Annotated in this window: 92 protein-coding genes, 1 tRNA gene and 20 pseudogenes (1 of these 113 cut by a window edge); 64 read left to right on the top strand and 49 right to left on the bottom strand. The window is 58.2% G+C overall.

Annotation, left to right across the window (positions count from 1 at the left end; translation table 11 throughout):
• Nucleotides 1–526: 526 nt before the first annotated feature.
• Entirely contained in the window at nucleotides 527–613 is an 87-nt protein-coding gene (locus tag NGR_RS33910) for a hypothetical protein (RefSeq protein WP_432654039.1), read from the bottom strand.
• A gap of 70 nt (nucleotides 614–683) precedes the next feature.
• Between NGR_RS33910 and NGR_RS31265 the strand changes: the two genes are divergently transcribed.
• Nucleotides 684–938: a hypothetical protein gene (locus NGR_RS31265; RefSeq protein WP_164924750.1), complete on the top strand. Its 255-nt coding sequence runs from the start codon at nucleotides 684–686 to the stop codon at nucleotides 936–938.
• Between the two features lie 801 nt (nucleotides 939–1,739).
• Here the strand turns inward: NGR_RS31265 and NGR_RS31270 are convergent.
• On the bottom strand, nucleotides 1,740–2,123 hold the full coding sequence (locus tag NGR_RS31270) for a hypothetical protein (RefSeq protein ID WP_240545235.1): 384 nt from the start codon (nucleotides 2,121–2,123) through the stop codon (nucleotides 1,740–1,742).
• A gap of 95 nt (nucleotides 2,124–2,218) precedes the next feature.
• Nucleotides 2,219–2,476 carry a DUF4158 domain-containing protein gene (locus NGR_RS31275; RefSeq protein ID WP_164924751.1) on the bottom strand — a complete coding sequence of 86 codons (258 nt, stop codon included), beginning with the start codon at nucleotides 2,474–2,476 and terminating at the stop codon, nucleotides 2,219–2,221.
• Between the two features lie 265 nt (nucleotides 2,477–2,741).
• Between NGR_RS31275 and NGR_RS31280 the strand changes: the two genes are divergently transcribed.
• The gene (locus NGR_RS31280) at nucleotides 2,742–5,225 is read left to right on the top strand and encodes a sensor domain-containing protein (protein ID WP_010875288.1); all 2,484 of its coding nucleotides are present in this window, start codon (nucleotides 2,742–2,744) and stop codon (nucleotides 5,223–5,225) included.
• A gap of 239 nt (nucleotides 5,226–5,464) precedes the next feature.
• On the opposite strand, the gene NGR_RS31285 is transcribed toward NGR_RS31280, so the two are convergent.
• Nucleotides 5,465–5,743, bottom strand: coding sequence for a hypothetical protein (locus NGR_RS31285; RefSeq protein WP_164924752.1), 279 nt, complete (start codon nucleotides 5,741–5,743; stop codon nucleotides 5,465–5,467).
• Nucleotides 5,744–6,029: 286 nt separating this feature from the next.
• On the opposite strand from NGR_RS31285, the pseudogene NGR_RS31290 reads away from it, so the two are divergent.
• Nucleotides 6,030–6,150: pseudogene (locus tag NGR_RS31290) on the top strand (IS5/IS1182 family transposase); the annotation flags it as partial.
• A 118-nt stretch (nucleotides 6,151–6,268) separates the two neighbouring features.
• Here NGR_RS31290 and NGR_RS31295 read toward each other — a convergent pair.
• Complete coding sequence (locus tag NGR_RS31295; protein WP_164924702.1) at nucleotides 6,269–6,694, bottom strand: hypothetical protein; 426 nt, start codon at nucleotides 6,692–6,694, stop codon at nucleotides 6,269–6,271.
• A gap of 625 nt (nucleotides 6,695–7,319) precedes the next feature.
• Here NGR_RS31295 and NGR_RS31300 point away from each other — a divergent pair.
• Both NGR_RS31300 and NGR_RS31305 read left to right on the top strand, forming a co-directional pair.
• Nucleotides 7,320–7,529, top strand: a complete 210-nt coding sequence (locus NGR_RS31300; RefSeq protein ID WP_010875291.1) for a hypothetical protein — start codon at nucleotides 7,320–7,322, stop codon at nucleotides 7,527–7,529.
• Nucleotides 7,530–7,532: 3 nt separating this feature from the next.
• Entirely contained in the window at nucleotides 7,533–8,111 is a 579-nt protein-coding gene (locus NGR_RS31305) for a Fic/DOC family protein (protein ID WP_010875292.1), read from the top strand.
• Here NGR_RS31305 and NGR_RS31310 read toward each other — a convergent pair.
• Nucleotides 8,095–8,580: a hypothetical protein gene (locus NGR_RS31310; protein ID WP_010875293.1), complete on the bottom strand. Its 486-nt coding sequence runs from the start codon at nucleotides 8,578–8,580 to the stop codon at nucleotides 8,095–8,097. The genes NGR_RS31305 and NGR_RS31310 overlap by 17 nt on opposite strands.
• A gap of 10 nt (nucleotides 8,581–8,590) precedes the next feature.
• On the bottom strand, nucleotides 8,591–9,562 hold the full coding sequence (locus tag NGR_RS31315; RefSeq protein WP_010875294.1) for a toll/interleukin-1 receptor domain-containing protein: 972 nt from the start codon (nucleotides 9,560–9,562) through the stop codon (nucleotides 8,591–8,593).
• Between the two features lie 61 nt (nucleotides 9,563–9,623).
• On the opposite strand from NGR_RS31315, the gene hybE reads away from it, so the two are divergent.
• From hybE to NGR_RS31330, 3 genes and pseudogenes are all read left to right on the top strand, one after another.
• Nucleotides 9,624–9,860, top strand: coding sequence for a [NiFe]-hydrogenase assembly chaperone HybE (hybE, locus tag NGR_RS31320; protein WP_164924753.1), 237 nt, complete (start codon nucleotides 9,624–9,626; stop codon nucleotides 9,858–9,860).
• A gap of 230 nt (nucleotides 9,861–10,090) precedes the next feature.
• Nucleotides 10,091–10,462, top strand: coding sequence for a hypothetical protein (locus NGR_RS31325; RefSeq protein ID WP_164924754.1), 372 nt, complete (start codon nucleotides 10,091–10,093; stop codon nucleotides 10,460–10,462).
• 541 nt (nucleotides 10,463–11,003) lie between these two features.
• A pseudogene (locus NGR_RS31330) lies at nucleotides 11,004–11,327 on the top strand (transposase); the annotation flags it as partial.
• Nucleotides 11,328–11,329: 2 nt separating this feature from the next.
• Here NGR_RS31330 and NGR_RS33915 read toward each other — a convergent pair.
• A pseudogene (locus NGR_RS33915) lies at nucleotides 11,330–11,460 on the bottom strand (transposase domain-containing protein); the annotation flags it as partial.
• A gap of 741 nt (nucleotides 11,461–12,201) precedes the next feature.
• On the opposite strand from NGR_RS33915, the gene NGR_RS31335 reads away from it, so the two are divergent.
• The 9 genes and pseudogenes from NGR_RS31335 to NGR_RS33920 all read left to right on the top strand — a co-directional run.
• Nucleotides 12,202–13,404 (top strand): cytochrome P450, encoded by a 1,203-nt coding sequence (locus NGR_RS31335; protein ID WP_010875295.1) that lies wholly within the window; start codon nucleotides 12,202–12,204, stop codon nucleotides 13,402–13,404.
• 92 nt (nucleotides 13,405–13,496) lie between these two features.
• Nucleotides 13,497–14,900: a cytochrome P450 gene (locus tag NGR_RS31340; protein WP_010875296.1), complete on the top strand. Its 1,404-nt coding sequence runs from the start codon at nucleotides 13,497–13,499 to the stop codon at nucleotides 14,898–14,900.
• Between the two features lie 29 nt (nucleotides 14,901–14,929).
• Nucleotides 14,930–15,238 carry a ferredoxin gene (locus NGR_RS31345; protein WP_010875297.1) on the top strand — a complete coding sequence of 103 codons (309 nt, stop codon included), beginning with the start codon at nucleotides 14,930–14,932 and terminating at the stop codon, nucleotides 15,236–15,238.
• Nucleotides 15,225–16,061 carry an SDR family oxidoreductase gene (locus NGR_RS31350; RefSeq protein ID WP_010875298.1) on the top strand — a complete coding sequence of 279 codons (837 nt, stop codon included), beginning with the start codon at nucleotides 15,225–15,227 and terminating at the stop codon, nucleotides 16,059–16,061. The genes NGR_RS31345 and NGR_RS31350 overlap by 14 nt, the downstream gene beginning before the upstream one ends.
• Nucleotides 16,061–17,404, top strand: coding sequence for a cytochrome P450 (locus tag NGR_RS31355; RefSeq protein WP_010875299.1), 1,344 nt, complete (start codon nucleotides 16,061–16,063; stop codon nucleotides 17,402–17,404). Before NGR_RS31350 ends, NGR_RS31355 begins: the two co-directional genes overlap by 1 nt.
• A gap of 153 nt (nucleotides 17,405–17,557) precedes the next feature.
• Nucleotides 17,558–18,556 carry a polyprenyl synthetase family protein gene (locus NGR_RS31360; RefSeq protein ID WP_010875300.1) on the top strand — a complete coding sequence of 333 codons (999 nt, stop codon included), beginning with the start codon at nucleotides 17,558–17,560 and terminating at the stop codon, nucleotides 18,554–18,556.
• 310 nt (nucleotides 18,557–18,866) lie between these two features.
• Nucleotides 18,867–20,417, top strand: coding sequence for a hypothetical protein (locus tag NGR_RS31365; RefSeq protein ID WP_010875301.1), 1,551 nt, complete (start codon nucleotides 18,867–18,869; stop codon nucleotides 20,415–20,417).
• Entirely contained in the window at nucleotides 20,414–21,319 is a 906-nt protein-coding gene (locus NGR_RS31370) for a terpene synthase family protein (protein WP_010875302.1), read from the top strand. Before NGR_RS31365 ends, NGR_RS31370 begins: the two co-directional genes overlap by 4 nt.
• A gap of 84 nt (nucleotides 21,320–21,403) precedes the next feature.
• Nucleotides 21,404–21,514: pseudogene (locus NGR_RS33920) on the top strand (type 2 isopentenyl-diphosphate Delta-isomerase); the annotation flags it as partial.
• A gap of 88 nt (nucleotides 21,515–21,602) precedes the next feature.
• On the opposite strand, the pseudogene NGR_RS31375 reads toward NGR_RS33920, so the two are convergent.
• The 5 genes and pseudogenes from NGR_RS31375 to NGR_RS31395 form a co-directional block, all read right to left on the bottom strand.
• Nucleotides 21,603–22,074, bottom strand: a pseudogene (locus NGR_RS31375) (M20/M25/M40 family metallo-hydrolase); the annotation flags it as partial.
• 490 nt (nucleotides 22,075–22,564) lie between these two features.
• The gene (locus NGR_RS31380) at nucleotides 22,565–22,855 is read right to left on the bottom strand and encodes a type II toxin-antitoxin system RelE/ParE family toxin (protein ID WP_010875305.1); all 291 of its coding nucleotides are present in this window, start codon (nucleotides 22,853–22,855) and stop codon (nucleotides 22,565–22,567) included.
• Nucleotides 22,852–23,100: a CopG family ribbon-helix-helix protein gene (locus NGR_RS31385; protein ID WP_010875306.1), complete on the bottom strand. Its 249-nt coding sequence runs from the start codon at nucleotides 23,098–23,100 to the stop codon at nucleotides 22,852–22,854. The genes NGR_RS31380 and NGR_RS31385 overlap by 4 nt, the downstream gene beginning before the upstream one ends.
• A gap of 432 nt (nucleotides 23,101–23,532) precedes the next feature.
• On the bottom strand, nucleotides 23,533–23,847 hold the full coding sequence (locus NGR_RS31390) for a hypothetical protein (protein ID WP_240545236.1): 315 nt from the start codon (nucleotides 23,845–23,847) through the stop codon (nucleotides 23,533–23,535).
• Nucleotides 23,848–24,075: 228 nt separating this feature from the next.
• Nucleotides 24,076–24,381: a hypothetical protein gene (locus NGR_RS31395; RefSeq protein ID WP_240545237.1), complete on the bottom strand. Its 306-nt coding sequence runs from the start codon at nucleotides 24,379–24,381 to the stop codon at nucleotides 24,076–24,078.
• A gap of 647 nt (nucleotides 24,382–25,028) precedes the next feature.
• Between NGR_RS31395 and NGR_RS31400 the strand changes: the two genes are divergently transcribed.
• The 8 genes from NGR_RS31400 (at nucleotide 25,029) to NGR_RS31435 (ending at nucleotide 34,320) form a co-directional block, all read left to right on the top strand.
• Nucleotides 25,029–26,021: an AAA family ATPase gene (locus NGR_RS31400; RefSeq protein ID WP_010875309.1), complete on the top strand. Its 993-nt coding sequence runs from the start codon at nucleotides 25,029–25,031 to the stop codon at nucleotides 26,019–26,021.
• Between the two features lie 7 nt (nucleotides 26,022–26,028).
• Nucleotides 26,029–26,967 (top strand): hypothetical protein, encoded by a 939-nt coding sequence (locus tag NGR_RS31405; RefSeq protein ID WP_010875310.1) that lies wholly within the window; start codon nucleotides 26,029–26,031, stop codon nucleotides 26,965–26,967.
• Between the two features lie 94 nt (nucleotides 26,968–27,061).
• Nucleotides 27,062–28,612 carry an IS21-like element ISRsp2 family transposase gene (gene istA, locus NGR_RS31410; protein WP_010875060.1) on the top strand — a complete coding sequence of 517 codons (1,551 nt, stop codon included), beginning with the start codon at nucleotides 27,062–27,064 and terminating at the stop codon, nucleotides 28,610–28,612.
• An 11-nt stretch (nucleotides 28,613–28,623) separates the two neighbouring features.
• Nucleotides 28,624–29,400: an IS21-like element ISRsp2 family helper ATPase IstB gene (gene istB, locus NGR_RS31415; protein WP_012708757.1), complete on the top strand. Its 777-nt coding sequence runs from the start codon at nucleotides 28,624–28,626 to the stop codon at nucleotides 29,398–29,400.
• A 109-nt stretch (nucleotides 29,401–29,509) separates the two neighbouring features.
• Complete coding sequence (locus NGR_RS31420) at nucleotides 29,510–29,965, top strand: RES family NAD+ phosphorylase (protein WP_164924771.1); 456 nt, start codon at nucleotides 29,510–29,512, stop codon at nucleotides 29,963–29,965.
• Between the two features lie 361 nt (nucleotides 29,966–30,326).
• Nucleotides 30,327–31,631, top strand: coding sequence for a hypothetical protein (locus NGR_RS31425; protein WP_010875313.1), 1,305 nt, complete (start codon nucleotides 30,327–30,329; stop codon nucleotides 31,629–31,631).
• Nucleotides 31,615–32,658: a caspase family protein gene (locus NGR_RS31430; RefSeq protein ID WP_010875314.1), complete on the top strand. Its 1,044-nt coding sequence runs from the start codon at nucleotides 31,615–31,617 to the stop codon at nucleotides 32,656–32,658. The genes NGR_RS31425 and NGR_RS31430 overlap by 17 nt, the downstream gene beginning before the upstream one ends.
• 12 nt (nucleotides 32,659–32,670) lie before the next feature.
• A complete protein-coding gene (locus NGR_RS31435) occupies nucleotides 32,671–34,320 on the top strand; it encodes a hypothetical protein (RefSeq protein ID WP_010875315.1) in 1,650 nt (549 codons plus the stop codon).
• 216 nt (nucleotides 34,321–34,536) lie between these two features.
• Here the strand turns inward: NGR_RS31435 and NGR_RS31440 are convergent.
• Nucleotides 34,537–34,739: pseudogene (locus NGR_RS31440) on the bottom strand (transposase domain-containing protein); the annotation flags it as partial.
• A 22-nt stretch (nucleotides 34,740–34,761) separates the two neighbouring features.
• Between NGR_RS31440 and NGR_RS31445 the strand changes: the two are divergent.
• Nucleotides 34,762–34,959, top strand: a pseudogene (locus tag NGR_RS31445) (transposase domain-containing protein); the annotation flags it as partial.
• Nucleotides 34,960–34,981: 22 nt separating this feature from the next.
• On the opposite strand, the gene NGR_RS31450 reads toward NGR_RS31445, so the two are convergent.
• Nucleotides 34,982–35,299 carry a hypothetical protein gene (locus NGR_RS31450; protein WP_240545238.1) on the bottom strand — a complete coding sequence of 106 codons (318 nt, stop codon included), beginning with the start codon at nucleotides 35,297–35,299 and terminating at the stop codon, nucleotides 34,982–34,984.
• 885 nt (nucleotides 35,300–36,184) lie between these two features.
• Here NGR_RS31450 and NGR_RS31455 point away from each other — a divergent pair.
• Together NGR_RS31455 and NGR_RS31460 are read left to right on the top strand one after the other, a co-directional pair.
• Nucleotides 36,185–37,153 (top strand): hypothetical protein, encoded by a 969-nt coding sequence (locus tag NGR_RS31455; protein WP_010875317.1) that lies wholly within the window; start codon nucleotides 36,185–36,187, stop codon nucleotides 37,151–37,153.
• A 29-nt stretch (nucleotides 37,154–37,182) separates the two neighbouring features.
• Nucleotides 37,183–38,193 carry a DUF1353 domain-containing protein gene (locus NGR_RS31460; protein ID WP_010875318.1) on the top strand — a complete coding sequence of 337 codons (1,011 nt, stop codon included), beginning with the start codon at nucleotides 37,183–37,185 and terminating at the stop codon, nucleotides 38,191–38,193.
• Nucleotides 38,194–38,512: 319 nt separating this feature from the next.
• Here NGR_RS31460 and NGR_RS31465 read toward each other — a convergent pair whose 3' ends face one another.
• From NGR_RS31465 to NGR_RS31475, 3 genes are read right to left on the bottom strand one after another with little or no spacing between them, the layout of a single operon-like run.
• Nucleotides 38,513–39,754: a response regulator gene (locus tag NGR_RS31465; RefSeq protein ID WP_010875319.1), complete on the bottom strand. Its 1,242-nt coding sequence runs from the start codon at nucleotides 39,752–39,754 to the stop codon at nucleotides 38,513–38,515.
• Nucleotides 39,755–40,210, bottom strand: a complete 456-nt coding sequence (locus tag NGR_RS31470) for a response regulator transcription factor (protein WP_010875320.1) — start codon at nucleotides 40,208–40,210, stop codon at nucleotides 39,755–39,757.
• A gap of 11 nt (nucleotides 40,211–40,221) precedes the next feature.
• Nucleotides 40,222–43,053, bottom strand: a complete 2,832-nt coding sequence (locus NGR_RS31475) for a hypothetical protein (RefSeq protein ID WP_240545239.1) — start codon at nucleotides 43,051–43,053, stop codon at nucleotides 40,222–40,224.
• Nucleotides 43,054–43,917: 864 nt separating this feature from the next.
• Here NGR_RS31475 and NGR_RS33925 point away from each other — a divergent pair.
• A pseudogene (locus NGR_RS33925) lies at nucleotides 43,918–45,556 on the top strand (IS66 family transposase).
• A gap of 1,233 nt (nucleotides 45,557–46,789) precedes the next feature.
• Here the strand turns inward: NGR_RS33925 and NGR_RS33930 are convergent.
• The gene (locus NGR_RS33930; protein ID WP_432654036.1) at nucleotides 46,790–47,152 is read right to left on the bottom strand and encodes a DUF6283 family protein; all 363 of its coding nucleotides are present in this window, start codon (nucleotides 47,150–47,152) and stop codon (nucleotides 46,790–46,792) included.
• Nucleotide 47,153: 1 nt separating this feature from the next.
• On the opposite strand from NGR_RS33930, the pseudogene NGR_RS31490 reads away from it, so the two are divergent.
• A pseudogene (locus NGR_RS31490) lies at nucleotides 47,154–47,324 on the top strand (hypothetical protein); the annotation flags it as partial.
• On the opposite strand, the pseudogene NGR_RS31495 reads toward NGR_RS31490, so the two are convergent.
• The 3 genes and pseudogenes from NGR_RS31495 to NGR_RS31505 form a co-directional block, all read right to left on the bottom strand.
• Nucleotides 47,311–48,047, bottom strand: a pseudogene (locus tag NGR_RS31495) (hypothetical protein). The pseudogenes NGR_RS31490 and NGR_RS31495 overlap by 14 nt on opposite strands.
• Nucleotides 48,048–48,350: 303 nt before the next feature.
• Entirely contained in the window at nucleotides 48,351–48,773 is a 423-nt protein-coding gene (locus tag NGR_RS31500) for a type II toxin-antitoxin system VapC family toxin (protein WP_010875325.1), read from the bottom strand.
• The gene (locus NGR_RS31505) at nucleotides 48,770–49,027 is read right to left on the bottom strand and encodes a FitA-like ribbon-helix-helix domain-containing protein (RefSeq protein ID WP_010875326.1); all 258 of its coding nucleotides are present in this window, start codon (nucleotides 49,025–49,027) and stop codon (nucleotides 48,770–48,772) included. Before NGR_RS31505 ends, NGR_RS31500 begins: the two co-directional genes overlap by 4 nt.
• A 318-nt stretch (nucleotides 49,028–49,345) precedes the next feature.
• On the opposite strand from NGR_RS31505, the gene NGR_RS31510 reads away from it, so the two are divergent.
• The 4 genes from NGR_RS31510 to NGR_RS31525 all read left to right on the top strand — a co-directional run bounded on the left by NGR_RS31510 (nucleotide 49,346) and on the right by NGR_RS31525 (nucleotide 52,299).
• Nucleotides 49,346–49,642, top strand: coding sequence for a DUF2604 domain-containing protein (locus NGR_RS31510; protein ID WP_165447176.1), 297 nt, complete (start codon nucleotides 49,346–49,348; stop codon nucleotides 49,640–49,642).
• On the top strand, nucleotides 49,635–50,252 hold the full coding sequence (locus NGR_RS31515; protein ID WP_010875328.1) for a putative metal-binding protein: 618 nt from the start codon (nucleotides 49,635–49,637) through the stop codon (nucleotides 50,250–50,252). The genes NGR_RS31510 and NGR_RS31515 overlap by 8 nt, the downstream gene beginning before the upstream one ends.
• A gap of 98 nt (nucleotides 50,253–50,350) precedes the next feature.
• Complete coding sequence (locus tag NGR_RS31520) at nucleotides 50,351–50,737, top strand: Mov34/MPN/PAD-1 family protein (RefSeq protein ID WP_234818789.1); 387 nt, start codon at nucleotides 50,351–50,353, stop codon at nucleotides 50,735–50,737.
• 2 nt (nucleotides 50,738–50,739) lie between these two features.
• On the top strand, nucleotides 50,740–52,299 hold the full coding sequence (locus NGR_RS31525; RefSeq protein WP_010875330.1) for an E2 ligase fold family C protein: 1,560 nt from the start codon (nucleotides 50,740–50,742) through the stop codon (nucleotides 52,297–52,299).
• Nucleotides 52,300–52,416: 117 nt separating this feature from the next.
• Here the strand turns inward: NGR_RS31525 and NGR_RS33475 are convergent.
• A pseudogene (locus NGR_RS33475) lies at nucleotides 52,417–52,591 on the bottom strand (FitA-like ribbon-helix-helix domain-containing protein); the annotation flags it as partial.
• Nucleotides 52,592–53,016: 425 nt separating this feature from the next.
• Here NGR_RS33475 and NGR_RS31535 point away from each other — a divergent pair.
• Entirely contained in the window at nucleotides 53,017–53,274 is a 258-nt protein-coding gene (locus NGR_RS31535) for a hypothetical protein (protein WP_164924756.1), read from the top strand.
• A 159-nt stretch (nucleotides 53,275–53,433) separates the two neighbouring features.
• Here the strand turns inward: NGR_RS31535 and NGR_RS31540 are convergent.
• From NGR_RS31540 to NGR_RS32675, 6 genes are all read right to left on the bottom strand, one after another.
• Nucleotides 53,434–53,509, bottom strand: a tRNA-Ile gene (locus tag NGR_RS31540).
• 102 nt (nucleotides 53,510–53,611) lie between these two features.
• Nucleotides 53,612–54,433, bottom strand: a complete 822-nt coding sequence (locus NGR_RS31545; RefSeq protein ID WP_010875331.1) for a YecA family protein — start codon at nucleotides 54,431–54,433, stop codon at nucleotides 53,612–53,614.
• Entirely contained in the window at nucleotides 54,430–55,965 is a 1,536-nt protein-coding gene (locus NGR_RS31550; protein WP_010875332.1) for an IS66-like element IS693 family transposase, read from the bottom strand. The genes NGR_RS31545 and NGR_RS31550 overlap by 4 nt, the downstream gene beginning before the upstream one ends.
• 48 nt (nucleotides 55,966–56,013) lie before the next feature.
• Complete coding sequence (gene tnpB, locus NGR_RS31555; RefSeq protein ID WP_432654037.1) at nucleotides 56,014–56,337, bottom strand: IS66 family insertion sequence element accessory protein TnpB; 324 nt, start codon at nucleotides 56,335–56,337, stop codon at nucleotides 56,014–56,016.
• Nucleotides 56,338–56,363: 26 nt separating this feature from the next.
• Entirely contained in the window at nucleotides 56,364–56,822 is a 459-nt protein-coding gene (tnpA, locus tag NGR_RS31560) for an IS66-like element accessory protein TnpA (RefSeq protein ID WP_010875334.1), read from the bottom strand.
• Nucleotides 56,823–56,900: 78 nt separating this feature from the next.
• Entirely contained in the window at nucleotides 56,901–57,158 is a 258-nt protein-coding gene (locus tag NGR_RS32675) for a hypothetical protein (protein ID WP_193377912.1), read from the bottom strand.
• A 342-nt stretch (nucleotides 57,159–57,500) separates the two neighbouring features.
• On the opposite strand from NGR_RS32675, the gene istA (NGR_RS31570) reads away from it, so the two are divergent.
• From istA (NGR_RS31570) to NGR_RS31585, 4 genes and pseudogenes are all read left to right on the top strand, one after another.
• Nucleotides 57,501–59,015: an IS21 family transposase gene (gene istA / locus NGR_RS31570; RefSeq protein WP_010875203.1), complete on the top strand. Its 1,515-nt coding sequence runs from the start codon at nucleotides 57,501–57,503 to the stop codon at nucleotides 59,013–59,015.
• Nucleotides 59,012–59,908, top strand: coding sequence for an IS21-like element helper ATPase IstB (istB, locus tag NGR_RS31575; protein ID WP_010875204.1), 897 nt, complete (start codon nucleotides 59,012–59,014; stop codon nucleotides 59,906–59,908). Before istA (NGR_RS31570) ends, istB (NGR_RS31575) begins: the two co-directional genes overlap by 4 nt.
• A gap of 329 nt (nucleotides 59,909–60,237) precedes the next feature.
• Nucleotides 60,238–61,391, top strand: a pseudogene (locus NGR_RS31580) (IS110 family transposase).
• Between the two features lie 887 nt (nucleotides 61,392–62,278).
• Nucleotides 62,279–62,761 (top strand): hypothetical protein, encoded by a 483-nt coding sequence (locus NGR_RS31585; RefSeq protein ID WP_240545241.1) that lies wholly within the window; start codon nucleotides 62,279–62,281, stop codon nucleotides 62,759–62,761.
• A gap of 139 nt (nucleotides 62,762–62,900) precedes the next feature.
• On the opposite strand, the gene NGR_RS33480 is transcribed toward NGR_RS31585, so the two are convergent.
• On the bottom strand, nucleotides 62,901–63,170 hold the full coding sequence (locus tag NGR_RS33480) for a hypothetical protein (protein ID WP_240545242.1): 270 nt from the start codon (nucleotides 63,168–63,170) through the stop codon (nucleotides 62,901–62,903).
• 42 nt (nucleotides 63,171–63,212) lie between these two features.
• Between NGR_RS33480 and NGR_RS33485 the strand changes: the two genes are divergently transcribed.
• The 5 genes from NGR_RS33485 (at nucleotide 63,213) to NGR_RS31610 (ending at nucleotide 70,133) form a co-directional block, all read left to right on the top strand.
• Complete coding sequence (locus NGR_RS33485; RefSeq protein WP_240545243.1) at nucleotides 63,213–64,034, top strand: c-type cytochrome; 822 nt, start codon at nucleotides 63,213–63,215, stop codon at nucleotides 64,032–64,034.
• 45 nt (nucleotides 64,035–64,079) lie between these two features.
• Nucleotides 64,080–65,378: a catalase gene (locus tag NGR_RS31595; protein ID WP_010875337.1), complete on the top strand. Its 1,299-nt coding sequence runs from the start codon at nucleotides 64,080–64,082 to the stop codon at nucleotides 65,376–65,378.
• A 53-nt stretch (nucleotides 65,379–65,431) separates the two neighbouring features.
• A complete protein-coding gene (locus NGR_RS31600; RefSeq protein WP_010875338.1) occupies nucleotides 65,432–66,130 on the top strand; it encodes a hypothetical protein in 699 nt (232 codons plus the stop codon).
• Between the two features lie 52 nt (nucleotides 66,131–66,182).
• Nucleotides 66,183–67,973, top strand: coding sequence for a di-heme-cytochrome C peroxidase (locus tag NGR_RS31605; protein WP_010875339.1), 1,791 nt, complete (start codon nucleotides 66,183–66,185; stop codon nucleotides 67,971–67,973).
• 78 nt (nucleotides 67,974–68,051) lie between these two features.
• On the top strand, nucleotides 68,052–70,133 hold the full coding sequence (locus NGR_RS31610) for a patatin-like phospholipase family protein (RefSeq protein ID WP_240545244.1): 2,082 nt from the start codon (nucleotides 68,052–68,054) through the stop codon (nucleotides 70,131–70,133).
• Nucleotides 70,134–70,305: 172 nt separating this feature from the next.
• Here NGR_RS31610 and NGR_RS31615 read toward each other — a convergent pair whose 3' ends face one another.
• Nucleotides 70,306–71,025, bottom strand: coding sequence for a DUF1353 domain-containing protein (locus NGR_RS31615; protein WP_010875341.1), 720 nt, complete (start codon nucleotides 71,023–71,025; stop codon nucleotides 70,306–70,308).
• A gap of 158 nt (nucleotides 71,026–71,183) precedes the next feature.
• Between NGR_RS31615 and NGR_RS31620 the strand changes: the two are divergent.
• Nucleotides 71,184–71,426: pseudogene (locus tag NGR_RS31620) on the top strand (ISNCY family transposase); the annotation flags it as partial.
• A gap of 14 nt (nucleotides 71,427–71,440) precedes the next feature.
• Here NGR_RS31620 and NGR_RS31625 read toward each other — a convergent pair.
• A pseudogene (locus NGR_RS31625) lies at nucleotides 71,441–71,624 on the bottom strand (DDE-type integrase/transposase/recombinase); the annotation flags it as partial.
• Between the two features lie 209 nt (nucleotides 71,625–71,833).
• Here NGR_RS31625 and NGR_RS31630 point away from each other — a divergent pair.
• Nucleotides 71,834–72,859 (top strand): L-histidine N(alpha)-methyltransferase, encoded by a 1,026-nt coding sequence (locus NGR_RS31630; protein WP_240545245.1) that lies wholly within the window; start codon nucleotides 71,834–71,836, stop codon nucleotides 72,857–72,859.
• Between the two features lie 508 nt (nucleotides 72,860–73,367).
• Here the strand turns inward: NGR_RS31630 and NGR_RS31635 are convergent.
• Nucleotides 73,368–73,893, bottom strand: a pseudogene (locus tag NGR_RS31635) (ISNCY family transposase); the annotation flags it as partial.
• Between the two features lie 625 nt (nucleotides 73,894–74,518).
• Here NGR_RS31635 and NGR_RS31640 point away from each other — a divergent pair.
• The 3 genes from NGR_RS31640 to NGR_RS31650 all read left to right on the top strand — a co-directional run bounded on the left by NGR_RS31640 (nucleotide 74,519) and on the right by NGR_RS31650 (nucleotide 77,839).
• The gene (locus NGR_RS31640) at nucleotides 74,519–76,507 is read left to right on the top strand and encodes a flavin-containing monooxygenase (protein ID WP_010875343.1); all 1,989 of its coding nucleotides are present in this window, start codon (nucleotides 74,519–74,521) and stop codon (nucleotides 76,505–76,507) included.
• Nucleotides 76,508–76,646: 139 nt separating this feature from the next.
• A complete protein-coding gene (locus tag NGR_RS31645; protein WP_240545286.1) occupies nucleotides 76,647–77,141 on the top strand; it encodes an Rrf2 family transcriptional regulator in 495 nt (164 codons plus the stop codon).
• 173 nt (nucleotides 77,142–77,314) lie between these two features.
• On the top strand, nucleotides 77,315–77,839 hold the full coding sequence (locus NGR_RS31650) for a DUF3846 domain-containing protein (RefSeq protein ID WP_234818824.1): 525 nt from the start codon (nucleotides 77,315–77,317) through the stop codon (nucleotides 77,837–77,839).
• Between the two features lie 40 nt (nucleotides 77,840–77,879).
• Here NGR_RS31650 and NGR_RS31655 read toward each other — a convergent pair.
• Nucleotides 77,880–78,730, bottom strand: a pseudogene (locus NGR_RS31655) (IS110 family transposase); the annotation flags it as partial.
• A 13-nt stretch (nucleotides 78,731–78,743) separates the two neighbouring features.
• Between NGR_RS31655 and NGR_RS31660 the strand changes: the two are divergent.
• Both NGR_RS31660 and NGR_RS31665 read left to right on the top strand, forming a co-directional pair.
• A pseudogene (locus NGR_RS31660) lies at nucleotides 78,744–78,863 on the top strand (IS630 family transposase); the annotation flags it as partial.
• A gap of 272 nt (nucleotides 78,864–79,135) precedes the next feature.
• On the top strand, nucleotides 79,136–79,360 hold the full coding sequence (locus NGR_RS31665; RefSeq protein WP_010875346.1) for a DUF6429 family protein: 225 nt from the start codon (nucleotides 79,136–79,138) through the stop codon (nucleotides 79,358–79,360).
• A 34-nt stretch (nucleotides 79,361–79,394) separates the two neighbouring features.
• On the opposite strand, the gene NGR_RS31670 is transcribed toward NGR_RS31665, so the two are convergent.
• The 7 genes from NGR_RS31670 to NGR_RS31700 all read right to left on the bottom strand — a co-directional run bounded on the left by NGR_RS31670 (nucleotide 79,395) and on the right by NGR_RS31700 (nucleotide 86,348).
• The gene (locus NGR_RS31670) at nucleotides 79,395–79,979 is read right to left on the bottom strand and encodes a plasmid pRiA4b ORF-3 family protein (protein WP_010875347.1); all 585 of its coding nucleotides are present in this window, start codon (nucleotides 79,977–79,979) and stop codon (nucleotides 79,395–79,397) included.
• 2 nt (nucleotides 79,980–79,981) lie between these two features.
• Complete coding sequence (locus NGR_RS31675) at nucleotides 79,982–81,640, bottom strand: IS66-like element ISRsp1 family transposase (protein ID WP_010875348.1); 1,659 nt, start codon at nucleotides 81,638–81,640, stop codon at nucleotides 79,982–79,984.
• Between the two features lie 45 nt (nucleotides 81,641–81,685).
• Entirely contained in the window at nucleotides 81,686–82,033 is a 348-nt protein-coding gene (gene tnpB / locus NGR_RS31680) for an IS66 family insertion sequence element accessory protein TnpB (protein ID WP_010875349.1), read from the bottom strand.
• 2 nt (nucleotides 82,034–82,035) lie between these two features.
• Entirely contained in the window at nucleotides 82,036–82,470 is a 435-nt protein-coding gene (tnpA, locus tag NGR_RS31685) for an IS66-like element accessory protein TnpA (protein ID WP_010875350.1), read from the bottom strand.
• Between the two features lie 346 nt (nucleotides 82,471–82,816).
• Nucleotides 82,817–84,028, bottom strand: coding sequence for a Gfo/Idh/MocA family protein (locus NGR_RS31690; RefSeq protein WP_010875351.1), 1,212 nt, complete (start codon nucleotides 84,026–84,028; stop codon nucleotides 82,817–82,819).
• A gap of 1,215 nt (nucleotides 84,029–85,243) precedes the next feature.
• A complete protein-coding gene (locus NGR_RS31695; RefSeq protein WP_010875352.1) occupies nucleotides 85,244–85,501 on the bottom strand; it encodes a hypothetical protein in 258 nt (85 codons plus the stop codon).
• A gap of 103 nt (nucleotides 85,502–85,604) precedes the next feature.
• Complete coding sequence (locus NGR_RS31700; RefSeq protein ID WP_010875353.1) at nucleotides 85,605–86,348, bottom strand: sulfite exporter TauE/SafE family protein; 744 nt, start codon at nucleotides 86,346–86,348, stop codon at nucleotides 85,605–85,607.
• A gap of 856 nt (nucleotides 86,349–87,204) precedes the next feature.
• On the opposite strand from NGR_RS31700, the pseudogene NGR_RS31705 reads away from it, so the two are divergent.
• From NGR_RS31705 to noeI, 8 genes and pseudogenes are all read left to right on the top strand, one after another.
• A pseudogene (locus tag NGR_RS31705) lies at nucleotides 87,205–88,014 on the top strand (radical SAM protein); the annotation flags it as partial.
• Between the two features lie 470 nt (nucleotides 88,015–88,484).
• The gene (gene nodA / locus NGR_RS31710; protein WP_010875355.1) at nucleotides 88,485–89,075 is read left to right on the top strand and encodes a nodulation N-acyltransferase NodA; all 591 of its coding nucleotides are present in this window, start codon (nucleotides 88,485–88,487) and stop codon (nucleotides 89,073–89,075) included.
• Nucleotides 89,072–89,719: a chitooligosaccharide deacetylase NodB gene (gene nodB / locus NGR_RS31715; RefSeq protein ID WP_010875356.1), complete on the top strand. Its 648-nt coding sequence runs from the start codon at nucleotides 89,072–89,074 to the stop codon at nucleotides 89,717–89,719. The genes nodA and nodB overlap by 4 nt, the downstream gene beginning before the upstream one ends.
• A gap of 14 nt (nucleotides 89,720–89,733) precedes the next feature.
• Nucleotides 89,734–90,975 (top strand): chitooligosaccharide synthase NodC, encoded by a 1,242-nt coding sequence (nodC, locus tag NGR_RS31720; protein WP_010875357.1) that lies wholly within the window; start codon nucleotides 89,734–89,736, stop codon nucleotides 90,973–90,975.
• 151 nt (nucleotides 90,976–91,126) lie between these two features.
• A complete protein-coding gene (nodI, locus tag NGR_RS31725) occupies nucleotides 91,127–92,158 on the top strand; it encodes a nodulation factor ABC transporter ATP-binding protein NodI (protein ID WP_010875358.1) in 1,032 nt (343 codons plus the stop codon).
• A gap of 3 nt (nucleotides 92,159–92,161) precedes the next feature.
• Nucleotides 92,162–92,950 (top strand): nodulation protein NodJ, encoded by a 789-nt coding sequence (nodJ, locus tag NGR_RS31730; protein ID WP_010875359.1) that lies wholly within the window; start codon nucleotides 92,162–92,164, stop codon nucleotides 92,948–92,950.
• 98 nt (nucleotides 92,951–93,048) lie between these two features.
• Nucleotides 93,049–95,091: a nodulation protein NolO gene (gene nolO, locus NGR_RS31735; RefSeq protein WP_010875360.1), complete on the top strand. Its 2,043-nt coding sequence runs from the start codon at nucleotides 93,049–93,051 to the stop codon at nucleotides 95,089–95,091.
• A gap of 196 nt (nucleotides 95,092–95,287) precedes the next feature.
• Complete coding sequence (gene noeI / locus NGR_RS31740) at nucleotides 95,288–96,019, top strand: 2-O-methyltransferase NoeI (protein WP_010875361.1); 732 nt, start codon at nucleotides 95,288–95,290, stop codon at nucleotides 96,017–96,019.
• A 448-nt stretch (nucleotides 96,020–96,467) separates the two neighbouring features.
• Here noeI and NGR_RS33935 read toward each other — a convergent pair.
• Nucleotides 96,468–96,542: pseudogene (locus NGR_RS33935) on the bottom strand (adenylyl-sulfate kinase); the annotation flags it as partial.
• A gap of 449 nt (nucleotides 96,543–96,991) precedes the next feature.
• Here NGR_RS33935 and noeE point away from each other — a divergent pair.
• Together noeE and NGR_RS31755 are read left to right on the top strand one after the other, a co-directional pair.
• A complete protein-coding gene (gene noeE / locus NGR_RS31750) occupies nucleotides 96,992–98,251 on the top strand; it encodes a nodulation protein NoeE (protein ID WP_010875362.1) in 1,260 nt (419 codons plus the stop codon).
• 260 nt (nucleotides 98,252–98,511) lie between these two features.
• Nucleotides 98,512–99,615, top strand: coding sequence for a calcium:proton antiporter (locus tag NGR_RS31755; RefSeq protein ID WP_010875363.1), 1,104 nt, complete (start codon nucleotides 98,512–98,514; stop codon nucleotides 99,613–99,615).
• A gap of 228 nt (nucleotides 99,616–99,843) precedes the next feature.
• Here the strand turns inward: NGR_RS31755 and NGR_RS31760 are convergent, their stop codons facing one another.
• A complete protein-coding gene (locus NGR_RS31760; protein WP_240545246.1) occupies nucleotides 99,844–100,917 on the bottom strand; it encodes a rhamnan synthesis F family protein in 1,074 nt (357 codons plus the stop codon).
• A gap of 245 nt (nucleotides 100,918–101,162) precedes the next feature.
• On the opposite strand from NGR_RS31760, the gene NGR_RS31765 reads away from it, so the two are divergent.
• Complete coding sequence (locus NGR_RS31765; protein WP_010875365.1) at nucleotides 101,163–102,923, top strand: ABC transporter ATP-binding protein; 1,761 nt, start codon at nucleotides 101,163–101,165, stop codon at nucleotides 102,921–102,923.
• A 110-nt stretch (nucleotides 102,924–103,033) separates the two neighbouring features.
• Nucleotides 103,034–103,597, top strand: a complete 564-nt coding sequence (gene rfbC, locus NGR_RS31770) for a dTDP-4-dehydrorhamnose 3,5-epimerase (RefSeq protein WP_164924772.1) — start codon at nucleotides 103,034–103,036, stop codon at nucleotides 103,595–103,597.
• A gap of 238 nt (nucleotides 103,598–103,835) precedes the next feature.
• On the opposite strand, the gene NGR_RS31775 is transcribed toward rfbC, so the two are convergent.
• The gene (locus tag NGR_RS31775; RefSeq protein ID WP_010875367.1) at nucleotides 103,836–105,044 is read right to left on the bottom strand and encodes a protein FixF; all 1,209 of its coding nucleotides are present in this window, start codon (nucleotides 105,042–105,044) and stop codon (nucleotides 103,836–103,838) included.
• 2,890 nt (nucleotides 105,045–107,934) lie between these two features.
• Between NGR_RS31775 and NGR_RS31780 the strand changes: the two genes are divergently transcribed.
• Nucleotides 107,935–108,333: an AbiV family abortive infection protein gene (locus NGR_RS31780; protein WP_240545247.1), complete on the top strand. Its 399-nt coding sequence runs from the start codon at nucleotides 107,935–107,937 to the stop codon at nucleotides 108,331–108,333.
• 473 nt (nucleotides 108,334–108,806) lie between these two features.
• On the opposite strand, the gene NGR_RS31785 is transcribed toward NGR_RS31780, so the two are convergent.
• The 5 genes and pseudogenes from NGR_RS31785 to NGR_RS31805 all read right to left on the bottom strand — a co-directional run.
• On the bottom strand, nucleotides 108,807–111,515 hold the full coding sequence (locus NGR_RS31785; protein WP_240545287.1) for a glycosyltransferase: 2,709 nt from the start codon (nucleotides 111,513–111,515) through the stop codon (nucleotides 108,807–108,809).
• Between the two features lie 17 nt (nucleotides 111,516–111,532).
• Nucleotides 111,533–112,393, bottom strand: coding sequence for a glucose-1-phosphate thymidylyltransferase RfbA (gene rfbA / locus NGR_RS31790; protein WP_010875370.1), 861 nt, complete (start codon nucleotides 112,391–112,393; stop codon nucleotides 111,533–111,535).
• Nucleotides 112,390–113,280, bottom strand: coding sequence for a dTDP-4-dehydrorhamnose reductase (gene rfbD / locus NGR_RS31795; RefSeq protein ID WP_010875371.1), 891 nt, complete (start codon nucleotides 113,278–113,280; stop codon nucleotides 112,390–112,392). Before rfbD ends, rfbA begins: the two co-directional genes overlap by 4 nt.
• 3 nt (nucleotides 113,281–113,283) lie before the next feature.
• Entirely contained in the window at nucleotides 113,284–114,336 is a 1,053-nt protein-coding gene (rfbB, locus tag NGR_RS31800) for a dTDP-glucose 4,6-dehydratase (protein ID WP_010875372.1), read from the bottom strand.
• Nucleotides 114,337–115,062: 726 nt separating this feature from the next.
• Nucleotides 115,063–115,343, bottom strand: a pseudogene (locus NGR_RS31805) (ISL3 family transposase); its annotated part runs 1,001 nt beyond the window's last position; the annotation flags it as partial.

Here is a 115,343-nt window from a genome sequence, read left to right on the forward strand (position 1 = left end):
GCCTCAAAGGCTTCGCTGTCCAGCGAGACTCCCGCCGATACAGCGCATCTATCGAAACGTCGAGGGCCACCAAGATCCGAGACCATACTAAACCAGACATTGCACGATGACTCATAGGATTTCTCCGGCTTCCGATGCGGCAGCTTTTGGTTCTGCTTGCATTCAGTGCGTATCCGAAGCCTTGTTTCGACTGAGTTGCGCCATCTGTGAGCATTTCACCATGACAGATAATAAAGTGCGATCGCTCATTCGGAGCGCAACGTGGCGCTGAGCCTCGATTCAAACGAATGATACGCGGAAGCGGACTTCAGCCAAAATCGCCATTTTAGTAATCGCGGCGGTTCGCAGATTAAGTACCAAAATCCCGTGGGATTCTCAATTTAATTGCCTATTCTCGATTTATGTGCCGGGTCAAGTCGTTGATATCGCTATATCTGAGTCTTACGATTAACTGCAAAATGACATGAATGTCATTCCGTTCAGTTTCGTCCTTGAAGATGGGCAGATTCTGATGAAGCCGGAATCGCTAGTCCAGAACCTGATATATGGCTCCGTTCAACTCGGCCGATGGGCCGTAGACATCAGTCCCTCGATAGGCGCTCTTGGTCAGCAAGTCGATTTGGGGCCTCTTGATTTCGATCAGGGCCAGATTGCCTGTACCCCTCCGGTGATGACTTCGCCGGATGGTTACGATTGCCTGTCGAAGCGGTCGCCATCAGGAAATCGGCAAATTTGCCGTTGCTACCATTGAAGCGCTTACCGCCGACGTAAGCATTATCCTGGATCATGATCGCCGGCGCGGAAAACGCCATGCTGAGAATGAAGGGATTATCTTAAAGGAACGCTTGCCATCTCGATTCGGGCAACTCCTTTGCGAGCATTTCGTTAAATCGGTCAATCAGTCCCTTCAGCGTAATGAGCTCAATCTTGCTCTATAGCGCCAGCAATACATGGGGCTCGTCTTTGGCCAGAGTGTTAACGCTCTGTCGTACGAGTCGGACGGCGGTGCGTCGATCTCGCTTCGATATCCCGTCGGTCGCGCCTCCCTGAGTGAGCTCGGAGATGGCATCCGGTTTGGTTCTTCTGGTTTTCCGAGGGAAGCGTTCGCGATCCGCTGAATGCAAAAGAGCTTCGTAAATACGGTCCTGCCTCGCGTTTCTGGCCTCGCGGCGGAAACGATTCGTGGTCCTGGTCAATTCGCGCTTCAGGGCATGAAACCGCTTGGTGCCGAGAACGTATTCTAGGGGGCGTATAATTGCGTCCCTTTCTCCGCTTTGGCCATGAACAACCAGAGTGGTGATACCGTCAATGCCTGCGATGGAGCGGCAAATCGATCGATATTTGTACAGGAGTAAGCCGAGTCGCCCGTTTGTCTCAAAACCATTCGGGAGGCGGCGATCTAAAAGTTCGTCTACGTCTTCAGACGTCTTCGGCAATCGATATGGGCCGGAGGCCGGACGAGGAATCCAGATATCGGTGAGAGAGGCATATTTGGGCTCTAAGTAGTTTTGGCTACCCCGCCCAACGTTAATCGGCCACATCACTATAGCTTCTGGACACACTCGGAGGAGCAGTCTGCTCTGGTGTTCCTCCCCCTCGGGATTCACGTCACTGAAGTAAACGTCAAGCGTTTCCGCTGTTTCGCCATGATCGTAGAAATGCAGAAATGGTCCGCCTTCGGGCGTTACCCGTTGGTTGAAAACAGATGGTCTGATTGACGTCACGAACCGTTTTTCCTTTTAGAACTGTCCGCGGCCAGGCCGCTTGGGTAATTCCTTTTCCAAGTCGTCTGGCTCGTATTCAAGGACGATCCTCACAGGCTCTCCCGCAACATCTACGGCGACGTTGCGACTGATAACCTTGCTGCGGTACGACGCATCCATGATATCGGCTTCGAACATTCCGAGAGTGGCGACCAAGTGCAGGAACGAATGCTGGCCAGTGCACTCGAATAATTTCTGTTCGCGCAAATAGCTCTCCAGGCGCAAGCGCTTCTGACGCCGCTCCCAAAGAAAGCGACTATAAGCGAGAACCGCGACCAGAGGTGTAAGGATGGCGGCGACGTTAGCGAAGCCGCCGAGAAGCTTTTCAATATTCATTGCTGACAGAACCTCGATATGCAACAGCGCGCTCTCAAAGCGGCGGGATGCTCGAGGATATTCACCGACAGGATCAGCGGGCGCAGTGATAAAGCCCGGCCTTGAGGACGCTTCGCTTATCAATGCCGGCGCGCGGTACGACCACCAAAATCGTATTCGCTCGGGGTATCGTCATCAAATCCAAGCTGCTCGGCCAGGTATGAGAGACCATCGGCAGGGATTGCGCTGCGATCCTGTACGAAAAGGCCGTAGGTCATGAAAAACTTCAGCTGCGCCGCCAGCCCAAGGCGCGCCGATACCGACTTGCCGGTTACAAATTCTATATCGGAAAAACTCAGGCTCCAGCGGCTGACCAAATCTTCATGCGAAAGGCTCAAACTCGCCACTCCACTCCATAAATCGGAGCGAAATGTCGTTCCCCGACAAATCACACGTCAATCACCGCGGCAGTGTTCCCACAACGTTATTCAACTTGGCCAAAATCCCAGCTTCGAGCCGACAGGGCCTATTTATTGTTAACCGCTGCTACTCTAGGGTGTTTGACGCGGCGTCTATGCGCCATTTCGCATCTGAACGATTGTTAAGGCCCGCCTCGGCCGGGACCGACATCATTAACTTACCTCTCCAACACCGAGCCCTACGATGCAACGGACTTCATTCGAGAACCAGTTGACTTTCGACGCCGATTTTGAGGCAATCCTCAACGCGATCCCACAGCCCATCATCGTCAAGGACGAGCATTTCCGCTTTCTCTTCCTCAATGATGCCGCGTGCATGCTTGTCGGCAGAGCACGATGCGACCTGATCGGCCACACGGATTACGACATTCTTCCGACGGCAGAGGCCGATCGCTATCGGGACATGGACATTGGCGTGCTTTCTACCGGGGAGGAGGTCTCCGTCGAGGAGCCGATTGCCGTACCGGGCGGAGAAGTAAGGCGCCTTGTAACTCGGAAGAGTCGTGCCATCCTGACGAGAGGGAGCTCAAGCGAAAAGGTTATTGTGGCGATCGCCCTGGATGTCACCGAGTGCCGAACGGCGGAAGCGGCGCTTCAGGCGAGCGTCGAGCATCATCGATCGCTGACGGAACTGCATCCGCAAGTGCCATGGACAGCGGATCCATCGGGCGAGGTCCTGGAAATCGGTCCGCGCTGGGAGAAAACAGGCTATGCCCCAAAGGAAGCTCTCGGAGCAGGATGGGCGAAGGCGATGCACCCTGATGACCTGGGCGAGGTTCAGCGAGAGTGGGCGAAATCGCTTGCAACCGGAGAGCCGCTCGATGTGGAGTTTCGCCTGGCGGCTGCGGAGGGAGGCTACAGTTGGTATCGCAGTCGTGCCGCCACACGCAGAGCCGAAGACGGAAGCATCCTTCGATGGTACGGCACAGTCGAGGACATCGATGATCGCCGCAAGATGTTCGAAGCCCTGAAGGAGAGCGAAGCCCGTTTCCGGGCAATCGCCGACGACGCGCCGGTGATGATCTGGGTGACCGGCGAAAACGGCGCCGACGACTACCACAGTCGCCTCTGGCTCGAGACAACCGGACAGACCGCCGAGCAGGCGGCGGGGAAAGGCTGGTTGAATGCCGTCCATCCCGATGACCGGAACGCTGTCGAAAGAGTATTTTACCAGGCCTTCGACCTTCGCGAGCCAGTCCGGATGGAATATCGTCTGAAGCGTGCCGGCGGAGGCTCGGCCTGGGTCATCGACATAGGACAGCCCCGCTTCGCAAGCGACGGAACGTTTCTCGGCTTCGTTGGCATTGCGCTCGACATCACCGAGCGCCGTAACGCCGAACAGGAGCGATTGCTGGCGCAGAAGCAAATTCACCACATGGCGCGGCATGATGCGTTGACAGGCTTGCCAAACCGCCAGTTCCTGCGCGAGGAGTTCGAGCGCCTGTCGGACCATATTGCGCCGAGCACGAGGCTGGCAATTCTCTGCCTTGATCTCGATGGCTTCAAGGCGATCAATGACGCTTATGGGCGAGCCACCGGCGACCTGCTGCTGCGCCATGTGACTGAGCGGCTCAGAAATTTTCTCAAGCAATCCGACATCCTCTGTCGCCTCAGTGGCGACGAATTTGTCGTCTTGCGCGTTGGCATCAACAGCAATGCTGAGGCTCGTTTATTGGCGCAGCAGCTCATCGATGTGATCGAAGCACCCTATGAACTCGCAGGGACGCATGTCGATCTTCAGGTAGTTGTCGGACTTGCCGCGGCTTCGAAGAGTGACCAGTCGTTAGACGAGCTTATCAAGACCGCCGATATAGCGCTTGAACGGGCCAAAACCGGCGGCGGTGGCACAATCGTTCAGTACGAGCCCAAAATGGACGCTGATCTTCGGGCAAGACAGCGGATGAAGGTTTCACTGCGGCACGCGCTCGCAAAGGGCGAGCTGGAAGTCCGCTACCAGCCGCTGGCCAACCTTCGCACAGGCCAGATCACGACATTTGAGGCGCTGGCCCGGTGGCCACATCCGGAGAGAGGGCAGGTGTCTCCTGCAGAGTTCATTGCGGTTGCCGAGGAAACCGGCCTGATTGGCCCGCTTGGCGAGTGGATCCTTCGTCAGGCTTGTACCGAGGCCGTCAAGTGGCCCCCCTATGTCAGTGTGGCGGTCAATCTTTCACCGCTGCAATTCAGGAACCAGAGGCTCGCCTCGACGGTCCGCAACAGTTTGGAAGACACGGGGCTGGACGCCTCGCGCCTGCAGCTCGAGATCACCGAGTCGGTGTTGCTCGAGGAATGCGACAGTAATCTTCAGACGCTGAAGGAGATCCGGCAGCTCGGTGTGATAGTCGCCATCGACGATTTTGGGACCGGCTACTCATCGCTGAGTTATCTCAGAACCTTTCCCTTCGATAAAATCAAGGTCGATCGGAGCTTCATCGCCGATCTGCCGAAGAGCAAGGAATCCCTGGCAATTGTCAGGGCGGTGGCCGCCATCGGCCGCTCACTCGGTATTATCACCACAGTGGAAGGCGTCGAGCGCCAGGACCAGCTCGACACGATAAAGGCCGAAGGCTTCGATGAGGCGCAGGGTTATCTGTTTGGCGGCCCCCTGCCCGCTTCACAGGCAATGGCACTCCTTAAATCTCGCAGCGAGATTTCCGCAGCCGAGCGATGATGCACGCAAGGCCGCTCGTCACATCGACTATCATCTCGCGGCGGGCGCCCAGTGCGGCCGAGATTGCCCGGTAACCGTTCGGCGGAATTGATCGGGCAGGACGAAACAGACCGCTATCAGAAAACCGAAGCGGCGGCTTCACGGGCGGCGGCTTCGAAGATGCTCCGGCAATTGGACCATTAGACTAACGCTCTACCCGGCATTTCGCCGCACATCTGCGGGAGCATGTGGCGCGCTTTCTATTCAGATCCGTCTGCGCCGACGTCGACATATCTGCCAATTGAGCGCAGGTAAGCGACGATTTCGAGTTTGAGGAAATCACGATCGCCGTACGCTTCTTCGATCCTACCCAGCCTCTGTCTCATTTTTCCATAGGCGCCCCGTGACAGGTCGGTATCTCCAATAACGTATTTTTCGTGGCCAACGGCGCAGATGTCACATCCGGCCTCGATGACTTCATTCACGAACGCTGGGATGTCGCTTGCCTTCATCAGCTTTTGCTTCGTACCGTGCGCCATCGGTATTTCTCCGCTTCCGAGTGAGCAGGCAGGCACCGCCTGGTCGGGTAGACTTGCAAAACTGCAAGCTCCGAACCACGATCGTGATGCTTCGTTCCGTGCACACTCACGCCCCTTCACTCGGAGGCATGAAGACGACAGCTACCGCGCCGGGATCGCACCGCAAAACACCAGGTGCGTTCGGAGGCGGCGCTGGCGGTCGCGATACCCGCTATCGTCTCCACCGCCCATTGAACCGGCGTCGGAGACGGCGACAAGGCAGTTTTCAGCGCTAGCATCCGGGCCTTGGAGGGTGCTTGGACTTTGGCCACGCATCAACCATCGTCTCGTCATAGAAGCCCGGGAGTTGGAGGGCAAAGAGGCAAGCCCGACGGCTGGTCATCGATAGCCAGAGCGTCAAAACTACCAGCTGGTTGCGCTGGTGGGCCGAGAAGATCGGCAAGCCGAATGTCGTGAAACGCGACAATGCCGCTACGGCGTTGCCGAGCGTGGCGAGGTCACTCGCAACCGGGCACAGGTTCTCGATCAAACGAAATTCCGAAGCATCGAAACGTCGTAGCATTTCTCGACGATTTCAGCCACGTAGTCTGCCGCGGTCCCACCGAACAGCGTGTAATCATCGCAGCGGTCGGCAAGCTCGTCGACCGCATTGCCCAAACCGGCAAGGTGGCGGGCGATCAGGTGGCGGTCTTCGTCGCCACCGAGCGCTTCAAGCAGGTCAAACCAAGCGATCAGGCTGGCTTGAGAGACGCGGACGGCCTCGAACAGGCGGGAAAACTCGCCGTCGATGTATTGCAGCTCGAGCTCCTCGATTGGCTGACCGAAAGCATAAACGGCGGTAGCGACTTTTGTTTGATAATCCTCAAAATCGGTGAAGTAGACCCGATGGCGTTGATATTGGCGAAGTTCGTTGACTCCGCCAGCCCGCTGAAACCGGCCGTGCTCATACATCGGGCTCCTGCGTTTTGATCCTGCGCGCGACCATACGGCTTGCGACCAGTGGGGTGTAGTATTAACGAGGTTGAGTCCGTCGCTATCGCCGTGCTGCCAGCCGACCGATCTTGGTTCAGCGGGCCTTGTCCTTCTCGCCGACGACATGGAAGATTCGTGGGTGACTTAGGTGTGTTGGTATTCGCCATTGGTGTTTTTCTCTTCGTTGATCCGGCCACCTCTGCGGCCGGTCGCCGAATGATCACCACGGGGCGCGGGCAATGGCGTTCTCGGGAGACCGCTTGCGGCGGAAGGTCCATTGAGCGCGGCAGGGATCAGCCCAGTTTGGCGCCAATCCGGCCAGCGGGGGTACGGGCATTGACCAGGGCGGGAACACGGCGTGACCCGTCCGAGGCTCCAGACGAAAATCCCATGGGGGTGAGAACAAGCCTTCGATCGAAGATCGAGTGAGCCGCCGGTGACAGACGGATTTCTCGGCAATTCCCCTTTCCCTCACGCATGCCGTGTTCTGCGTCGGAAAGAACAGGAGAGAGGCGGAATACCGGCCAAGGCAGTTGGCAGGACCTGTTCCTGGGCAGGCCATAAAGAAGTAGGCAACCGTTCCGCGTCGATGGTAAGGTGAGTCATGAAAAAGGATACGAAAACAGCCCGCTCGGCCGTGACAGGCAAGTTCGTGACGCAGCCCATCGGCGGCAAGAAGGCCGCGAAATTCGCCCAGGTCGAAGGCTTGAAGATGAATGCCGCGTCAAAGGCGCTTTCGGAGAAGCTGACCGCGAGCGGCCTCAAGGGTGACGCCTACCGTAGCGAGATCGTCAAGGCCTTTAAGAAGGGCTGACGGGTGGTCCGTTACAATGCCGTCGAAGATCCGCTGTGCTATCCCGGCACCCATGTGCTGCGCAACAGGGCGAATATCCCGGATCAGAATGAGCTGGATGAGTTCGAGCAATTGATGTTCGATTCCCGTGCGCGGGAAGCGCTTCCGGACGGCGATCTGGATTTCGCCCACTATCGCGCGTTACACCGACACTTCTTTCAGGACGTTTATGAATGGGCCGGGCAAACACGGATTATCCGCACCGGCAAGGGTGAGAACTGGTTTTGCTATCCGGAATATATCGAAAGGGAAGCCAATCGCCTATTTGCCGAACTTGCCGCTCGCGACCACCTTGCCAGGACGGAAAGCAAGGAGGCCTTCGCCAAAGGCGCAAGCTGGTTTCTCGCGGAGATCAACGCGATTCATCCATTTCGCGAAGGCAACGGCCGCACCCAACTGGTCTTCCTGACGATGCTCACTCGCTATGCGGGATACGAGCTCGACGAGAGCAAGCTGGAGCCGAAGCGGTTTCTGGACGCCATGATCCGGAGCTTCAGCGGCGACCTGGCGCCGTTGGCGGCCGAAATCAGGCGGATGATTTAGCGGCTTCGTCTTCGTCGGATCTTTGCCAGAGCACCCGCTTCGTCTGTCCTTCCCCGATGACGATCTGCCACCTTGTGAACCCCGCGCGAAGGTCTCCGGCCGATACCAGCTTATCGTGAATCGTAAGGGCGGATGATCCGCTGAGTGAATGCTCGCTCTTTGCCCGTATGGCAAGACGCGTATCGATTCGGATAGCCGCGCCCAAGGGAGCCATGGTTTGGCCCTGATCGAAGACACTGGTCTCGTCCACCTCTACGCGGACGCCCGGAACAATAAGGCCTCGCCAACTGTCATTGTCCGTACTCGGAAAGTAATGGAAAGCAAACTCTCCTGAAAGAAAGACAGCCGCAGGCGCTTTGTCGACATGGCCGACCAGCATGGTCGCCTCGTATTTCGTTCGTGGCAGAATAAGGCTGAGAGGCGCGGCGCTCCCCAGCGTGCCGATCGTGAATTCACTCGGTGACAGCATATGCTTTCCCTTAATAGCGCGTCCCCTGAAGAGGGGCGATAAGGATCGCCCATAGCAGTTCGGCGGCCCCTTCTTGTGAAAGTTTCTGATCGCGATCCCGCCCAAACGACGCCATGCCCATACTTGTCAAGAAGAGCGTCTGATCGTCGGCCTCGACGTTCAGGGACTCATTCGAGCTATTGCTGCTGGTCGTCTCACCGTGAACGTAATTGATGCCTCGTCCCCACGTCTCCCCACCCAGATAGGCGGTGCCCCGTGACACATCCTTGCCGTCGCGGTAGATGGTGGCGAAGAACCTGTTCGCGTCGACCCGTCGGAAAACGCCCTCGAAACCGGCGTTTCGCTCGCCAAGCTCCTTAAGGGAGTTCTCGAAGAAACGCGCAATGTATTCGAACGTGTCGTGTCTGAACTGGTCCTTGTCCCTTTGGGTGAAGCTCTTCGCGAGCCGCAGATTGCTCGACCGCGGGCCGAGGGATTGAGGAGCCGGCGACGCCGCAGGCGTCGCAGCCGCAGCGGCCCGTGCAGGCGGAGCCGAGGCCGTTCGGGTTACCCGCCCTGCTGCTTCGCGCACGGCCTTGGCGACTTGCAGAAAGGCCTCGTCGATATCCGGCCATTGCGTGATCGGTTTGCCGTCCCGAGGAACCGCATTCAGCTTTCCAAACGGCGCGTGGTGCCAGTCGCATGCCCGAAGAATGATGGGAATGACGATGGCTTCGCCGCTGTGGTGGCGCTCCATCGCACGCTGCATTTCGATGTCGTAACAGTAATCCGATGCGATGAAGTCGGCGCTGACGAGCAGCAGGATGATGTCGTCCGTATTGATGTGATCGTCAATCGCACGATGGATATCTTCGCCGGCGCCGATGCGCCGGTCGTGCCAGGTCTCAATCACGCCCTGTCGTTTGAGCATCGACAGCTGTTTTTCGAGCTGATCCCTCAGCCCCTCATCTGCGTGCGAATATGAAAAAAAGACGCTCGGCATGTCTCCCCCTTTTGCTGCGCGAACTATGGGACGCTTCGCATCTGCGTGACAAGATGTCTGTTTGTGTTTTTCCCGCTCCCCGTTCGGTCGCTTCAACGCCGGCGAGCTCGATACGATCGGGCGTGTCGATCTCTGTTCACTGTTTTCGCCGGTCTTCGAATTCGCCACGACGGAGGCGGCGCTGGAAACCGCCGAGCAGACCATACGGGCCTTCTTCGATCCGTCCGCGATCGAACCGCCCCCGGCCCCTACGGCTCCTCTCAATCGCCGCGACCTGTTTCGCGGCAAATTCCGTTAGAACGAGGAGCATGATGAAATGAGCTATCTCGTCGGTGCAGGCACGATACGGATCGACGCTACAGTGTCGCGTGCGCTCGCTTGTTCGGTCGCCGAACCGGCCGCGGCGGCTCGCCCGCATGTTCGTCGGCCGCAGGCGAGGAGGCGCCCGCACTGGCGGGACGGGTCTTTTCGCTTTGCAGTTTTTCGCAATCGCTTGCGTCCAGAATTGCCGTCCTCAATGCGACGGACATGCCGACGAGCGACGAGGAGCGCATGGCCGCAGGGGCAGGCCTGTTAGCCGAGCGGATCTTCGAGACCCTCTGCCCTCTGGTCTTGGGCTGGCCCACGCCGCTCCTCAATAAGAAGGTCTTTGCCGGCCGGAAGTTGCGTGAAGCGCTCGCCGCCTCGCAGGCAATCGTCTCGCAGGCGCGGAGTTGCGAAAGACAGCCTGGCGAGCGATGCGGCGCGGCTTTTGCTGCCGCCCATGCCCTGGGAACTCCCCACGATGGCGATGGGCCGGTGTTGGGTTCGGTCCTTGCTGCGATGCTGCAGGACCTCGGCTATGTTGCCGTTTTCAGCTCGCAGGGTTCGCGAAGGCTGATGACCTGGCATACTTCCTAACAGAGATATGCGGCGCCCAGTACGTGCATCAGCCCCTTTTGGCTCCTACCGATGATATTTTGAAGGCTTAGAAGCGAGACAAAGGCGACTGGAAAGTCTACGAGGGGCAATTCATGCGCTTAATGGCAACGCGACAAATTGAGAATCGCCTCAAGCCCGAGATGTTTGAGGGCACGTGCTTGCTTTGTTCAGAGGCTACCCCCATAACTGTCATAGGCGATTGGTATGCGAATACTTAAATGACAAGTGGGGCGGATCGTTAAACGTCAAGCACCTCTAAAGCCGGTTGTCTGAAGTTTTGCTATTAGAACGGACAGCAGACGATTTCTCCGCGCGTGGATAGCCGTAATTTGCAACTACTCTTGAGGAGTCGTCCGTGAACTATCCCACGCCTCTCTGCGGTAATTCTTCGCTTTCCTGTGACGCAGTGTTGCCGAAAGGCTCTCGCTGAGTCCGCTTTTCTTGCAATATGATTTTGCGGTTTTCTGCTTCGGCGCGGCGTGATTCACTCGTACTAGCGGCGGTGAATCGAGGAGCGGCGATGTCAAGACCACGCGAGCGGCGCGATACGGGAGAGCAGGACCTGTTCCATGCCCGTCTGGATCAGATCATCAACATGACGCTCGAACTGGTGCGGCTGGCGCAGGCGATCGACTAGCCGCTTTTGGAGCGGCGCTTCGGCGCGGTCTATTCCGACCCCGGCATGCCACCACCGCCAACGCGGCTGATGGCCGGGCTGGCGATCCTCAAGCATACGTTCAACCTGTCGGACGAGGAGCTGTGCGCCCGTTGGGTGGAAAACCCGTATTTCCAGTATCTCTGCGGCGAAGAGTTCTTCCGCCATGACCTGCCCTTCGACGTAAGCGGTCAGCCGATAACGTCAGGCTTGAAGTGCAGGGCATGAGGGCTTCAATTTCGGATGCTGGCCAGCCTTGAGCAATGCGATTCAAGGTCTGCGAGAGCCCGTCGAGCGGATCGACGGCATTCATTTTGGCCGTTTATGCCGACCGTCCAACTATGCCGATTAAGCAAGTTTTTGCCAACGTTTTCGGTAGCATAGCGGTAGCCTAATCGGCATAGCGTAGGGTCTCTCCGTCGCAATTGACGCGAAGGAGAGGACGCATGAACGCAAGTGACTATTTGAAGCGCAGCGCCCTGTATCGGATGTGGCCTGCGCGCTCCACTTTTCGCCTGGCCACCCTTGTCATACTTTCCGTCGGTCTTTCTGCGCGACGGGCTCCACGCACAATTCCGCAACGGTCGTCAGTCTCGGCAAGTGGAACCCGTCGAAAGGCAGGAAGATCAGTTACGTCAGCGGAGGATTTTCGGTGATGATGAGCTGGAAGCAAAAAACCCTGTCGTCGGCAAATTTCGTTTGAGCTTCATTCGCAACTTACCCTGCCGAACTAAGGCGAAACAGCCGCATCCTCATGATTAGCTACCAAACGATAGCGTGAACGCTTTACTGGAGGTCCGATCATGCGTGACAGACGAACCCTGACTTCTGCGCCAAGGTAAGGCGACCCACATACTTTGCGTCGATCTACTGTCGGGTTTGTCGCGTCCGCGACATGGTGATGTTCGGCCCGGGCGTGCCGCGCTCAGTTAAGACATTGAATGATCTGCAGAGCAGTGTACCTGAGGCGCTCTCTGCGCAGTTGGCGCGGTTCTTGCTGCCCTAGTTGTACGGCGGCACACGCCGGCATGCCCTTCCATCGCTTAGAGAGTGGAGTGCCACCATGCCCGAACAACCCTTGCCGACGCTGCCGATGTGGCGGGTTGATCACATCGAGCCCTCGCCCACGATGTTGGCGCTACGCGCCAACGGTCCGATTCACAACGTGCGCTTCCCGCGGGGGCACGAAGGCTGGTGGGTGACAGGCTACGACGAGGCGAAGGCGGTGCTGTCCGACGCGGCGTTCCGGCCTGCGGGAATGCCGCCGGCGGCATTCACCCCGGATTGTGTGATTCTCGGTTCGCCGGGGTGGCTGGTCTCGCACGAAGGGGGCGAGCATGCCCGGTTACGCACGATCGTTGCGCCGGCCTTCAGCGACCGCAGGGTGAAGCTGCTCGCGCAGCAAGTCGAGGCGATCGCAGCGCAGTTGTTCGAGACTCTGGCGGCCCAGCCCCAGCCCGCCGACCTGCGGCGCCACCTCTCCTTTCCGCTTCCGGCCATGGTCATCAGCGCGCTGATGGGCGTGCTCTACGAGGATCACGCCTTTTTTGCCGGGCTGTCCGACGAGGTGATGACGCACCAGCATGAAAGCGGCCCGCGCAGCGCGTCGCGCCTGGCCTGGGAAGAACTGCGCGCCTACATTCGCGGCAAGATGCGGGACAAGCGCCAGGATCCGGGCGACAACCTGCTGACGGATCTGCTCGCGGCGGTCGACCGGGGCGAGGCGACCGAGGAAGAGGCGATCGGCCTCGCGGCGGGCATGCTGGTGGCAGGACACGAGAGCACCGTCGCGCAGATCGAATTCGGCCTCCTGGCCATGTTGCGCCATCCGCAACAGCGCGAACGTCTGGTCGGCAATCCATCCCTGGTGGACAAGGCGGTGGAGGAAATCCTGCGCATGTACCCGCCGGGCGCGGGCTGGGACGGCATCATGCGCTATCCGAGGACCGACGTGACCATCGCGGGCGTGCATATTCCCGCGGAGAGCAAGGTGCTGGTCGGCCTGCCGGCGACATCGTTCGATCCACGCCATTTCGAGGACCCTGAAATCTTCGACATCGGACGCGACGCAAAGCCGCACCTGGCGTTTTCCTACGGGCCGCACTACTGCATAGGCATGGCGCTGGCCAGGCTGGAACTCAAGGTGGTGTTCGGTTCGATCTTCCAGCGCTTTCCCGCGCTGCGCCTGGCCGTGGCGCCCGAAGAACTGAAGTTGCGCAAGGAGATCATCACTGGCGGATTCGAGGAGTTCCCGGTGCTCTGGTGATGCGCGGACGCCGCCGGGAATCGCGATCTTCTCCGCAATTTGCAGGCGCGCCTGGCGCGCCTGTCAGATCAGCCAGCCGACAGGTAACCAAGATGGACATGCAAGAAACCACGACAGCATGCGCGGACGCCTTTGCCGAACTGGCGTCGCCAGCCTGCATCGACGACCCGTATCCGTTCATGCGCTGGTTGCGCGAGCACGATCCGGTGCATCGCGCGGCGTCGGGCCTCTTTCTGTTGAGCCGCCACGCCGACATCTGCTGGGCGCTCAAGGCCACGGGCGACGCGTTTCGGGGACCGGCGCCGGGCGAACTGGCGCGCTATTTCCCGCGTGCGGCGACCAGCCTGTCGCTCAATCTGCTGGCGTCCACGCTAGCGATGAAGGAACCACCGACGCATACGCGTCTGCGCCGGCTGATCTCGCGCGATTTCACCATGCGCGAGATCGACAACCTGCGGCCGAGCATCGCGCGCTTCGTCGCAGCGCGCCTGGACGGCATGGCGCCCGCGCTGGAGCGCGGGGAGGCGGTGGACCTGCATCGGCAATTCGCGCTGGCCTTGCCCATGCTGGTCTTCGCCGAACTGTTCGGCATGCCACAGGACGACATGTTCGGCCTCGCCGCCGGCATCGGCGCCATTCTGGAAGGCCTGAGCCCGCACGCCAGCGATCCCCAGCTCGCCGCGGCAGACGCGGCCAGCGCCAGGATGAAGGCCTACTTCGGCGACCTGATACAGCGCAAGTGCATCGATCCCCGCCACGACATTGTGGCCACGCTGGTCGGCGCACACGACGACGATGCCGACACGCTATCGGATGCGGAGTTGATCAGCATGCTGTGGGGCATGCTGCTGGGCGGCTTCGCCACCACTGCTGCGACCATCGACCATGCCGTCCTGGCGATGCTGGCGTATCCCGACCAGCGGCACTGGCTGCAGGGAGACGCCGCGGGGGTGGAGGCATTCGTCGAAGAGGTCCTGCGCTGCGACGCCCCCGCCATGTTCAGCTCCATTCCGCGTATTGCCCAGAGCGACATCGAACTGAGCGGCGTGGTGATCCCGAAGAACGCGGACGTGCGCGTGCTGATCGCGGCCGGCAATCGCGACCCGGACGCCTTCGCCGATCCCGACCGCTTCGATCCCGCTCGGTTCTACGGCACCAGTCCTGGCATGTCGACCGACGGGAAGATCATGCTTAGCTTCGGCCACGGCATCCACTTCTGCCTCGGTGCGCAACTGGCCCGGGTGCAGTTGGCCGAGAGCCTGCCGCGAATCCAGGCGCGCTTCCCCACGCTGACAGTGGCCGAGCAGCCGACCCGGGAGCCCTCCGCGTTCCTTAGGACGTTCCGCGCGCTGCCGGTGCGGCTGCATGCTCAGGGGGACTCCCCCCGTTTAACAAGCGCATTTTTGAACGGCCAGAGAGGGGTCGAAGGTGGTGCCAGTTTTGAGCATGGCGACGGCGAGAGGCGGTCGGCGACTGATCGCAGGGCGCAACCGTAGAACCGCATGAAAAGGGTACAAGGGCTGAGATGCGCGTCGTGATTGACCAAGATCTGTGCGGAACCACTGGGCAGTGCGTGCTGACGCTGCCGGGCACCTTTCGCCAGCGCGAACCGGACGGCGTGGCCGAAGTGTGCGTGGCGACGGTACCGCAGGCGCTGCACGCCGCCGTGCGGCTCGCGGCCAGCCAGTGCCCGGTCGCCGCCATTCGGGTCATCGAAAGCGACGCTGGCGATGACGAGCGCGCCAGCGCCGACCCTGCGCGTTCTCCGGCGGAGGCCGAGCGGCATGCGGCGAAAGACCAACGCATTCCAGGAGGACACGATGGAACGGTTTGAAGGCAAGGTGGCCGTGGTGACCGGCGCCGGCGCCGGCATCGGCAAGGCATGTGCCCTCGCCATCGCGCGCGAGGGCGGCAGAGTGGTGGTGGCCGACCTTGATGGCTCGGCGGCCATCGCCTGCACCGCGCAGATCGCGGCCGAAGCGGGCAATGCGCTGGCCATGGCCATGGACATCGCCGATGCGCAGGCAGTGGCAGCGCTGTTCGAGACGGCGGAGCGGCACTTCGGTGGGGTCGACCTGCTGGTGAACAACGCGAGCGCCATGCATCTGACCCCGCGCGACCGCGCGATCCTCGACCTGGACCTGGCGGTCTGGGATCAGACCATGGCGACCAATCTGCGCGGCACGCTGCTCTGCTGCCGACAGGCCATCCCACGGATGATCGCCCGCGGCGGTGGCGCGATCGTCAACATGTCGTCGTGCCAGGGGCTCAGCGGTGACACCGCGCAGACGTCATACGCCGTGTCGAAGGCGGCGATGAACATGCTGTCGGCCTCGCTCGCCACCCAGTACGGCCATGCGCAGATCCGCTGCAACGCGGTTGCGCCGGGTCTCATCATGACCGAGCGTCTCCTGGCCAAGCTGGACAAGTGCATGCAACGGCATCTCAGCCGGCACCAGCTCCTGCCGCGCGTCGGCCACCCCGAGGACGTGGCCGCGCTGGTGGCGTTCCTGCTCTCCGACGATGCTTCGTTCATCACCGGCCAGGTCGTGTGCATCGACGGCGGCATGCTGGCGCATATGCCGACGTACGCCGACGGTGGCAACAGCTGCGCCGGGCGGACTGCGGGCGACACCGCCGAAACGGCGCGCTGCTGATGAACGTGCTGCTCAACCCCCTAAACCGTCGGCACCGGCTGCGGTACGACATCCCCGTCATGCCCGGCGCTTTCCCCCTGGTCGGGCATCTTCCCGCCATCGTCTGCGACCTGCCGCGCCTGCTGCGGCGCGCGGAACGGACGCTGGGCAGCCACTTCTGGCTGGATTTCGGCCCTGCCGGACACCTGATGACCTGCGTGGATCCGCATGCGTTCGCACTGCTCCGGCACAAGGACGTGTCCTCGGCGCTGATCGAAGAGATCGCGCCCGAATTGCTTGGCGGAACGTTGGTCGCCCAGGACGGCGGCGCGCACCGGCAGGCGCGCGATGCGATTAAGGCGGCGTTCCTGCCCGAGGGGCTGACCCAGGCCGGCATCGGCGACCTGTTCGCGCCCGTTATCCGGGCGCGGGTGCAGGCGTGGCGCGACCGCGGCGACGTAACCATCCTGCCCGAAACCGGCGACCTGATGCTCAAGCTCATCTTCACCCTCATGGGAGTCCCTGCGCAGGACCTGCCGGGATGGCATCGCAAGTACCGGCAACTACTGCAGTTGATCGTCGCGCCCTCGGTCGACCTGCCTGGACTGCCCTTGCGGCGCGGCCGCGCCGCCCGCGACTGGATCGACGCGCAGTTGCGCCAGTTCGTCCGCGACGCACGCGCGCATGCCGCGCGCACCGGGTTGATCAACGACATGGTGAGTGCCTTCGACCGCAGCGACGATGCGCTCTCCGATGACCTCCTGGTCGCCAATATCCGCTTGCTGCTGCTTGCCGGTCACGACACCACCGCCTCGACGATGGCCTGGATGGTGATCGAACTGGCGCGGCAGCCTATGCTGTGGGATGCCCTGGTCGAGGAGGCACAACGCGTAGGCGCGGTGCCGACCCGGCACGCGGACCTGGAGCAGTGTCCGGTCGCCGAGGCGCTGTTCCGCGAGACGCTGCGCGTGCATCCGGCGACGACGCTCCTGCCGCGTCGCGCGCTGCAGGAACTGCAACTCGGCCAACGGCGCATTCCGGCGGGCACCCATCTGTGCATCCCGCTGCTGCATTTCTCGACCTCGGCGCTGCTGCACGAGGCGCCTGATCAGTTCCGCCTGGCGCGGTGGCTGCAACGTACGGAGCCGATTCGGCCGGTGGACATGCTGCAGTTCGGTACCGGCCCACACGTTTGCATCGGCTATCACCTGGTATGGCTGGAACTGGTGCAGTTCTCCATCGCCTTGGCGCTGACCATGCACAAGGCCGGGGTGCGGCCGCTGTTGCTGAGCGGCGTCGAAAAAGGCCGGCGCTATTACCCGACCGCACATCCGTCCATGACAATCCGCATCGGATTCTCATGAGCTGGCATCGCATGCCCCGTGTGGCGAGGCAGCGGCACCGGCGACGCGCGGCATTGCTGCATTCGGCGCGCGCGTTCGGTGCGACGCGGCAACACCGCGGCGGCTCGACGCTCGCCGTGGCCGTCTCCTGTCAGGTACAAGGACATGAACAACATGCAGACCGGTTCCACGCTACACGACGACCGAACTAGCGTTTCCGCCCTCGGCGGATTGGGCGCGCGGGCGCGCGGCGCATCCGGCAGGCTGCTGCCGGAGATCTGGATGCAGAACGGCGCAAAGCGGGTCGAACAGGCGCTAGCGCGTCTTCTCTGCGCCGAAGACCACGGTGAGACCGAGCTTATGGCGGCGATGCGCTACGCCACCTTGCATGGCGGGAAGCGCACCCGCGCCCTGCTCTGTCTGGCTGCTGGAGCACTGGCCGACACGCCGGCGCACATACTCGACGACGTCGGCGCCGCCATCGAGATGATGCACGCTTGTACCCTGGTCCACGACGACCTGCCCGCAATGGACGACGACGTGCTTCGCCGCGGCCTTCCGACCGTGCATGTCAAGTTCGGCGAAGCCACTGCGATCCTGGTCGGCGATGCGCTGCAGGCACACGCCTTCCTGACCCTGGCAAGCCTGGATGCGCCGGGCGACAACCGTATCGCGCTCGTGCGCGAACTGGCGCAGGCGGTGTCTGCCGAGGGTGCCGCAGGCGGGCAGGCCATGGATCTGTCGCTGGTCGGAAAGCACGTCGAGCTGGACAGGATCGTAGCGATGCACCGGATGAAGTGCGGAGCGCTAGTGCGTGCGTCCGTTCGCATGGGCGCCCTATGCGCCATCGCGGAGGATGCCGCGGACGCTACGCTGTACTGTGCGCTCGATCACTACAGCGCCTGTTTCGGCCTGGCGTTGCAGGTGGTCGACGACATTCTCGACGCGACAGCGGATACCGCGACGCTGGGCAAGACCCCCGGCAAGGACGCGGCGGCGCAGAAACCGACCTGCGCGTCGATCATGGGGCTGCAGGCAGCGCGCCAGTTCGCGCTGGATCTGTTGTGTGAGGCCGGGGAGGCCATTGCCCCGCTGGGGCCGCGTGCGGAACGGTTGGCGCAGATGCTGCAGCGGGCCAGTGCGTACCTGTTCAAGCACGCGCCATCCGCATGAGCGCGCCCGTCCGCATGGAGTCGCCCCTGTGCCGCTGCGATCGGCCGGCGGCAGCCATGCATGCAGCACTGTGTCCGAGTCCGCGGCGCCGATCGCCGCGGTTGCCCAGCACGGTCACGGCGCACGCGGCACGCTGCGCGCAAGCCCATGCGGCGGAGAACCGGCGCCCGCATCGGGGCTCATCGCCGCGCCGGAGCAGAGCGGCCGTCCGGCGCTGCCCATGCGGCGGGCCGCAACGGGCCTGCGGCGACGTGCGCGCCGTCTGCCCGATCCTGGTTCTCGTCAACCGTCTGCAGAAGGAACATCCCCCGTGAATGCGCTGTCCGAACAGATCCTTTTCGAATTGCGCCACCTGCTGAGCGAGATGAGCGACGGCGGCAGCGTCGGTCCGTCCGTCTACGACACGGCGCGGGCTCTGCAGTTTGGCGGCAACGTCACCGGTCGGCAGGACGCATACGCGTGGCTCCTCGCGCAGCAACAGGCCGATGGCGGATGGGGAAGCGCGGACTTCCCGCTGTTCCGCCATGCGCCCACGTGGGCGGCGTTGCTGGCATTGCAGCGTGCCGATCCTCTTCCCGGCGCTGCCGACGCAGTCCAGGCTGCAACCCGGTTCCTCGAGCGCCAGGCCGATCCCTACGCGCATGCGGTGCCGGAAGACGCGCCGATCGGCGCGGAGCTGATCCTGCCGCAGTTGTGCGGCGAGGCCGCATCCTTGTTGGGCGGCGTGGCGTTTCCGCGCCACCCCGCGCTGTTGCCGTTGCGGCAAGCGTGCTTGGTCAAGCTGGGGGCGGTGGCGACGTTGCCGAGCGGCCATCCGTTGCTGCACTCCTGGGAGGCCTGGGGGACGTGGCCAACCGCCGCATGCCCGGATGACGACGGCAGCATCGGCATCAGTCCGGCGGCCACCGCTGCGTGGCGTGCGCACGCCGTGACACAGGGGAGCACGCCGCAGGTCGGGCGCGCCGACGCGTATCTGCAGGCGGCATCGCGGGCGACGCGCAGCGGCATCGAAGGTGTCGTTCCCAACGTCTGGCCGATCAATGTGTTCGAGCCATGCTGGTCGCTGTACACTCTACATTTGGCCGGGCTGTTCGCGCATCCCGCGCTCGACGAGGCGGTGCGCGTGATCGTCGCGCAGCTCGACGCCCGCCTGGGCGTGCGCGGTCTGGGCCCGGCCTTGCACTTCGCGGCTGATGCGGACGACACCGCCGTTGCCTTGTGCGTCCTGCGCCTTGCAGGCCGCGACCCGGCGGTCGATGCGTTGCGCCATTTCGAAATCGGCGAGCTGTTCGTCACCTTCCCCGGCGAGCGCAACGCCTCGGTGTCGACCAACATCCATGCCCTGCATGCGTTGCGACTATTGGGAAAGCCTGCCGCTGGCACCAGCGCCTACGTCGAGGCCAATCGCAACCCTCACGGTCTATGGGACAATGAAAAATGGCACGTTTCGTGGCTGTATCCCACCGCGCATGCCGTCGCTGCGCTGGCGCAAGGCAAGCCCCAGTGGCGCGACGAGCGCGCGCTGGCGGCGCTGCTGCAGGCGCAGCGCGACGACGGCGGCTGGGGCGCCGGTCGCGCGTCCACATTCGAGGAAACCGCCTATGCGCTGTTCGCGTTGCACGTGATGGACGGGAGCGAAGAGCCGACAGGGCGCCGGCGCATCGCGCAGGCGGTGGCGCGTGCGCTGGAGTGGATGCTCGCCCGCCATGCGGCGCCTGCATTGCCGCAGATGCCGCTGTGGATCGGCAAGGAACTGTATTGCCCCATCCGGGTCGTGCGCGTGGCCGAACTCGCCGGGTTGTGGCTGGCGCTTCGTTGGGGGCCGCGCGTCCCGGCCGAGGGAGCAGGAGCGGCGCCATGATCCCGACCGAACGCGGGCTGCAGCAGGTGCTGGAGTGGGGGCGTTCCCTGACCGGGTTCGCCGACGAGCATGCCGCGGAAGCCGTCAGGGGCGGCCAGTACATCCTGCAGCGCATCCACCCGAGCCTGCGCGACACCAGCGCCCGCACCGGTCGCGATCCGCAGGACGAAACGCTGATCGTGGCATTCTATCGCGAACTGGCGCTGCTGTTCTGGCTCGACGATTGCAACGACCTTGACCTGATCGCGCCGGAGCAGCTCGCCGCGGTGGAGCAGGCGCTGGGGCAGGGCGTGCCGTGCGCGCTCCCCGGATTCGAGGGCTGCGCTGTGCTGCGCGCTTCGCTGGCCGCCCTCGCCTACGATCGTCGCGACTATGCTCAGCTTCTCGACGATACCCGGTGCTACTGCGCGGCGCTGCGCGCCGGACACGCGCAGGCGGCAGGGGCGGCGGAACGCTGGTCCTACGCCGAGTACCTGCACAACGGCATCGATTCGATCGCCTACGCAAACGTGTTCTGTTGCCTGTCGTTGCTGTGGGGGCTGGACATGGCGACCTTGCGCGCGCGTCCGGCGTTTCGCCAGGTCCTGCGGCTCATCTCGGCGATAGGGCGCCTGCAGAACGATCTGCATGGACGCGACAAGGACAGGTCGGCCGGCGAGGCCGACAACGCGGCGATCCTGCTGCTGGAGCGCTATCCGGCTATGCCTGTGGTGGAGTTCCTCAACGACGAACTGGCCGGCCATACGCGCATGCTGCACCGGGTTATGGCGGAAGAACGGTTTCCCGCGCCGTGGGGGCCGTTGATCGAGGCCATGGCGGCCATCCGCGCGCACTATTACCAGACCTCGACCAGCCGCTACCGCAGCGACGCTGCGGGGGGAGGCCAGCATGCGCCCGCCTGAACGCGCGGCAGGCGGCGGCGTGCGCGCGCTGCCTCGGTCCGATCCGACGCAAGGCCGTCGACCGATGCGACGGATGGAGCGAGCATGAGAGACACCGCCATGAGCCAGCGCAAGGACGACCATCTCGACATCGTGCTGGATGAGCGAACGGCACCGGCCACGGTCGCCGCCGGCCGGGAGTGTATCCGTTTCGAACTTTCATCCGACGGCGATTAGAGGTGAGGCGAAACGCGATATCCCAGTGGCGCCCCTTCCGGCTCAGCCATGACGGTGATTAAGGAGGCGCAAGCACCGGATCGACCGCCTCATGAGGTGCCGCACCTTGCCCGCCCCGTCCGACGATGCGGATCAGCGCCTGGTCCGCTGACGCCATCGCCGGCCCCTCGACGAAACCGAACTGTCCTGACGGGACGCCAGGCCAGTTGTGCAGGCCGGAGACTGCATCTACCGGAAACGGCTCGAACAGCCGGTACTAGATTATCTTGCGGGCACCGGCGCCGACTTCTTCGGCCGGCTGGAGGATCAGCGTCAGCGTGCCGTTGAACTTGCCGTGCTCGGCGAGGTGGCGGGCCGCGGCGAACAGGATCGTCGTGTGCCCGTCATGGCCCTAGGCGTGCATGGCGCCCGGATTTCGGCTCGAGAAGACCAGGATGGTGCCTCTTCGATCGGCTGCGTACCGATATCCGCACGGATACCGATGCGCTTGCCCCCTGCCCCAGCCGGAGCGTCGCGACCACACCATAACCGCCGACCCCACCCTTCTCATGCGGTTCTTGGGATGCTCGCAGTGTGTGGCCACGTGAAGCGTAGCGGAACTTCTCTGCACCATGGGCGACGGCCCGAATTGGCGTAGCCTTCCCGAACCGAGCCGATTAGTCTAGTCGGGAACGACCCATCGCCCCGTGCTTCGAGCACCTGGGGGACGCGTGCCCCGTCGGATTGGCCGTGATCGATGCCCCGTGGGGAGTTCGCGCCGGACCTGTGCCTTTTCCGAGCGCCAGTACAGGGATCGGCGAAGATCGCGGTGGCTCGTAGGCTCAAACGGGGAGAAGGCATGACCGATCAAAGACATTGTTATGCTGGCGTCGACACACACGCTTGCTTTCCGACACTTGGTACACGGCATAAGCGATCACTAAAAAGGCAGCCACTGCGCTCGCCGCCGCAGAAATTGCTTCTACATAAACGGGCAGGCTGATGAGCGGATTCATCGCTCATCGTGCCGACGCGTTTTGTTGGTCGTGACTAGAGAACCTGCGGCCATTGCTGGTGAGCGTGCATGACGGTGAGGATCTCGACGTCTCGACTTATGCGGTAGGGAATGATGTAGGGAATGTCGGCCAGCACGAGCTCGCGCGTGCTCTTGATACGACCAGGCCGCCCACTGGCAGGGTACTCCGCTAACGCATCCACGGCAGTGCCAATCCGCGCCACGACGCGAGCGGCCGCATCCGGATCGTCTTTCTCGATATACGCGCCGATCTCATCAAGTCGCCGCAACGCCCGCAGCGTCCAACGAATACGCTTCCGACTCATGATTGGCGGGCAGACTTGACGTACTTCCTGACGACTTTCGCCACATCTTCATCGCTGGCGAACTCACCCCGGTCGGCCTCGGTCAACCCGGCTTCAATCTCGGCAAGCTGCCATTCCTGTTGCTCAACGAAAGCTTCGATGGCCTCTGCAGCCATATAAGAGCGGGACCGATCCAGCTTCTCAGCGAGCTGGTCCAGCTTGCTCGCGGTTTCATCTTTTACACGCACGGTAAACGCAGCGGTCATGGGATCTAACCTTCCTTGGTTCACTTTGATTATCGATGAACCGCACTGGTGCGTCAAGGTTCAAAACACTTCTTCAAAGCATCCCGCTACGCGACTGATCCATCGGTTTTTCCGTGCTTGAAACGTCCTGGTGGGACCTGTAGTTAATTGGTTAGCGCCCCGTCGGCGTCATGACCGACTGGTTGCCGCCGGGCCCACCATACCAGCTTACTGATCGCCAAACGGCTAACATTAAGTTATTCAAAAAGAGCGGCCAGCCCCGGGGAAGCTGGGCAAGTGCCAGTCGATACATTATGCGATCTTCCTGGCCCAAAAGGTGAACATCACAGCAACAAGCCGTGCAGGGTTCGTGGGAGCAGGATCCTGTCCGCCCCGAAGGCGACGTCCACTCTTAAGTCCCTTAAGTCTGTGAACGGCAGCATTGCGCCCCCATTATCGGTCATAGAGGCAGTTTGCCTCCCGCAATAAACTCTTCAAGCGTCCGGTCATTTGACGAAGGACCGCGTTGTCGATTGTGCCAGACATGCGTTGGAATTTATCGAGTTCCATCGCAGATAGACCTATCCGACCAGCCATCCCGAGTTCGTCCAAAAAACTGATCGCCTCAAAGATGCCCTGGTACAAGAAGACGTTTACGCGCTCTCGCCTCGCTCCCTCTAGATCCTTTATATCTTCTTCGAGCATCTCTAAGATGTCGTAGAGCTGGTCGATAGCACCAATTCCTTCAGGTTCCGCATCGTTCGACAATGAGACCTCCTCCTCGGGGGTTCCAAAGCTATACCTCCCAATCCAGTTTATCGGCGAGGCCTGAACGGCGCCTAGCCCCAGCCACCCCTTACATCGGTCCGCCGGCATTGCGGGCAAGCCACTGGGTAGACCGGCTCGTCTTTCCTCCTTGCCTCCTTTTTCTCATCCGGCGTCAACACGTCAATCTCGAAGCGATGACCGCAGTTTAGACATTGGAAACGCTTCACCTCAGTCATATTCGATCCCTGCCTGATTGGTGAATTCGAGCCAGAGGACGTCGGCGACCTGTTTCGCGTCATAGCGTTTTTTCTCGCTGCTCATGAAATCGTTCAGCGAGAGGAACATGTTGTACTCGTCTGCGTCGACTTTGACGTGACCGTTTGACGTGTTTGACTCGCTATGGGATTGCCATGAGTAGTTGATGTCGCCGAAGTGATGACGGCTGCCCTTGCTGTTGTGAACCGTGATGTGCGCATCACGGCCGCCTTTGTAGCCACGATTTACCACAGTGCACGTGAAAGAGTTGTCGCTCATGCTCTCAAAGAGCTGGCCAATCGCCTTCCCGCTCCCAGACGAAGGCACTCTCGAGGCCCGATCCTACCGCTGCATCTACGACCAGCTCTGCTGGCCGGAGTGGCCATCGTCGAACGGGCCGGACCCGAGATGCTCCAAATGCTGCGTGGCCAAATGATGGGTGGGAACAAGGCGCGATTCAGCAACGCTATCGACGAGATCATGACCCATACATGCCGATCGATGACGTCTTCGCAGTTGCAGCTAATTTGAGAATCCGGTCGGTCGGATTCTCATCTTCAAATGCCAAACCTGGCCGAAACAGCCGCATTCTCACGTTTAACTGCCAAGCGACAGCGGGAATTCGCGTCACACAAAGGCTGGGAAAAAAGCAGCCGCAGGAGCGGCAATATAGTGGCCCGAAGGAGCCGCGGGAGCGACTGCGCCCCCTCCGGGCGTTTCGCTCATCAAATCGAGCCGGTTACGAAAAACCGAAAAGCTGCCCTCGACCTTGTTGAACGACGTGGACAATCCCTTCGCACAAGCTGAATTCGCTGGCGACAAAACTAAATCCGTACCAAGGTTATTGTCTAAATCATGTGGTAGCATCATCCTGACAGGATAATGTCGAGCTGTGATTCGAGCATAAGGGAATAGACGGACGACAGATGGCACGCGGCGAGTTGATGAAAAAATTGCTGGCTAGCTACGGGCGCGATGAGGATTTTCGCGCCGTTGCCGAGCAGATCATCGACGAGGAAGAGAAAAAAAACAACCGCGTCTTGGCACGGACATTGCGGAAAACGCTTGAGGCTGGTCCTCAGCGGACACAGTCTGCGCCGAAAGCTCTCGCCCCCCTCATCCCATTCCCCGAAGCTGCCGCAGATTTCGTCGAGCGTATTGAACCCGAACATAATCGCAACGACATCGTGCTGAGCGCCGCCAACGTGAGGGTGCTACTTGGCCTGGTAAAAGAATTTCGTCGGGCAGATGAGATCCGCCAGCACGGTCTCAAGGTCCGCTCGAAAATGCTTTTCTGCGGACCGCCTGGCTGCGGCAAGACGCTTTGCGCGGAAATTTTCGCCGCCGAACTGGGACTCCCACTGTTCCGGGTGAAGCTTGATCGCCTCATTTCTTCCTACCTTGGTGAGACGGCGACAAATATCCGAAAGACATTCGAGTTCGCACGGAAGCAGCCGTGCGTCCTGTTTTTCGACGAGTTTGATGCCCTCGCGAGGACCCGAGACGACAGTGGCGAGCACAACGAGCTTCGTCGCGTCGTTAACAGCCTGCTGCTCTTTATCGACAACATGCAGCCGAAGGGCTTTCTGATCGCAGCGACGAACCTCGACCGCTCTCTCGACGCGGCTATCTGGCGCCGTTTCGATGAGGTCCTTTGGTTTGACAGGCCCGAAGCCGCGATGATCGGTCGTTTCCTCAAGCTCAAGTTCAAGAATGTCCCCGTCGCGTTCGACCCGGCCCGAAATTCGGCTGCACTCGAGGGCTATTCCTTCGCCGAAATTGAACGTGTCTGTACTCAGGCGATCAAAGCAATGATCATAGAGCGTCGCAAGCAAGTCCAGGAGCGGGATTTCAACCGTGCACTTCAGGACGAGGCGCGGCGGCGTGCCGGACAAGCCCGTCTTGCACCAATGATCTGAGGCCGCCGTGGCCAAGTACGACCATCTCGAGCTCGTCAGACTTCCAGAACAGCTTGAGCGACGCAAGCACGGCGGAGGTAGTCCGCCGCCTGACAGAGATGGTCCCCGGCACAGTGCAAAGCTCAGAGACGAGCTAAACGCTGCCCGAGACGAGCAACGCCGGAGACGCAAGCCGGAATTCGTAAATCCAGCGCTGATCCTCCGCGTCCAGATGACGGGGGCACTGCAGGAAGCAGACTGGGAGCAACTCGGACTTACGGTCCTATCCAGCGACGCCGACCGAACGCTAGTGTTGTTCGCATCCAACGACGAGATGGCAGAGTTCAGAACGCGGCTGGATGCCTACCAACGCGGCGCGCCCGCGGGCCAAAAGAACGCCCCCTACAACAATTTCATAGGCGGCATCGAAACCATTGGGTCGGTCGAGCCACGTGACCGCATTGGGATTCGTTTCCGCGAAGACGGCCTTGTTGAAATGGCCGATTTCCAAGATGGACAAGCCTATCTCATTGATATTGAGATATGGGATCTCGGTGAGCGACGTCTTCGCGAGCGCAAGCTCGACGACATCGTTCGCTACATCGAGGCGCGTGGGGCTGAGGTTTTCGACCAGTATGTCGGTCCTTCTATCACAATGCTCCGCGCCCGCCTGAACGGCGTGTTGGTCCGGACTTTGTTGACGATCGAGGAAGTAGCATCTGTGGACCTTCCGCCAACGCCTGGCATTGTCACGGCCGAAGCGATGGACATGGTCCTTGCTGAGGCCCCTCCCCTCAATACGGTCGACCAGACGGCGCCCGTTATAGGCATTATAGATAGTGGCCTCAACGCTCATCCCTTCCTTGATGGGATCATTGCCGGCTGCGGGTTTCGGCAAAGTCCGGACAGGATTTCCGGTAATCTCCGGACACAGTTTTCAGTAATTCCCGGACAGCGATTCCGCTAAATCCCGGACAGTTTCCGGCGGCGGTTTGACGGGTTGGTTCGCGGCTGCGCCGTCTTGTTGGTTAGGCCTCTCACGACAACGTTGAGAGGGGCCGATGCCGAGACGGAAGCAAGCAAGACGAACGACAGTGAGGGATATCCGGACTATTCTGCGCCTGACCCATGAAGAGGGTCTTTCGGTGCGCGAGATTGCCGAGCGGCTGAAGATCGGCAAGAGCTCGGTATCGACCTATTTGCTGCGATCTCGGGAAGCCGGGCTTTCGTGGCCGTTGCCAATCGGCGCGGACGAGGATGCAAAGCTGGAGCGGCGGCTGTTCGGCCGAGCCGGTCGACCGCCGCGCGATCTCAGCGAGCCGGACTGGGCGCTGGTGGTTCGGGAGCTGAAGCGCAAAGGCGTGACGCTGACGCTTCTATGGCAGGAATACCGCGCCAGCCATCCTGATGGTTACGGCTTCACCTGGTTCTGCGAGCAGGTTGCCGCCTTTCGGCAGCGCACCAGTGTAGCGTTCCGCAATCGGCACGCGGCGGGCGCCGTGATGCAGACCGACTATGCCGGGCCGACGGTGCCGGTGATCGATCCGGCAACCGGTGTCATCCATCCGGCCCAAATCTTTGTCGCGGTGCTGGGCGCCTCCAACCTGACCTTCGCCCATGCCAGCTTTAGCCAGCAGTTGCCGGATTGGATCGACGGTCAGGTGCGTGCTCTGACCTTCTATGGTGGGGTCACCAAGGCAATCGTGTGCGACAACCTCAAATCGGGGGTGGCCAAGGCCCTTTGGTTCGAGCCGACATTGACTGCGACGTTCGCCGCCATGGCGGAGCATTACGACACCACGATCCTGCCGACCCGCAGCAGGAAACCGCGCGACAAAGGCCGGGTCGAAGGCGCGGTATTGATCGTGGAACGCTGGATTCTGGCCCGGCTCAGGAACCGTACCTTCTTCTCGCTTGCCGCCCTCAACACGGCGATTGCCGAATTGCTCGAGGACCTGAACAACCGGACGATGCGCCATGTCGGCAAAAGCCGCCGCGAGCTGTTCGAGGAGATCGAGCGGCCAGCCTTGAAGCCCTTGCCGGCGATACCGTTCGAATATGCGGAATGGAAGTCGGCGAAGGTCCATCCGGACTATCATGTCGAGGTCGACAAGACCTTCTACTCGGTGCCGCATCGGCTGATCGGATGCACCCTCCAGGTGCGGCTCACCCACCGGGTGGTCGAGATCTTCCACGACCACCAGCGTGTCGCCAGCCATGTTCGCCGCTCCCAGCGTTCCGGCCACGTCACCGTCAACGACCATATGCCCAAGGCGCATCAGCGCTATGCCAACACCACGCCGGCCAATCTGATCGGCCGTGCGACCCAGATCGGCCCCAATGCCGCCATCCTGGTCGAACGCATGATGCGCGACAGGCCGCATCCGGAACAGGGATACCGCTCGGCCATGGGCATTCTGTCGCTGGCGCCGCGCTATGGATCCCAGCGCCTCGAGGCGGCCTGTGAGCGGGCGCTCACCATTAATGCCATCACCTATTCCTCCGTCGCCTCCATCCTCAAATCCGGCCTCGACCGGGAAAGACCGCAGGCTGAACACGCGGCCCCCACGCCTGCGCATACCAATATCCGTGGCCGATCCTACTACCAGTGAAGGAAGCAAGAATGCTGACGAACCCCACCCTCGACCAGATGCAGGCCCTCGGGCTGACGGGCATGGCCGCCGCCTGGCGCGAATTGACCGAGCAGTCCGGCACCAATGAGCTCAGCCGCGATGAGTGGCTCGGACTGATGCTCGACCGCGAAGTCACCCTGCGCGCCGACAAGCGCATCCGTAACCGGCTCGCCTCCGCCAAGCTACGCTTTGCCCAGGCCTGTATCGAAGATATCGACTTCGCCGCCGCCCGCGGTCTCGACCGGCGCAACACCATGGCGCTCGCCCAGGGGCAATGGCTCACCGCCCACGAGGGCCTGATCATCACCGGCCACACCGGCACCGGCAAGTCATGGCTGGCCTGTGCCTTCGGCAGGCAAGCGGCCAGGCTCGGTCACTCCGTGCTCTATGTGCGCGTGCCCCGAATGTTCGAGGAGCTCGCGCTTGCCCGCCTCGACGGCTCCTTCCCCCGCCTCATCGACAGGCTCACCCGCGTCCAGCTCCTCATCCTCGATGACTTTGGAACCCATACGCTCTCCGATCAGCAGCGCTTTCACCTCTTCGAAATCGTCGAGGAGCGTTATCAGCGAAAGTCCACCCTGATCACAGCTCAGGTTCCCGTGGCAAGCTGGCACGACCTTATTGCCGACAGCACGGTCGCCGACGCCATACTCGACCGTATCGTCCACAATGCTCACCGCATCACCCTCCGGGGCGAGAGCATGCGAAAGCAAAAAAGCGCACCCCTCTTGACTGGGGCAGAAAACGGCGAAATCAATCAGCCCTGATGCTAACCAGGCTGCCGAGGACCAACCGCATCAAACTGTCCGGACTTTAATGAAATTGCTGTCCGGGATTTAGCGGAATCAATGTCCAGTTTTTGCGAAGCGCGCAACCCTGTCTCCTCCCGACCGGTTCGGCGTTGTTTATTTTGGCAGCAGCATAAAGGTCTGCTTTGCCGAAGCGATCTTGCGCGAACGCGCCGTCGGTTCAAAAGGCTCTTTTCCTATCGGTATTGCAGAACTTCAGGAGGTTTCTTGCGCGTCGGTCGAAATCAACCAACCTCTGCTGCTCGCGGACCTGCGCTCCGACGGAATGCTGCGCATGCGCATACCGACCGATGCTGCCCGTGCCGCTTCGCATGAACTCGGGAAGCAATGGTCACGAGCACTCTGGCTCCACGACGAGAAACCGGACGGGATCATCTACGACTCCCGCCTAAATGGCGAAGCCAATACCGCCCTTTTCGATCGGGCGCTCCCCAAGCTCAACGTGAAGTCTTCCGGACCGTTGCTGGATTTCCGCGATGAAGTCGCACAAATCCTAGACGATTTCTCACTCGAGATCGTTTGATCCCCCGGCGAGTGTCATTTGTGCACTCGACTTTTGGCACATGTTTTTGCTTCAATTCGCTCAGCGAGTGAAGGATCTCTCGATGGTGTACGAATGGGACGAGTGCAATGCAAGGCGCGGTTACATATTGAAGATGCTCGGCGCAATCGATGTGGCTGTCGCAGTCGCAAGCGTTCCAACATTGTTTGTCGTCACCGCGATTTCCCATGACCTCATGAGCGCCTTGGCGACTCCGCAAGTTGACAGGTAAGCTGCCCCCTTACGCAAAAAACCACAAAATTTTCCCTTTGAGGGCGAACGCGGCCTCGGCTACAACTGATTCAAGGCATCAGAATTGGTTGGGGAGGTCGTTTTGCCAATAGTGTTCGTCCATGGGGTCAACAATCGCAAGGAAGATGCTGGCTTTGACAACGACGTCGCGCGCAAAAAAGAATTCTTGAAGACGTTGCTTGCCGCGCCGCTCGGGCTCGACCCGGCCAAGGTGCACATCAGCTTTCCTTATTGGGGCGGAGACGGCGTCAAGTTCCTCTGGAACCAGGTGTCGCTGCCAGGTGGCGGCTATGAGACCTTGGCGCTGGGAGCGCAGAAAAATGAAATCGACCTCTGGCTTCATGAGGTTCAACAGTCCTTTGGCGCAAAGTCCGTTATTCTTGGCAAGGTGAGCCGCGACCAATCGTTTGCGGATGCCGTCGATCTTATTTGGGACGCTGCAGCCGCGACCGCGAATTCTCCCGAGAATATTGAGAAGATCGCAGCGGCGTATCAGGCGTCACAGCGTTACATCGAGAAATATCCCGCGCCGGCATGGGCGTTGAAAGCCGAGCCGCTATCCAATGAGGAATTTCTCGATGCACTGCTGAGAGGCATTGCGGAACTGCCGGCAGACGAGAAAAAGCTCGAAACGTTCGGTTTGAGTGGATGGCTCGCCTCGACCAAGGAGGCCTTGGCCAGGCTGGGGTCGGCACCTGCCGACGCAACCACAGCAGGGTTGCTGGCGCTGGGGCGGAAATCCGCGCATCAGAAAGCGTCGCGATTCCTGGGCGACGTATTCGTCTACCTCAAAAATCGCGGGACCGCGGCGGCGCCCGGCCCGATTGTTAGGGCGGTTCTACAGGCGTTCCGTAACGCTGATGCCGCCCGGCAGGAGGGCGACGACAAGCTTATCATCGTCGGTCATAGCCTTGGTGGGGTCATCACCTACGATATTCTTTCCTATTTCGCTCCGGATCTGAAAGTCGACTACCTGGCAACAATCGGTTCACAGGTCGGTTTGTTCGATGAGATGGCGCTCTATAGTCGACCGCTACCTCCCGGGATGCCGACTGATCCGAAGAATGATCGCATTGCCGCCAATCCGAATGTCGGAAAGTGGCTGAACGTCTTCGACACCAATGACGTTTTCTCGTTCAGTGCCGAGGGTATTTACAAGAGCGTCAAGGATTTCCAGTACGACACGGGCTATGGCGGTTTCGGGGCGCATGGCGGTCGGAATAGACATATCGATGAGCATCGTTTTCGAATCCACGGCAGTGAAAGCCGATCCGACCGTCGCCGCGACGCATGTCCTCTTGATCGGTTGCGGCGAGTATCCGAGCCTTGCGGCTGCGGGATATGGAAGCCTGCCGTCTCTCACGTCGCCGCCGATCTCCGTGGTCGCCGTCGCTGACTGGTTTCTGACCGGATCCGATGCGATGCCAGCCGGTCAGGCGAAAGACCCGAGCGAAGCGTTCTCTAACGCGGATGCCCCTCTCGGCTCACTCGTGATGCTCGCATCGCCAAATGGTTCCTACGACACACCGTTCGGCACCAAGGTTAAGACCACGCGCCCGTCAATCGCAAACCTCAAGACCGCTTATGTCGCCTGGCTCGAACGCCTTAAACTCAATCCCCAGAGCCGGGGGGTCTTTTATTTCTGCGGCCATGGGATTAGCGACGGCGAGACACAATATCTGGTCGCAGATGACTTCGGTGAAGATGAAGCCGACATTTGGAATGCCGTCTTTCAGTTGACGATGACGGTGCAGGCCACGCTCCGAAAGTCCAAGGCGAGCCTCTTCTATTTCATCGACGCTTGCATGGAGTTGAGCGAGGAGATCATAAACCAGCTTGAGGATCCGAAGGCGCTTATCGGCGGGTCGCGGAGAGGCGCGCTGACAACGACCGACTGGGCAATCGTCCGGGCGACAACAGCGAACCGCTTGGCCTACGCGCCCGACGGAGGAGTTGCCCACTTTACACAGGCCCTTTTGTCAGCGCTTCGAGGACATTGCGGGGTCGAGCATCCGAGTGGCAACGGCTATTCCGTCGACGTGGCAAGATTACGTGCCGCAATATCGGAATTTCTCGAGTTCCTCCAACCCGAGGGCATGGCAGATCGCCAAAAAATCGGAAAAACCGAGGGTGACGGCAACTGGACCGTGCCTCTCCACGTCTTGTCAAAACGCCCGTCGGTGATGCTTGAATTGGACGTGCTACCGCAAGGTTTCCGCCCCATCGCGCAAGCCTTCATGGAAGACACCGCTCTCGTCAGGGATACAAAGCCTCTCGCAACCGGCCCGGTCCGGTTCGTCAGGGAGCACGGAGAATGGACTTATGGAACGAATTCCACCGATCCCACGTCCTTTCCGGAGAAGATTTATAATCGAAAACTACTGACGAACGCTGCAGTTCGTCGCCTCATCAAAGTCGACTGAGGGGATTGTCGGATGGATTTAACGGTTATTGTTTCCGGGTCGCAGAAGGATACTAACCTACTAACGCTTCCCTTCAACGTGTTCTCGTCCAAGGGTGACCTCCTGGCCTCTGGCATTGCTTCGCCAGAGCGATCCGCGAAAGTAACGATTGACGAGCGCCGTCGCGATCAAACCGATCGCCTCCACGTTGTAGCTATGCTCCCCGACGGTCGCTCGATGCAGACCATCGCCAATCGGCAAGTTGATAAAGGAGATGCGACTTTCGATATCGGCAAGACGGCTCCAACGGATTGGCTGGAGTGGGTCACGCCATTCCAGTCACTCGACCATCTGGTCGAGATGTCTGGCGACGACCCTGCCAAGGCTCCCCCGATCGGCAAAGTTTGGATGACGCTGTGGTCGCTGGTGGACGATCGATGGCAAAGTAGCCCGCTACCGGTGGAGGAACGGTTGAGCGACAGGACCGGCGTCCAGCAAATCATGATCCCCGTCCCCAACAACCCCCATCTGCTTCAGGTCGGCGGCGAACACGTTGGATGGCGGTTGGTGGCCCTGCCTCCTGGGCAGAGGGTCCGCGTGGCATTGACCCGAAGCGCTGGCAACGACAGCGACACCATCGACATAGCAATAGCGCGCGACATTCCGGACAACGAAATCATCCTCACCTACCTGTCGGATGGATCGATTGCAGAGGCCAATCAACTTGCCGAGACCCTTCAGATCGCGGATCGGTTCCTCCAGGACAAAGTCGGAGATCCTATATCTGCCGTTGCGGCGGGCTATTTCCTCCTGCGAAACAAAAAGCTGGCCGCGCGCCGAGGTTGGGTGCGGAACCTCATGAACTGGTTCCCTCAGATCGCCGACGGTGCGATCCTCGACGCCGCACTCGGCACAATGACGGACGGGGTGGCAGAAGCCGAAATCCGGAAAAGCATAGACGTTGCACTCAGCCGCGGGCTTCCCGTTTTTTCGATAGGGGCATCGCTGCTTCATCAAGCCATGTCTTCTGTACATCGTGGCGAGCGCGAGAAAAAGAAGTTTCACCGGAGTTATCTTGCCCTTCAAGCGTATGTTCGCGCTGGCAGCGCCGTCGGGCCCTATTTCGGGTTCAAGGGCCTAAGCCCTGCCGAACCGACGTGGCTTACCGTCGTGGGAGTGGAAGACAATCCCGGTTTCGGCGTCCGGCCCGACGGATCGCAAAACGAGCGTTTGGTTTTCGCGCGGCCTGCCAGTGTCAGCGGCCGGTATGGTCACACGAAGGTCCAGCTGCCCCGAGCGCCGGTGAGTGCCAGTGCCAGGCTGGTTATGGATGAGTTCTTGCGCAGGCAACCCCTCCAACTCTCCGGCGACGACGCTCCGAGTGTTGAGGTACGCAGACTGACAAGGCGAGAGAATAGCCGAGGGCTTCCGATACGCGAGACCACTTTCCTTAGTCACCTGTCTCAGCGCGTTATTCCGATTCCGCAGGAAGTTCGCGATACCGCGCGTTCAAAGCCGCAGATTGAGTCCGGGCCGCAACGGATTGCCAGCCCTCAGACAGTCGGCGCGACCGTTGGAGCACCGCGACAATCCGAACGATACTGGCGAGAGCAACGAGCCTCGAACGCGGTTTCATTCTTTGACGATCAAGGCCAGCCAACTCTGTTGCTGCCGCCACCATAAATCAGTGACGGCTCGGGCCGCCTGCCGGCACTTGGCGACAGACGCTACCGCGGTCGGAACCGGAGGATGGGAAGATCGGCTGCTAGATCGCGGTTTTCGATCAGCGCGAACATGTCGTGGTCGGCAACCTCAACCAACGTTGAGGCGACCTCGTCAGGGCGCCATCCTGCGGCGATTGCAGCCGCTGAGACGTAACCATCCGGCCAAGGCCGCAGGTTAGGCAGCTTGATCTCGCAGGAACTTCGGCGGCTGCCAATTCCACGGGAGCAATTGCTCCAGCGTAGTGATCGGCGTGTCGGCGACGCGGGCGAGGACGTCGGCGAGCCAGGCCTGCGGATCGACGTTGTTGAGCTCAGTGTCGCCATGAAGGCGGCGCGATCGGCACCTCGATCAGAGCCGGCAAAGAGCCATGACTTTCTGTTATGTATAGATATGCATAACAGAAAGAATTGGTTGTTCGCCGGATCGGATAAGGGCGGCGAGCGTGCCGCGGCGATCCTGTCGCTCATCCAATCCGCAAAGCTCAACGGTCTCGATCCCGAAGCCTATCTTCGCGACGTCCTCACCCGCAGCGCCGACCATCCGATCAACAGGATCGGAGAACTGCTCCCGTGGAACATGCGGCATCAAGATCGATAGCATCGGTCGCGCCGGCAATAGATCACTCGCTGCGCGATGGGCGGCCCTTCAATATCAGGACCAGGAAGGCGGCAACACCCAAGGCGGTAACGAAGGCAGCCCCCGAGCCAACAATGAGCGTCATGGTGTAGAATTCGAAAGGTTCTTCTTTTGCGGTTGCAATGACCGCCCCGCGATTGCGGACTTCGCCGGCAATGATCGCCTCGATAACCTTGTAGAGGACTCCGGGACCAGACACCGCTAAACCGACTGCAGCAATGATTTTACTGAGGCGGGGAAACGGCCCCACGGAGAGATGATACGCGAGAATACGGACATATTCCCGCAGAAAGGCCACCATACCCTTTCCGAATCTTGACAGCATCCCCCGAGGTGGTGAGCGACCGTCACCTCGGAGCGCTTCGACCTCGCGGAGTTTATCCAGTAGCCGTTTCGTTGTTCTGGGCATTCGCCGGTGTTGGCTGTTTTGACGCGATCAAACTACAAGTTGTCGCACGAGCCGTTTCGGTAAAGTAAAGGCGAGCCGTCAGCGCGAAGCTGCCTCACCGGACGCTTACAGAAAACTCATCGCGCGAGCTGTCGGAAATTCTGGGTGGGAATCGTTGGTTCCTTCACTTTGAACTCGTGCCTGGCCACTGGGCCTCAAGCCGCGGCAGCGCGATCCCGTGTTTTGTGGAACCAGGTACAATCTATCCGTTAAGTTCCTTGACGTCACCAACTGCGACGGCCACCCGCTGCACATCCCACGCCTCGAGACCTCACGACACATAGCCGATACGAACCCAGGCGTGCTTTGCTAGAGTTGGCGCTGAACTAGATCGCTCCTCGCCACTGAAAAGATCGGGGCCTTTGCGTGAGCTAAGCGAGCGGATCGACGTTGTTCATTTTTGACGTCTGCAGAAGCGTGGCGATGGTCGCCCAGGTCCTTCCGCCCACTGACACAACCCCATGCTTACAGGGAAGGGCAAGATACCCGCAGGACTGGTAAGATCACCCATCAGACACCAATAAAACGCGACATGCAAGCCTGGACTAACTCATTGTCAACAGAGCCGGCGACCGGCACGCGAAACATAATCATAGGTTGATCACTAAACTTTAAAGTTGCCATCATCCGGCATTTCGGACAATTTAGAGGGGACTAATGAGGGAATTATGCGGCAAAAGCTAGCGCCGCCGATTCTCAGCGTTGACCAATTCAGCGGGTCTTTGTCGGGGGGCACTGATGAGGCATGCGATCGCGTTGACAGCAGCAGCGGCTTTGTTGCCGAACTGCGCTATCAGGCCACTTCCGGAAGATGTCACCCGATTGAATACTTATGCGATCGTCACCAGAATTCGGTGCGAAGCGCGAGATGCCGTCCTGTCCGAACTGCTTGAGTACTTAAAAAACAGTCGCAGCAACGTATCTCCGGAAATTGTCACCCAGATAGAGGAAGACCCAAACACAATCGCGAACTTCGATCGCAGCCGACTTCCAAATGCAACACGAAAGAAGATCGATCTCTACGCAAATGCTGCGATTGTCTATGACTTCGAGTTCGATATGTCGCAGCACAGCAGAAACAGTCTTGGCGCTACTCTGAACGATACCTGGAGCAGTGGAATATTCAACTTGGGTGTTTCCGGTGCCCACGAGCGAACGCGCCGAAATCAGCGGCGTTTTAGAGTCGAGGATAATTTCTACAAGCTATTCACGGATCCCCCGAGGTGCGAGCCCTATTCCGAGAACGGAAAGTTCAAGCGCGAAAAAAATTACGCCTATCCCATAACCGGATACATCGGGCTTCAAGAAATAATCGATACGTTTTGGCGCCTGAATGAAGACCATATTCTTGGCAGCACTGATAGTGGACAGCCAAAGGTCAACAAACTTGCCGATGAGATTCAGTTCACGACTAAAAACAGCTTCTCGGCCACTCCCAGTGCCGAACTGGATCCCGCTAACCATTTGAAGATCGTGGCTGTTGACGCAGAGTCATCCCATTGGAGACAAGACATACACACCGTCACCATTGGCGTCGCCGTGCAGGACGAGGAGGAAGAGCCTCGCGACGAACGCAGACCAAGGCGACGTCTGGGCAAGGCGCAAAGCGCGATCAAGAACGCGAACGATGCAATCAATGAGCTGCAACTGCGCAATATCCAGATACTCAACAGAAGCGACCTGCAACAACTACTCCCAAACTTGTGAAACATCGGCCTGACAGGAGGGTAATTCTCATGGGAAGCGCTTGGCCGGCAGAGATCCGAAAAATCGCGAAAATTTCTAAGCGATTGTTGGGGGCCACAGTTATTCTGGGCTTCGGCGTCGCCGAGGCCCAGGCAGCCGAATTTTTCGGCACCTTCTCGAGCGGACCCGCGGGACAGTTTATCGATGCTGATCCGCGTCCACTGTTCGAGCTGTCGAGCGACTTCAGCTTCGATGACCCTAATGGCCTAAAGTGGCCAGTGCCCACGGGGACGAGAGTTGATGGAGCGTCGATCCCGCAGACTTTTTGGTCGATTATAGGGGGTCCCTTTGAGGGCGCTTATCTCAAGGCATCGGTGATCCACGACTACTTCTGCGAGACCAAATCCCGCACGGCCCACGACACACATCGAAATTTCTACTACGGCATGCGCGCAAACGGAGTGCCGGGGTGGAAGGCAAAGGCCATGTATTGGGCTGTCGCCACCTATGGGCCCGACTGGACGTTGGAGACTAAGGTCGTCAACGAGCTCCAGTGCAAGCCGACGCCGTTCGGCGGCAGAACTTGCTCGTCATTGCCGAAGATGGTCACAACAACAGTAGAGAAGCAGGCGATAAATCTCGAAGATCCTAAGGCATTGGCTGTCGCGGTCGGGAAGTTCAACGCGATCGCACGCAACCTCAAGACTTCGGACGGCGAAACATTGGATTTACTGCCTACCGGCGTTGTGAGTGGCTCGCTCGAGAGCATTGAGACAAATGCCACAAATGCCCGCGAGATGTTTGCCACGTCAGACTACCGGCTTGACCCGAAATTGCTCGGCGTCATTCTGGAACCAAAACAGATCAAACTCGATAGCATCGACGCCTGGCCCGACGGCCAAATCCCGAGCTTTACAGATGTTCAAGCGCAGGGACTTCCGCAGACGGGCGGCCTGGTGGGGGGCAATGGTATTGTTCTTAGCCCCGCCGAGTTCGAAAACTTCGAACAACGACTAGACCTCAGTCCGACGGACTTCACCTTGCCTTCCAAGTTAGAATGATCCGGCTTTATGAGTTCCCTTAAGATGACGCGGACTATCCCCCAAATGCTCGCTCTCGATGTTCCTCTGCGCAACGCTTCTTCCTCCGGCCGGTAGCTACAAGGTGTTGCGCAGCGGCTAGCGGATACGATCGCCTAGCTTTGAGCCCTGTTTCCAGATTATGTATCATCCGCACGAGAATGCCTCGCGCGAACAGGAAAGCCAGCCCATCGAAATGAGCGGGGCACCCGCCTAGGGTGGCACGATCTCCTGACCGGCGACCGCCTTGAACCGGAAGAAGCCACCGAATCCGGACGACTGACCGGCAACTGACACCCCATCAACGATTTATCAGTCTATCGACTGCGTAAATTGCCAGTGATGCACTGATATACGAACCAAACGATTGTATTTGGCTATCTTTTGTTCCATCAGCAAAATCCACGACCGATTTTATTACTAGCCAACTTGGTTGAGGCTCTAATGCCTCGTGACACGCCCAGGCTATGGCAAACGCTTCCATGTCGACCCCCAACATCTTGCGCTGTTGCGTAACTACGCCAGAGAAAAACTCCTTATGATTTTGGACGGCTGCGCCTGACGCGAGCGGCGCCACATGAAACTTCGGAACTTTAGCAGGTCTATAGCCCGGACTTTCCTTATACAGCTTCTGCAATAGCTCGTTATCGTTGGAAAGTTCCGCCAACACACCCCCGACTCGTGCGGTAGCGGCGGCTTGAAACGGCGCGGGCTCGAACACAACCGCACCGGCAACTTCAGTAAACTTTCCGCTGCCATAGTCCCATGTCAGATTCGCACCGATGATATCCCCGAGGTCACAATCGCCTTTTCGACCAGCGCAGATGCCGGTCATAACCACCAATTTGGGCTTGAATAGCGTTATTGCCTTCGCGGCCGTGACACCCGCTGCAACGAGCCCCATTTGCGGCAAGCAAACGCAGATCGCCGACACCGTATTTGCACCGAATTTCAAGCTAGCTGACCAATAGATTCCTGGGTCACCGGGAAATGTTACGACTTCCCAGTCACATCCAGAAACTGCATGCAACGCTGTCAATTCGGGATCGAGTAGCGCGCAAACAAACAGAACCTCGCATTCGGGTCGAGTAGAGATAATCTCGCTCTTCGACTGGTTGCCTTGATATTCCTCACGCGCTTTAAGATACTGCAATTTCTCCATCAGCCGGAGCTTCCACGTGGTCTTTGATGGCCCTACTTCTTCGACAAACCACGATCTCGCGGAGAAATCCTCCTCAGAAGCCGCCAAAGCTTCGAGATTAGAAGTTAAACCAAGGATATGTTCCGGTAACTGCACATCGTTCCCACGGTTGATCCGCTTCAATAAATCAACCCCGCCCGAGAGGCTTGGGGCCTCACCAATTCGGTTAGGTAAGTACATATCAATGATTAGCAAGTCGAAGTAGCTCTCCTTGAGCTCTTTAAGGGCACTAGCTGCTGTCGTAGCGACAGTAATCGACTCCTCTGTAATTTGGGCGTCTCGTAAAACGCCACAGATTTCAACAACCTTGGTATTTTCGTCATCAACGATCAGAATTCGCATTTATCTATCCAAGCTAAGCCGTGCATTTTTAATTGCTGTTTTCCAATCTGCTTGGGCCTGGGAATAATGAACCGCCTCAACAAAGACATTGGGGTATCTGTCCCTTAACTCAGCGTCCAAACTGTTGAGCGTTATCAAGCGAGGGGCCACGCCGAAAGTCTCAAACATTGAAACAATTATCACCTTCGTCTTAATAGACATTCGATTTACTCGCATCACAAACTCGCGGCCAGCGAAAGGCATCAGCTCGATACGCGAGCCTTTGTTTTCATCGGGCGAGTAATTGGGAAGAGTCATGTCCAGAATAATGAACTCCGGCTTAGTATCTCGCGCGACCCGCAGTCCTGATATTAAAGCAGATGTCACCTCCAGGTCATCCGAAGGAAACTCGGACGAATAGTATTCAACCAAAGAGGCTCTCTTTTTAGGGTTATCTTCGACGATTAAGGTTTTCATCGGGGTGAGCCTCATATCTGTATTATTTTGAAGGCCATCTTTACATGAAATTTGCACGTGGAATGATCAACTGAAATCACGGTGTTTGGTTTTCCGTCTCGCAGAGTAGAGCGAGCCACTTTCGCTAAACCCGAACCTCCTTCTTTCGGCAGCTTTTTCTCGTATTCCCCAGTCCTAATTTTTTCATTGGCATCAAGGGCGGCCCGCTCAGCTTTGCCCATATCATTGCAGTCGCTGACGAATTCAACATCCAGTGCGTCTTCAACCGTCATTGCCATGTGGACGTCCACGGCTGGGTTCTCCACTTCTGAATGGGCGTAGACGTTCGTGAACAAGGCCTTAAACACTTCAATAAGTATATGGAGCGAGTAAGTTACGGTTATGCCGGTGTCTCCCGAAAACGTTACTCTTGGCTCGAAATCGGGATACAGGCGGCAAACAATCTTCTGGGCAGCGCTAATAATCTCAACCAGACCAAGTGGTTCAACGTCAGTAGAACGAGCCACATTGTGCCATGTCGATACGTCGTTGACAGCGTTGCCGAGCTCCTGGCGTGCGCGCATGAGTGCATCTGAGAAAGGCGCCAGTCGCTGCTGCCCAGTTGCTTGACGAACGTTTGCCTCCAGTTCGTCTAGCAACTCGTTTAGCTCGTTCGAAAGCACGTTTTCTATGAATTCACGGGCGGCAGCCAGATTACCTTCCACGTTCGCCCAAAAGATCAAGGTGAACTCAGCAATGAAGGCTTCAAAGTCAGGTACCTCGGCAAATCTTGCGCAAGCCGACAAAACCGAAGCCTCTGACCAATCTGCTACTATTAGCCCTTCTGGTTTGTCCGGCCGACGAACCTGCAAAAGATCGTTCTTGATAGCCTCCAGCTTATTGTCAAACTTCTCCGAAAATGTTGCTAGCACCGGCCCAATTTTCTCGCCGTAGCACTCAAAACCATTGTCGATGAAATACCTCGTCCAGAAACAATCGTCCGGGTATCCGAGAGGCTCCTTCGCAGTCAAAATATTCTCGGCGCTGAGCGGGCTCTGAAGATGAGCTTCGACCGCGCCATGCCGCATCCCCAGGCTCAAGTACGAGTCTACGCCATAGCGCGGGTCTAACGCATATTTCGAATTCAACTCCGCCAAGATCGTGCGGGCAATGTCGAGCGACTCATTATTGGGAACTTTAAAAGTAAATGTTTCCGATTTTCCCGACGTCAAATGAGCGATAAATTGAATGTCAGCGTCCTTCTCTACGGGCGGCAATCCGGCATCGATAAAATCTTTCAGACGGTTGAACTTCGGACTCAATTCTATGAGCGCCCATGTGGAAAGCGCTTGCTCATCGCACTGCACTTTACCTACATGGAATCGTTGCAAAAGCTCCTCAATCGTTTGCTGCCCAATGATTGTGTGAACTTCTTCGATGTAATCGTCTTCATTTGCAGGATCCACCTGAGCCAAATTGAATAGAACCTGGATCCGTTCGTCCTCCATCTCGGCCTTTGACAAAAACTCTAGCGATTGCCTTAAGGAGCTCGAGGTACAAGCTTCACGAAGGAAAGCGACGTCGACAGCACTGTCAGCCACAATTTCACTCGGCTTGCTCATTCCTCTAACGTTGAGATGTTGTTCAACTGCGATGTAGACCAGATTTTGGCCTTCATCGCCGAGGCTAGCGGCCACGCGCGAAAGCCCGATAGCAACCCGCGGATCATGCCCAATCCTGGCCACCTCGTCTTCAGTTACGCTCGCGGAGAATAGGTCTGCAGGAAAGTAACTTGATCCAAATGGATCGGCATTCGTATATTCGCAAAGAAGAATGAGCGTATCGAGCGTGCGTCCCTCGCTAATCCCGCAAATGCAAGCAATTCTGAATAGTTCCCGATTTTCGTATACCGACTCCGAAATTCCGACTTCAGCGGCAACTGCGGCAAAAGAATAGTCAATGAAGCGCTGATCGGGCGGAGCAATTTGTTGCTCTACTTTCTCGAAGTGTACGTTGGCTATCTCCCGTTTATATAATGCCGACTTGACGTCGGCGAGTGTCTGAGCGGATTTCATCGCAAAAATGGAGCTCGCCAGATACGCGCGGGGAGATTGTGGCTGATGGAAAAACTCGTTTGCTAAGGCGATGTCAAATTCGCGATCGGGCGCCGAAGAAACTCCATCCAGTATCCCAATACTATCGAGAAGGTAGCCGCACCATCTGTTCAGCAAAGGAATAGTGAAACGACTTGGTTCGACCCTTTCTGCGAGCGCTGCCTTTGGGCTTGCGCGCCAATCTCCAGTAGATGACAGAATCTCGACAAAATCTCGCCCAAAAGGCAGAACATCTGGTTTGGATAGACTCTGATCTGACGTGAATAAATTAGCTAGAAACTCATACTGATCGACTACAGGAAAATACAGAAGGAGAGGAGAAAGCTTTGATGCCACCTCGACATTCAGAAGAGGGTTAAATGTCAGGTAGTACAATAGCAAATTTAGCTCTTCGTCGGCAAATTTTGAGAATATAAATCTATTCAATACCTCAAGTACGTCCGATGGATGCCGATCTCCTTCTGACGCTATTCCTTTGCTATAGAGAATTATGTTTGATATTGAAGGATTTGCAACGTAAAGGCTACCTTGCATCCATCGACGTTGAGCGTCGAGGCCTTTCGTTCTCGCGAGCGAAAATAGAGCTTGAGAGGCTGACGAAAAGCTCCACATGCACGTTCGAATCTCTGCATTTGCCCTTTCCAAGGAGGCGGAGTAATCAGTGATCTGGTCAATGCTGGTATAAGTATTTTTATTGTGAGAGGCGATCTTGCCGCCAACGGCGGAGATTGAAGCAATCTGCCATTTCATCGCATTTTCTAGACTATCATTCGCGGCTAGGACATAGTCCGGGAGCTGCGATGGGGTCCGCGGGGATAGTGATACCAAGTAACGATGATACTTGTACCTCGCGAGGGTCCACTGAATAGTACGACTAAGTGCTTCCAATGAGGAAGTTTCATTTCGAATACTCAGGATAGTGTCGTGTGAGCCCTTGGAGGCCCGAATACGGCGCTTTTGCGGGGTTAGAGATGACGACCGGTTCCGAAGTTTTCTCTGAGATGATTTTGACTTCCGATGTGCCATTAAGAGACTCATTCCGCTTTATCGCCGATCGCTTATAAATATCTCGAATACATACGACATCTGAAACGCTCAAGAGCCTTTTCAACTTCTAATCGATATTCACCGGCGCACGTGAACCTATCAACAGCTAAAGCGCACCTTTCCACGAAACCTCCCCCTTCTCTCAAGCCCAATTCGCCGACAATCCGCGGCGCCGCCTGCGGCGTGACCTCTGGTGTCTTGGTGGCCAATGCCGGCCGAAGGGATCGGTTTTGCCATGACTCGATCACTTCCGGCAGCTTTGACGAAGTGCGCCGCCCCGCGAGCTAGCGCCCCACCATCTGCCGCGCCAGGTCCGGCCCGGTCATCTTCAGTCCGATTTCGCGGTCATGCTCACCCCGTGTGCAACGACGAGTAGTTGGGTCTCTCGATCCGGATATTATTTTTCCGCCAGGCGGAGATTTTGGACCGGTCGCGGGTAACCGGGGCAGATTGGGTGGCGGACTTTTCATCGACGCGCTGCGAGAACTGTGCATAAGCGGGCGATGTAGAGGGTCGGAGCCGCGGGTGGGATTCCGCGCTTGGGGCAAATCATGCTTCCTTTCGATCATGGCCAAGAAGCGACTTGCCTCGCCCGAACATGCCGACACGCTTTCGCTGAAGGCGTTGCGCGTGCTTGTGACGGGTCTGGTCGATGAGGTCAAGGAGCTTTCAGCGGAGGTCACGACCCTTCACGCCGAGAACGCCGCCCTGCGTGAAGACAATGAGGCGCTTCGGCTGGAAAACACCCGCCTGAAGGTCGAGAACCAGCTTTTGCGCGACGAGATCGCACGGCTGAAGAACCTGCCGCCACGGCCGCCGTTTCGCCCGTCGGGCATGGACAAGGCGACGGATGACAAACGCGACGCGCCGCGGGCGACCAGGAAGAAACCGCGCGGCCCGAAGCTCGATCTAAAGCGGGTGAGCCGGCAGGAAATCCTGCACGCCCGTGTTCCGCCCAAGAGCTGCCATGTGCGGGACCTGATTGTCACAGCTGAGCTCGTTCACTACCGGCGCGAATATTGGATCACGCCGGACGGCAAGACAGTGCTCGCGCCGCTGCCGCAAGGGGTCGTCGGCGGCTACGGTCCAAACCTCAGGCGGCTCTGCCTGATGCTGCACGCGCAAGGACAGGTGACGATGGCGCGGCTGACTGAACGATGTCGGCGTCAGCGTCTCCAAGCGCCAGGTCGTGCGACTTTTGACCCAGGGACTGGACGGCTTTGCTGCCGAGGATGCGGCTGTGCTGCATGCCGGCCTTGTCTCGGCCCCCTACATCACCGTCGACGATACCGGTGCCCGGCATGCGCGCGATAGCTTCCACACCACCCAGATCGGGGCTGAGCATTTTACCGCTTTCCGCACAACCGCATCAAAATCCCGGCTGAACTTCCTGTCGCTGCTCAGAGGCAGCTATCAAGACTATGTCCTCAACGACGCCGCCTTCGACTATCTGGACGGCCGTCGTGCCGATCCGGCGCTTGTGGCCAAAATCCGCAGCCACGAACCACGACGCTTTTGCGACCAGGTGCCGTTCCTCGAATATCTGGCTGGCAAGGGCATCGACATTTTCGACAGGCAGGCGGTCCGCGTGCTCGCAGAAGCCGGCATCTGGGGATCCATCCGCCATCACGGTCTTCTCGGCGACACGGTGATCGTCTCTGACGATGCCGGCCAGTTCCGAGTCGGCAACCATGCTCTGTGTTGGGTCTATGCGGAGCGGCTGCTGCAAAAATTGATGCCGGCAACGCCGCGGCAGGTGCGACAGGTCGAGGCGGTGCGGGATCTTGTGTGGCGGTTCTACCGGGCGCTGAAGAGCGTCAAACGAAAGCCCCCGCCCGGCCTTGCCGCCGCATTCCGCAAACGCTTCGCGCGCATCTTCTCGCTGCGCACCGGCTATGAAGACCTCGACAAGCTTCTGGCTCGTCTTTCTCGCCGGAAGGACGAACTGCTCAAGGTGTTGGAACGGCCGGATATCCCGCTGCACACCAATGCGTCGGAGAACGATCTGCGCAGCTTCGTCACCAAGCGAAAGATCTCCGGCGGCACGATGAGCCGGGATGGGCGCGTGGCGCGCGACACCATGCTTGGGCTGATGAAGACCTGCAAAAAGCTCGGCCTGTCGTTCTGGCACTATCTCGGTGATCGCCTCGGCCTCGATGGCCAGGCTATTGCGCCGCTGGCCGCCCTTGTCGCGGCAAAAGCCTAAGGCGCCTCTCCCCTTCCCCTCGCAGGCACACGGCGTCAGGCTGTCCGTCACCAACCGCAATGAGAGTTGAGGCGACAAACGACGTTCGCGCTGGCTTCATCGAACCCGTCGGACCGACCGCCTTCGTCTTGCCATCCGCCGCCTCTGGCGCGCCGGCGTCATCGGCACTTCTGCGCCGGCCGATAGGCTCGCATCGCAATGCTTTCGAACGTCAAAGCGGCACTGCCACCCGATGTAGGTTTTGCTTTGCCACTTCAAACCGGAAATTGTCGTATGCCGGCTGGGTTTAGACGATAGGCACCGGACGATTTTCCCCTAAGGGTTTCAGTGAAACCACTTTTGCCACGGCGATTGCGAGATCAAACATCAACGGCAGCATCAGCAATTTGGGACAAGCGACCGTCGACGAGCGTTAGGTCCAGAGCTCCGCATGCCAGTACGGCCAAATCCCATCGCCGGCGCGCCAATTTCGGATCGATCGCACCAAGCATCCGGGCTTCGAAAGCCTCCCCTTCCTCGGCGCGTAAAAGCGTAAGGTCAAAATCAAGGCCGAGATTTCAGCTTACCGCTTCAATTGAAATCGGGAAGCAAAAGCCACAGCAGAAATGACCCGCAACTATCAGCGCCGGCGCGACCGCTTCCGCGTCAATCTTACCAAGGCATCCGGTCTTTGAAAAACCAGCTCACCTCCTGGGGCGAAAGGCGCGGAGCGTTGGTTTGGCGCACCGAGTTCTTGCGAGCTGACGCTAAGATAGATCCGCGCTGCTTCATGAACTCTCAGTAGTCAAAAAGCGCTTCAATGTCTTTCTTGCCGAGCCGCGGAAGCAAAATCAGATCGGCATGGTCTTCATCGGTGAGTTCCTGCCAGGACCCATCACCCCAACGCAGCTCCCTCGTCCCGAAGGCTCGGTCGTACTCGTAGATTCCGTAGCTCGGCTTCAGCAGCTTCTATTCGCGAGCGAGCCGCGAGCCGGGCTTTACCAACGCCAGGCAGTAGGTGGGTTCGGTCGGTGGTGTCGTCATAGTGGCGGTCTCCGGCGTCGCGCCCAGATTATGTGCTTAGCTCGAAAATGGAAGTGGCGACCGCGATGAACCACCATGTTGTCAGCAACTGACCTAGCCAATCGGAAATTTGGATCAGGCGATCGCATACACGTTGGCGGCAAAGCGGCGGCGCGGTACGGTTACGATCTCTCGTCATCTCGAAGCGCTCACGTCGCGGCCGCAGACCACCTAATCGGCTGGTTCCTTGCGGGTTTTAGGCAACGTATCCACAAACCGTTCATGCTGCGGACCGTCCAATGTGACCGCATCTATGTTCTCGCAGGACCGAACCTTGAGGCGCAGTGGGATGTTGTTGCCTGGACCAAGTTGGTTCATGAGCCAGCCTACGCAGTCGGCCTCGTCTCCCGGTGGGTGCTCATGACAAGCCATCACATGTCCTGCGTCGTGCAGGGATCCCGGCTCGGCAATCGTCCTCGCAAGTGCGTGATGCAGCGTTTCAGTGTAGCCATGCGGAATATCGTGAGGGTCGGTTGATACTTTCCACGGGCACTTGTCGCACTGCCGAATTCGTCTTTGGACGCCGATTGACACCGTGAAGACCAACAGCGAGAAGATTGGCTACAAACCGCGGCGCCGCAAGCCGGGCAAGCGGACGGATTTTATGAACGATCCGGCCGTCATTGCTCGGCGTCGACAGGCGCTTTCCCAGCAAGGTGCGGTGGAGCAAGGGCAACCCTACCCGGCACAGTTCAATGGAGGATAAACTCGGATTGCCTGTCTGATTCCAGCTTTAAACAGGCAGCCCACAAGGGTGTCTTGTGGTAGGTTCCGCCCTGCCAAATGGTCAGCCCCTCGCGCTCTTCGTGCAGCAATCCCAACCAGCACAGCGGGCGAATGAATCGTAGCGGAGCGCCGACCTTTCCGCCCAGGTTTCGACAGTCATTTCTGCTGGCTCCGGGTACGATTCGCTCGGGTATAGCTCGTTCGCCAGGTCGTCCAACGAACAGCCCGTTTCTGCTTTCATGTTGATAAGATTGAGAAAGACGTGCCACCAACGCATCCGATTGCGGACAGCCTCCCGCGTCTGCCCGTAGTGGATATAAGCATAAAGATAATCCGTCGCGATCAGATCGAAGAAGGCCTGCGGTCTCACCAGAAAGTCTCGGCCGCGTTGGGTTGGTACCAGTACGTCCTTTCGCCGCCGAAGAAGCCGCAAGTGCTTGAGCATGTCGCGGACGACCAAAAGCGGCGGCATATCGGCTTCGTTCAGAACCTTGCTGACGCTGTACAAGTCGTCCGACGTGTGGCCGGGCCAATCGAAGTGAACAGCGGCCCAGTGGACGAACTTGCGGTTCATCGCCCCCGACGCGGTCAGACCGATCCCTCCTTGGGTCTCGGCGTAGGAAACAGTCATGACCATGCCACGAAACAGTGGCGACAGCGCGGCTACATCGACGTCACCCATCAGCCTGATTTCCGGAAGCATCGCGAGATCCTGGCCCTGCACATTCAGCTGCCTGCAACATCTACCAGGAACGCAATAATTGAAACCGAGAAAGCTAAAGCCGAAGGGGTGCCCTTCACCCGCCCCCTCCCTTCCCTTGCAACCCGGCCCAGCCGGCCCGGTCGGGGGCTTGCCTCAGCGCAAGTGGACATGCCGAGTGTCGTATTTCTAAATGGCTGAAGACGTATCCAAAGTGACATTTTAACTTTGCCCAACGGCGGACAGTTCAACCTGGCCGCCACATTATGGTTTAACATACCGCATAGAGAAATGAGATCGGCGGGATCATGCCGGCTCCCAGGGGTTGATGATGTCTAGTCCAGCTGCCTCGAACGGACTGGTATCGCGCGTAGCAACCATAAAGCCATGCGCAACCGCCGTTGCGGCGATATAGCCATCCGCCTTGCCGATGACCTTGCCTGACGTTTTCGCTTGCGCCATCAGGTCCGCATAACTTCGCGACGCGTCCAAGTCGAAGGGAAGAACGCGCCCTGCGAGGGCCGGCAAGACCTCTCCTTCCAAGCGATTCTGAAAGATCGTGCGTCGCTTGCCTGCCGGCATGGCCGCCAAGCCGAAACGCAGTTCGGCCACCGTAATCGCGGACAAATACAGTGTTTCAATCATCTGCGCATCGATCCAGGCCAACACAGCGCGGTCCGGCTCGGCCTTCCACAATTCGGATATGACGTTGGTGTCGAGCACGATCATTCGAAGCTCATCGGTTCAGCAGGAGTCTTGTCACGGAGCTGGTTGAAATGCTCCGCTTCGGCATCCGTCAGCCCTCCAGCTTCATGGGCAATAGACGCCAATAAAGAGCCGAGTTTGACCCGCTCCGGGGGCCGGACAGTCGTTTCTAGGATGTCGCGGATCTCGGCTTCGGTGCTGCGGCCATGCATTGCTGCTCGTACGCGTAGCGCTCGGTGCACCTCGTCGGGTAGGTTCCTAACGGTCACATTTGCCATGATGGCTTCCCTTCAATGAAGATATCAAAGATAGCATTATATATCCAGCGCTATCATACCGCAATATCTCATGGAAGATTTCGCCAATACTTTAGCTGCTCTAATCGATTATAGTTGTGATCAGCAGTTTTCCAGAGGTTTACTTGCCTCTCAAGTACCGCGTAAAAAAGCCCTAGCACCGATTCGGTAGCTTATCCCCTGTCTTTCACGTGCTCGCGGTTCGTGGCGCCGAGTGGACGATCAAAGACCGCCAGCCCGCTCACCGGCAGGTCGGCAGTAGTGCCTTGGGGCCGGTTGGCAAGCCACTGGAGTATGACAATGTCGAAGGAAGCGGGTAAGGGCGATAATCACGGAGGCGGCCCCGGGAAGATCGAAATCATCGTCGTGGTGAACGGCCAGCCTACGCAGGTCGAAGCCAATCCCAACCAGCCGCTACACGTCGTTCGCACCAAAGCCCTTGAGAACACGCAAAACGTGGCCCAACCTGCCGAGAACTGGGAGTTCAAGGACGAGGCCGGCACGCTGCTCGACGCCGACAAGAAAATCGGTGATTTCGGATTCGCCAACACTGGAACCCTGTTCCTCAGCTTGAAGGCGGGTGTCGCAGGTGCCTGAACTCCAAACTGTGGACCCGAAGGTCTCTCGAGCGAAGTTTGATCGGGAGATCAGCCGGTTCCGCGCATATGCAGATGCCTATAGGATGCAAGGCTGCTTTCTGATCGAGGAGAGCTTCCCGAGCGCTTTCTTCATATTTGCGAGCCCAAAGGTAAAGCCGCGCGTTATCGGCGCGGCCATCGAGATCGACTTCACCAACTACGATCTCAGACCACTGTCTGTGGTCTTCGTCGATCCGTTTACACGTCAGCCGATTGCCCGGAAGGACCTTCCCCTGAATATGTTAAGGCGTCCGCAACTGCCCGGAACCCCGACGGAAATGATTTCAAATCTTATCCAGCAGAACGCGGTATCATTGACCGATTTCATTCAAGCCAACAGTCTCGAGGACCAACCATTCCTATGCATGGCTGGAGTCCGGGAATACCACGATAATCCAGCGCACTCAGGTGACCCATGGCTACTTCATCGGGGTTCTGGCGAAGGCTGTTTGGCCTTCATCCTGGACAAGATCATCAAATACGGGACCGGCCCTGCGGAGCAACTGCAGATTCACCTTCAGGTCGCGTTGGGAGGACTGCTAGTACCACCTCAGGCCATTCCAGAATGAGCGCGTTAGAGGATGTCAGGACAGTCGCCCTCCCCCGAGACTGCGTGTCCACAGTACAGGCGCATCTGCGGTCGGTTGGACAGCAGGGCCATGAAGGGATGGCACTCTGGGTCGGCGTCCAGCAAGACCAGCATTTTGTCATAGCGGAGACAGTGATCCCGGCGCAGCGCCACATCCGAACAAGTGATGGCGTCTGTGTGATGGTCCCTGCCGAAGAACTGCACCGGCTCAATGTCTGGCTCTACAAACGTGGCCTGACGCTTCTGGCGCAGATCCATAGTCATCCGGGCCGCGCCTATCACTCGACGACCGATGACGCCTATGCGGTCGCTACCACGATTGGGTGTCTGTCGCTGGTAGTGCCGAATTTCGCTCGGGAGCCTTTCGATTTTGCTCATGTTGCCGCCTACCGACTTGACGCTAAGGCGAATTGGAATGAGGTCCCGTCCGCGGTCCTGACGCGAATGATCACGATAACGAGTTGACGATGGCCCTTGCTAATTTCATCGACCGCGCCGCGACGGCGGCATCTCAGGTCCTGACCGATTTTCATCTGGGCGACTTCAAAGCGGCTCTTGAAAAGCAGGTCGTGGCCGTCGCCTTCGACGATCAGGCCGCTTCCTGCGCCGAAGGCCAGGCGACGCTAGATCTTGCGGTGAGGTTGCTTGCCAGACTGTATCCGGTTCTGGCAATACTCCCCTTGGACAGTGCGTCGAGCTTTCAAGCCCAGGCGCTGGAGCGATTGGCAAAGTCGATCAATCCAAAAATCGGCATTCGGCGTTCCGGCAAGTCCGCCATGGTCTGCCTAGTTGCAGGCGCGACGCGGCCATCTCTGCGGTGCACAACCTTTTTCATCGGATCGGACGGTTGGGCGGCAAAGCTGTCGCGTACGGACCCGGTGGGCTCTGGCTCGAGTTTGCTCCCCTATGGAGCTGGCGCCGCCAGTTGCTTCGGCGCCGCCAACGTCTTTCGAACCATCTTCGCCGCCCAGTTAACCGGCGCCGAGTTGGACCCGGACATTGACCTCTCGTTATACAGCTACAACAAGACCAAAGCTCGCGATGCTCGCCCGGTTGACCTTCCTGTCGACCTTGGCGAAACGCACCTCGTTGGGCTCGGCGCGATAGGCCATGGCGCGCTTTGGGCTCTGGCGAGACAATCCGGCCTCTCGGGTCGCCTGCATGTCGTCGACCACGAAGCGGTCGAACTCTCAAACCTGCAGCGCTACGTATTGGCCGGCCAAGCGGAGATCGGCATGTCCAAGGCGGTTCTTGCAACCACCGCCCTTCGATCGACCGCTTTAGAGGTCGAAGCGCATCCGCTGAAGTGGGCAGAACATGTCGCGCGCCGGGGAGACTGGATTTTCGATCGAGTGGGTGTGGCGCTTGACACAGCCGCCGACCGTCTCGCTGTCCAAGGTGCTCTGCCCCGATGGATCGCGAATGCGTGGACGCAGGAACACGACCTCGGCATCTCGCGGCATGGTTTCGATGACGGCCAGGCATGCCTTTGTTGCATGTACATGCCGTCTGGAAAATCCAAGGACGAGCATCAGCTGATTGCCGAGGAACTCGGGATACCGGAAACACACGAGCAGGTGAAAGCGCTATTGCAGACTAACGCCGGCGTTCCCAACGACTTCGTGGTTCGAGTGGCTACGGCGATGGGCGTGCCTTTTGAGCCGCTCGCCCCGTTTGTTGGCCAACCTCTCCGTTCCTTCTATCAGCAGGCTATCTGCGGCGGTCTGGTATTCCAGCTTAGCGATGGAAGTCGTCTCGTTCGAACCGTGGTTCCGATGGCCTTTCAGTCAGCGCTTGCCGGGATCATGCTCGCCGCGGAGCTGGTCAAACATAGTGCGGGTTTTCCCATGAGCCCAACGACAAGCACTCGCGTGAATCTTCTGCGGCCCCTTGGATCTCACTTACATGACCCGAAAGCCAAAGACTCGAGCGGCCGCTGCATCTGTAGCGACGAAGATTTCATCTCGGCCTATAGGCGCAAATACGGCAACAGCGTTGAACCGCTGAGCAACATATCCGCTACCTAAGCAGAAGCGGACGTCGCCGTTGCCGCGGACGGGGCGGCAGGGTGTGTGCGTGACAATGTCGGCGCCACTATGACACGCTCGGCCTTTTTCTCTGTCTCCGATCGTTCCACGCGAATTCGGTCCAGCAGGAGTCTTGTCACGGAGCTGGTTGAAATACTCCGCTTCGGCATCGGTCAAGCCCCATGCTTCAAGGGCAGCAGGCGCCAATAAAGACCCGTTTGACCCGCTCCGGGGGATGGCAATCGCTTTAGAGGATGCTGCGGATCTCGGCTTCGGTGCTGCGGCCATGCATTGCTGCTCGCACGCGAAGCGCTCGACGCCAACTGTGCTAAGAACCGTCTTCCGCCACTTCCTGCTTTTGGACGGGTTCGGCAAGTGGGTAGCTTCCGTTAGCTCGACATTTTGTTCGGCAGGGCCTTGCAAAAGGCTTTGGCCATGAATTTCGAGCGTGCGAAAACACTAATGGTTCTTTCCCTCTCTGGGGCGTAATGGAGGTCAGTGCTCGCGTTTCTGACGAGCCGCCCACAAGGGTCAAGCCATGAATTTGTGCATTCACCATTCCGGAAGGAGCGAGCGGCGAACTTGATGGGCCGACTCGGATGGTAGCCAGTTTGCCGTTGAGGTCAACGAGGCACAGTCCGCTGTCGCGCCCGAAGCGAAACTGTGATAGAAGGGTTCGTCAGGCCGGAGCAAAGGCCAACGAAGGGCAGCGCAGCAATGCTGAAAACCGATACCCGCCAAGCGAATTGGCGCCGTGCCAATCCAGGGAAGTATGATGCTCATCTCGCTGTGCAGCGCGCAGTGAATGCAGGCGAACTGGAGAAGCAAACGTGCGAAGTCTGCGGGATCGATACAGTCGATGCCCATCACGACCAATATGACGAGCCTTTGAAGGTACGGTGGTTATGCCGGCGGCATCACACACGACTTCACCACTACGGCGAAGACATGTTTCCGATCAGGGATGCATTTTAGTTGCCCTTTGGACTTACCAGGCGGCAGACCTCGGGCTCCGTGGCTATCTCTGGGAGGTTTCGTTGACGGAGCATATGCTGCTTTCCAGGCAGCCCCGGTCGTCTATCGCGGGGCGACGCAGATGTTCGAGTGCCGCGGTATGAGGCGACACAAAAAATTTGGTGGGCCCGGCAGGACTCGAACCTGCAACCAATCGGTTATGAGCCGACGGCTCTAACCATTGAGCTACAGGCCCCTCCTCCAGACGGCTTACGGCAGCAGTGAGAGATTTGCAATATTTCAATCTACTCCCGACCGACGTTTGCGCTTGGGCGCTGCGGTCGTGAGTTTGACCCGATCAGTCCTCACGCAACACGAGGAGTTGGCGATCGGCGCCCTCCGCGCATGTGCTTGTACTCTCGTATAATGGAGATCCGAGATAAGCTACGACATGTTCCCAACGGCAGCCCGACCATCGGTCCGCGGGGCGTAATCCAAGTTTGAGACCTGAAACGCCGGGGATGCAGGGTCCCCCTCGAGCCTGCGTGTCGTGCTCGACAGATCTGGTGCACTGTAAGCGCAACGAACACGCCGTCTTGCGGTAAGGTTGCGTTTGTGCCGGTGGCTGCGTTGTTATCGGGCCTGTCTTGTGATGGCGTGCAACTGCAGGACTGCGGATGTGATGTGATGATGAGCGGTTGCTCTCAATTTCCGCCGCTCCTGAGGAGAAAGCCGGATGAGCAGTTTGGCCAGCTGCGGATTGACGGCCATGATGGGGGAGATCACTGGCTTTGGCATTGCCAGCAATCGGCGCCCAAGCCTCGCCGCCCAGACTGAGTCCAAGGGAGAACCCGATCGCCCAAGGACCGACGATGGTCTTGCCTTTGTGGTTCATGAAGATCGGATAGTAGTGCCCGGGGGCGTCGCGCAGCAGGCTTTCCACTTCATCGTGACGGTTGAGCACCGTATTGACGAGCCGCTCCTCGATCGAGCCCGGCCTGGCTTGCGGCATTGATCCCCCGAATACGTGCGGCAACCAGATATCCGGAAGGATCGTCACCGGGCCGGCCACGACGGCCGCGATCAGCCCATCGATGGCGCTCACTCCGACATAGTCGTTGTGTCCATCGCCACGAAGGTACTCATCGAGTTCGTCATAGGAAACGGCTGGCCGGGTCATGCGGCTTGACCGACCTGATCGGCTTTCCAATTCCAAGGCAGCAGCGTCTCGAGCTGGTTGATCGTCGTGCTGCCCGATACGATCCGTTCGAGAACATCGGCAAGCCAGGCGTACGGATCCAGCCCGCTCAATTTGGCCGAGTTGATCAACGAGGCCAGAACCGCGAAGGTCTCACCGCCCTGGACATTGCCTACGAACATCGAATTCTTCCTCGTCAGGGCAACGGACTTCATCGAACGCTCAACGATGTTGGAGTCAACCTCTATCGTTCCATCGTCCAGGAAAGCGTTCAGGCCCGTCCAATGCGCGAGCGTGTATTTGATGGCTTTGGCGAGGGCGGACTGCGTTGAGATGTCGTTCTTCAGGTCGAGCAGGCGCGCCTTCAACTGGCGCATGACGGGAGCGGAGCGGAGCTGGCGGGCATTCTGACGATCCTCGGCGCTTTGCCCCCTGATCTCCCGTTCGATCTGGTAGACCTCGGCGAGGATCGATACGATCTCCAGCGCCTCCGGCGATCCGGTCAACTTGACCACATCGACGAATTTACGCCGGGCGTGGGCCAGGCAGAACGCCAGCCTCAAGGGACTGGAATTGCTCTTGCCGCGATGTCTGGCAAGCGTCTTGTAGGCGGTATACCCATCCACCTGAAGAACGCCGTTGAAGGATGCCAGTTGGCGTTCCGCCTCACGGGCGCTGCGGCTCTCGGAGAAGATGTAACCGACCGCCGGCGGGGCCGGTCCTTTCCAGGGGCGGTCGTCCACCGCCTGCGCCCACAGCTGGCAGACTTTCGTTCTCTTTCGCCCCGGGTCAAGCCGCGGTAATCGGGTCTCATCGGAAAAGACCCTTGGCTGCGAGCGAATGAAGGCCAGCAGCCTGTCGTAGAGGGGCTTCAGCCACCAGGCTACACGCGTGCCCCAGATGCCGAGCGTTCCGCGATCGAGGGTTATTCCATAGCCTGCGAAGATCTGGGCTTGCCGGTAGAGTGGCAAGTGCCATGCGAACTTGGAGACGACGATATGGGCGGCCAATGCCGTCGTCGCCATGCCGCCATCCATGAAGCGCGCCGGTGCGGGCGCCTGCATGACACCATTCTCACATGCCCGGCAGGCATAGCGAGGGCGAATGGTTCGTTTGACGCGCAAGATGGCCGGAACGATATCGAGCGCTTCGCTTGTCGTCTCTCCAATGCGGTGAAGCGCGCCGGAGCAACAGGCGCACGCGCGGCTTTCCGGCTCGATAATCACGTCGTAGCGCGGCAGGTGCTTCGGAAGAAAGCCGATATTGCGGGCTGCGGATTGCCGGCCACGCACACTCTGCCGGGAACCGTCAGGCTGGTCGTCGTTGGCGGCGACCGGAACAGTCGAAAGATCGCCGAGATCAAGACTGGTCTGCGTCGGATCGATCGTCGAAAGCACCTCTGATCTTGCGCCGTGGATCAGCCGCTTCAGGTAGGCGACCTCCGCCCTCAGATCGAGGACCATCCTGCTCAGTTGCTCGACATCTTGCGGGAGCTGTTCGTGGCGAAGAGACATGCCGAAAGCTACCACACGGGCGTGAATCTGCAAGGAAATACAATGAGATCAAGCCACTTTCGTTGGTCGCTTCACGGGCTTGCGCTTGACGCGTGTCCAGTCCAGGCCCGCAACAAGCAGACTGAACTCTTCGGGTGACATGTGAAGAGCGCCATCCTTGACCGGCGGGAAGATGAACTTCCCGCTTTCCAGCCACTTCGTCGAAAGGATCATGCCTGACCCGTCCCAATAAATGCAGCGCAGCCGGTCGCAACGCTTGGCCCGGAAGACGAAAATATCGCCGCAATAGGGGTCGGCCAAAAGGGCCGACCCCACCAGTGCGACGAGCCCGTTCATGCCACGCCGGAAATCGACCGGCTGGGTCGCCACCATGATCCTCAGCCCCCTCGATGGCCCGATCACCGTCTACCCCGCAGCGCCATCACCACAGCATGCGCCAAGTCGGGAGAGACATTGCCTGTCACGATCATCCGCCCACCGCCAAGCTCGATCTCGATCCGACCGGCGGCGCCTTCGGCGATACCTGCTTCATCAGCTTGATGCTCATTCTGATCGTCAGCGATCCTGATCGGAACGAAAGCGGGTTGCTCCAGCGCGGGCTCTCCCAAAACCGGGCCAATTTGGCCTGCCGCCCGCCGCCACGTGTTCAAAAGGCCGCGATTGACGCCAAAGCGCCGGGCAATGGCAGAGATGTTCGCATCCGGCTCAGCGCTTTCCGCGAGCATCAGAGCCTTCTCCTCGTCCGTCCAGTTCCGTCGGCGGACTGGCCCCGTGATCACCTCAACACGGCGATACCGCCCTTCGTGCCTGGCTTCAAACATGGCTTCAGACCTGGCACTATCGTTCCGCTCGTCCATTCAAAACAGCCCTTCCAAATCAAAGAGCCGAATCTCAGGCCTAAATCACGCCGATAAAAGGTGGGGCGTTCGTGACGCTCACGGTGCACTAACGACGAAGCGCTCGTCGTAACGAGCGTAGAGCGTGTCAAAAAACCCACTCAGCCGAAATGGACTGTCCGATTGCGGGAGACCTTCGAGGAGGCTGTTGCGCTCCTCGCCATGCATCTCGACGAGACCGAAGCCAATCGCCTCGTAACGGCTGACGTTGTCACGGATGCCTCGCCGGCCGAAGAGTTCACACAGAGCGTTGTGGAAGCGAACGATGCCTGCCACCGGTGCGCCGCCTTCGGTCATAGCGTAGTGTTTTTGTCCCGCTCACAGCGCCGGCATCTTCGGCGACTTCCGCAGCGTCATCGAGTGCCGCTTCGATCATCCGGTTTGCTCGAAGGAGAACGAGATATCCCAGCACGAGTGCGGGATAGGTGATGTGCAAGTTAGTGCACTCGCCGATGGTGCGCGGCGACAAACAAGGTGAGACTCAGCGTCAATCAGGATGAGACTCGGCGGTGGGGGTGTGACGAAGGGAGGGCGTAGCCCGACCGGAGTTACACCCCCGCCGCGGCGCAATTTTTAGGCGTCTCATGATCGCGGTCGGCCCGCTACGGTGGCGGTTTTCTGGAATGGAGAACCACCTTTGTGCCGGGTCGCCATGTAACCGATCATCAGATGAGATTATTCATGAAGTACCGACAAACGCATTCTGTTGAGGTCGCCGCCGCGAAGGCGTCGATCAGCCGGGCGACGGCGTTCCGCATGGAGAAAGAGCAGCGCCTTCCGTCGCAGAACAAGCCGCCCCGCGGTCGGCGTCGACCCGATCCGCTTGAGCATATCTTTGATGCGGAGGTCGTTCCGCTCCTCAAGGCCGCTCCCGGCATTCGTGCGGTCGCCGTTTACGACGAGATGCTGCGGCGTCATCCGGAACTGCCCGAAGGCATTCGCCGCACACTTGAGCGGCGCATCCGGTCATGGCGGGCGGTTCACGGTGAAGCACAGGAGGTGATCTTCCGCCAGACGCACGAGCCCGGCCGACTAGGGCTGTCGGATTTTACCGACATGGGCAGCCTCAGCGTGACGATCGCCGGCCAACCGCTCGACCATCTGCTCTATCACTTCCGGCTGGTTTGGTCGGGTTTTGAGCACGCCCATGTCATCCTTGGCGGCGAAAGCTTCGTCGCCTTGGCGGAGGGCCTGCAGAACGCCCTGTGGTCGGTCGGCGGTTCGCCGCTCTATCACCGCAGCGACAGCCTGTCGGCTGCCTTCCGCAACCTCGATGCCGATGCCAAGGTCGATCTGACAAACCGCTATGAGGAGCTGTGCGCTCACTACCGGATGACGCCGACGCGCAACAACAAGGGCGTCGCCCACGAGAACGGCTCAATCGAAAGCTCCCACGGCCATCTCAAGAACGCAGTCCGCGATGCACTCCTGATGCGCGGCACCAGAGACTTCGACGATCTGCGCTCCTACCGCGCCTTCATCGACGAGATCGTCAGCCGCCGCAATGCCGCGCATGGCAAGCGCATTGATGCCGAGCGCCCGCATCTGCAGGTGCTTCCCGAGCGCCGCACCACCGACTTCGAGGAGGTAGTCGTCACCGTGTCGCGCACCGGCGGCTTCGCCTTGCGCAAAGTCTTCTACACCGTCCCCTCCCGTTTGATCGGCCATCGGCTGCGTGTGCGTTTGTTTGACGATCGTCTCGACGTCTTCATCGGCGGCACGCATCTGCTGACGTTGCCACGAGGTCGCGCCCACGCGAGCGGCAAGCATGACCAGGTCGTCAACTATCACCACGTCATCCACTCTCTGCGCAAAAAGCCCATGGCGCTTCTCAACCTGGTCTATCGCGACAAGCTCTTCCCCCGGCCGGAATATCGCAGGGCTTTCGACGCTCTCATCGAGCAACTGCCTGACCGGCAGGCTTGCAAGATCACCGTCGAATTGCTGGCCCTGGCTCATGATCGCGGTTGCGAGCGTGAACTGGCCGAGGAGCTTGCCAGAACGCTCGACGCCCGCAAACTGCCCGACCTGATGGCCTTGAGAGCCATCTTCGGTCCGGACCCGGATCAGTTGCCGACCGTGCATGTGCAGCTCGCATCGCTCAATAGCTATGAAGCCCTGATGGGGTCTGCTTATGCGGGAGAGGCCGCATGAAAAACGTCCACAACACCATCGACGAAGCCCGCCTCGGCATCATGCTCAATGACCTGAGGCTGCCGACGATCAAAACGCTGTGGCCGCAATTTGCCGAACAGGCCGATCGTGAAGGGTGGCCTGCGGCTCGTTTCCTTTCGGCCATCGCCGAGCATGAACTGGCTGAACGGGCGCATCGCAGGATCGAACGTCACCTCGCCGAGGCGCATCTGCCGCCCGGAAAGACGCTCGAGAGCTTCGCTTTCGACGCCGTGCCCATGGTCTCCAAGGCCCAGGTCATGGCCATTGCCGCCGGCGACAGTTGGCTCGCCAAAGGTGCCAATATCCTCCTGTTCGGTCCGCCGGGCGGCGGAAAGAGCCATCTCGCCGCCGCCATCGGCCTCGCGCTGATCGAGAATGGTTGGCGGGTGCTGTTCACGCGCACGACCGACCTCGTCCAGAAGCTTCAGGTCGCACGGCGTGAACTCCAGCTCGAATCCGCCATCGCAAAGCTCGACAAGTTCGATCTGCTCATCCTCGACGATCTGGCCTACGTCACCAAGGACCAGGCCGAAACCAGCGTGCTGTTCGAACTCATCTCCGCAAGATATGAGCGGCGTTCCATCATGATAACCGCCAATCAGCCCTTCGGAGAATGGAACCGCGTCTTTCCGGACCCGGCCATGACGCTTGCCGCGGTGGACCGACTTGTTCATCACGCAACGATCTTCGAAATGAACGTCGAAAGCTATCGGCGACGTTCCGCCATGGAAGCCAAACGCCACCGCGGCAGACCCGCCGCCTTCGCGACAACCAAAAGTGCTTCCCTGATTGTCGCGGAGCGACAATCAGAACACGATGAGACCCTTGCCAGCGACAATCAACATGATACCTTCATGCCGACCGCGACATAAGAGTCTCATCCAGATTGTCGCCGCCGTCTCATCCTGATCGCCGCGCTATACCGATGGTCTCTTCCATGCGGTTCGTCAGATTCCGGACCTTGCACGAAACGGCAAGAACCGGTCCGATGCCTTCTCGAGTGACCACGACGTCGACATTCTTGGTTTTCAGGCCGCCAAGGACCGTTCGCTCACCGCCGCCTGCCAGCAAGGGATCAAACTCAAGGATTGGCGCTTTCCCGGAGCGGAGTTTCACTCGAAAGATTCCATGATGAGCGGTGGACAGCGGCCTGTGAGAGATCAGAGTCGGTTTGCTACCAACCACTCTGAAGGGACTTGCCATGACAGCAGAACCAGCTTCGCCACCTGCCGCTATCCGGGTTGATCTTGACGCAGTTTTCGTTTCATTGGAACTGTCGAAGTCGATCTGGCTAGTGACGCCGCTATCGCCTGGCAGCGAGAAGATGTCGCGTCATTCGGTACCCGGCGGTGACTTGCCTGCTTTGCTGGCATGCTTGAACCTCTTGCGCGAGAAGGCAGAGGCGCGCGAGGGCAGGCTCTATCCCCTGATTGTCATCCAAGAAGCGGGGCTCGATGGTTTCTGGATCCACCGCGCGCTCGAGGCGGAAGACTGGATCACGAGCCATGTCGTGGATGCGGCCTCGATGCGGTGTCGCGCCGGCACCGCCGGGCGAAGACCGACCGCATTGACGGAGAGACGTTGGTTCGCACGCTGATGGCGTGGATGCGGAGCGAACCGCGGGTTTGTTCGATGGTCCGAGTCCCGGCGGTTGACGATGAAGATCGTCGCAGGATCGGGCGAGAGCGCAAAGCGCTGATCGAGGAGCGCAAAAGACACGTCAACCGGATCAAAGGACTGCTCTTCAGCGTTGGCGTCCGAGGTTATGAGCCTACGCGTCGCGACCGGCGTGAACGCTTGGATGAACTACGGACGGGGGATGGCCGGCAATTGCCTGCCCATCTCAAGGCGCAGCTCAGTCGTGAGCTCGATCGATTCGAATTGGTGAACGAGCAGATCAAAGCTGTCGAGACCGAGCGCGATGCCCAGTGTGCCAAGGTGGATGGTACCGCGCCCCAGGCAATGCTCAAGGCGATCAAGGGCATTGGCGCAGAGTTCGCAAATATCCTGGCAAGTGAGGGATTGTTCCGCCAGTTCGACAACCGGCGCCAGATTGCAGCCTATGCAGGTCTCGCGCCTTCGCCGTGGCGAAGCGGCTCGATCGATCGCGAGCAAGGTGTCTCGAAGGCAGGCAATCCGAGGCTGCGGACGATGATGATCCAACTGGCCTGGCTCTGGCTGCGCCACCAGCCGGGCTCGGCCCTGACGCGCTGGTTCTATGAACGGATCAGCCACAGCGGCGGGCGTGGCAAGAAGGTTGCGATCGTCGCGCTGGCGCGCAAACTGCTCGTGGCCTTGTGGAAGTATGCGACCAGCGGTGTCGTGATCGAAGGAGCCGTCATGGGCAAGGCCTGACCACCCACCTTTTGACCAAGCCAATCCCTCGGAGCCTGAACAGCTCTGACGGATCCAGGCGAACGGACCGAAGCCCCCCATGGCTTCTATCGCCGCCTAAAAGAATGGTTCCGTTCTCCTGAGCCCACCCCCGAATGCGGGATTATGGTGCAGCCGTCTTGAGCGGCGACCGGATATGAGGTGGTACAGGTGAGGCATGGCCTGCCAGTACTGGGAATGGGCGCAGCTGGATACCGTCGACGACAGAAAGGCTTGCAAAATGGTGCCCCCACCCTCTTGACCTTCAACTCATCATATGAGGGGGCCGCGGGACGATATCGTCTGGATTGGAGCGGCTTGACGTGGCTGGCGCTCTGCGTCTTGCTGGTGAACTCGGCGCCAGCGCGCCATGATTATATTCCGATCTATCAGATGACCCGGAGATCGCGTTTAAGTCGAATTAGTATTATAATAACATCCTTTGGCCGACACCTGGACAAATCTATCCTTGAATATTGTTGCCCTGCTCGTGGAGAAATTGTCCGGTACTTAATTCATTGGTAACCTAAAGGAAAGCAGCAGCGTCAAGCTAAAGAACACGCAAAAGACCTCTCCTTTGAGGCTTGCAATCCTCCCAGCCCATGCTAATACTTATGCGTGTAAAACGGCGGCGGGGATTTCCATCTGGGCGCGCCATTACCTGACAGCCTTTCTTAAAGTCTGCCCAATTCATCTGCTCCTTGCAAGCAAAGACCGAGGTTAGAATGCCGTCTCACTGTCGGGAACGTCTCCCTTTTGCTTTGCACTTTTTTGCGGTGGCGTACGGTGCGTCGCTCTGGATCCTCGGGAGCCACGGGCTGGCTGCAGCAAACCCCGCCTGTTCGGCGCGAGATGACCTGAGTGCGAATATGACAATCAGTTGGACAGAGATTCGCGCTGGGTGTGATGCCGAACGGACCGCCTACCGAGAGCAAAATCCGGTCGGCTCGTCGTGGTTCGCGAATGCGGGCAATGGCTTTACTGGCGCACCGTATTTGCTCCAGCGCGTGTTACCCGATCTCGCACCCGAAATTTGGGGGCGAAACGATGAGAATTTCGGGCGTTTCGGCTTCTTTCCTGATCCGGATGACAAATCGCGGCCGCTGCCGCTCGGGCTCGGCATCGCTTCGACCGCGGGCCGCCCCCTGGATGCTGGCGGCAATCCGTTAGGAGAGATTGATTTCGCCAAGCCCGGGCTCGATGTCGTGACGCTTGCCTGCGGGCCACATTGGACAGGTACAGACGCCGGATGGACCGGCGGTCGTCGAGGGTGCGCCGAACACGAAGATGGACGTGCGCAAGTGGCGGGATGCCTACTCGCGAACGGTGACAGCCTACTTCTCCACCCCTGAAAAGATCCAAGCGTCGGCCGAGCGCATCGCAGCCATCATCGATGCCAAACCGAACGGGTATTTCTATCCTCCGGCTTATTTCGGCAAACCTGGATTCCTGAATTTCACGCCGAATGTCGAAGTCGCTCAACGAGCCGCTTTAAAAAAGAATCTTCCCGGCATTTTGGCGACGTTCGCTTGCGGTACCGTTCAGCGCGAAGCCGGGATCGAGCTTCAAAAACAGACCAGCTACGGCAACTGGAACGGACCTGGCTTTTCCGGCTTCAGCACCGGACAGCAGGATGGCAGCGGCGATCTCATTTTCCAGTTGTTGGTGGCCAAGGCAATGCCCCCCGGCGAATGTCAGCCGAACGCGGCGGGGGGCCTCAACCGGAACTTCGATGCCACGGCATTCAAGAATAGTTCGCATCCAGAAATCCCACCATTTGCGACCATCACCGACATTCCGAGCGTGTGGAACCAACAGGAGCGTTCGCTCGCCCAGTGGGACGGCAGCGTGAAGATGGCGTTCTGGCGCAACATCGCCGCTCAGCTTCCGATCGTCGGCGACCCTTCCAAGATCGATCTCGTCAATACCGGCGTTGTCGCCAATTTCCTCGACGGCCTGCCACCGGCCGCCTACCCGTTCGATGTCGACATGGCGAGCGCCGTGCGCGGCGAAGCGCTATTCAAAGACAATTGCGCCGTCTGCCACAAGCCGCACAACGACACAATCTACCAGTTCCGCGATATAGGCACGGACATGAACCGCGCGGCCGTCCTCAATGACGCGGCGTTTCACCTTTTCGCCGCCGGCTTTCAGGCAAGCTGCCACGATCAGGATTTCCTCTATCGCAGCCCGACGGGGGAGGAAGTCCGTCCCTGCCGGATGGCGGGCGAGGACGTGATCACCGCCCGCACGACGCCGGCGGTCCAGGGCTATGTCGCCGAGGTGCTTGACGGGGTGTGGGCGCGCGCGCCCTACCTGCACAATGGTTCCATTCCGACGCTGTACCATCTCCTGGTGCCGGCGAGCCGCCCGGAGCAATTCCTGCGCGGCGCCATCCAATACGACACTGCGAAAGTCGGATATGTCTTGGATCCGGCCGTTACCGGCCTCGTTGCCGACACGTCGCCGACGCTGACCATCTACGACAGGCGAAAGGACGGCCATGCTGGCACGGGCCACGACCGCAATCTCGTGGTCGATGGCAAGCTCCGTCGACTCGACTGGAGTGGCCCGCAATATGCCGATGCCCTCAAGGACCTCATCGAATATCTGAAGACCCGCTAGCGCGGGCTCGCGTTCACCCCACTGATAGCTTGGAGCACTGGCGCAATGACCGAAACTGCCTCGTCCGACGTCAATGCCGGGATCGCTGAAATCGATGAGTTGCAGCGGCTGCTGATGCGGGGCACCGGCCCCGGCCTGCGTGGCCAGCACTTTAAACAGCATGGCTGCGTTTTTGCGACCTTCGAGGTGCTTGCGGACCTTCCCGAGCGCCTTAGGGTCGGGCTTTTCGCCGAGCCGAAGGTCTACACGGCCTATATCCGCTTTTCCAACGGCGCTCAGATCGACGACACCAAGCCTGATATTCACGGCATGGCGATCAAGCTGACCGGGGTGGCTGGCCGAAAGATACTGGAAGGCGAGGAGGACGCCGCCACCCATGATTTCGTGCTGGCGGACAAGCCGGTGTTCTTCATCAGAAACACCAGCGACTATGTCCGGTTCATGGCCGAATTCGCGCGGTCGGCGCCTCGCGGTGAACCGCCGCTCGCCTTCATCGCATGGTTGAAGGAAAACCGGCCCGAAGACCTGCCCGTGCTTCTCGGCTTCCGCCAGCAGGTGCAGGACAGCCCGCTTGCTGCACGCTACTGGAGCCAGGTGCCCTATGCTTACGGATTGGGCAATGCGCATGCCTGTCGCTATTCCGTGGTTCCCTCAAAGGACAACCTTGTCTCGTCCATTCCCTCCGAGGCCCGCGGCCCCGGCTATCTCCGCGAAGCGATGACCGATCACCTCACCCGGGCGGCGCGACCGGCGGTCTTCGACTTCCGCGTCCAGCTCAACGACGACACAAGTGCAACCACCATCGACAACCCGACCGTCGAATGGGCGACACCGGTCGAGGCGGTCGCCCGCATCACCATACCACCGCAGACCTTCACCTCGGCGGCGCAGCTCGCCTTCGGGGACAACCTCTCCTTCACGCCGTGGCACGCCTTGCTTGAACACCGGCCGCTTGGCGAGATCAACGAGGTCCGCCGGCGGGTCTATCTCAGCAGCTCCGGCCTCCGGCACGAGACCAACCAGGTCGTTCGCCGCGAGCCGACCGGCAACGAACACTGGAGCTTCAACATGCGCCTTTCACCCGAGGAACTGACCGCCGGCATAAATGACGACTTCAAGGCCGTGCTTGCCAAGCTGCAGGCGACGCCGCCAATCTTCAGCAGGGGCGTGCGACGCACACCTACGGGGTCGTGGCAAAAGGCGAGGCGCGCTGCATCACGCCGGCCGGTTTCCCTGAAACCGACATGTTCGTGCCTGGCCGTATCTTCCCGATCATCCTGCGCCATTCCTCGCCGGGCGGTCGCGCCGACGACCGCGCACGCGATGGGGTTGCCGCCTCGATAAAATTTTTCGAGCCAGGTGCCAGCACCGATGGCGACGGATTCTATGACGTTCTGATGAATGCCGGCCGGCAGCTCTTCGTGCGCAGCATCCGCGACTTCTCGACTTTCGTCCACACGCCGGACGCAGAACGAATAAAGCTGGTCGAGTCCGGATTGATGCTCGATGATCAACTACGCGAGGCGTATCGGATCCGCGGCTCGTTCACGGATTCGCGGTATCACACCTGGGTCTGTTTCGAATTCATCGACAAAACTGGCGTCAGCCGCTACGTCCGCTTCCGGCTGATCAACGCCGACCGCGGCCCCGATCGCGGTCTGCCGCGCCCCGAATTCAAGGCTAACGGCCATCCATCCATGGACGCTGAGGCTGACGACGATCGGGCTCCCGACTTCCTGCGCAAGGATTTCATTCACCGCGTCAGGCACAGTGACGTGCGCTACATCCTGCAGGCGCAGCTGCGTGACACGCCGCCGCCGCCGGTCGGCAATCACGAGCTGTTCGACCCGTCCCAGCCGTGGAACGAATACTGGTTCCCCTGGGTGGACATGTTCGAAATTCGCCTTAACGAGGTCATCGACGACCAGGCGGCCGTGAGCAGGCTGGAGATGAATCCAAACCGGAGCCCGGAATGCATTCGCATTCCTTTGGCGACCAGTCCAGATGATTACGCATCGCTCGGTCACGCACGCGCAATCGTCTATCCGGGCGCGCGAGCGGCGCGGGCGGCAGTGCCGCCGCCCCAGAATAATTAGAGGACCACGCCGCACTGGAAGGGGCGCTTTCAAGCTTTGGGGGTAAAGACGCATGAAACGCAAGTCGCGATTTTGGCCTATCCTGCTCGGGTTCACCGTGCTGGTCGCAGCCGGCCTCTATTATGTGGTCCGGATGTTTAGCGTCGATCTTCCTGACTATCCGAAGGTGGACAAGGTCACCTGGCTCGAGCAGAACTGGTCACAATCACAACGCGGTTGGATGCACCATGCCGACCAGGGCACGGTGACCTTCTCGATGCCCTACGAATGGCTGGCGGCGTTGGAGCAGCCCACCTTCACGCTGACAGCCGGGCCGCCCTTCCTGTCCAGCGATTATCTCGACCGCTTCGGCTTCATTACGGCGGATTCATCCGGCCTTCCGGTCGGCTTTGCCCATGGCGGCGATCTTGTCGATCCCAAAACCGCCCAACCGTGGGTCAATCCGGCGACCGGCAAGCCGCTCACCACCGTCGGGCTCACCTGTGCGGCATGCCACACCGGTCGCTTCACTTACAAGGGTACTGCCGTGATGGTCGATGGCGGCCCGGCACTCACCGATCTTGGAAAATTCCGCAAGGCTTCAGGATTGGCCTTGTTCTTCACCCGCTATGCGCCTTTCCGTTTCGACCGCTTCGCCACGGCAGTGCTCGGGCCGCAGGCGGATGAGAAAGCCAGGGCCGTGCTCAAGAAACAGCTCGACAAGGTGCTTGCGGGTGGCAGGATCGAAGTCGATCTCGACAAGAAGGTGGCCGAAAAAAGTATCGAAGAGGGGTTCGGCCGGTTGGATGCACTCAACCGGATCGGCAACCAGGTCTTCTCGCTCGACCTTGAGCGGCCGGAGAACTACGTCGCTCAATCCGCGCCAGTCGCTTTCCCACATATCTGGGACACGTCCTGGTTCGATTGGGTCCAATACAATGCCTCGATCATGCAGCCGATGGTGCGCAATGCGGGCGAAGCGTTGGGGGTCCGCGCCTTCATCAATCTCACCAAGTCGGAGCAGCCACTCTTTGCCTCGACGGTGAAGGTCGACACGATTTTCGAGATCGAGCAGCAGTTGGCCGGCAAGCAACCGACGGCAGAGAACGGCTTCACCGGCCTGCGTCCCCCGCGTTGGCCTTCCAACCTGTTCGGTTCGATCGATACCAAACTCGCAACCGAGGGCGCCGCAGTTTACGCCGACCGGTGCCAGGGCTGCCACCTGCCACCGGTCGGCAGTGAGGGCTTTTGGGAGCAGAAGCACTGGACGAACGAGAATTCGGCCGGCGAGCGCTATCTCCGCGTGCCCATCATCAACGTCGAGAATATCGGCACGGATCCGGCCCAGGCCCAAAGCATGGCGGAGCGCAAGGTCAAGCTTCCCTCCGAGCTCGGCATCGACACCGACTCGTTCGGCAGCGCGCTCGGCGCGCTCGTCGCAAAGACAGCCGCTCGCTGGTACGACAACCAGACCCCGCCGGTGCCGGCCGAGCAACGGGAGATCATGAATGGCAATCGCCAGAACGGCATCCAGGCGCCGCTTGCCTACAAGGCACGGCCGCTCGACGGCATCTGGGCGACGCCGCCCTTCCTGCACAACGGCTCGGTGCCGACCATCGATGCCCTGCTTTCCCCGGCCGGCGAACGGCCGAAGACGTTCTGGCTCGGCAATCGCGAATACGACCCGGACAAGCTTGGCTATCTAACGGACGAATTGAAGGGTGGCTTCAAGTTCGACACCGCAAAGCCGGGCAACAGCAATGCCGGTCACGAATTCAGCGACACCCCCGGCCCGGGCGTCATAGGCCCGGCGTTGAAGCCGGATGAGAAGGCGGCGCTCATTGCATACCTGAAGACATTGTAAGCAGCCGGCGGCAGCCGCGCACGAACGTCATGGCGCCCGCAGGGATCAATGCGGCGCCGCTCAACTGAGGGAACAGTGATGACCGACGGCTCTAAACCTACGTTCGAAATCGGCATTGCGATGTCGGGTGCGATTTCGGCGGGAGCCTATTCGGCCGGCGTCTTCGACTTTCTGATCCAGGCACTCGACGCATGGGAAAAGGCGAAGGCGGAAGGTGCTCCCGACTTGCCGGAGTACGACGTTCGCCTGAAGGCGCTCTCCGGGGCCTCTGCTGGCGCGATCACCGCCGCCATTGGCGTGATCGCCGCCGGCGGCCGCGAGGCTCCCGCGACCTTCCCAAGTCCCGCCCCCGGCAGCCAGAACATCCGCTTCACTCTCGGACGTCTTTACCGGTCCTGGGTGACCAGCCCGACGCTGGTTTCCCCCGACGGCTCACCCGACCTGCTGTCGCTCGAAGACCTGGCGGGCGGGCGGCCGGTCATCTCGGTTCTCAACGCCAACGTGTTGACCGCGATTGGGGCTGAGGCGTTGGAGGCGACGGGTACCCTCAGCCCACGCGCCTATGTCGCCAGTTCGCTCCATCTCTACATGATGCTGTCGAACTTGCGCGGCGTGCCTTACGCGATTCACTTCAACGGCGGCCAATACAACATGATGACGCACGCCGACCGCGTGCACTACGTGGTCGAGGGCATCGGCACGTGGAAGCCGACCCCCAGCCCCTTCGCCGACACAGATTCGGGCACGTCGATCGCGGCCACGTCACTGTTCGGCGCGGCGGGCGCGTCGACGCGCCCGCCGGAATGGCTTGCCTTCGCCAATGCCGCCCTCGCCTCCGGCGCCTTCCCGATTGGCCTTTCACCGCGCGTGATAGCGACGGCCACCTCGCAATATGCAAAGGCGAAGTTTCCGATTTCCGAGGATCAATCAGAGCTCAGACCAATACCCACGTGGCCGGACGCGTGGCATGTCTCGGCGTCGCAAGACTATCCCTTTTCGTTCGTCTCTGTCGATGGTGGCCTCATCAACAACGACCCGTTCGAATTTGTCCGCTTCACCCTGATGAAGGACCCGCCCCGGCCCAATGAACGGAACGCCGAAAAGGCCGATCGAGCCGTTATCATGATCGCGCCCTTTCCCGAGGGGCCACCTTTTCTCGGCGATGGCGAACCGCCGCTCGGGGTGCTCAGCATTGCCAGGCGCGTGGTGACGGCGCTCCGCCAGCAGGTACGCTTCAAGCCTGATCAGTTGCTCGCCGTCGCCGCCGAAGGCACCCACAGCCGGTTCATGATCTCGCCACACCGCGTGCCGCCTAGTACGCCCGGCGGCGAGGAGCGGGAGGAGACCTTCTCGATCGCAAGCGGTTTGCTCGGCGGCTTCGGCGGTTTCGTCCTGGAGGCGTTCCGCGACCACGACTACCAGCTCGGCCGCCGTAACTGCCAATATTTCTTGATGCGCCATCTCACCATCGACAAGAACCATCAGACGCTACACTGGCCGGAGGGCGCAGCCGAACGGCGAAACGCGGTGATCAGCAAGACCCTTTCGGACGGCAGCATGCATGACTATGTACCGATCATTCCCCTCGTCGGCGATGCCCTGCCGGAGGTGCCCTATCCTCGCTGGGCGCGAATAGACGAAAACGCCTTCGCATTGCTGGTCAAACGCATCGAGGCGCGACTGGTCGCCGTCGCGCGGCGTCTTGTCAGCACCGAGACGACGAGCGCTCGCATGAAGCTCGGGCTGAACTTCCTGCTGCTCGTCGGCAGGAATAGGATCGTCGACTATATCCGCCTGACACTCCTGCAGGAGCTGGTGATGCGCGACCAGATCGAAGGCTGGCCTCTCCCGGCGGCCGACTTACGGCCGGACTTTGTGCGCGCCGTCCTCGCGGCTCTTCTCGATCCCGCTTTCGACTTGCGCACAGAAGCAGGCATCGCCCGCACCACCAAACTTGATACCTCTCTGGTCCGAGAAATTCTCAGTACCCTCGCCGGCGCCGCGGGTGCGAACTGCCAGGTGTGGCTTGCGCCGTGGACCCGGACCGACGAGCCTTCGCTCTACACCCTGGTTTCACGCCGTCCCTCCTTCCTTGCCACATTACTGCAAGGTCGGAGCCCTGCGCGATTATTCGCAAAGCCTGTCGTAGATCGGAAATAGCAAAGACTCGTGCGCTGCGAACTTCAGCAGCCAACTGAGACTTTCCGCTAGTTGACGAAGCCTAACTTGGCCGCCGGTTGAAGCGATGAATCTGCTTCTCAAGATCGTATAGTGCTGTCGGTCTTGAAAGACGGTCCCTCTTCCTCGCGTCCTCCATCGACGACTTGCACCGTTACTTGGTGATCTCATCACCACCGGCAGGCCGCTGATCACGAAGTGTTTGCTTGGGGTGAGCTTCGTCGGCGATCGCCATAAGTTCATCAAGCGTTAACGCATCACCAGAACGCTCCTTGAGATCGATGGTCGCCTTGATCGCCTTCAATTCGCCTGCGCTCGACTGATCGGCCAATTCCCCAGGCAACTGCACGAACGCGGCGTCCTTTCCTGTCATCTGGATGCAGTTCTTCCCAGCCGCACACTTCTCTCCGGGAACGAGATAGCCCCAGCGTGGACCAAAGGCATAGACGGCGTAGAACAGCAATTTCGCTTTCGGTTTCTCCAAGCCGCTGGCCAGCATGGTGTCATAGAAGACGCGATGCGTCTCTTTCCAAGTTCGAACGTGTCTGTCGCAGTACCAGTCATGGATGACGGCTGCACGAATATAGCCGTCTTCCCATGGGGAACCGACAAACGGTTGCAATAGCGGCGGAATCGAAGCGCCGTCAGTCTTCGTCTCCTTGTTGGTCTGCCAACCCACTCCGTTCAAATCGACATATCCGAAATCTGCCTTGAGCAGCTTATGGCTTGCGTCACCGGGAATGTCGACAAGTCCGAAACTGCCGGTAAAGCAATTCCGGTCTTTGTTGGACTGGCAGAAATTAACCGCCAAAGTGCTGCTGGCACTGACTGCAACGCCAACCGCTGCAAGAAGCATTGCAACCATAGTTTTCATAAAAGCCCCTTCCATTTGAACGCGAGATTAGCAACTTTGCGTCTACAATCAACGCTAAATGGTATCGGATAAACTCGCTCCATGAAGATTGCGCGGCTCGGCTGAACAAGCGCGTTGCATTTCATTACTTGGCTGGCGGCCTTCCGGAAATATAGCCCCACAGCGAGGAATTCCGCAACCTGGTGCTCGACCTGGTGCGTGAGCATTACCTGGATTTCGGACCGACGCTGGCGGCCGAGAAGCTGATCGAACGCCACCGGCTTGCCGTCAGCAAGGAGACGCTGCGTCAGTGGATTATGGAAGCCGGCATCTGGGCGTTGCGACGCGAACGCAAGAAGCGGGTTTTCCAGCCGCGCGGCCGGCGCGATTGCTTCGGCGAACTCATTCAGATCGACGGCTCGCCGGGGACAGATAAAAAGTCGATCGTGCTGCCAATTTTATCGACGGCGCGGTAAAGGTATGTCCATTGACCACGGACTTTCACACGCGCCAACTTGTCGACTGCAGCCGACGCCGGTGCCAACCCAGCCGCTTTTCGATCTCCGGCGCGTATTTCTAGCCCAGCGAAAGATCGTGTAGTGATCGACAGGGCGCCCCTTCCAGCGTCATTTGTTCAAGCCCCTCCCAGATTCGGGTTTGTCTTTGATCCACGTCAAGGATTACTCCTTCCAACCCTGTAGCCTCTCCTATGGGTTCAGTGAACACCCCATGAACAGACTCATGGACTACGCGCACCATCTTCGTTTGCGGCGGTAAGTGCGTCAACTGGGGATCCGACGAGCCGTTAAAGAATCGAGAGGCGATAAGCTTGAGCTTTCTTGAAACAAGTTTGCAGCTGTTTCGGCAAAAGTATGCGCCTGACTTAGGTGCTGAACAATACGCTCACCACACTGGAGTCGACCGGAATGGCAATCCAATGAGTGGCGCGTTGTTATGGGCTAAGGCTGAAGCCCAGAGGATCAGTAGTGCGCTCGTCACTGGCACAACCAATATGGTGGATGCTGAACTCAAGTTAGCCCAAAAACTTCACGGGAGAGTCAGAGATTATGTTCAATGGCATCACCAGGACGAACGATGTCGTAAAGGAATTTCGGTTCTGGAGTATGGGCCTGGAACAGTGCGAGCCTTCCAACAGAAAACGCTTCCGCTTGTTATAGGTCTGCGAGGCGAAACCTCACGTTGCACGCTCGTCGACCGGTCAAGAGAATTCCTCGGGGACATAGCACAATTGTCATCCGCTTTAGGGTTGAAAATCGAGTTCATACGCGGCGATATATTCTCTGGACGACGCTATTTTTGCGACGATGAAGCGGCATTTATTGTCATGTTTGGCCGGACATTTGGAAATCTTGCTGTCCCAACAAATGATACGCACCCCATGGAAGCGGTCGTCGAGACGCTGAAGAAGATATCGAATAGTGCGAAGAGGTGCTGGGTTGCGATTTCAATTGGCTCAGATTTGAGGAGGGATGTCGCGAAGTCCTACTATGAAGCGCATCCTGAATTTCAGCTAAATGTGTTCTATAGAATGAAGGCAGAGCTGCCGGTCGACGGCAATTTCGATCCAGAGGCATTTGAGTATGAGCCGGATGTTATAGGCGGAGACCAATTCATGCAAGTCATACATACAGCGGTGGTCAAAAAGAACCTGGACTTTTGCATTGGCGGCAAGGATATCATCCTATTAAGTGGCGAGCGACTGCATCTGAAGAACTCTTTTTGTTTCTCTGAGTCGTTTTTCAAAAAATGTGCACACCGAGCGGGTTTTGTGCCAATAGATGTGCTCTCAGACGACGCCGGCTCAGCCATTCACGTGTTGCAGAAGGTGAATTAAACAAAACAGAAAGTGACCAGGAGTGATGTCAAGAGACTCTGGGACCAGCGGCTCAGCGGCGCCTCGCCTTCGTCGATGCGCACGCTGACTTCGCCTTCCTGCTCCGCCTGAGCCAAGTGCGGAAAAGAGGTCGATGGCGGCGCCCTCGGGATGCAACAGGCGCAGCGAGTTCCAGCCGGTGCTCCACGATGACCTCTGCGCCTTGGTGGAGCACCGGCCGCAGATCGCGGGGCGCGCAGGCCCGATCGGCCGAAGATCTCGCCCGGTCGGAATTGAGGCGTAGCAGCTTCCCGCCCCGCGCCCTGGCCGCTGGCCCAGTTGTAACCGACATGCAGCCGCGGTGGAGCGACAATCTGGTACATCCGTATTGCCGCACGTAACGATGCTTCCCGAGATTCGCACGTTGCCTCATTCATTTTGTTCCCGCGTTGGGGCGAAGGAGGCCGGGCGCGAAGATGGTAGGGGTTTCGCAGCGCCTGGCCTCCTTCGCGAGCGCCACGGCGTCGCCTCAGTGTGGCCTTGCGATCTGCTGGGCCGGCAGCTCCTTGTTCAAGGTGCCAAACAGCAACGCGTCCGCCTGTTCGCTGCGCCAGACCTTCAGCCGGCGCTGAAGTGTTCGAAGCAGCTTGTCGGGGTAATCGCCGGGATACTCGGCCTGCAGGCGTGACAGAAATTCGCTGCCGGTTCGCCATGGTTCGGCTTCGAACCAACTTCGCAAGTCGGCGGTCGCCTTGACGAGAGGGTCAGGACGCCGCCGTCCTCTTTTGGCTTTTACAATCGGACGATCCGTCGGCCGGGTAGCTCCGTCCTTCCAGGCCGTCCGCAAGCTCGCCAGGAAAAGGTCGATCGGCTGAGCTACCCCGTCAGAGCGCATGGCCGGCGGAGTGTCGGCAAGCGCAGCGAGCCGCTCCTGCACGGTGCGGACATCGCGCAAATAGCAGGACAGGATCTAGCCCGGCGTAGATTTCCTGCGGACGGGAGCGGGCTACATCTGACGTCCAAGCATCGGCAACCAGACGCTGATGCGGCGTAGCCGATAATCTGCCACGGCTCGTCCTCCTATGATTAGGATTGGGTCGGCTCATCCGAGCAACCTCGGAAGTGCAGTGTAGGACGAGCCACTCGGCCACGAAGACAGACATACAGTGTTACAATTAATGTCAGGTTGAGGCTCGTCCGATGTACGACAATGTTGGACACGCGAGACCGCTGCTTGAGTCATTTCGTTGCATTAAGAAGAGTTCTTGCTTTTGGCACGCATATTGCTTCTAGGCATTTGCAGGACACGTCACGGACCCACCTTATCGCGCAGAGATTTCGACATGTTAGCCAATGGTTTCTGCCGAGCCCGCCTTCCGATCATCAAGGGGTGGATCGTTTCAGATGCAGACGTAACCGGCTGCGCGCGCCTGGTCGAGCCGAGGCAGCACAGGGGCATATTTCGCAGTCGAGCCGGGGCCGGCGGCACGACGGCGCCCGAGAACCTCCCCGCCGTGGCGACCTTCGACTCGCTTTATCAAGCGCGATTTGGATCAGACATTCGGCAGCTTGCTTGTCGGATCTTCCCTAATGCCGATTGCCGCAACCACGCCGAAGCCGAGGCAGTAAACTTAGCGTCTGGCGGGGGAGTGGATATATGCAACAGGAGGAACTTAAATCATGGCTCACTCTTCGGACCTCGCCCTGTTCCGCCACCGCATCGCCGAGGCACTCCCTTCGGCCAATGTTCCAACCCTATTACTCCTTCTGTATCAGTTCACGGGAAAAGAATACTGGCTCACCCCACCGTTTCTTCCCGTAAAGAGTGTCTGGGGCGACAACGATTCAGGGGGCCTCGCGGCCGAATTACAGACGGAGATTCGTAATGCAGCACTGGACGCCATCATCTGTTGGCACAGCGGCGCACCAGTCACCAAGCAGGACCTGTCGGAAGAAGAGTTGATCCGCATGCTGACTGTGTCGGAGGCCGAGCCTATCCCGCCAGAATACGCTGACATGATGCTTCATAAGCTACGGAGATATGCAGGCGCCATTCCGGACCCCGTGTCCTTGCCGAAAGGATTTCGTGTACTCATCATCGGGGCGGGCATGTCCGGTGTCGCAGCGGCAATTCGGTTAAGACAATTGGGCATTTCCTACATCCAGGTCGAAAAGCAAGACAGCACCGGCGGGGTCTGGCACGCACATCACTATCCTGGCTGTGGAGTGGACACGCCGGGGCATCTCTACTCGTACACTTTTGCCAGTGGCAACTGGAGCACGTTCTTCCCGTTGCAAAAGGAAATCGACGACTATTTCAACCGTGTTGCCCGCGACTTTGGGATCGAGAGTTCCATCCGCTACGGCACGGAGTGCCTGGTCACCCGCTATGACGAAGAGAGCCTAACTTGGCACTCCCGGTTACGCCTGCCCAACGGCACGGAGGAAACCCTCGTGACCAATGTGGTCCTCTCGGCCGTGGGGGGCTTCACCACGCCGAAATGGCCCAACCTTTCGGGCCTGCGCAACTTCGACGGCCCGGTGGTGCACACCTCGAAATGGGATCCAGAAGTCGCGCTCGACGGTAAACGTGTGGCCGTGATTGGCAATGGCGCTTCGGCAATGCAGGTTGTTCCCGCCATCGCAGATCGGGTGGGTGCGTTGACAATCTTCCAACGCTCACGTCAATGGGTGGCGCCCTTCCCGAAATTTCAAAAACCGGTCCCGGAACCGATGCAGTTCTTGTTCCGCGAGGTGCCACACTATGAATGGCTGTACAGGCTCCGCCTGAGTTGGATTTACGACAGTGAAGTGCATGAGGCCCTGCAGAAGGATCCGGCCTGGCCGCATCCGGACCGTTCCGTGAATGCGGTTAACGACCGCGACCGCGAGGCTTACACACAATACATCGAGGGACAGCTGGCGGGGCGCCCTGATCTTATCGCCAAGGTCATCCCGTCGTACCCTCCATTCGGCAAGCGGATGCTCCTGGACAACGGCTGGTACAGAACCCTACTAAAGCCGCATGTTACGCTGGTAGACGGAGCTGCTGCGCGTGTTGAGGGCAGGTCGATCCATGCGATTGATGATGAAACGCATGAGGCAGACCTTATTATCGTCGCCTCAGGCTACGATACGACACGATATCTACTTCCGGTTGAGGTAATCGGACGCAATGGTCGGACGGTACGCGACGTCTGGGACGATGATGACTGTCAGGCTTATCTTGGCACCGTTGTGGCGGGGTTCCCAAATTTCTTCATGCTCTATGGTCCCAATACGGCGCTCGGCCATCGCGGCAGCTTCATCTTCACGATCGAGAGCCAAATCGATTATGTACTAAGTGTTCTGCGCCAGATGGGCGAGAAGAGACTTGTCGAAGTAGAATGCCGGCAAGATATATATCAACATTACAACCGGAAAATCCAACAAATGCACCAGCAGATGATCTGGAGCCATGAGGGTATGTCCACCTTTTTCCGCAACGACCGAGGCCGAATCGTGACAAACAGCCCTTGGCGTCTGGTCGATTATTGGAACTTGCTGAAGGAGGCGGATCTCGATGACTACCGTACCATGCCGCAAGTTGATTCCCGATTAGAGACTTCGGGTGTACCGCGAGAGGGCGTTCAACGCCCCGGCTCGCGCCTCCGGCGTCGACCTTCTTGACGCGGCGGCCTACGGTCAGCAATCAAATGGCGACCGCCGGGGTGAGCCCCGCTTCGGCGGTGATATCGAGCGTCTGATCGGCACCCAGACGGGAAAAGTCCGCCTCCTGCCAGGAACGACGTTCGTGACGGAAATCGCCATGCGCAACAAAATTCCGAAGAAGTTCCTCGACACGATCCTCCTGGAGCTTCGCAATGTACTCTGCGTTCGAAGAAGGGTCCACATGGCGGGTATTCGCCTCTCGAAGCCGGCCTCCGAGATCATGATCGGCCAAGTCATCCGCGCGCTTGACGGACCGCTCGCTCCCATCCACTGTGCGAGCAGAAGCGCCTTCGCGTGCGATGATTGCAATGATCCGGTCTACCGTCAATCGGTGCTTGTCATCTGCCATCGTGGCAAGAAGCTCGGCTATGGCGTTGCAGCCTGGCTTCGCAATGCCTCCCGCGTTGAGCTCAGTGATGTCAGCAGACGAATCATTGCGCAACACCAACTGCGCATATCGCAACGACCCAGGGCTCACCAATACTGTCCGGCTTCGCGTCGGAATCACCGGAATGAAATCGAAATGGGTGGCCCGCTTCGTTTCGGAATCATTGTCCGACTGGACCGGCACACGCAGTCACTCGTGAATTAAAACCAAAAGCGCAATACACTGATGTGCTTGAACGCAATCCGTCCCACATTCCATGGTGTGGATAGGCCCCATACAGAAAATCGATTTTCCCAATCTTGGCAAATGCTGCATAGCGAAACACCACCCGATGTGCGCTTCACGCCGCTGTTTGATCCTGTGACGGATGCCTTTTGTTGGGTCACGCCATTTATGACAATGAGAAAGGCTGGGACATGAAGAATGTCGCATACCTCTTAGACCCGGAGACGACACTCTTTCGCACCGTCGAGGTTGCCGACGGCACCGGACTTGCGCCAATCTTTAGTCTGCTCGGTTGCCGACTGGTGCAGATGATCCGCTTTGATGACTCGCATGCACTATTCTTAGATGACGAAGGACTGCGGGATGGGATAACAGCCTTCACTGTTTTTGCCTCCTACCCTCAGCCTCTTGGTGGGAAGATCGTTCTTATCCGAGGTGATGGAAGCGAACCTCATTTTTCCCCCTCGATAAAAATCGAGGACGCTGCCGTTCATTTCAAATGCTGTCGTCCGGTGCTTGACCCAGTTTTTGTCACGGCAGATGATGCTACTCCGAAGGGTCTCATCCTTCCCGGCGCTTTGGCAGACTTGAAAGTTCGAATCGAGCAACGTCCGCCCATGCTTATGGACGGAAGGCATGATGTATATCGAGCTCGCGGAGACGGCTTGAACTCTTAGAGCGGGATGATTTAGGCGGAATCGGCATTGGGATGTGTCGTCACGCTGGTTTCATGACCGCCCCCTCAATGACAACGCCGGCGGTCGCATATTTCCACAGCGCGACCAGCAGCTTGCGGGCAAGCGCGACGATCGCCGACTTCCGCAGGCGACCGTCATTGCGCGCGACCCGTTCCTGGAACCAGCGGGGGAGATTCGATGCCGGCTGATGGCGCAACCACAACCAAGCGAGTTGGATCATCGTTGTTCGCAGCCGCGGATTGCCTGCCTTTGAGACACCTTCCTCGCGATCGATCGATCCGCTGCGCCATGGGGACGGCGCCAGCCCCGCATAAGCGGCAACCTGTCTCCGGTTGCCGGAATGCCGGAACAGGCCTTCCGCACGGAGAACGGCCGCGAACTCCGGACCGATCCCTTTGAGGTCCAGCAACATCGCCGTCACCGGCGCCGGGTATTCGCCGCCGGTACGGCCAACAGCGCGTCCCGCTCGGCCTCCACCACCTTGATCGGTTCGAGCAGCAATTCGAGACGGTCGAGCTCCCGGCCGATCTGGGCCTTCATGCAGGGAGCACGGCCATCGCCGGTGCGAAGTTCGTCCCGGCGATCACGCCGATCACGGCGCAACGGCTCGTAGTCCCGCATGCCCTGGCTGACGAGGAGGCCCTTGATGCGGTTGACATGGACAACCCGTTCGGCGACCCGCGCCTTGCGCTCCCGGCCAATCCGGCGACGATCCTCGTCCTCCGGCGTCGGCACCCTGACCATCGAACAAACGCGCGGTTCTCCCCGCTTCCAGGCCATCAGGGTGCGGACCAGTACCTCGCCATCGAGCCGATCGGTCTTGGCGCGTCGGTGGCGGCGGGCCACCGCAACCGAGGCGGCATCGACAATGACTTTCGATCAACGGCGCTGGCGTGAGACGGGCAGCGCCGCCGCCGGCCAGATGGGCGGGCACAAGCCGCGGGCGATCGCCGGTGAGCATCGGGCATGGCTGATCGAGCGCTGCCGTGCGCAGGCATTCACCAACAGTTCGAGGATCAACACATCCGGCAGACTGGCAAATCAGCAGCCTGACCATTGTCCACCCCAAGGGGCGCACTCCAATGACGGATCTAAAATCATCCCGCTCTAGACAGAGCCGAGGTTGCCAATCACCGGCGCAGGAGCAGGATCCGCTCGCCCGATCCCGTTTCCCCGGCGAAACAGCGAAGAGGTCTATGGAGACGAGTGCCCTTATCGTATCCATCCGAGGTGGGCCGCGGGACTTGGGGGTCTCGCGCGTGGTAGGATAGCAGAATGGAGATCGACGAGGACAAAATCGATGACGCGGTGCTGGCACTGTTATGGCTGACGCTCCACAACGAGCGTTGCGCCTGGAAGGGATTTGACTGGGCGACGACGGACCGGTTGCATGAGAGGGGACTGATCTGTGATCCGGTGAACAAGTCGAAGTCGCTGGTGCTGACGGACGAAGGTCTACGGCGCTCGGAAGAACTGTTCCGCCGGTTGTTTACACGGTAAAATCAACTTTCGGCCTTCGGCCACAGCCCGGCGTTCAGGTTTTGCGGCGCGCTTTTCGGGCCCATTTTGCAGCGAGGTCATCGACGGCTTTGTTGAGCTGCGAGAAGTTGGCGGCGGCGGAATCATAATCGCTGCTGCCGCACCATTCGAGGGTTTCGGCATGTCGCTCGTGCGCCGGGTCTGCAAGCGCCTCGCAGAACTCCTGATAACCCCATGGACCACCAACGTCTTCGGGCGGGCAGTGCCCCGTTGCTTCGAGAAGCATCGGTCCTTCCGTGCCGACCGCAGGAAAGGTGCGCTCGATCTTGATGCTGTGTTCCCAGCCGTCGCCAAAGTCGTAAAGGTATTTGAACGATTTCGCACCGGTGTCCTGGACTGCCGACAGCAGCGAGACCCTGCGGGCATCGATCGGACCATCCCCCCATTCCTCGTCAGGCAAACCAAAGCCGACGTCACGCATGCGGAATTCGTAAAGGTGGCTGTTGGTCCAGCCCATCGCCGCCTGCAACACCTCGTGCAGCCGACTGAGCCTGATGGTGAACGGCACGACAACGCGCCGCATCACTATCGGCTCGACATGATCGAGGGTGACCTTCAGGCGGACGACGGAAGCCACCATCGTCAGGCCGCCAGCATGACGGTTGCCGCCGATGCACGTTTCCACTCCCAGGGCAGCAGTTCGTACAGGCGCGTGACAGGATGGTCGGCGATGCGAGCCAGCACGTCTGCAAGCCATGCCTTCGGGTCGATATCGTTGAGGCGGCAGGTGGTGATGACGGTCAGCATGACAGCGGCACGATCGGCCCCGCGCTGAGAACCGGCGAAGGTCCAGTTCCGTCTTCCCAATGCGACACTTCTCAGCGCCCGCTCGGCTGCGTTGTTCGTTAAACAAACTCTCCCGTCTTTGAGGAAGAGAGCAAAGCCCTCCCAGCGCTTGAGCATGTAATCGATCGGCTCGATGACCTCGGACGATCTGCTGAGCATGGCGCGTTCCTTCGTCAACCACTCGTGCATGTCATCGAACAGTGGCTTGCTCTTCTCCTGCCGCACAGCCAGTCGTTCTTCGGCGCTCAATCCGTTGATCTGGCGCTCGATCTCGAACAATTCGTCGTAGCGCTTGACGGCTTCCAATGCGATCGGCGAGATCGGCTTGCCCCTCCGTTTGCGATCCCGCGCATTCTTCTGGATATCGGCCAGCTCAAAGAATTTCCGCCGCGCATGCGCGTGACAAAAGGCGAATGTGATCGGGACCGCTTTCGTTGCGGCAACAGCGATCGGCTCGAAGCCATTGTAGCAATCGCTCTGCAGAATGCCGCCGTATCCGGCCAGGTGTTTCTGCGGATGTTCGCCGCGCCGGTCACTCGACGCATAATAGATTGCGGCTGGCGGCGCCGTTCCCCCGAATGGCCGGTCATCGCATACGTAAGTCCATATGCGTCCGGTCGTGCATTTGTCCCTGGCCTGAATGGGAATGGTGGTGTCATCACCGTGAAGACGCTCGGCCGCGAAGACATGCGCCTCGATCAGATCGAAGACAGGCATGAGAGCGGCTGTTGCGTACCCGACCTGGTCGGCCAGCGTCGAGGTCGAAAGATCGATCCCCTCGCATTTGAACCGGGCACTCTGCCGGTTGAGCGGGCTGTGCATGCCGAACTTGTCGAACAGGATCGTCGCCAGCAGGTTCGGCCCGATAAAGCCGCGCGGCGTGGCATGGAAGGGTGCGGGCGTCTGACTGATCGCCTCACAGTCGCGGCAGGTGAACTTTTCCCGCACCGTCTCGATCACTTTGAACCGGCGTGGGATCTCTTCCAGCGTCTCGGTGACGTCCTCGCCCAGCTTCGACAGGCGCGAACCACCACAGCAGGTGCAAGTCGTCGGCGGCTCGATGACAACACGTTCGCGCTCGATATCGTCCGGCCATGGTTTGCGCACCGGCCGTTTGCGCGTGAACGAACGTACGCTCGAGGTTCTGGCGCTTGCTGCTTGTGCCGCGACCTCATCCTCCGTCGCCGCCGCCACGAGTTCCTCGAGCTGCAGTTCCAACTGGTCGAGCAGGCGCGCCGTGCGCTCAGAGCGCTGGCCCCGCAACTCGCGCCTGAGCTTCTCGATCTTCAATTCCAGAGCAACGATCAGCGCCTCGTTGTCAGAGAGCATCGCCTGCGCATTGGCGGCTTCCGCTACTGCGATAGCGTGTTTAGCCTGCAAGGCTTCATGCTCGCCACGCAGCGCCAGGTAAGCGCCAACAACATCCACAGGAAGATCGACAGGCTTTGAGATCATGAAGCCATTCGATCAGATTTCCCCTGTATTTTCAATAGAATAATGCTAGCCGACCTTCGTCGGCCGCCAGGTTTCCTGAGGATGCCTCCAGTCGATTCCGGACAGAAGATAACTGAGCTGCGCGGGTGATATCGCTATCGCTCCGCCTTCGGCAGAAGGCCAGACGAACCGGCCACGGTCCAATCTTTTTGTAAAAAGGCAGCTCCCCTGGCCGTCACTCCAGATCACTTTTAGCAGCGATCCGCTGCGACCGCGAAACACAAAAAGATTGCCGTCCAAAGGGTTCAGTTTCAGCACCTCCTGCACCCGCAACGCAAGCGATGGAAACCCACACCGCATGTCCGTATGGCCCGTTGCAATCCACACCCGCACATTTTGACCGGAAGGAAGCATGATCACCGCAACGTCTCCAGCCCCCGCATGATCCGCAGCAGCGCCTCAACGTCGACGCTGCCGTCCACGACCACACGACGGCCGTTCGCCGCAACAATCTCCATGCGGCCGGAAGGAGACGCCACCGGCTGCTCCATCGCAGCAGGTGGAGTGACCTGCTTCACCGGCACAAAAGTTTCCGGCATGACGAACGCCGGCACAAAACCATCGGTTTGTTTCTGGCCGTGCAAACCCTGGCGAACCGATTTGCGCCAACGGTTCAACAGGGAGCGACTGATGCCGTACTGACGGGCCGTGGCCGACGCACGGCCTCTCCCGGCAAAGCTTTCTGCGACAATCCGCAGCTTCTCATCTTCCGTAAATCGACGCCGCCGTCCGGTGTTGATCACCTCAAGACGGCTCACCCGAGACCCGCTGTCTCCTTCAAAAATCTCCATGTTGGCAACTGTCCTTATGCATGGGAATAAGGACAGGGTCTGAACAGTTTTACTCAATATGCAAAGGCGGTCGCGCTCGGACGGATACCCCTTATCTGGCGCGCCTTCCGGACAATCGGAGCCGAAAGCATCGTGATCGGGCGAAAGACTAGCAGTGCTCAAAGACGCTTCAGCCAAACATCGGGCGCCCGAACTTTGGCCGCTCAGCCAGGAATTCCTGCGCGACCTGACGTTTGAACTCGACGCTGTGACTTCGGTGTTTTGCCATGGGCCTTCTTTCCGAAAACCCGGTAGGCCGGTCAATTCGTCATCCGGTCTGTCCACCCCAAGGGCCGCACTCCACAGCTCAGCAAAAGTTGGGAATGGATTCACCGTTTATCGAAACCCAAGATCCGCCAGATTCGTGGCTGTCGGCACAAGCATCGATGAACAACATACCTTTGAGCCCGTCCTCAACCCCGGAAAGCTCGACGCTATCTTTCGGGAGAGCATACCCTGCGCGGCGTGCGGCTACCGCCACGCCAGCCTCGGCATAGAGATTTGCCCATGCATCCACTAAAGCTTCGCCATGTCCCCGCGGTAGATGTATCAGGCGTTCTGCTTCGGGTACTATTCCACTACCGTGGCCTCGCACAAAAATCTGCTCCTGCTCCCCTAAAGGAACATAGCGCAGCGCTTCAGGTTTTTCCTGATCCCACTCAAGCCCGCCTCTGTCGCCCCACACGCGAATTCGAAGACCGCAATATTGGCCAGGAGCAGCTTGCGTTACCCAAAGGATCCCAGGTGCACCATTCTCGAGACGGAAAGTGACGTAGGCGGTGTCTTCCATCGCCTTCACAGCGCCACAGGTGTGAAACTCAGCCCTGAGCCTGGCAATGTCCTGTCCGGTCAGTGTGTGAAGGAGATGATAAGCGTGCGTGCCGATATCTCCGGTGGCCGACGCGCGGCCCACCTTCTCGGGATCTTGCCGCCACATTGCCCCCTTCGCGTCGGACGAGAAGGGCGCTGTCGCCCACTCCTGAACATACTCCACATGGGCCTGCCGGACCGTGCCGACGGCCCCATTTCGGATCATGTGCTTAGCTTGGCGAACCATCGCGTGATGTGCATACGGGTAAGTCATGATGACCAGGCGATCCGTCGCTCTTTGTAACTCCACGAGTTCTCGGGCGTCGGAAACTGTTGTGGTCATAGGCTTGTCTAGTATTACATCAATGCCGGCCTTCAGAAATGCCGTCGCGATCCGATGGTGTGTCCAGTTTGGCGTCACGATCGAGACTGCCTCTATACCATCGTCCCTTGCGGCTTCTGCTGTTGCCATAGCGTTCCAGTCGCTGTACGACCGGTCCGGCGCTATCATCCACTCTGCAGCCGAAGCGTGCGCGTTTTCCGGGTCCGAAGAAAGAGCTCCCGCAACAATTTCCCAGTGGTTCGACAGCCGGGCCCCAGCGAAATGCCATCGTCCAACAAGCCCCCCCTTTCCGCCGCCGATGAATCCTAAGCGCAGGCGTCGTCCGAGCAGCGGACTCCGCAGATCACATTTTCCAGTGAAGACCATTGAGCACTCCTTGTCTATTTTTCTACAACGTTATCGGCGGCAAGCCATTGCAAGGGACTGATCCTCGCACAGCACCCACTGTTAAACGCCCTCGCGGCCGTTGCTTTCCTATTTGCCGCCCCCTTGCTGTTCGGATCCTCGTTGCCCGGGGAAGGCTGACGCACCCCGAACTGCACTCTTGCGGGTTAGTCCTGCATCCTCCTCACAAGTCCTCAACTCGGGCATTTGCGGGTTAGCCTGCATGTATCATGCCAACGAGAAATCGTTTCCAAACAAGAAGCTGCCTCTCGACACGCCTATGTCGTGTATTCGACATCGTCGCGAATCGGATACGCCGGTTCCAATAAGCAGCGTCGACTGAAGCAATCTTCGGCAATACCTGTCGAGATTGCAGCCGAATTCGCCGCATCGGTTTGCGGGATCGAAGATAGCTGGAGTGGTCCGGACTCCGGCGGCGCGAACAGCTCAATCGACACGGTTTGACACCAATGCACTCAGGACTTCCGCGGCAGTGACGAGGGACCGCCTGACATCCTCCTCAGAGAGGTGGCCAACGCGCTCTGACGATATTCGAAGACAAACCACAACGCCCTGCATATATGAACTTGCGACACCAGTCTGTTCGCGCACATCGCGGATGGTGTCAATCGAGCGGTCTAGGAGGCCGCTTATTTCATAGGGGTTGAGTTTGTCGACCTCGTTTGCCGCGCTGAGCAAATCTGCAATGAGATCCGCCGTTAAGCTCATATTTGAAGGCAATGTAGAAACTCCGAAATAGTCACATGCCGAGCCCTGCCGGGCAGAAAGAGCGACTGCTCCCCGCAGCCTTCTAGATGGGCGCCGCGTAAACGGGGCCATGGTTGCCCCAACTGCCGGCAAAACTCATTCACGCAATGATTAGGTCAAGTGTAACGTACAGGACGGCTACATCTGCCCAAACCTGTCCACCCTTATGGACAACCGGATTCTTGTACATGCCGAACCGATGATGCTTTCCACGGGTAATCCTTTCTTTGAGCCGCAAAACGGTTTCAACGCCAGCACTCTGGAACTGTTCTAATATCGATGCAAATCAAGCGTGGTCGTTTTTGCAGCATTGCTAAGGCCAGTAAAATAAATATTTTGCATCACGATTATCCGCACTTTGGATATGGCGCCGACAGCCTGCCGTATTGGCAGAGAGCTGTCCGATGACCCGTGACGCCGAGCCTTATCTTATGAGCGGCGACCGCTCTCGAATTTGCGATGTTCTTTAGAGATCGCGCCATTCAGATTCGTGGCGACGAGGTTGACGATGGCGGCAAGGTGGTTTTCGGGACGCTTGGCATATCGGGCATCGTACACGACAGAGTGGCTGTCGGCGTCATGATGTGCTGAATTGGACGTCTCGACCTTCGGCGCAAGCGCGCCAGCCACGTTCCAGGTACCGTGCTGGTGAGGAGTTCGGTCATCGGAGATTACATTCAGCGACAATTGGCCCTCTCGGTCTTAGCCGCGGATGAGAATGGTGCGCCTTCGCGCGTGCTCCTGCGTGATGCTGGGCAAAGGTTTTCCGTGCAAGCAAATGGGCACTCCATCACCAAAGCAGCTTGAGGCCTGATACCATCAGAAGCACGGAAAGAATGACGCGAAGCCAGGAAGCGGAAAGATATCGGCTTCCGATTAAAGCGCCTATCGATCCACCTGCCGCTACCGCAATCAACCACCACGGGAGAAAGTTTGGAAGTGCATTCCAGGAAGCGCACGCTCCAATCAAGGCAGCGGTTGAGTTCATTAAATTATAAACGGCCGTGGTTGCAGCAGTCTGATGTGCTGTTCCCCAATTCTTGAAAAGGATCACTGGTGCGAGGAATACGCCGCCTCCGCTCCCGGTCGTGCCCGAGACGAAACCGATAACAGCTCCCGTGATCAATGCAGCGTGTAGTGGCGGCGTTTTCGGAATGGTTATGACCAAGGCGCTCTTGCGAAGCGCGGATCGCGCCATTTGAATGGCGGAAACTACCAGGATCAGCCCGAGAACCGGGTGATAGACTCTCTCGGGAAGGTGCACTGAGCCACCGAGAGCCGAAGCCGGAAAGCCCAGAATTGCGAAAGGATACACGTTACGCCAGGACACCTGCCCCACCTTCAGGAATTGGGCCGTGCCGATCGCTGAGACCATCAGGTTCAAAGCAAGAGCTGTCGGCTTAATGGCCAACGGCGAAAAGCCAGAAAGCGCCATGGCGGCAATGTAGCCTGATGCGCCAGCTTGTCCGACTGCTGCATACGCCAGTGCAATGACGAAAAAAGCTATTGCGAGCCCGATTGCTTCCGTGTCCATTGCTGTTTTAGCCTCTATGAGAATCCGAGCATGCCAGCGCGTGAAGGTGCGGCAATTTTGTAGTCGCGGAAAGCGGGGATCCGACGATTAGTTCAAGTTGCAGAATGGCCAAGGCTGCTTTCACAATGCTATCAATTGCAATAAATGGACCATGTCGGAATTCTTCCCCACCGTCGCTTGCTATTTCGTGTTACCGCTTGGCCGGCAACCATCCATCCCCTCTCAACGCTCGGATGCGTCTCCTCTTGTGGGCTGCCGACGCCGCATTCATCTGCTCACCGTCTCAGCGTTCTGCTGTCTGGTCCACAACTTGACCACGGAAGGACCTCAACCCGACTGTCTGCTCCTCAGTGGCAGAAATGCAACGGCGGGGTGCAACCCGGCGGGCGCCGGGATAACGGCTCCGCCTAGCCTCCTCCTCCGCGAAACAGCAAGGCTACTGGCGTTTGTTGGATATTCAACTGAGCTACTTCTGAACAGCACCATTCTCCACCTTCGCCAAGGCGTGTCCCCGGCAGCAAGCTCACGCAGGTAGCTCAACCTCTGCAGGAATTTGCCGTCGGCCTTTGGCAAGCAAAATGTAAATCGATTGCGTACAACTCTGTCCCGTTTGTCGAATCCGCGACAGAGATCATTTTTTATGTCCCTTGTTGTTTCGGTCTCGACTAAGGAATTGAAAAGTACCGGCTAATCTGACCGGCAATGTTCTCGACGCAACTGGTTGGATTTTGAGATCCTCGTCGAACGGCAGCGGGGCCTGCTGAGTGGCTTGAGCGGGAGGCCATAATGGCTGACGGCGAAAAGACAGGCGCGGCAACGCGTTTGATCAAAAGTGTCGCGCCGCTGACCTCCACTCTTGCAAAAGTACTGCGAGGCGCACCTACCATGGTACACGATCGACTATACCGGATTTCTCCGCAGCCGTCGGCGCTGAAGCTAGTAAGGGGTGGCTGAGGAACTTGCCGGCGTCAGATCCGGTGTCGTTGTATCTCCACATTCCGATCTGTCGGTCGATGTGCTGGTATTGCGGATTTCCCAACAGCATAACTCGTCGAGACGCATCGATCCTCGACTATCTGACGGCGCTAGTGAGGAGATAAGTTTGGTAGCAGCCCAAGCGCCGCAGGCGCTGCCCGTGAGCGACGTGCACTTCGGCGGTGGAACACCAACCATCATCAAGCCAGAAGATTTTCTGGCTCTGATGGATCTTCTGCGTCGCAGTTTCGCCTTCAGGAAAACGGCTACCATCGCTGTCGAGATCGAGCCGCGCACCTTCACGGCCGAGATGGCCGAAGCCTTAGGAGCGGCCGAGGTAAGCCACGTGAGCCTCGGCGTGCAAAGCTTTGATCCCATTGTTCAAAAAGCAACCAACCGGGTCCAGAGAAAGGCGCAGACGACCGCGGCTATTGAAAACCTGCGCCGGATTGGGATAAGTCGCATCAACTTCGACCTCATGTACGGCCTCCCGCACCAGACCGTGCAGTCCTGCGTTCAGAGCGCGACGGCAGCGGTCGCAATGCGCCCCGACCGGCTTGCGGTATTTGGTTACGCCCACGTTCCATCCTACAGGAAAAATCAGCGCCTGATCGACGAGACGGCACTGCCTGATATAGCTGCCCGAGCCGAACAAGCCGTGGCTGTGGCCGAAACGTATCTGCCGAACGGCGCGGGAGCAGTAGCGGTATTAGCTTCATTGCCGTTGGCGGCCAAGTCTCAGCCTGTTCTTTGATCCAACTTCCTTGTTTTCGAGAGCGTGGCCGCACGCCCATGATTGGCGGGCCGAAGCTGATGCTCCCGCCGCGGTGTCGGGTTCGTTCATCAACCGTTGCTAGCAGGGAGACTTGGGCCGGGTGTATCCACAGGATGAATGGCTATAATCCAAACAATCAATTTTACGGATCCATCCAATCACTATTAGAAGATGCTCACGTTTGAAGAAATCAAGTGTGTCGCTGGTAGAGATTTGCGAGTGATACGGGAAGGTCGGGAAATGTCCCCCACTCACTGTGCAGGTAATAACAACCAACTTGGTCCGCAATGCGGGTTCGACGACAGTGTCGGGCGTCCATCGACCCCGGCCATTTCGGACGTTTGATGTACGTTTCAAGAAGCAGCAAGATGTGGAGTTCTTTGGATATGCGTCCTCAGATGCGGTGGAAACTGTGCTGGGAAAATGAGCTGGAGCTCTCCGACCACACTGAACTCGCTGAGTTCTTCCGGAAGACCTATGGACCGACCGGGACGTTCAACGCAAGACCATTTGAAGGTGGGCACAGTTGGGCCGGAGCAAGGCCGGAGCTCCGTGTAATCGGCTACGACGCTCACGGAGTGGCTGCTCACATGGGGCTGTTGCGCCGCTTTATCAGGGTGGGCGATGCCGATCTGTTGGTGGCGGAACTGGGTTTGTGGGGGGTTCGCCCGGACCTCGAAGGACTCGGGCTCAACCACTCCATCCGCGTCATGTATCCGGTGCTGCAGCAGCTTGGCGTTCCGTTCGCATTTGGCGCCGTTCGCCACGCGCTGTACAAGCTTGTGGGCAGACTCTGCCGAAACGGTCTCGGGACAATTGTGGCTGGCGTTCGCGTGCGGTCCACCCTTTCAGATGTCTATCTCAACCTGCCGCCAACGCGCACTGAAGACGTACTCGTTGTGGTCTTTCCGATTGGACGTCCAATGAGCGAATGGCCATCCGGCACACTGATCGAACGAAACGGTCCGGAACTATGAAACAGCTTGACTATCTCCGGACAGTGCCCAGAAGCGGCACTGGGGCCCCGAGCGTCTACCTGACCTTTGACGACGGTCCTAACCCGGTTTTTACCCCTGAGGTCCTCGATGTGCTGGCCGAACACCGTGTCCCGGCGACTTTCTTCGTCATCGGGGCTTATGCTAAGGACCGGCCGCAACTCATCCGACGCATGGTTGCGCAAGGGCACGAGGTCGCCAACCATACAATGACCCATCCGGACCTGTCTGCCTGCGGACGTCGGGACGTGGAACGCCAAGTACTCGAGGCGAACAGGGCCATCAGGATGGCCTGCCCCGAGGCTTCGGTGCGGCACATACGTGCGCCTTACGGAATTTGGAGCGATGACGTGCTGACAACATCGGCAAACGCTGGACTGGCGGCTGTGCACTGGTCTGTGGACCCGCGGGACTGGTCCCGCCCCGGTATCGACGCAATCGTCGATGCGGTACTCGCCTCGGTCCGGCCCGGTTCAATCATTCTCCTGCACGATGGGTGCCCTCCCGACGAGTTGGCGAACACTGACGCCAGTTTTCGCGACCAGACGGTGGCGGCGTTGTCTCGTCTCATCCCTGCCTTGCACGACCGCGGATTTATAATCCGCTCGCTTCCTCAGAATCATTAAACGGACGGTTTTTCATGGATCTGCTTGGCACGACCGGCGCCGTAGCCATCTCCTTGTATGCAGCACTCTCGACGGCTTACAAAGGCATGCAAGCTATATACGCTTTGCCAACAAACACCACAGCTGCGTCAACGCCCGTGACCGGCTCCGGTGCACCGCCGAGCGTGGATGTTATCGTACCCTGCTACAATGAGGATCCGCGCGCGCTCTCGGCGTGCCTAGCTTCCATTGCAAAGCAGGACTACGCTGGAGAGTTGCGGGTCTACGTGGTTGACGACGGTTCTGGCAATCGCAACGCCATCATACCTGTACACGATCATTATGCGTGCGACCCGAGGTTCCGCTTTATCCTGATGCCAAAGAACGTCGGAAAGCGCAAGGCGCAGATTGTCGCGATACGGGAATCATCGGGAGATTTGGTGCTCAACGTTGACTCGGACACGACCATTGCGCCGGACGTAGTCACGAAACTTGCCCTGAAGATGTACAGTCCCGCGGTCGGCGCGGCGATGGGTCAGTTGACGGCCAGCAACCGCAGCGACACATGGCTGACGCGGTTGATCGACATGGAGTACTGGCTCGCCTGCAACGAGGAACGCGCAGCACAGGCTCGCTTTGGAGCCGTTATGTGTTGCTGCGGCCCGTGTGCCATGTACCGGCGGTCCGCACTCCTATTGCTGCTCGATAAATACGAGACGCAACTGTTTCGAGGCAGGCCAAGCGACTTCGGGGAAGACCGCCACCTCACAATCCTCATGCTGAATGCAGGCTTTCGAACCGAGTACGTTCCGGAAGCCATCGCGGCGACGGTCGTTCCAAACTCGATGGGCGCCTATCTGCGCCAACAACTGCGCTGGGCACGCAGCACGTTTCGCGACACATTGCTCGCGCTCCGCCTACTGCCGGGCCTTGATCGCTATCTTACGCTGGACGTGATCGGACAGAATCTTGGTCCGCTGCTCCTAGCCCTCTCGGTCCTGACGGGGCTAGCACAGCTCGCTCTGACGGCCACAGTGCCTTGGTCGACGATCCTGATGATTGCATCTATGACAATGGTCCGCTGCGGCGTGGCGGCGTTTCGAGCGCGAGAGCTGCGATTCCTTGGGTTTTCGCTGCACACCCTCCTCAACGTCGCTCTCCTGCTCCCCCTCAAAGCATATGCGTTGTGCACGTTGAGCAACAGCGACTGGCTGTCGCGTGGTTCCCCGGCTGCCGCACCCAACGGCGTAAAGGATTCTCCTGAACCCCATTGCTAAAACAAGCGCTGCGGAGCCGTCTGAAACTGCGGCACCCGCGTCGCTGGCTCAGTCTTGCGCAGCTTGCGAGGCTGCTGACATCAGTCAGTCACTGCGGTGACGGTAGCCGGCTATGCCAAACAGGCAAGCGAATTTAAGATAGGACGAGAAATTGCAGCTATTGACTCGAGCAAATGTCTCAAGCTCACCGTCGCGGCGGCCTGAGAGCAATGCACTCAAGCAGAAGTGCCACGGGCATAGCAATGCGGATAATTCGCTATCTCGCTCCAAATCAGATGTGGCAATCGAGCTTACCAACGTCAGTAAGTCTTATGGCGACAAAGTCGTTGTCGACCAACTGTCATTCACCATCACCTCAGGAGAATGTTTCGGCTTGCTGGGACCGAACGGTGCGGGCAAAAGCACGGTATCGCGTCTGGTTCTCGGCCTGGCACCGCCTGATGAAGGCACGATCACAGTGCTCGGAGAGCCGGTGCCAGCCCGCGCGCGTTTGGCGCGCAGCCGCATAGGGGTGGTTCCGCAATTCGACACACTTGATCGCGAGTTCACGGCGCGCGAGAACCTACTGGTGTTCGGACGTTACTTCGGCTTGCATACTCGCGAGCTCGAGGAAGCCATTCCACCACTGCTCGATTTCGCTCGGCTCGAGAGCAAGGCGGATGTACCCGTGGCGCAATTATCCGGCGGTATGCAGAGGCGGCTGACGCTGGCTTGTGCGCTGATCAACGACCCGCAGCTCCTGATACTGGATGAGCCGACTACCGGCCTCGATCCGCATGCTCGCCACCTAATATGGGAACGGCTGCGGTCCTTGTTGGCGCTTGGCAAGACGATTCTACTGACTACCCACTTCATGGAAGAGGCGGACCGATTATGTGACCGCTTGTGTGTTATCGAGCACGGACGGAAGATCGTGGAAGGCCGCCCTCACGCGCTAATCGACGAGCAGATCGGGTGCGACGTGATTGAGATCTACGGCGGCAATCCGCGGGAGCTGACTTCAGTTGTCGGACCATATGCTCAGCGTGTCGAAGTGAGCGGTGAGACGCTGTTTTGCTATTCTTCCGATCCAGAACAGGTGCGCTTGCAATTGCGCGGGCGAACCGGTCTACGCCTATTGCAGCGTCCACCGAATCTCGAAGATGTGTTCTTGCGGTTGACCGGGCGCGAAATGAAGGACTGAGCGATGTGGAAACGTTACGCGGCGGTCCTACCCGCCAATCCTTGGAATTGGATTGCGGTGTGGCGCCGTAATTACATGGCATGGAAGAAAGCCGCGATCGCTTCAATTCTTGGTAACCTCGCCGAGCCCGTGACTTCGCTGTTCGGTCTCGGCTTCGGCCTGGGTGCAATGGTGGGTCGCGTCGACGGCATTCCATATGTCGCGTTCTTGGCGGCTGGCATGGTTGCAACAAGCGCAATGATCTCCGCGACGTTCGAGACTATTCACGCGACCTTCGCTCGCATGCAGGCAAAACGAACTTGGGAATCAGCCCTGTGCACCCAACTCACGCTCGGGGACATCGTCCTCGGTGAACTGGCGTGGGCAGCCAGCAAGGCGTTATTGGCCGGGACAGCAATGATGCTCGTTGCAGCCACAATGGGCTTTGCATCGTGGCCATCCGTTCTCTTTGCCTTGCCAGTGATCGCACTCACGGGGTTCGCCTTTGCAAGCCTGGCGATGATCGTCACAGCGCTTGCGCCCGGTTACGATTATTTCATATTTTACCAGACGCTCTTCCTCACACCCATGCTGTTTTTGTCAGGAGCGGTCTTCCCAGTCAGCCAACTGCCCGACATTTTTCAGAAGCTATCGCATCTGCTGCCGCTGGCACATTCAATCGAGCTCATTCGTCCAGCGATGCTAGATCGCCCAGGCGGAGGCGTCGCTCTGCATATCAGCGCGCTTTGCATATTTGCAGTGATGCCATTCTTCTTATCTGTGGGACTGCTTCAGCGGCGTTTGCTGTCCTGACCTACGGCAGAAAGAGCACTGCTTGAGCTTAGCAAACGACTAAATTCAGTCGGAGCACATGGCCTACCTGTTACAAGTGACGAGAGATTGGAGACAACATGCTGTGTCTAGGACTTAGTGGCGGTCTAAGCAAGATTCACGAAAACTCGCTCGATCTGCCGAATACATTTATGCACGACGGTGCAGCGGTTCTCGTCCGAGACGGCCAAGTGATAGCTGCTGTCGAAGAGGAGCGACTTAACAGAATCAAACATTCCAACAAGCTGCCGCGCCGGTCGATTCAATACTGCCTTGAATACGCCGGGGTTCAACTCAGCGACATCGACTGCATCGCGTATTATGCAACCGAGGCGTTTTGCAATGCTATGCTCGAGCGCCTGCTCGTTTCTCAGTCGCACATGTCAATACCGTTGGATGCCAAGCTGTTGTTGCGTGGGTTGCTCGCGCAGGAATTTGGTACTGAGGTCGATCCGTCGCGAATCTCATTCGTAAGCCATCACCTGTCGCACGCCTGGAGCGCGTTTTCTATGTCTGGTTTCGAACAAAGTCTCATCTTGACAATTGATGGCGGTGGAGACTTCGCCTCGGGTCTTTTGGCGGTAGGATCCGGCACGGAAGTCAAACCGCTTGCGACATTTCCGGAGAGCGATTCTTTAGGGCTTTTGTACCTTGAGACCATAAAATATCTCGGTTACGGCATGTTTGATGAATACAAGGTCATGGGGCTTGCACCGTACGGCGACCCCGCTCCCCATCGCGACCTCTTCGAACAGTTCTACGAGCTATTAGACAACGGTGGCTACCGGATCTATCTGGACCGGATTGGTCCCACGCTGCTTCGCAGCATTGAGGTACGCCGAAAAGGAATGCCGTTCACTCAGCAGCATAAAGATTTAAGTGCTTCGTTGCAAGAAGCACTCGAACGGATTGTGTTTCACGTTCTACGGCATCACAGCGAGATCACCGGCATAAAGCGCTTGAGCTTGGCCGGAGGAGTAGCTCACAACTGCACATTGAACGGCAAGCTGTTGCGCTCGGGAATCTTCCAAGACATCTTCGTGCAACCCGCGGCACACGACGCTGGCTGCGCATTAGGCGCTGCATTGATGATGTCTAATGAACTAGGGCAGTCCGCACCTCGGGAGCGTTTGCAGGAGGTCTATTGGGGTCCTGATCTCGGGAGCGACCGCGCCGTGGAGCAGGAATTAATAGCATGGGGCGGCCACATTGAAATCGAACGCTGCGATGATGTGGCCAGCAGAGCAGCCGAGTGGATCGCCGATGGCGCCGTGATCGGCTGGGTGCAGGGACGATCGGAATTCGGACCGCGTGCGCTTGGCAACCGTAGCATTCTTGCCGACCCTAGGCCAGCCACAAACAAGGATCGGATCAACGCGATTGTCAAGAAGCGCGAAGGCTATCGCCCCTTTGCGCCATCCGTGTTGGAGGAGGACGCCAACGAGTTCTTTGAATTGCCAGATAGCAGGCAGGAATTTCCCTTTATGAATTTCGTAGTGCCTGTGCGCGAATCGAAGCGCAATCTGCTCGGTGCCGTCACGCATGTCGATGGTACGGCGCGCTTGCAAACAGTATCGCGCAACATCAATCAAGCGTATTGGGAGGTCATCAACGCCTTCAGGAAACGAACAGGTGTCCCGATTCTGCTCAACACGTCCTTCAACAATAATGTTGAGCCGATAGTGGATTCGGTTGCGGATGCGGTGACCACATTTTTGACCACCGACTTGGATGGACTCGTGGTTGGGTCATATCTCATCAAGAAGCGGACTGCGTCACCGGAGGATTGGAGTAGACTTGCGCTTTCGTTGCCGCCTTATTCAAGCCTCCATCAAGTGCGTGCATTTACGGCGTTAGATCGCCAAGAGACGGTATGCGAGATCCGCACGGGTCCCTCCAGCCGAGAAGCCGTGCGGATTTCATCCGAGTTGTTCGAACTGCTAATGCGGATTGATGGAGAAGCTCCGCTCGGCGATATCTTGGACCTCATCGCGCCCAATCAGAACCAGCGTGAAGCGCTCCTAAATGAACTGCGTGGGCTTTGGGAGCAGCGTAGCGTGCGACTGCATCCAATGCGCGCCGACTCTGCAGCGGAACCACTATCAAGTCCAATCAATCTGTAAAGCGGTGCCCGCCTATGACAATCGCGGTAGTTCCGTCCCTCTCCTTCACCCATGCTGGTGGGGCCGAGACGCTCATGAGTGATGGCGCGGCATTTGACAGCATACCCTTGAGGATTCACCGAAGCGCGGCACGAGCACTCAATGCCTCACCAGCGGTCAGCACCCGCAACTGCAATCAATATTGAGGTGTAATTTCATGGAAGTAGGACGGTATCTTAAAGAAGGCCTGCTAATCTCTCTTCAGCAACGCCTTCGCGAATTTGCGGAGGGCATAAGAAAGCCAACGTCTTCCTTGAAGGTCCATCGACAGATCGTTTCGCTCCTTGAAAAGCCTGACCCCGTGATTCTGGACATCGGTTGCAATGATGGAAGCGATGCGCGACGCTTTCTCCAGCTTCGTCCGAAGGCCCAGCTTTTCTGCTTTGAGCCAGACCCCCGAGCCGCTGCTCGCTGTAGGGAAAACATGGGGCCTTTGGACAGGATGAGGCTATTTGAAGTCGCGATCAGTGATCGAAACGGCAGAATCGATTTCCACCCCAGTAATGGAGATGGAGACGCAAAGGAATGGGATCTGTCAGGCTCAATACGCCAGCCCAAGAATCACCTTTCCGAATATCAGTGGGTCCGGTTTGACGGACCCATCTCAGTTGAGACTCGGAGACTGGACGATTGGTGCAGTGAGGCTGGCTTGGAGAGTATCGACCTGATCTGGATGGATGTGCAGGGGGCCGAGTCCGACGTCATCGCTGGCGGCAAAGAGACTCTAACCAAGACGCGCTTCATCTACACTGAATATAGTGACCAGGAGCTGTATGAAGGTCAACTGCCCCTGCGCGCAATTCTTGACCTACTGCCTTCGTTCGAATTGGTGGCTCAGTTTCCACGCGGAGTGGAGGGTGACGTTTTGCTCAGAAACACGAAGCTTTAGCACCAGTCGGCTTGTTCTCTTCCATGTTGCGGGCTGTCCCACTGGTGCGCATCACATTTGCCGCCCTTGCTGCTTGGGAACGACTGCCCGGAGAAATGCTACTTCAGTTGCTTGGGGGTGTCGTGGAAGCGGGATGGGGAAGAAGAAGCGGGAGATATTCATGATGCCACATCCGTCCTCACCGCTGGGCGAGCTAGAAGCGCGACCCAACTCGCCCTTAATATTCATCACGTGTGGTTCTGCGGGTGACGGAAAATCCATGCTGCTTTGTCAGCCGCTCCACCCAAAAACCGGTCGTTAATGATCACTGCCTGGCATCGGCCCCAAGGGAAAGGCCAGCGGCACTACTGGCAGTGAGATTGACCTCGTCTCGCCGCTCGACGGGTATGAAGCGCGGTGCAAAAAGGGGCCTTAAAGACGGCGTGCCCCATCGTCATCTCGAAATCTTATCGACAAGAATTTCGATGAACCCTCCTTCGTCCATCATCTCGCGCGCCATGCGCCGTTCGCGGCGGAATGGAGATTTGCGACGGACATGAGGGCTGAGGCCATCATTTTGATGGGGTTGACGAGTGCGTTTCGTAAACATTCCACTGTGGGCCAAAAAACCTATGCTCGAATGCGTTCCCGATGTCAGCACATTGGTTTCCTCGTTGGGGCAGAATGCAGTCTGCACCATCCCAGATGTCGAACTTCGCACGCGTTTTCGTGCTTCGCGCCATCATCCAAAGCATGGATGTGTTGCATTGGCAGAAACGATTTGACCGGGCTTGCGAGAACCGCGCATAGCAGACGAAGGTTAGAAGAAGTCCGGCGCATCAGGATGGCTATCGGTCTGTGCCGTGGTTCTGAGGAAGAATTCTCCGGTGTACACCACTGTAACCAACCGGTGGCGCACGCCCAGTGGCTCGATCAGAAACTCACGCGCGGCGGGTATGTGTTCTCACAAGCATGCATAAGGAATCGGAACTCATGAGCCGCGATGTCAGCCCTCTCCCTCTGATCTGTTTTCTCCTCGGCATCCCCCGCTCGGGGACCACGCTGTTGGCGCATTTGCTCCAGCAGCACCCGGACATCACAGCCCCGCCTGAGCCCTGGCTGATGTTGGCACTCGAGGCATTTGGTAGAGTGGACCACCGTCACCCAGCAGGGGCATCACTGATCCAGGTTGCGGCGTGCGAATTCTTGGGGCGGATAGATCGCATTAGCGTCAGCCGAGTTTTTGCCGATGCCGCTTACTCTCAATACTTAGCAGCAGCGGGCAAGCGCACGTTGATCGACAAGACTCCGCGGTACTGGATGGTGCTCGACTATTTGCATTCCCTGTATCCAGAAGCACCACACATCCTTTTGTTGCGTAATCCATATGCGATTGCGGCATCACTGAAATCGACGTGGGGCGTTCCGTTCGTTTCAGAAAGGTGCCCGCCGACCAGTGTATCCTGTCTCGCCGAGCTCGTAACCGGCACGCCTACTGCTGCTGTCGCACTGGCTCTCGCCGATCTCGTGCTAGGCCTACCCGCGCTTGCGATGCAACGCGGGCGCCGGCACACGCAAGTCGTACGCTATGAACGCTTGGTTGAGCGCCCAGACGAGGAAATCCAGCGCGTGATCGCTGGGCTCGGCTACGATCCAGCCGGCATTGTATTTGCAGGAGTTGAGCAAACGGAATATCTCCGGCTAAGTAGCTTTGGGGATCGACGGCTCCTGAAGAAAAAGGCAGTCGACAACCGCTCAGTCGAAACTTGGCGAACCGAACTGACCATCGAAGAGATGCAAACAGTAACCGATCTAGTCGGCGCTGACCTATTGGTGGAACTCGGTTACGAGCAGTCACTTCAGCACGCAAGAGACGCTGGGATCGTGGACAGGGGCAAAGCGGTAACGGAACGATACCGTCGGGTATTTCAAACCTGGTGGGACTTACGTCGTGGCGAGGGAGAAGGCATTCCCGCCGGTGCGTGTGAGTACAACAGCATCTTTCAGCAAGCTGAAGAGGACAACACCATTAGCTCCAGCTCCTCCACACTTGGAGAAGCGCAACGGCTGCCCGAGTTCAAATTAGGTGAAAACCTGCAGCTGGGCGCATCAATGGTGGCTCAGCTGAAACGGGCGCTCATGGCTTCCGAGGATGACCGAGCCACACAGCTAGAAGCGCTTCGCAATCGCGATGCAGCGATCGAAGCGTTGCGACGCGAGGTCGTGCGCCTCGAGCAGAGCCTCACAAAATAGGAGACCTGGATTGGACTGTGGAGCCTAGCTCCGTGCACCTTCAAGTACATGACAGCCTTGACGCACCTAATCACATGAAAGGCACGGCAGGCAGAGCATACTTCTTGCATCTGCAATGAGGGGCGGTTGACGCCAAACTCGACGGCTCGTCTAGAGTCTGACTAGACTTGGCGAATCTCGCCCGACTTTCCGAAGCCTTAGTTTTGTTACGCCGATTACCGCGCAAGGAACCACGCATACTCATCACCAGGGGATGGAAAATGAAATCAAGATTGCAGGTCAGGTCCGCACACGTCCCGCTGTGGTCTTGGATCATTCCGCTCTTCGGTTGTGTGATCGCGGCTATGACATTGGCGCACGTGCTGCCGGAACGATCCGTCGTACTTCTGTTGATGTCGGCCGGCTTGCTAACAGGTGCGGTCTTTGCTTCCGTACATCACGCCGAAATTCTTGCCGCTCGGGTGGGCCAACCTTCTGGAGCGATCCTCCTCGCCGTCTGCGTGACAATCATCGAAGTGGCGATCATAGGTTCTTTGATGCTTTCCGGCGCGGAGGGAAACGAAGAAGTCGCGAGAGATACGGTCTTTGCCGCCGTGATGATCGTGCTCAATGGCGTCATCGGCCTCTGTCTCGTGCTTGGCGGCCGACGCCATCGCGAGCAGTCGTTCCAGTTGAATGCCGCGTCGGCGGCACTGGCGGTACTAGGCACACTCGCGACACTGTCTCTCGTGCTGCCCAATTTCGTCACCGCGGGAAAACCACAGCAGTTTGCTGCAATACAGCTTGTCGTCATAGGACTTGTGTCTGTGGTCCTCTATGGTGTGTTTCTGTTTGTGCAGACTGTTCGCCATCGCGACTATTTCATCGATGATGAAGACGCCGCTTCGCCTCCGGCTACCCATGAGACCCCGCGTAATCCGCTAGCGGCCGGAGCCTTGCTTGTGCTGGCCCTCATTGCAGTCATCCTATTGGCAATGCTACTTTCTTATCCGCTCGACAGCGCCGTCGAGGCGCTGGGACTGCCACAAGCCGTCGTGGGCGTAACTATCGCGGGAGTCGTTCTGCTGCCAGAAGGGATAACCTCTGTCAAAGCGGCTTTAATGAATCGTCTTCAAAATAGCATAAACCTCGTACTCGGATCTGCGCTTGCGAGCATTGGGGTGACAATTCCAGTAGTAGCTGCCATATCGGTCGCTCTTGGACGAGATCTTGCTTTGGGTCTCGCGCCACAGAACCTCATTATGCTGATCCTGACGCTGTTCGTCGGTACGATCACACTGGGAACGGGCAGAACGACCGTACTACAGGGCGCCGTTCATCTGGCGATATTCACGGTATTTCTCTTGCTTTCGGCCATTCCATGAAAATTCAATAGCAGTGGTCTGCCGCATTTCAGCACGCGCCGTCTCCTAAAATGGTCGACCTCAGGAATGTGCACATCACTTCGCTGCTGCGTGACTCCCATTAATGCGGACGTAAGGCATCAAGAGCCCGTTCCAGCTGCTCTAAGGGGCATAACCAGCGCCTTAATCTACGTGGCTGATTTGATAGTGTGATTATTCACGCTTCCGACGACCTGGATACAATATCAACTACCTATCCCAATTGATCAATTCTTTTTGAATGACGGCGTCAATCTCTTTAAGAAACCCTCCCTCAATTATCGCTTTTCGTTGTGCGACAAAGCGTTTATCGCGATTCTTTTTAATGATTGGAGAGTTTAACTTGCGAATGAGAATCTCTGGGTGAGCGTCAAGAAAATGGAAGAAAACTCGGCTATTAGGAACGTCTATCGGTAATGCATGGGTGTCACCTCCTTTTGGTGACTCATTTTTATACGCGCTCCAGAACGTATTCTGGTCATATCCCAACGCGGAGATATAGTAATCCAGGACGGGACGGATATTTCGAACTTCGATATTTTTAAACGCCTTTAATATATCCTCAGGCGCGTAAAGAGAGCTGATGCCGAAGCCCATCAACTGAAAATTTTTGGTTAATTTTATTTCAAGATTCCTAATGACATTGCGTTTGTCATTGTACATTGGTATTTTACGCCAATACGCTAGAAAGCGACTATCAGAGACAACCTTTTCACCGAAACGATAAAAATATGATTGTAGATGATGGTTCTTGGGGAACTTGCTTTTATTGTTATAAAAAACGCCTACTATATCTGACCTAGATTCGCGACACCTATCAATAAGATCACAGTCTTTCCGTATGGGAAACCATACACTATCATTCATCACAAAGAGGCTCTTAGGATGAATTGAACGCTTATGAAGCGCGAGAATTCCATCTCGATAGCCGCCAAAATCATAGCCAATATTCTTACGTTCAATGATCAGATGGCAATATTCACTCAACCGATTGCGATCGTGCTCCAAAACCTTGCGGTTGCTGACGATAACGACGCCCAGTCCTTTCGAGAGCAGGTGCTCTAATTGTAAAAAAAGCGACTCTAGAAGCCCACGTGGTTGGTAAATGAGCAAAATAGCCATGTCCGCCGAGACTGGTTTTCTACCTTCCGTTATCGTGTTTCCTGCCGACCCAACCCGATCATAACTGATCCTTCTAGCCTGGCCCATCCAATAGTCGGGGAGCCCCTTGATTTGCACGCCGATACGGTTGATTTCACGGTAAATTTTTGACGTATGAATCATGTGTCTTTCATTTCTACACTGGTTATCAGTCTGCGGGTTGTGCCATAGAAACAAGCGGCGACTAAGGGTTTGATCCATAGCACTGTGGAATTGTCCTTAGTAAATGATTGTGTCCACAAGCAGGTTCATGTGTCTTGCAATTTGAACGCCACACGGGTCATTTAGGCTGCCACCGAAGGCCTATGCTGCTTAACAAAATGACTGTCCGCTCCTCTCCAAGACCGGACTGGAAAGGTGATAATTGAATGCTCCAGAAATTCATTTCCAAGTCAAACCAAAGCCTTCTCATGCGGCTTTTAGCTGAAAATTTCAAACACCAGGCACCTTGGTACGGAATTGCAATCGGCTCGATGGTCGTAGTAGCGGTGATGACCTCCGCAAGCGCCTGGATAATGCGTGATGTTGTCAATAGCACAGTCGTCTCAAAAGACATTGAAAAGGTTTTCGGCGTCGCGGTGACAGTCGCGATTATTTTCGCAGTCAAGGGACTTGCGACATACGTGCAGTCAATATTCCTCAGCAAGGCTGGCAACAATATAATCGCACATACGCAGCGCAGGCTTTTTGAGCACGTACTTAGGCAGGGTCTGTCTTTCTATTCGATTTATCCATCTTCAGAACTGTTGGTTCGCCTCACCAACAATGCGCAGGCGGTACGTTCGGTCATTGAGCTCGTCGTAACCTCCTTCATACGGGATCTGTTTTCGTTAATGGGGCTGCTCGCGGTCATGGTGATCCAACAACCGTTACTTTCACTTGTTTCCGCCGCTGTTGGACCTGGTGCTATCCTCGGGGTTCGTGTGCTAACGAGAAAAGTGCGGAAGATCATGGAATTGGAGATTGCTTCAATCGGACAGATAATCCAGAGCGTGCAGGAGACCTCGACGGGAATTCGGATTGTAAAGGCCTTCGCGCTTGAGGATTTCATGAGAAGGCGGATGGACAAGTACATTGGAGATGTCGAACGGCGGGCTAACTCAATCGCAAGGCTGGAAGCTGCATCCAGCCCCATCATGGAGACCCTCTCAGGTTTCGCCATTGCCGGTGTGATCGCACTAAGCGGAGTGTTGGTGCTGCAGCAGGGCAACACGCCCGGCGAACTGATGTCCTTCATCACTGCATTGCTACTGGCCTATGAGCCCGCAAAGCGCCTTGCGCGAATGCGCATCAGTCTTGAATCGGCACTCGTAGGCGTTCGCATGATGTACCAACTGGCAGATCATCCCATTGAACTGACCGAGAAGAATAGTGCAATACCATTGCCTGAGGGCCCTGGTGAAATCCGCTTCAAGGATGTCAACTTCTCCTACAAGAACGGAGAACGACTTTTCCAGAATTTGAACGTCACATTTCCAGCCGGAAAGACAACAGCCTTGGTGGGGCCTTCCGGCGCAGGAAAGTCGTCGATTATCAACTTGATTATGCGCCTTTATGACCCCGACGTAGGCTCGGTAACTGTTGACGGGCACGACCTGAAGGATGTCACGTTCCGTTCCTTGCGCGATCGGATAGGATTTGTTGGCCAGGACACATTTCTGTTTAGTGGCACGATAAAATACAACATCTCTTTGGGCCGCGAGGGTGCGTCCGACGAGGAGATCATTGAGGCGGCCAAGACGGCCAACGCTCACGATTTCATTATGAAAATGCCTCATGGCTACGACACCGAGGTCGGCGAAAACGGCATAAAACTTTCAGGTGGCCAGAAACAGCGCATCACCATCGCCCGCGCGATGCTGCGGAACGCAGAAATCCTGATTTTTGATGAAGCGACAAGCGCACTCGATTCGGAATCCGAAATCCAGATTCGCCAAGCTCTGGCCCGGCTGACAAGGAAGCGGACCACTATCATGATCGCCCATCGCCTCTCGACGGTCACAGCTGCTGACAACATCGTGGTCATGGAAGGCGGTCAGGTCGCCGAACAAGGACCGCAGGGAAGATTGCTTTCACAAGATGGCGTATACCGCCGCCTTTATGAGTTGCAGCTGTTGCCGAGCGCCTAAGTGAGTCTCTGGATCGGAGCCCACAATCGCGCTATGAGTTGAGGTTCGGTTTTTATCCTCAACTCCTTGCCAGAGCACGAGAATTAGTGGGCGGAACTGAGTTGGACGAAATGTATTTTCAAAGCCTGTCGATAGCCGAAGTCAAGTTAATTAGGCCTAGGAAGTTTGGCGATTGCCGCGGCTATTTCAGCGAAGTATTCAGGGAAAAATGGTTCCGCAAAAATGTTGCCGATGTCGGACTTGTTCAGGATAATGAATCACTCTCCGCTCAGATCGGGACGGTAAGGGGCCTTCACTTTCAGCTCGAGCCTTTCGCGCAAGGAAAGCTTGTCCGCTGTACACGCGGCGCGCTGTTCGACGTCGCGGTGGACGTCAGGGTCGGGTCACCAACATACGGGAAATGGGTTTCCGCCGAGCTATCTCAGGAAAATGGCGCGCAGCTTTGGGTTCCTGCGGGCTTCGCGCATGGTTTCATGACGCTTAAGGCGGACACGGTAATCAGCTACAAGGTGACAGCGCCCTATAGCGCTGAACATGATCGCGGACTGAAATGGGACGATCCCGCCATCGGAATCAATTGGCCAAAGATGACCACGTACGTTCTGTCGGAAAAGGACTCCAGTCAGCCATCACTCTGCGAACTTCCGGTCTCGTTTCAATACGTGAAGGTGTAGCTCTCGCCAACTTCAAAACGACCTTCGACGCACTCTCGAAGACCATCGGCAACGTTTGCAATCCCATCAACAGAACGCTGGAACTGCCTCAATCCTCAAGCAAGCCCGAAATGCGTGCAATAAAAAATGGACGACGTGGTCTGATGGTGGAGGAGGCCTCGGGAGCCGAGGCCGCCCACCACCATAAGGTAAAACACTCACAACCTGAAGAGGCGCAGAGAACTCTGCAGAGATGGATTCAATTGTTCAAATTTGCGATGGCACCTCTCACTTCTGAGTCCAGTTCGAAACAATCGAGAATCCGAGAGGCCAGGGCGGTTGGTGGTTCTGTAAAGCTACCCTTAACTAAGTAGTAATTCCACAGGAAGCCGAGAAACTGCCTCCGCAATTCATCGTCGGGAAGCCATCCCCGAAGCGCAAGTGCGGCGTTGAGCCGGCCCATATCATTTCCTCTCAACACAAGATCCTGAATGTTGTAGCAGGAGTCGCCAAGCGTAATAACCTGCTTCCCCAAAAGCAGAGCCTCAATGCCTACCGTCGAATTTATCGTGACAACAGTCCTCGCATTGGAGATAAGTTCGGAGGTGATATTTCCGTTTGCAAATTTCACGCGCGGGTGTGGCGGACGACTGCCGATCACCGATCTCTTGAATCTAGGATGCTCCTTGATGACAAACATCTCCTCAGGATTTTGCTCAGCTGCGTTAACAACGATATCGTAAAAATTGTACATGTCTTTCACCCAAGGCGAATGAAGCGTTACCTGCATATCGGAAGGGACCTGAAACGGTACAAAGACAAAGCCCGGGGCCAGATCGACAGGGGTAAATTTTCTTTTTGATGACCTATTGGTCACAGCTGTTGGTAACCCTCCCTCCGAAAAATCCCTGCCGCTTTTATAAAAAGCGCTACAGCGAGGCACGGAGTTTGCAGCGTTTATTCCTACTGGGTCGATTTGGAGCGTCCCAGGAAAAAACCCATCCTCAACAAAAACGCGCTTAAATCCCTTCGATGCTTCGGCGAGCACGCTTTCTGGATAATTCGACCCGTTAAACACGACAACTATCAGCTGGTCCCAGTCATACTGGGATAAATGTTCTTTCAAATAATCGAGCAAAAGCGCTGCCTGCACGCGTTTTATCCACGAGTAAGCCGCGGAAATTACCTTATTGCCGAACAAACGCGGGAGGCGAATTTTTTTTCGCAGCACATTGCCGGTGGTCAAGAATTCATAGTCCGATCTTTTGTGCAGCACTGACGACGCGCAGGCTTGCAGTGCCTTTGCTGCGCCCTTTTTTAAGGCGTTCTTTCTTACTACAGACCACAGAGACGTTTCCACAACCTCAATATTATTCGTAAGAACCTTGTCGAAATTTTTGATCACTCGGGTATCAAGTTTGAGGAAAGTGATTTCCTGTCCTAATATTGAATTGGCCATTGTATCCATCAATTACTCGATTGATATTGCGTAGCGCGCATGTTTACTTTGCGTTGCGTCGCCAGATGCGGAACTTGCTAACCAGCTTAGATACGGCCCAACATGAACCATAGTCGGGTTTACATTCACATTCGTGAGATGCAATTGAATTGCAAGCCACGTACCCCGCAATGAAAACATCGCGCATCCCTGTGTTTGGCAAGTTCTTTGCAAGATATGCATGCCATGCTGCCTCGATCAGCAGTTCTTGTGATCTTTTATCTCCAGGTGTCACTACTTCACTCTTGATTGTGCAGGCCCTCTCGTGCGGTTAACTGCTTCAAGTAGCTTCAAGCTAAAAGGGGCTCAGGAAAAATCAGCGGGCGCGTGTCTTCTTTTCCCAACCCTGCCGCGCAGAAAGGGGTTGCCGAATCGGATGCAGCAGACCGCCACTTGGGGGAGACTCAGATCCGGCGCGATATTACGACTGGTAAGCTCGCCTGATCGGTACACAACGCCGCGCAACACATTTACTCCAGTTGCAGCATGCCCTGTGCATTTCTCCGCGACAGCCGACCGCTGCGCGCCCACTGCAAGGGGGCCCCGGCATTCCCTCAAACAAAACGGGGCCGTGGCGCGATTTTTGTACCGGCTGTAGAGTCGACGCGGATGATATGTAGACGAAAAAAGTCGCGGCAAATCTTTCATCACAACGCATGGCGCCCCACTGCTTCTTCTGCACAGTATCCACCGGACCTGAGCGCGCGCGCAAAGGACTCCGCTTGGAAGTCTCCTTGTGGCGACGATAGGGCGATATGGATTATCCTGAGAGCGAACATTTCCTCCCCTTTTCAAGTCCGAATTTCTTCTGTGACACCCTGAATCACATTTACATCTCTAGTTTTACGAGACATCGGTGGCGCTGGAAAAATTGAATGTTTGCATGCCACTCATCAGCACTATGGATACGCCAAAACACTCGGGTTTAGAATGAATGGGCGCGAACTTACGGTCTCTCCCCGTGCGGGGCGCTCGCACCCGCAGTTCGCGGCGCGCGCAAATATCCCGAGACCCGTTCAAACGATTGATCGATTTACCCGCAAACAGATCATATCGTGATGGCGGGGGATTCAAGTGCCATGCGGACGGTATCGGGAAGTGAAGCGAAGGTACTTGATCGAAAGCCAGTTAGCTGCACATGGCAATGACGTGCTCTCCGTTCTCGCGCAATATTGGCGTGATGAAGCAGTGGCCGCATGGATGAGACGATCCCAGCCCTTGAGGAGTTTATCAATCTTGCCGAAATTCGGGATCGCCGACGATCGGCTCCGAGCTTGGCTGTGTGGGGTCCGACTTGACGACGCCTTTGTTGCAAACCCAGGGCCGACATGGCGAGTAGTGCGTCAGGCGCTTGCCCCACATCTCCAGCCGTCAGTCATCTTTCGGTCACGCGTGTCGTGCTATATGCTGGCGCCATGCGCGCCCCCTTTGCAGGGCACGGCCTCGACGTCCGTAGTGCAAGTATCACGCTCGACACGATCGGCGGCGCCGGTATGCCGTGCCCTTCGCAACAGAGCGCTAACGCGTCTCGCCCCCGGCGCTGCCAAAAGGCTGTATTAGCCGCGACGACGTGTCCTTAAACGCAAAAAGGCCCCGCGACCCATCGAGGACCGCAGGGCATTCTCGGGGTGCGTTTGCTTCACGAGCGACGTCCTCGTCAGCTTCTCGAAAGCTTATCCTAATAGGACCAGCTCAATTGATTTCATGGCGTGAGGCTAGCGTGGACCCGCACAATGTTGAATCGTTCAATGTAACTGCCGGGCCGCAGATAGAGGTCTCGCAAGAGCATCAACCGGACCGATCCGGGCAAGAGGACTTTGAGCAGCAATTACACGAGGCGCGCCAAGCCGATAACGCGATGCCTGACAGGGGCCACACCGTAGTCCCTCAACGAATGTGTTTGACAGCCAGCAGTCCCCGGACGAGCCGATGGGTGCAGTTGCCACGAGCAGCCTCTTGCCAAGCGAGGAAATCCTCATCAACGATGAGCATGACACAGCTGAGTTGAGAGCAGCGAAGAGGCCGAGGACCCTAAACAATCCGCAAGCCCTTGCCATTGAGCAGCAGCTGAGCGAGGTCGCCAATTCAGGTGAAGGTGGTGGGGCAATGCCAGCCGCCTCGGCGCTGCAACCGGCTCAACCAACTGGGATTGTGGCCCGCGGGGATCCGTGGGAGCGGCCTGTTATTCCGAGGATGCTCACGAACTCTTGGGGCTTGAGGAGGCCTTCATCAAGGCCGGGATGGCAAGAGACTCCGCCTGCACATATGCGAGTCCTCTTCGTAGCTTTAGCCGTTGGCTCTTCGCAAAAAACAAACCAAGCCTTGTTGCTCAGGTCGACAGTAAGTCATTGAGCGGTGACGTGTCCGCGTTCATCGGAAAGGGTAATCCCGGCAAACTCCTTGGGGCAATAGACCATCTCCGGACCTTTCGGTCGGCGGGCGCGCCCATCGTAGGTCCTCGAGCTAAGCTCAGTCCTCAGCTCGAGACTGTGGTCCCCATCAATCCTGAAAGCGCAGTACTGATGGAACCGAGGCTTATCGGCGGCGCCACTGCGCAGCCCAGGCCGTCGCGCGAAGCTAGCAGTCGGTTACAGGAGCTTCGGGAAGGGCAGGAGGATCAATCCGCTCCGTCGGCTTTCGTCCAAGAGCGCGTAGCGTTCGATCCAGAGCAGACTCATCAGTGGGAGCTTCGGCGAGTACTGGATTATCTCGCTCCCAGGCCGCGTTGCGTATCGCCCCCTGCCAACGTTGGCAAATCCACCCGGCCCTCCGGCGGCCGATATTCCGCGCCTGTGGCCGTATCTGTCGACCGCGACGCAAAACCCAGATTGCTCAAACGATCGCCACGCTAATGCGGCGAATGCAAGCGATCCCCGGTACGCCCGGAAGGGGACTGGGCCGTGCTGATCAGCTCGAACAGAAGAAGGTGCTGGCAGCCTTCGGGGGTCACGCGGCCAAGAACAAATCGAATGCGTATATGCTGAAGGGCTCCGAGGCCGAAACAGATGCGAAAGCCCGTGGCGACTGGGAGGCTGCCATGGAGGCGTTCGGGCAGAGCCAGGACGAGTTTCACGAGACGTCGCCCCGAGCCAAGAACGCGTCCTTTACGTGGACTGCGGTCGACGGTGAATTCGCCGCGCCAAGCGAGCGCATCACAAACGAGATGCTGGCCGAGATTACGGAGCGAAACGCCGATTTTCTCGGCCATGCACAAAGCGGGCTGGAGATGCTCAGGCGGTTCGAGAAACGCGCCGGATGAAATGAAGAGCCTGCTCTCGGCTTTCGTCGCATAGGCGGAAAGGCTCCGCGAAGAGAAGCCGGACGACTTGACGGCGGCAATGGAGAGATTGCTGTCAGGCTTCCTTGCAGAGGGAAAGCAGAAGCTGCCGACAAACACTTCTCCCCATATGAGAGGCTGCGACCGCGGCGCAAAAATTAAAGCAGTGCGCGTCGGCGGTTGCGTCGACAATCCCGTCGCAGGCACGCAACGCGGAATCGGTGGAATCTGCGCTTTCGTTCAAACCCAGCTCAGTTAGGTCACGGATTCGCAGTTCAGGATCATTCTTTGCGACTGCATGACTCTCTTGCCCATGTGCCCGATGAGCTCCTCTGGCGTGGTGATAGTCGAACGCGACCCCAAGCGAAGCTGGTTCAGATGCGCGAGCTGCCTGGATGCCCCAACAGTTGCCACGGCAGCGCTACACGCCTGTAAGGGGCCAGCCAATTCGGCCATCACGTCAGTTTCGTGCTGATACACCAACGAGGTGAAGACAATACGAAATCGTTTCTCTCAAGTGCTAGGTTTGGATTGTAAGCCGGATCGGCGAAGTCATGCGTTTTCCATCGCCTTTTCATATAGTCGACCTCTCGCCGGAAGCGCGCCCGTTTTTCCGGGGTGTCTTCGTGGCCCCTGCTGGCGGACTCGTGGTGATAGAGTTCAGCCCATGGCGTCCAGACATTGTTGTAACCTGCCGCGCGCACCTTCAGGCACAAATCAATGTCGCTGAAGGCCACGGTCAGCTCGGACTCGTTCAGCCCCCCAACCGCGTCGAAAATCTCGCGCTTGATCACAAGGCAGGCCGCGGTGACAGCGCTGTAGTTCTGCCGCAATTTAAGTCGACAGAAATAACCGGCGTGCTCACCCGGATAGAGCAAATGTCCATGCCCGGCCACACCTCCCAGACCAATCACCACACCAGCGTGCTGAATACGGCCATCTGGATAGTACAGCTTCGCACCCACGCAACCCACACCCGGACGCTGCGCCAATGCCACCATCTCGGATAGCCAGTCGGGCGCGATCACCTCGACATCGTCATTCACAAGCGCCACGATCTCACCACGACTTTGCGCAACGGCGGCATTGTTCAGCGCGGAATAGTTGAAGGGGCGGGCGTCTCGCAGCACGCGCACACGCCGATCGCTGCCCTCGATTTGACCGAACCACTCCAGGGTATCCGCTTCGACCGAGCCGTTGTCGACAACGATCAGTTCGAAATTGCCATACATAGTCCTACCCAAAATGCTCTCCACCGTCGCGCGCAGCACGTTTAGGTGGTCGCGGGTCGGAATAATAATCGAGACCAGCGGCGTCCCCTCCATCGGCCAAAGCGCGCGATAGCTGAAGGGAATCGGGCCCAGCACAACTGGAATCGATTTGCCCGTGGTACGCGCCAGATGCTCTTCCAGCGCGCGGCGTCCCGCTTCGTTGGCGTAGGGTTTCGCCCTATTCGAAGCCGCCGCGCTGCCAGGAGTTGCACGCCACGAATATAGCACCTTGGCAATGTGATGGATCTGGCGATCTTGGACACGCTCGATGCAGCGCAGAAGCATGTCGTAATCCTGCGCGCCCTCAAAGCCCTCGCGGAACGCCCCCACCTCGCGCACAAGCGCCGCATCAAAAACCCCCAGATGCGAGATGTAATTGATCCCGTAAAGCAAATCGCGGTTCCAATCAGGCTTGAAATGCGCATCGCAACGAGTACCGCCCTCAACAATCTTATCCTCGTCGGTGTAGATGATCTTGGCATCAGGATGCGCATCGATAACCTGCACCACCAGCACCAGCGCATCCGGGTCCAAAAGATCATCATGATCGAGAAGCGCAATGTAGGCGCCCCTCGCAATCTCGATGGCGCTATTGCTCGCCTGCGACATATGACCATTCGCTTCACGAAAGACCACGCGCACTCGCGGATCTTGTGCGGCGTAGTTGCGCAGAACGCGGCCCACTTCGGGATCGGTCGAGCAATCATCAGCCAGACACAATTCCCAATTGGCATAGCTTTGCGCTCGAACCGACTCAATCATTTCGACCAGCAGGGCCGGATCGGGATTATAAACGGGCACGACTACAGATATCAGCGGTCCGTTCTGCAAGCGCCGCACAAGCTCGCTCAGCCGGCCGGCCAGCGCCTGACGCTGCTTCCCCCAGCCTCGCACCACCGCCTCATAGGTCATGAAGCCTTGGCCGCTCAGTGTCTGCAGATCGTCTCGCATCGGATCGCGCTTGGCCGCCGAACGGCGAAATCGCTCAGCGGTGCGCGACGGCAGCGGCGGGCTAGCCTTCGCAGCTGCACGCAACATGTTGAAAACCAGCTTGCGTTTTAATTGTTTGAGCGGTCGGCGGCGCGCTTCCTGCAGCTTCTGTTGCACCAACACGGTCTCGGCTTTACGCTCCTCGATGGTCGCTTCCGCCAATTCTAACCTTTTTATGACTCCCCGTTGCGTGGCGTCGCGCACATAGCTTTCACCTGCCAAGGCAAAGTACTCGACCGGCCAATTGAGCCGTTCTGTGTCGGTAAGCGTCCGCGCCAATGGCGCGAGCCCCTCCGCAATTTCTTTGCCCCAGAACAGCATTCCCAGCCCATGCTGATAGGGGAAGTTCAACGATGGACGGATGGCTGCGAGTTCCGCCCAGTATTGCCAAACACCGAACCCGTGCTCGCGGACTTCAGTGTCATGGAACAGCACAACTGAGCGGGGCGACAGCTTAGGAATCCAGTTTTCGAAATCCGCTTTTACGTCGTGGTAAAAGTGGCGACCATCAACATGCAGCAGATCAACGGAACTGTCCTCGATGTCGTCCAGCGCCTCGGTGAAGGTCTTGCGCAAAAGCCTGCTGAACCTGACGTATTGCTGATTGTGGGCCATCACGCGATGATAGATCTCTTCGCCGTAAAACCCAGCATGCTCGTCGCCCTGCCATGTATCGACCGCAAAACACTCAGTCGCCAGATCACCCGCGGCCACCGCCTGACAAAAACAAAAGTAGGAAAAGCCGTAATGCGTGCCCAGTTCCACAATTCGCCGCGGCCGCAACGCGTGAACCAGCCACATCCCAAAGGGGCCATGTCGCAGCCACGCACTGTGGGGGTCAAAGAAGTGCGGCTGACTGAGCGGAACGTTCAGAAGATGCATGTCGCTAGCCCTTGTTGCCATCTTGATCACGCGGCGCTTCACGCAAGCCGCCGAAGATAGGCGCCGTAATCTCCCTTTCCGGCCCTCTCCGCAATTCGCGCAAATTCTTCTACTGAGATGAAGCCCATTGCCAGAGCGACTTCCTCCGGGCAGGCAACTTTGAATGCTTGCCGCTTCTCGAGTGTGCGCACAAACTCTGCAGCCTCGAGCAAACTGTCGGGAGTACCAGTATCGAGCCAAGCGTACCCGCGCCCCAAAACAGCAACCTTCAATTTCCCACGCTCTAGATAAATTCTGTTGACGTCGGTGATTTCATATTCGCCACGCGCTGAAGGTTTGAGATTGGCGGCGATGTCAACAACTTCGGAATCGTAGAAATAAAGTCCCGTGACGGCCCAGGTCGATTTCGGTGCCGCAGGCTTCTCCTCGATCGAGAGCGCGTTCATGCCCTCATCGAACTCAACGACGCCATAGCGCTCCGGATCGTTGACATGATAGGCAAAAATTGTGGCTCCTTGCTGGAGGGCGGCCGCTTGCTGCAAAAGTCCCTGCAAGCCGTGGCCGAAATAAATGTTGTCGCCGAGGATCAGGCAAGAGGGTGAACCAGCTACGAAATCGGCACCGATTACATAGGCCTGCGCCAGCCCGTTCGGGCTGGGCTGAACAGCATATCTTAAGGAGATCCCCCATTGCGAACCGTCCCCCAGCAATGCCTGGAAGAGAGGCATGTGGTGCGGCGTGGAGATGATGAGGATTTCGCGGATTCCGGCCAACATTAACGTGGTCAGCGGATAAAAGATCATCGGCTTGTCGTAGACAGGTAAGATTTGCTTTGACATGACAAGCGTCATCGGGTGAAGGCGCGTACCGCTGCCACCTGCTAGAATAATTCCCTTCACGCATCTTTCCCTTCTAAAAGCAGCGCCCAAACCAGCCGGCGCGTGGACTCCTCCCAATTTGGCAGACGGATACCAAAGGTTCGCTCAAGCTTGTCGCAGTGGAGCCTCGAATTTGCTGGGCGGCGAGCCGGTGTGGGATATTCTGCAGCGGATATGTCATGGACTTTGATTTGGCGCCCGGTTATCTCGTCGTAAACGGAAAAGACGTATTTCGCGAAGGCCGCCCAGCTGGCCTCACCCGATCCTGACAGGTGGAATATCCCGCGCAAATCAGCCGATGAGCTCGACAGCATCCGTCTGGCTATCGTCATGACGGCGACGCTGATGTCGTCAGCCGATGTCGGACAGCCGAGCTGATCGGCGACGACATTCAATTCGTCATTCGTATCGGCGAGCCGGAGCATCTTCTTCACGAAGTTTTGGCCGTATCGAGAATAGACCCATGAAGTGCGCAGGATCGTATGATTTGGGTTGGCGGAGGCAACCGCAAATTCACCCTCAAGTTTGGACCTGCCATAAACTGAAATCGGGCCTGTGCGGTCTTCCTCGCAGTAAGGCACCGGCTTCGCACCGTCAAACACGTAATCTGTCGAAAGATGAATAACTGGGACACCGAGCCCGGCGGCTGCCTCGGCCAGTGCCTGCACTCCATCGCGGTTCACAGCGAAGGCTTCGTATGGCTCGCTTTCGGCCTTATCGACGGCGGTATAGGCGGCCAAAGAGACAATTATGTCCGGTGCGGCATCCCTGATGGAGCTTGCGACAGTCGAGCGGCAAGCCAGATCGAAATTCGGCCGCCCCAAAGTAAGTATCTCGACGTCAGGTCGCGCCTGCGCCTTCAAAGCGAGGGCGATTTGTCCGTTTTTGCCGGTCACCGCGAGCCGCATCTGTCACGCTTTCTCCAGGAGACCGAGGCGCTCACCGGAATAAACCTTGTCCCGCAGCGGTTGCCACCACCAGCCATTTTCCAGATACCATTCCACCGTTTTGCGTATGCCGGTATCGAAATTCTCCTGCGCCTTCCAGCCAAGCTCGGTTTCGAGCTTCGTGGCGTCAATGGCGTAGCGTGCGTCGTGACCCGGCCTGTCTTTCACGAAAGTAATTAGGTCACCATAGTGCGAAGCGTTGGGACTAAGCTCATCGAGGAGCAAGCATATGCGGTTGACGACGTCGATATTGCGCAACTCGTTGCGACCTCCGACATTGTATTTCTCACCAGGACGGCCTTCCCTGACGATCAGCCAAAGGGCTCGGGCATGGTCGTCGACATAGAGCCAATCGCGAATGTTGGAACCCGTCCCATAGACGGGCAAAGGCTTCCTATCCAATGCATTGAGAATCATCAGCGGGATCAGTTTCTCGGGGAAGTGGAACGGTCCATAGTTGTTGGAGCAATTCGAAATGACCACGGGAAGCCCATATGTTCGCTGCCATGCGGTTGCAAAATGGTCGCTCGCCGCCTTTGAAGCCGAGTAGGGAGAAGATGGGTCGTACGGTGAAACCTCCTCGAACTGACCGCGGTCTCCAAGTGAGCCATAAACCTCGTCGGTCGACACATGCAGCATCTTAAAGAATGCCTTCCGATTCTGGGACAGATTGCTCCAGTATTGCCGCGCTGTCTCCAGCATTGTGAAAGTTCCGTTCACGTTAGTCTGGACGAAGTCGTCCGCTCCGGTGATCGAGCGATCTACGTGACTTTCCGCCGCCAGATGAATGACGTAATCCGGCTGAAACGTCTCGAAAGCTTCGTTTATCGCCACTCGGTCGCAGATATCGGCGCGAAGGAACCGATAGTTGCGGAGACCTTCGACCGGCTTCAGCGAAGCGAGGTTGCCAGCGTAGGTCAACTTGTCAACGTTCAGGACCTCCGCGTTGATGCTCACGAGATACCGAACCAGCGCTGATCCGATAAAGCCGGCGCCACCAGTCACCAAAATGCGCATGAACTTCTCGCTGTGGTGCGCAGGTGCAGACTCCTCGCCGCGGATAGCGCGTTCGTTCGGGGCGGCGCGCTGTTATTGAGATTCAGGAGCCACCCCGCAGTCGGCCCGGCGCAGATGTCGTTTGCATTCGTATAAAGCAATTCGGCCGCCCTGTATCCGCACGGGGAGATACTCGTCCTTGCCGGGTAGCAGGGTTTACTGGCGTCTGAGGAGTTTCGGCAGTGAAGAGCTGCATGCGAGTTATGTGGCTCGCTGGGGCAGAGCTCCACTTGGTCGGTTAACGCCTCAGGTGACGACTGCCTCCGCGGCACGAGATTTTGCTTGAAGTAATGCATTGCGAAATTTGGATGGAGGCCCATTTCTGAATTCAGGTAGGTTGGTCGGTCTTGGCCTTCCCACTGCTATTCGGCTGAGCTTTCGAAAAGCTGACGAACTCTCCTATTTAGGACATCCATAGGCGACGGGTATACTGCGGCGAGGTAGTTTTCGGGGTGCTTATCTATCGATCCGCTGGATGCTGGCCGGCGGCTGAGCGGAATGGCATTGCCGTCTTGGCCCTTGCCAAAGTGAATGTCTCCCTCGCCGAGCTCCGAAGCGTGCCGCCGATAATTAAGTCGGTCGTCGTAGCGCACATAGCCGGTGCCTGATAAACCGTGATGCACGGCGTAAAAGGACCATCTCCTCAAGGGTGTGGGGCCACTCTGTGTGGTGATGAGTATTGTCGAGCGGCAGCATGTGTGCTCTCAGGAGCTCCGCGCCTGCTCTGCCATCGATTGCACGTTTGATCGTCTTCAGGCGGTCGATCTGGCCTTCTGCCTGGCCGTTGCCCCAGAAATCGCATGGCAAGGCTGCGCATCAGGACAAACTCATGTGATCGCTGCTTCAGGGCGTCCACCTTGCTCGCCTGATTGATCGTCAGCATGCTTCGCGGCCTCATGCAGAGGGCAGCTGCGACCACCGGCGAGATCACGTGGCCAGTCTCCGGATCCCGCATCGGGACAACATCG

This window comes from Sinorhizobium fredii NGR234 (genome assembly GCF_000018545.1).
Lineage (GTDB): Bacteria > Pseudomonadota > Alphaproteobacteria > Rhizobiales > Rhizobiaceae > Sinorhizobium > Sinorhizobium fredii_A.

Coding starts and splice junctions, on each gene's coding strand:
- NGR_RS31400 (WP_010875309.1), top strand. CDS start 25,029: ATGGCACGCGGCGAGTTGATGAAAAAATTGCTGGCTAGCTACGGGCGC.
- noeI (WP_010875361.1), top strand. CDS start 95,288: ATGGAAGTAGGACGGTATCTTAAAGAAGGCCTGCTAATCTCTCTTCAG.
- NGR_RS31765 (WP_010875365.1), top strand. CDS start 101,163: ATGCTCCAGAAATTCATTTCCAAGTCAAACCAAAGCCTTCTCATGCGG.
- NGR_RS31335 (WP_010875295.1), top strand. CDS start 12,202: ATGCCCGAACAACCCTTGCCGACGCTGCCGATGTGGCGGGTTGATCAC.
- NGR_RS31525 (WP_010875330.1), top strand. CDS start 50,740: ATGGCCCTTGCTAATTTCATCGACCGCGCCGCGACGGCGGCATCTCAG.
- NGR_RS31435 (WP_010875315.1), top strand. CDS start 32,671: ATGGATTTAACGGTTATTGTTTCCGGGTCGCAGAAGGATACTAACCTA.
- NGR_RS31605 (WP_010875339.1), top strand. CDS start 66,183: ATGAAACGCAAGTCGCGATTTTGGCCTATCCTGCTCGGGTTCACCGTG.
- NGR_RS31585 (WP_240545241.1), top strand. CDS start 62,279: ATGACAATCAGTTGGACAGAGATTCGCGCTGGGTGTGATGCCGAACGG.
- NGR_RS31300 (WP_010875291.1), top strand. CDS start 7,320: ATGAAAAAGGATACGAAAACAGCCCGCTCGGCCGTGACAGGCAAGTTC.
- NGR_RS31520 (WP_234818789.1), top strand. CDS start 50,351: ATGGCACTCTGGGTCGGCGTCCAGCAAGACCAGCATTTTGTCATAGCG.
- nodA (WP_010875355.1), top strand. CDS start 88,485: ATGCGTCCTCAGATGCGGTGGAAACTGTGCTGGGAAAATGAGCTGGAG.
- NGR_RS31600 (WP_010875338.1), top strand. CDS start 65,432: ATGAATGCCGGCCGGCAGCTCTTCGTGCGCAGCATCCGCGACTTCTCG.
- NGR_RS31460 (WP_010875318.1), top strand. CDS start 37,183: ATGGGAAGCGCTTGGCCGGCAGAGATCCGAAAAATCGCGAAAATTTCT.
- NGR_RS31785 (WP_240545287.1), bottom strand. CDS start 111,515: ATGGCAACAAGGGCTAGCGACATGCATCTTCTGAACGTTCCGCTCAGT.
- nodC (WP_010875357.1), top strand. CDS start 89,734: ATGGATCTGCTTGGCACGACCGGCGCCGTAGCCATCTCCTTGTATGCA.
- NGR_RS31360 (WP_010875300.1), top strand. CDS start 17,558: ATGCAGACCGGTTCCACGCTACACGACGACCGAACTAGCGTTTCCGCC.
- noeE (WP_010875362.1), top strand. CDS start 96,992: ATGAGCCGCGATGTCAGCCCTCTCCCTCTGATCTGTTTTCTCCTCGGC.
- NGR_RS31535 (WP_164924756.1), top strand. CDS start 53,017: ATGCTGAAAACCGATACCCGCCAAGCGAATTGGCGCCGTGCCAATCCA.
- NGR_RS31505 (WP_010875326.1), bottom strand. CDS start 49,027: ATGGCAAATGTGACCGTTAGGAACCTACCCGACGAGGTGCACCGAGCG.
- NGR_RS31350 (WP_010875298.1), top strand. CDS start 15,225: ATGGAACGGTTTGAAGGCAAGGTGGCCGTGGTGACCGGCGCCGGCGCC.
- NGR_RS31610 (WP_240545244.1), top strand. CDS start 68,052: ATGACCGACGGCTCTAAACCTACGTTCGAAATCGGCATTGCGATGTCG.
- NGR_RS31475 (WP_240545239.1), bottom strand. CDS start 43,053: ATGAAATGGCAGATTGCTTCAATCTCCGCCGTTGGCGGCAAGATCGCC.
- NGR_RS31780 (WP_240545247.1), top strand. CDS start 107,935: ATGCAAGCGATCCCCGGTACGCCCGGAAGGGGACTGGGCCGTGCTGAT.
- NGR_RS31450 (WP_240545238.1), bottom strand. CDS start 35,299: ATGGTGGCCTTTCTGCGGGAATATGTCCGTATTCTCGCGTATCATCTC.
- tnpB (WP_010875349.1), bottom strand. CDS start 82,033: ATGCTTCCTTCCGGTCAAAATGTGCGGGTGTGGATTGCAACGGGCCAT.
- NGR_RS31700 (WP_010875353.1), bottom strand. CDS start 86,348: ATGGACACGGAAGCAATCGGGCTCGCAATAGCTTTTTTCGTCATTGCA.
- NGR_RS31285 (WP_164924752.1), bottom strand. CDS start 5,743: ATGGCGCACGGTACGAAGCAAAAGCTGATGAAGGCAAGCGACATCCCA.
- NGR_RS31295 (WP_164924702.1), bottom strand. CDS start 6,694: ATGTATGAGCACGGCCGGTTTCAGCGGGCTGGCGGAGTCAACGAACTT.
- nodB (WP_010875356.1), top strand. CDS start 89,072: ATGAAACAGCTTGACTATCTCCGGACAGTGCCCAGAAGCGGCACTGGG.
- NGR_RS31615 (WP_010875341.1), bottom strand. CDS start 71,025: ATGAAAACTATGGTTGCAATGCTTCTTGCAGCGGTTGGCGTTGCAGTC.
- istB (WP_012708757.1), top strand. CDS start 28,624: ATGCTGACGAACCCCACCCTCGACCAGATGCAGGCCCTCGGGCTGACG.
- NGR_RS31595 (WP_010875337.1), top strand. CDS start 64,080: ATGACCGAAACTGCCTCGTCCGACGTCAATGCCGGGATCGCTGAAATC.
- NGR_RS31775 (WP_010875367.1), bottom strand. CDS start 105,044: ATGGATACAATGGCCAATTCAATATTAGGACAGGAAATCACTTTCCTC.
- NGR_RS31465 (WP_010875319.1), bottom strand. CDS start 39,754: ATGCGAATTCTGATCGTTGATGACGAAAATACCAAGGTTGTTGAAATC.
- NGR_RS31755 (WP_010875363.1), top strand. CDS start 98,512: ATGAAATCAAGATTGCAGGTCAGGTCCGCACACGTCCCGCTGTGGTCT.
- rfbC (WP_164924772.1), top strand. CDS start 103,034: ATGTATTTTCAAAGCCTGTCGATAGCCGAAGTCAAGTTAATTAGGCCT.
- rfbB (WP_010875372.1), bottom strand. CDS start 114,336: ATGCGCATTTTGGTGACTGGTGGCGCCGGCTTTATCGGATCAGCGCTG.
- NGR_RS31315 (WP_010875294.1), bottom strand. CDS start 9,562: ATGCCGAGCGTCTTTTTTTCATATTCGCACGCAGATGAGGGGCTGAGG.
- tnpB (WP_432654037.1), bottom strand. CDS start 56,337: ATGGTGGCGACCCAGCCGGTCGATTTCCGGCGTGGCATGAACGGGCTC.
- nodJ (WP_010875359.1), top strand. CDS start 92,162: ATGTGGAAACGTTACGCGGCGGTCCTACCCGCCAATCCTTGGAATTGG.
- NGR_RS31395 (WP_240545237.1), bottom strand. CDS start 24,381: ATGAGCGACAACTCTTTCACGTGCACTGTGGTAAATCGTGGCTACAAA.
- NGR_RS31760 (WP_240545246.1), bottom strand. CDS start 100,917: ATGATTCATACGTCAAAAATTTACCGTGAAATCAACCGTATCGGCGTG.
- NGR_RS31370 (WP_010875302.1), top strand. CDS start 20,414: ATGATCCCGACCGAACGCGGGCTGCAGCAGGTGCTGGAGTGGGGGCGT.
- NGR_RS31380 (WP_010875305.1), bottom strand. CDS start 22,855: ATGAGTCGGAAGCGTATTCGTTGGACGCTGCGGGCGTTGCGGCGACTT.
- NGR_RS31645 (WP_240545286.1), top strand. CDS start 76,647: ATGCGCAACAAAATTCCGAAGAAGTTCCTCGACACGATCCTCCTGGAG.
- NGR_RS31550 (WP_010875332.1), bottom strand. CDS start 55,965: ATGTCTCTTCGCCACGAACAGCTCCCGCAAGATGTCGAGCAACTGAGC.
- NGR_RS31310 (WP_010875293.1), bottom strand. CDS start 8,580: ATGCTGTCACCGAGTGAATTCACGATCGGCACGCTGGGGAGCGCCGCG.
- NGR_RS31385 (WP_010875306.1), bottom strand. CDS start 23,100: ATGACCGCTGCGTTTACCGTGCGTGTAAAAGATGAAACCGCGAGCAAG.
- NGR_RS31665 (WP_010875346.1), top strand. CDS start 79,136: ATGGAGATCGACGAGGACAAAATCGATGACGCGGTGCTGGCACTGTTA.
- tnpA (WP_010875350.1), bottom strand. CDS start 82,470: ATGGAGATTTTTGAAGGAGACAGCGGGTCTCGGGTGAGCCGTCTTGAG.
- rfbD (WP_010875371.1), bottom strand. CDS start 113,280: ATGCGGCTCGCGGTGACCGGCAAAAACGGACAAATCGCCCTCGCTTTG.
- NGR_RS31325 (WP_164924754.1), top strand. CDS start 10,091: ATGCCGACGAGCGACGAGGAGCGCATGGCCGCAGGGGCAGGCCTGTTA.
- NGR_RS31355 (WP_010875299.1), top strand. CDS start 16,061: ATGAACGTGCTGCTCAACCCCCTAAACCGTCGGCACCGGCTGCGGTAC.
- NGR_RS31675 (WP_010875348.1), bottom strand. CDS start 81,640: ATGATCTCAAAGCCTGTCGATCTTCCTGTGGATGTTGTTGGCGCTTAC.
- NGR_RS31500 (WP_010875325.1), bottom strand. CDS start 48,773: ATGATCGTGCTCGACACCAACGTCATATCCGAATTGTGGAAGGCCGAG.
- nolO (WP_010875360.1), top strand. CDS start 93,049: ATGCTGTGTCTAGGACTTAGTGGCGGTCTAAGCAAGATTCACGAAAAC.
- NGR_RS31340 (WP_010875296.1), top strand. CDS start 13,497: ATGGACATGCAAGAAACCACGACAGCATGCGCGGACGCCTTTGCCGAA.
- tnpA (WP_010875334.1), bottom strand. CDS start 56,822: ATGGACGAGCGGAACGATAGTGCCAGGTCTGAAGCCATGTTTGAAGCC.
- NGR_RS32675 (WP_193377912.1), bottom strand. CDS start 57,158: ATGACCGAAGGCGGCGCACCGGTGGCAGGCATCGTTCGCTTCCACAAC.
- NGR_RS31690 (WP_010875351.1), bottom strand. CDS start 84,028: ATGGTCTTCACTGGAAAATGTGATCTGCGGAGTCCGCTGCTCGGACGA.
- NGR_RS31670 (WP_010875347.1), bottom strand. CDS start 79,979: ATGGTGGCTTCCGTCGTCCGCCTGAAGGTCACCCTCGATCATGTCGAG.
- NGR_RS31470 (WP_010875320.1), bottom strand. CDS start 40,210: ATGAAAACCTTAATCGTCGAAGATAACCCTAAAAAGAGAGCCTCTTTG.
- NGR_RS31545 (WP_010875331.1), bottom strand. CDS start 54,433: ATGACCCGGCCAGCCGTTTCCTATGACGAACTCGATGAGTACCTTCGT.
- NGR_RS33480 (WP_240545242.1), bottom strand. CDS start 63,170: ATGCGAACTATTCTTGAATGCCGTGGCATCGAAGTTCCGGTTGAGGCC.
- NGR_RS31280 (WP_010875288.1), top strand. CDS start 2,742: ATGCAACGGACTTCATTCGAGAACCAGTTGACTTTCGACGCCGATTTT.
- istA (WP_010875060.1), top strand. CDS start 27,062: ATGCCGAGACGGAAGCAAGCAAGACGAACGACAGTGAGGGATATCCGG.
- NGR_RS31265 (WP_164924750.1), top strand. CDS start 684: ATGGTTACGATTGCCTGTCGAAGCGGTCGCCATCAGGAAATCGGCAAA.
- NGR_RS31455 (WP_010875317.1), top strand. CDS start 36,185: ATGAGGCATGCGATCGCGTTGACAGCAGCAGCGGCTTTGTTGCCGAAC.
- NGR_RS31640 (WP_010875343.1), top strand. CDS start 74,519: ATGGCTCACTCTTCGGACCTCGCCCTGTTCCGCCACCGCATCGCCGAG.
- istB (WP_010875204.1), top strand. CDS start 59,012: ATGAAAAACGTCCACAACACCATCGACGAAGCCCGCCTCGGCATCATG.
- NGR_RS31510 (WP_165447176.1), top strand. CDS start 49,346: ATGTCGAAGGAAGCGGGTAAGGGCGATAATCACGGAGGCGGCCCCGGG.
- NGR_RS31345 (WP_010875297.1), top strand. CDS start 14,930: ATGCGCGTCGTGATTGACCAAGATCTGTGCGGAACCACTGGGCAGTGC.